84 protein-coding genes, 1 tRNA gene and 1 riboswitch are annotated in these 94260 nt (G+C 72.9%); of the genes, 36 read left to right on the plus strand and 49 right to left on the minus strand.

Translation table 11 applies throughout. The features are described from left to right. The 4 genes from IE172_RS02780 to IE172_RS02795 all read left to right on the plus strand — a co-directional run. The coding region (locus IE172_RS02780) for a nuclear transport factor 2 family protein (RefSeq protein WP_229885756.1) at positions 1-757 on the plus strand (757 nt) is incomplete at its 5' end. Positions 758-782: 25 nt separating this feature from the next. Continuing rightward, on the plus strand, positions 783-1331 hold the full coding sequence (locus IE172_RS02785; RefSeq protein ID WP_190095414.1) for an Rv1363c family protein: 549 nt from the start codon (positions 783-785) through the stop codon (positions 1329-1331). Between the two features lie 43 nt (positions 1332-1374). Further along, the gene (locus IE172_RS02790) at positions 1375-2145 is read left to right on the plus strand and encodes a hypothetical protein (protein ID WP_190095415.1); all 771 of its coding nucleotides are present in this window, start codon (positions 1375-1377) and stop codon (positions 2143-2145) included. Positions 2146-2234: 89 nt separating this feature from the next. Further along, entirely contained in the window at positions 2235-3512 is a 1278-nt protein-coding gene (locus IE172_RS02795) for a lytic transglycosylase domain-containing protein (protein WP_190095416.1), read from the plus strand. A gap of 113 nt (positions 3513-3625) precedes the next feature. Here IE172_RS02795 and IE172_RS02800 read toward each other — a convergent pair whose 3' ends face one another. The 8 genes from IE172_RS02800 to IE172_RS02835 form a co-directional block, all read right to left on the minus strand. Continuing rightward, the gene (locus tag IE172_RS02800; RefSeq protein WP_190095417.1) at positions 3626-5422 is read right to left on the minus strand and encodes a pyridoxal phosphate-dependent aminotransferase; all 1797 of its coding nucleotides are present in this window, start codon (positions 5420-5422) and stop codon (positions 3626-3628) included. Between the two features lie 157 nt (positions 5423-5579). Then, on the minus strand, positions 5580-6734 hold the full coding sequence (locus IE172_RS02805) for an aldose epimerase family protein (protein WP_190095418.1): 1155 nt from the start codon (positions 6732-6734) through the stop codon (positions 5580-5582). A 53-nt stretch (positions 6735-6787) separates the two neighbouring features. Continuing rightward, positions 6788-8026, minus strand: a complete 1239-nt coding sequence (gene mmsB, locus IE172_RS02810; RefSeq protein WP_190095419.1) for a multiple monosaccharide ABC transporter permease — start codon at positions 8024-8026, stop codon at positions 6788-6790. Further along, the gene (mmsA, locus tag IE172_RS02815; RefSeq protein WP_190095420.1) at positions 8023-9573 is read right to left on the minus strand and encodes a multiple monosaccharide ABC transporter ATP-binding protein; all 1551 of its coding nucleotides are present in this window, start codon (positions 9571-9573) and stop codon (positions 8023-8025) included. Before mmsA ends, mmsB begins: the two co-directional genes overlap by 4 nt. A gap of 31 nt (positions 9574-9604) precedes the next feature. Beyond that, positions 9605-10717 (minus strand): multiple monosaccharide ABC transporter substrate-binding protein, encoded by a 1113-nt coding sequence (chvE, locus tag IE172_RS02820; protein ID WP_190095421.1) that lies wholly within the window; start codon positions 10715-10717, stop codon positions 9605-9607. 140 nt (positions 10718-10857) lie between these two features. Beyond that, positions 10858-11826, minus strand: a complete 969-nt coding sequence (locus IE172_RS02825; protein WP_190095422.1) for a hypothetical protein — start codon at positions 11824-11826, stop codon at positions 10858-10860. 151 nt (positions 11827-11977) lie between these two features. Continuing rightward, the gene (locus tag IE172_RS02830; protein WP_190095423.1) at positions 11978-12982 is read right to left on the minus strand and encodes a zinc-dependent alcohol dehydrogenase; all 1005 of its coding nucleotides are present in this window, start codon (positions 12980-12982) and stop codon (positions 11978-11980) included. Beyond that, positions 12979-14142, minus strand: a complete 1164-nt coding sequence (locus tag IE172_RS02835; RefSeq protein ID WP_190095992.1) for a mandelate racemase/muconate lactonizing enzyme family protein — start codon at positions 14140-14142, stop codon at positions 12979-12981. Before IE172_RS02835 ends, IE172_RS02830 begins: the two co-directional genes overlap by 4 nt. A gap of 242 nt (positions 14143-14384) precedes the next feature. Here IE172_RS02835 and IE172_RS02840 point away from each other — a divergent pair, with 242 nt between their 5' ends. Beyond that, a complete protein-coding gene (locus tag IE172_RS02840) occupies positions 14385-15197 on the plus strand; it encodes an SCO2400 family protein (protein ID WP_190095424.1) in 813 nt (270 codons plus the stop codon). A 101-nt stretch (positions 15198-15298) separates the two neighbouring features. On the opposite strand, the gene IE172_RS02845 is transcribed toward IE172_RS02840, so the two are convergent. Then, entirely contained in the window at positions 15299-15742 is a 444-nt protein-coding gene (locus IE172_RS02845; RefSeq protein ID WP_190095425.1) for a MarR family winged helix-turn-helix transcriptional regulator, read from the minus strand. Between the two features lie 92 nt (positions 15743-15834). Here IE172_RS02845 and IE172_RS02850 point away from each other — a divergent pair, with 92 nt between their 5' ends. From IE172_RS02850 to IE172_RS02860, 3 genes are read left to right on the plus strand one after another with little or no spacing between them, the layout of a single operon-like run. Further along, complete coding sequence (locus IE172_RS02850) at positions 15835-16857, plus strand: NADP-dependent oxidoreductase (protein WP_190095426.1); 1023 nt, start codon at positions 15835-15837, stop codon at positions 16855-16857. A 48-nt stretch (positions 16858-16905) separates the two neighbouring features. Then, the gene (locus IE172_RS02855; RefSeq protein ID WP_190095427.1) at positions 16906-17703 is read left to right on the plus strand and encodes an EI24 domain-containing protein; all 798 of its coding nucleotides are present in this window, start codon (positions 16906-16908) and stop codon (positions 17701-17703) included. Next, complete coding sequence (locus IE172_RS02860) at positions 17700-18314, plus strand: LysE family transporter (RefSeq protein WP_190095428.1); 615 nt, start codon at positions 17700-17702, stop codon at positions 18312-18314. The genes IE172_RS02855 and IE172_RS02860 overlap by 4 nt, the downstream gene beginning before the upstream one ends. Here the strand turns inward: IE172_RS02860 and IE172_RS02865 are convergent. The 3 genes from IE172_RS02865 to IE172_RS02875 form a co-directional block, all read right to left on the minus strand. Beyond that, positions 18286-19536 (minus strand): pyroglutamyl-peptidase I, encoded by a 1251-nt coding sequence (locus IE172_RS02865; protein WP_190095429.1) that lies wholly within the window; start codon positions 19534-19536, stop codon positions 18286-18288. The two genes, IE172_RS02860 and IE172_RS02865, sit on opposite strands and share 29 nt — an antisense overlap. A gap of 332 nt (positions 19537-19868) precedes the next feature. Further along, positions 19869-20840, minus strand: a complete 972-nt coding sequence (locus tag IE172_RS02870; protein ID WP_190095430.1) for an aldose epimerase family protein — start codon at positions 20838-20840, stop codon at positions 19869-19871. Between the two features lie 15 nt (positions 20841-20855). Further along, complete coding sequence (locus IE172_RS02875; protein ID WP_190095431.1) at positions 20856-21764, minus strand: SGNH/GDSL hydrolase family protein; 909 nt, start codon at positions 21762-21764, stop codon at positions 20856-20858. Between the two features lie 271 nt (positions 21765-22035). On the opposite strand from IE172_RS02875, the gene IE172_RS02880 reads away from it, so the two are divergent. Further along, positions 22036-22530, plus strand: a complete 495-nt coding sequence (locus tag IE172_RS02880; RefSeq protein WP_190095432.1) for a DUF3145 domain-containing protein — start codon at positions 22036-22038, stop codon at positions 22528-22530. A 284-nt stretch (positions 22531-22814) separates the two neighbouring features. Here IE172_RS02880 and fabF read toward each other — a convergent pair whose 3' ends face one another. The 5 genes from fabF to fasR all read right to left on the minus strand — a co-directional run bounded on the left by fabF (position 22815) and on the right by fasR (position 27791). Beyond that, positions 22815-24086 carry a beta-ketoacyl-ACP synthase II gene (gene fabF / locus IE172_RS02885; RefSeq protein WP_190095433.1) on the minus strand — a complete coding sequence of 424 codons (1272 nt, stop codon included), beginning with the start codon at positions 24084-24086 and terminating at the stop codon, positions 22815-22817. 113 nt (positions 24087-24199) lie between these two features. Beyond that, positions 24200-24448 carry an acyl carrier protein gene (locus IE172_RS02890; RefSeq protein ID WP_004931691.1) on the minus strand — a complete coding sequence of 83 codons (249 nt, stop codon included), beginning with the start codon at positions 24446-24448 and terminating at the stop codon, positions 24200-24202. 79 nt (positions 24449-24527) lie between these two features. Continuing rightward, positions 24528-25559 (minus strand): ketoacyl-ACP synthase III, encoded by a 1032-nt coding sequence (locus IE172_RS02895; protein WP_190095434.1) that lies wholly within the window; start codon positions 25557-25559, stop codon positions 24528-24530. 22 nt (positions 25560-25581) lie between these two features. Then, positions 25582-26496, minus strand: coding sequence for an ACP S-malonyltransferase (locus tag IE172_RS02900; RefSeq protein WP_190095435.1), 915 nt, complete (start codon positions 26494-26496; stop codon positions 25582-25584). 89 nt (positions 26497-26585) lie between these two features. Further along, positions 26586-27791, minus strand: coding sequence for a fatty acid biosynthesis transcriptional regulator FasR (gene fasR / locus IE172_RS02905; protein ID WP_189555621.1), 1206 nt, complete (start codon positions 27789-27791; stop codon positions 26586-26588). A 59-nt stretch (positions 27792-27850) separates the two neighbouring features. Here fasR and IE172_RS02910 point away from each other — a divergent pair, with 59 nt between their 5' ends. Continuing rightward, positions 27851-28513, plus strand: coding sequence for a pirin family protein (locus tag IE172_RS02910; protein ID WP_229885757.1), 663 nt, complete (start codon positions 27851-27853; stop codon positions 28511-28513). A 218-nt stretch (positions 28514-28731) separates the two neighbouring features. Here IE172_RS02910 and IE172_RS02915 read toward each other — a convergent pair whose 3' ends face one another. The 5 genes from IE172_RS02915 to IE172_RS02935 all read right to left on the minus strand — a co-directional run bounded on the left by IE172_RS02915 (position 28732) and on the right by IE172_RS02935 (position 37525). Beyond that, the gene (locus tag IE172_RS02915) at positions 28732-30306 is read right to left on the minus strand and encodes a S8 family peptidase (RefSeq protein WP_190095436.1); all 1575 of its coding nucleotides are present in this window, start codon (positions 30304-30306) and stop codon (positions 28732-28734) included. 428 nt (positions 30307-30734) lie between these two features. Next, positions 30735-33710 (minus strand): hypothetical protein, encoded by a 2976-nt coding sequence (locus tag IE172_RS02920; protein WP_190095437.1) that lies wholly within the window; start codon positions 33708-33710, stop codon positions 30735-30737. Between the two features lie 2 nt (positions 33711-33712). Next, entirely contained in the window at positions 33713-35548 is a 1836-nt protein-coding gene (locus tag IE172_RS02925) for an HSP90 family protein (RefSeq protein ID WP_190095438.1), read from the minus strand. Positions 35549-35590: 42 nt separating this feature from the next. Next, positions 35591-36571: a hypothetical protein gene (locus tag IE172_RS02930; RefSeq protein WP_190095439.1), complete on the minus strand. Its 981-nt coding sequence runs from the start codon at positions 36569-36571 to the stop codon at positions 35591-35593. Positions 36572-36703: 132 nt separating this feature from the next. After that, positions 36704-37525 carry a serine hydrolase domain-containing protein gene (locus IE172_RS02935; RefSeq protein WP_190095440.1) on the minus strand — a complete coding sequence of 274 codons (822 nt, stop codon included), beginning with the start codon at positions 37523-37525 and terminating at the stop codon, positions 36704-36706. 192 nt (positions 37526-37717) lie between these two features. On the opposite strand from IE172_RS02935, the gene IE172_RS02940 reads away from it, so the two are divergent. Together IE172_RS02940 and IE172_RS02945 are read left to right on the plus strand one after the other, a co-directional pair. Then, positions 37718-38182 carry a MerR family transcriptional regulator gene (locus IE172_RS02940; RefSeq protein ID WP_431995667.1) on the plus strand — a complete coding sequence of 155 codons (465 nt, stop codon included), beginning with the start codon at positions 37718-37720 and terminating at the stop codon, positions 38180-38182. After that, entirely contained in the window at positions 38179-39195 is a 1017-nt protein-coding gene (locus IE172_RS02945; protein ID WP_190095442.1) for an aldo/keto reductase, read from the plus strand. The genes IE172_RS02940 and IE172_RS02945 overlap by 4 nt, the downstream gene beginning before the upstream one ends. Before the next feature lie 85 nt (positions 39196-39280). Here the strand turns inward: IE172_RS02945 and IE172_RS02950 are convergent, their stop codons facing one another. From IE172_RS02950 to IE172_RS02960, 3 genes are all read right to left on the minus strand, one after another. After that, on the minus strand, positions 39281-40132 hold the full coding sequence (locus tag IE172_RS02950; protein WP_190095443.1) for a DUF4429 domain-containing protein: 852 nt from the start codon (positions 40130-40132) through the stop codon (positions 39281-39283). Between the two features lie 66 nt (positions 40133-40198). Beyond that, complete coding sequence (locus IE172_RS02955) at positions 40199-41416, minus strand: alpha/beta hydrolase (RefSeq protein WP_190095444.1); 1218 nt, start codon at positions 41414-41416, stop codon at positions 40199-40201. Positions 41417-41470: 54 nt separating this feature from the next. Then, a complete protein-coding gene (locus IE172_RS02960; protein ID WP_190095445.1) occupies positions 41471-42160 on the minus strand; it encodes a TetR/AcrR family transcriptional regulator in 690 nt (229 codons plus the stop codon). A gap of 110 nt (positions 42161-42270) precedes the next feature. Here IE172_RS02960 and IE172_RS02965 point away from each other — a divergent pair, with 110 nt between their 5' ends. Together IE172_RS02965 and IE172_RS02970 are read left to right on the plus strand one after the other, a co-directional pair. Next, the gene (locus IE172_RS02965; RefSeq protein WP_190095446.1) at positions 42271-43890 is read left to right on the plus strand and encodes an MFS transporter; all 1620 of its coding nucleotides are present in this window, start codon (positions 42271-42273) and stop codon (positions 43888-43890) included. Positions 43891-44130: 240 nt separating this feature from the next. Further along, positions 44131-44439, plus strand: a complete 309-nt coding sequence (locus tag IE172_RS02970; RefSeq protein ID WP_190095447.1) for a small hydrophobic protein — start codon at positions 44131-44133, stop codon at positions 44437-44439. A gap of 151 nt (positions 44440-44590) precedes the next feature. Here IE172_RS02970 and aceE read toward each other — a convergent pair whose 3' ends face one another. Then, entirely contained in the window at positions 44591-47338 is a 2748-nt protein-coding gene (gene aceE / locus IE172_RS02975; RefSeq protein ID WP_190095448.1) for a pyruvate dehydrogenase (acetyl-transferring), homodimeric type, read from the minus strand. A 402-nt stretch (positions 47339-47740) separates the two neighbouring features. Between aceE and IE172_RS02980 the strand changes: the two genes are divergently transcribed. The 6 genes from IE172_RS02980 to IE172_RS03005 all read left to right on the plus strand — a co-directional run bounded on the left by IE172_RS02980 (position 47741) and on the right by IE172_RS03005 (position 52203). Next, positions 47741-48178 carry a DUF3052 domain-containing protein gene (locus IE172_RS02980; protein ID WP_167530103.1) on the plus strand — a complete coding sequence of 146 codons (438 nt, stop codon included), beginning with the start codon at positions 47741-47743 and terminating at the stop codon, positions 48176-48178. A 108-nt stretch (positions 48179-48286) separates the two neighbouring features. Then, positions 48287-48745 (plus strand): peroxiredoxin, encoded by a 459-nt coding sequence (locus IE172_RS02985; protein ID WP_190095449.1) that lies wholly within the window; start codon positions 48287-48289, stop codon positions 48743-48745. Between the two features lie 113 nt (positions 48746-48858). Beyond that, positions 48859-49434, plus strand: coding sequence for a TerD family protein (locus IE172_RS02990; protein WP_189555606.1), 576 nt, complete (start codon positions 48859-48861; stop codon positions 49432-49434). Positions 49435-49565: 131 nt separating this feature from the next. Beyond that, on the plus strand, positions 49566-50141 hold the full coding sequence (locus IE172_RS02995; protein WP_190095450.1) for a TerD family protein: 576 nt from the start codon (positions 49566-49568) through the stop codon (positions 50139-50141). A 48-nt stretch (positions 50142-50189) separates the two neighbouring features. Continuing rightward, complete coding sequence (locus IE172_RS03000; RefSeq protein WP_190095451.1) at positions 50190-51329, plus strand: DUF475 domain-containing protein; 1140 nt, start codon at positions 50190-50192, stop codon at positions 51327-51329. A 136-nt stretch (positions 51330-51465) separates the two neighbouring features. Next, positions 51466-52203 (plus strand): TerD family protein, encoded by a 738-nt coding sequence (locus IE172_RS03005; RefSeq protein WP_190095452.1) that lies wholly within the window; start codon positions 51466-51468, stop codon positions 52201-52203. A gap of 31 nt (positions 52204-52234) precedes the next feature. On the opposite strand, the gene IE172_RS03010 is transcribed toward IE172_RS03005, so the two are convergent. Continuing rightward, complete coding sequence (locus tag IE172_RS03010) at positions 52235-53170, minus strand: TerD family protein (RefSeq protein WP_190095994.1); 936 nt, start codon at positions 53168-53170, stop codon at positions 52235-52237. A gap of 174 nt (positions 53171-53344) precedes the next feature. Between IE172_RS03010 and IE172_RS03015 the strand changes: the two genes are divergently transcribed. The 3 genes from IE172_RS03015 to IE172_RS03025 are packed head-to-tail and all read left to right on the plus strand — an operon-like array spanning position 53345 to position 57829. Next, on the plus strand, positions 53345-54511 hold the full coding sequence (locus tag IE172_RS03015; protein ID WP_190095453.1) for an HpcH/HpaI aldolase/citrate lyase family protein: 1167 nt from the start codon (positions 53345-53347) through the stop codon (positions 54509-54511). A gap of 4 nt (positions 54512-54515) precedes the next feature. Beyond that, positions 54516-57017, plus strand: coding sequence for a phosphoribosyltransferase (locus tag IE172_RS03020; protein ID WP_190095454.1), 2502 nt, complete (start codon positions 54516-54518; stop codon positions 57015-57017). Beyond that, complete coding sequence (locus tag IE172_RS03025) at positions 57017-57829, plus strand: HAD family hydrolase (protein WP_190095455.1); 813 nt, start codon at positions 57017-57019, stop codon at positions 57827-57829. Before IE172_RS03020 ends, IE172_RS03025 begins: the two co-directional genes overlap by 1 nt. A gap of 86 nt (positions 57830-57915) precedes the next feature. Here the strand turns inward: IE172_RS03025 and IE172_RS03030 are convergent, their stop codons facing one another. From IE172_RS03030 to IE172_RS03045, 4 genes are all read right to left on the minus strand, one after another. Next, entirely contained in the window at positions 57916-58716 is an 801-nt protein-coding gene (locus tag IE172_RS03030; protein WP_190095456.1) for a DedA family protein, read from the minus strand. A gap of 150 nt (positions 58717-58866) precedes the next feature. After that, on the minus strand, positions 58867-59088 hold the full coding sequence (locus IE172_RS03035) for an FmdB family zinc ribbon protein (RefSeq protein ID WP_037937401.1): 222 nt from the start codon (positions 59086-59088) through the stop codon (positions 58867-58869). A 37-nt stretch (positions 59089-59125) separates the two neighbouring features. Then, positions 59126-60511 (minus strand): hypothetical protein, encoded by a 1386-nt coding sequence (locus IE172_RS03040; RefSeq protein ID WP_229885758.1) that lies wholly within the window; start codon positions 60509-60511, stop codon positions 59126-59128. 119 nt (positions 60512-60630) lie between these two features. After that, the gene (locus IE172_RS03045; protein ID WP_190095458.1) at positions 60631-61431 is read right to left on the minus strand and encodes a DUF4097 family beta strand repeat-containing protein; all 801 of its coding nucleotides are present in this window, start codon (positions 61429-61431) and stop codon (positions 60631-60633) included. A gap of 244 nt (positions 61432-61675) precedes the next feature. On the opposite strand from IE172_RS03045, the gene IE172_RS03050 reads away from it, so the two are divergent. Then, positions 61676-61747, plus strand: a tRNA-Val gene (locus IE172_RS03050). Between the two features lie 50 nt (positions 61748-61797). Here the strand turns inward: IE172_RS03050 and IE172_RS03055 are convergent. Continuing rightward, positions 61798-62163 (minus strand): DUF8825 domain-containing protein, encoded by a 366-nt coding sequence (locus IE172_RS03055; protein WP_190095459.1) that lies wholly within the window; start codon positions 62161-62163, stop codon positions 61798-61800. Between the two features lie 110 nt (positions 62164-62273). Here IE172_RS03055 and IE172_RS03060 point away from each other — a divergent pair, with 110 nt between their 5' ends. Next, positions 62274-62507, plus strand: a complete 234-nt coding sequence (locus IE172_RS03060; protein WP_190095460.1) for a DUF2277 domain-containing protein — start codon at positions 62274-62276, stop codon at positions 62505-62507. A 43-nt stretch (positions 62508-62550) separates the two neighbouring features. Here the strand turns inward: IE172_RS03060 and IE172_RS03065 are convergent, their stop codons facing one another. From IE172_RS03065 to IE172_RS03080, 4 genes are all read right to left on the minus strand, one after another. Then, a complete protein-coding gene (locus IE172_RS03065; RefSeq protein WP_190095461.1) occupies positions 62551-63159 on the minus strand; it encodes a DedA family protein in 609 nt (202 codons plus the stop codon). A 239-nt stretch (positions 63160-63398) separates the two neighbouring features. After that, positions 63399-63854: a DoxX family protein gene (locus tag IE172_RS03070; protein WP_190095462.1), complete on the minus strand. Its 456-nt coding sequence runs from the start codon at positions 63852-63854 to the stop codon at positions 63399-63401. Positions 63855-64105: 251 nt separating this feature from the next. Beyond that, positions 64106-65752 carry an alkaline phosphatase D family protein gene (locus tag IE172_RS03075; RefSeq protein ID WP_190095463.1) on the minus strand — a complete coding sequence of 549 codons (1647 nt, stop codon included), beginning with the start codon at positions 65750-65752 and terminating at the stop codon, positions 64106-64108. Between the two features lie 87 nt (positions 65753-65839). Continuing rightward, the gene (locus tag IE172_RS03080) at positions 65840-66484 is read right to left on the minus strand and encodes an HNH endonuclease family protein (protein ID WP_190095464.1); all 645 of its coding nucleotides are present in this window, start codon (positions 66482-66484) and stop codon (positions 65840-65842) included. A gap of 404 nt (positions 66485-66888) precedes the next feature. On the opposite strand from IE172_RS03080, the gene IE172_RS03085 reads away from it, so the two are divergent. Then, positions 66889-67470 carry a TMEM165/GDT1 family protein gene (locus tag IE172_RS03085; RefSeq protein ID WP_190095465.1) on the plus strand — a complete coding sequence of 194 codons (582 nt, stop codon included), beginning with the start codon at positions 66889-66891 and terminating at the stop codon, positions 67468-67470. A gap of 200 nt (positions 67471-67670) precedes the next feature. Beyond that, complete coding sequence (locus IE172_RS03090; RefSeq protein ID WP_190095466.1) at positions 67671-68333, plus strand: HAD-IA family hydrolase; 663 nt, start codon at positions 67671-67673, stop codon at positions 68331-68333. Between the two features lie 546 nt (positions 68334-68879). Here the strand turns inward: IE172_RS03090 and IE172_RS03095 are convergent. Continuing rightward, positions 68880-69986: a peptidoglycan-binding domain-containing protein gene (locus tag IE172_RS03095; RefSeq protein ID WP_190095467.1), complete on the minus strand. Its 1107-nt coding sequence runs from the start codon at positions 69984-69986 to the stop codon at positions 68880-68882. Between the two features lie 160 nt (positions 69987-70146). Between IE172_RS03095 and IE172_RS03100 the strand changes: the two genes are divergently transcribed. Next, on the plus strand, positions 70147-72231 hold the full coding sequence (locus IE172_RS03100; RefSeq protein WP_190095468.1) for an MDR family MFS transporter: 2085 nt from the start codon (positions 70147-70149) through the stop codon (positions 72229-72231). A gap of 66 nt (positions 72232-72297) precedes the next feature. Here IE172_RS03100 and IE172_RS03105 read toward each other — a convergent pair whose 3' ends face one another. Continuing rightward, positions 72298-72789, minus strand: coding sequence for a GNAT family N-acetyltransferase (locus IE172_RS03105; RefSeq protein WP_190095469.1), 492 nt, complete (start codon positions 72787-72789; stop codon positions 72298-72300). Positions 72790-72956: 167 nt separating this feature from the next. Here IE172_RS03105 and IE172_RS03110 point away from each other — a divergent pair, with 167 nt between their 5' ends. Together IE172_RS03110 and IE172_RS03115 are read left to right on the plus strand one after the other, a co-directional pair. Then, the gene (locus IE172_RS03110) at positions 72957-73637 is read left to right on the plus strand and encodes a hypothetical protein (RefSeq protein ID WP_190095470.1); all 681 of its coding nucleotides are present in this window, start codon (positions 72957-72959) and stop codon (positions 73635-73637) included. 5 nt (positions 73638-73642) lie between these two features. Further along, a complete protein-coding gene (locus IE172_RS03115) occupies positions 73643-74281 on the plus strand; it encodes a hypothetical protein (protein WP_190095471.1) in 639 nt (212 codons plus the stop codon). On the opposite strand, the gene IE172_RS03120 is transcribed toward IE172_RS03115, so the two are convergent. Beyond that, the gene (locus IE172_RS03120; protein ID WP_190095472.1) at positions 74270-74704 is read right to left on the minus strand and encodes a DnaJ family domain-containing protein; all 435 of its coding nucleotides are present in this window, start codon (positions 74702-74704) and stop codon (positions 74270-74272) included. The genes IE172_RS03115 and IE172_RS03120 overlap by 12 nt on opposite strands. A gap of 146 nt (positions 74705-74850) precedes the next feature. Between IE172_RS03120 and IE172_RS03125 the strand changes: the two genes are divergently transcribed. Continuing rightward, positions 74851-75246, plus strand: coding sequence for a hypothetical protein (locus tag IE172_RS03125; protein WP_190095473.1), 396 nt, complete (start codon positions 74851-74853; stop codon positions 75244-75246). A 6-nt stretch (positions 75247-75252) separates the two neighbouring features. Here the strand turns inward: IE172_RS03125 and IE172_RS03130 are convergent, their stop codons facing one another. Together IE172_RS03130 and proP are read right to left on the minus strand one after the other, a co-directional pair. Beyond that, entirely contained in the window at positions 75253-75930 is a 678-nt protein-coding gene (locus IE172_RS03130; protein WP_190095474.1) for an O-methyltransferase, read from the minus strand. Positions 75931-76007: 77 nt separating this feature from the next. Further along, the gene (gene proP, locus IE172_RS03135) at positions 76008-77426 is read right to left on the minus strand and encodes a glycine betaine/L-proline transporter ProP (protein WP_190095475.1); all 1419 of its coding nucleotides are present in this window, start codon (positions 77424-77426) and stop codon (positions 76008-76010) included. 393 nt (positions 77427-77819) lie between these two features. Here proP and IE172_RS03140 point away from each other — a divergent pair, with 393 nt between their 5' ends. Beyond that, entirely contained in the window at positions 77820-79874 is a 2055-nt protein-coding gene (locus IE172_RS03140) for a bifunctional glycosyltransferase 87/phosphatase PAP2 family protein (RefSeq protein WP_190095476.1), read from the plus strand. Between the two features lie 87 nt (positions 79875-79961). Next, positions 79962-81470 carry a DUF4246 domain-containing protein gene (locus tag IE172_RS03145; protein WP_190095477.1) on the plus strand — a complete coding sequence of 503 codons (1509 nt, stop codon included), beginning with the start codon at positions 79962-79964 and terminating at the stop codon, positions 81468-81470. Between the two features lie 98 nt (positions 81471-81568). Here IE172_RS03145 and IE172_RS03150 read toward each other — a convergent pair whose 3' ends face one another. From IE172_RS03150 to IE172_RS03185, 8 genes are all read right to left on the minus strand, one after another. Next, complete coding sequence (locus IE172_RS03150; RefSeq protein WP_190095478.1) at positions 81569-81985, minus strand: aggregation-promoting factor C-terminal-like domain-containing protein; 417 nt, start codon at positions 81983-81985, stop codon at positions 81569-81571. 303 nt (positions 81986-82288) lie between these two features. Beyond that, a complete protein-coding gene (locus IE172_RS03155) occupies positions 82289-83137 on the minus strand; it encodes an ECF transporter S component (protein ID WP_190095479.1) in 849 nt (282 codons plus the stop codon). Then, the gene (locus IE172_RS03160; RefSeq protein ID WP_190095480.1) at positions 83134-84792 is read right to left on the minus strand and encodes an ABC transporter ATP-binding protein; all 1659 of its coding nucleotides are present in this window, start codon (positions 84790-84792) and stop codon (positions 83134-83136) included. Before IE172_RS03160 ends, IE172_RS03155 begins: the two co-directional genes overlap by 4 nt. After that, a complete protein-coding gene (locus IE172_RS03165; protein ID WP_229885792.1) occupies positions 84789-85865 on the minus strand; it encodes a CbiQ family ECF transporter T component in 1077 nt (358 codons plus the stop codon). The genes IE172_RS03160 and IE172_RS03165 overlap by 4 nt, the downstream gene beginning before the upstream one ends. A 148-nt stretch (positions 85866-86013) precedes the next feature. Beyond that, positions 86014-86649 (minus strand): SCO2322 family protein, encoded by a 636-nt coding sequence (locus tag IE172_RS03170; RefSeq protein ID WP_190095482.1) that lies wholly within the window; start codon positions 86647-86649, stop codon positions 86014-86016. Next, positions 86646-87866, minus strand: a complete 1221-nt coding sequence (locus tag IE172_RS03175) for an SCO2321 family membrane protein (protein WP_190095483.1) — start codon at positions 87864-87866, stop codon at positions 86646-86648. The genes IE172_RS03170 and IE172_RS03175 overlap by 4 nt, the downstream gene beginning before the upstream one ends. A gap of 149 nt (positions 87867-88015) precedes the next feature. Continuing rightward, a riboswitch (cobalamin riboswitch) is annotated at positions 88016-88077 on the minus strand. Between the two features lie 196 nt (positions 88078-88273). Next, positions 88274-89680, minus strand: a complete 1407-nt coding sequence (locus IE172_RS03180) for a glycoside hydrolase family 10 protein (protein WP_190095484.1) — start codon at positions 89678-89680, stop codon at positions 88274-88276. A gap of 255 nt (positions 89681-89935) precedes the next feature. Next, on the minus strand, positions 89936-90655 hold the full coding sequence (locus IE172_RS03185) for a TetR family transcriptional regulator (RefSeq protein ID WP_190095485.1): 720 nt from the start codon (positions 90653-90655) through the stop codon (positions 89936-89938). Positions 90656-90860: 205 nt separating this feature from the next. Here IE172_RS03185 and IE172_RS03190 point away from each other — a divergent pair, with 205 nt between their 5' ends. Genes IE172_RS03190 through IE172_RS03200 form a run of 3 tightly spaced genes read left to right on the plus strand, consistent with a single transcriptional unit; the run spans position 90861 to position 94158 of the window. After that, a complete protein-coding gene (locus tag IE172_RS03190; protein WP_190095486.1) occupies positions 90861-92327 on the plus strand; it encodes a glycosyltransferase family 4 protein in 1467 nt (488 codons plus the stop codon). Beyond that, positions 92321-93067, plus strand: coding sequence for a class I SAM-dependent methyltransferase (locus tag IE172_RS03195; protein ID WP_190095487.1), 747 nt, complete (start codon positions 92321-92323; stop codon positions 93065-93067). Before IE172_RS03190 ends, IE172_RS03195 begins: the two co-directional genes overlap by 7 nt. Next, a complete protein-coding gene (locus IE172_RS03200; RefSeq protein ID WP_190095488.1) occupies positions 93064-94158 on the plus strand; it encodes a prenyltransferase/squalene oxidase repeat-containing protein in 1095 nt (364 codons plus the stop codon). Before IE172_RS03195 ends, IE172_RS03200 begins: the two co-directional genes overlap by 4 nt. The last annotated feature ends 102 nt before the right edge of the window (positions 94159-94260 follow it).

Consider the following 94260-nt stretch of genomic DNA (forward strand, 5'->3'; position numbering starts at 1 on the left):
CTCGGGTGGGAACGCCACCCCGGGTGGGAACGCCACCCCGGGCGGGGACGCCACCCCGGGCGGGGACGCCACCCCGGGCGGGGACGCCACCCCGGGCGGGGACGCCACCCCGGGTGGGGACGCCACCCCGGGTGGGGACGCCGCGCGGGCCGGGGGTGCGGAGTCCGGCGACGGCCCGTGCGTGGCCGGGGTGTCCGCCGGGGACCCGGCCGGTACGGAGCCTCCCGGTGACGGCCGGCCGGGCGGGAAGCGTCCGGCGGGCCGGGCGCGGCGGGTGGTCCTCGGCGGGCTCGCCGCCCTGCTCGTCCTCGGCGGCTGCGGCTTCCTCCACGGCGCCCACCGGCTCGAGTCGGCCGAGTCCGCCCGCAACCGCGCGCTCACCGACGCCGCGGCCACCGACCGTGTCGCGGGTGAGGTCGGCAACGCGCTCGCGCGAGTCTTCTCGTACACGCCGGACGGCACCGCGGCCGCCGAGCGCTCCGCGCGCGACGTGCTCGGCGGCCGCGCCGCCCGCCAGTACCAGGACCTCTTCGCCCAGGTACGGGGCGACCTGGCCGAGCAGCGCGTCACCCTGAGCACCCGCGCCGTCCGGACCGGAGTGATCGAACTCGACGGCGACCGGGCACGCCTGCTGGTCTTCCTCGACCAGACCTCCCACCGCGGCGACGGCGAGGCCACCACCGCGGCCGCCCAGCTCACCGTCACCGCCCGGCTGGAAGACGACCGCTGGCGGATCGTCCACCTCGAGGCCCGCTGACACCGTGCGGGAGACTGGAGCACCCATGAAACGCGCGGTCCGCGCCCTCACCGCCCACCGCCCCCGCGCGCTGTCCTCGCTGCTCGTCGCCCTCGGCCTCGCCGCGGGCGGCTTCGCGGCCTGGGCGGGCCAGGACTGGTACGCCGCGGCCCATGACGGCACCGCCGCCTACGCCGAGCAGCGGGACAGGGCGCTGGCCGCCGGGGAGCAGGCCGTACTGAACCTCAACACGCTCGACCACCGGGACGTCGACCAGGGCCTCGACCTGTGGGAGTCGTCGACCACCGGCGAGCTGCACGAGCAACTGTCCACAGGGCGGGACGAGTTCGCCGAACAGGTGCGGGAGGCGAAGACGGTCACCACGGCACGGGTGCTGTCGGGCGCCGTCACCGAGCTCGACGACCGCGCGGGCCGCGCCCGGGTCCTGGTCGCCCTGCGCGTCACGGTCAGGGCGTCCGACGGCGCCAGGACGGACAAGGACAGCCGCATGCTCGGCGAACTCACCCGCACCGGGGGCCGCTGGAAGCTCAGCGCCCTGGGACAGGCCCCCGTGGGCGGCGCACCGACCGGCTGATCCGGTCCCGTACGCCGAGCCGCCGCACCGAGAGGACAGCACGATGTCGACGACCCGCCACCACATCAACCGCCAGCGGCGCCGCCGGGCCCGTGACACGCGGCCCGCCGCCGTGAGCCCGGAGAGCACCGGCCGGCGGACCCGCGCGGGCGATGACGCCGTCCGGTCTCCGTCGGGTTCACCGGACGGAGACCGGACGGCGGACCGGAAGCCGGCCGTCCCCCGCACCTCCCGCGAGCCGGCCGGCGCACCCGGTGCCCGGCCCCGCCGGCGCCGGCCGGTGGTCCTCCTGGTGCTCTGCGCACTGACCGTTCTCCTCGGCGGGTTCGCCGGCTGGGCGCACGCGAAGGCCGAAGCGCTCCGCGACGAACCCGCGCGGCGCAACACCGCGCTGACCGACCTCGCCCGCACCAGCGAGATCAAGGGACGGACGGCCGAAGCCGTCGACCGGCTCTTCTCCTACGACCACACCGACCCCGGCGCCCTCGACAAGGCGGCGCGGGACCTCCTGACGGGCAAGGCCGTGGACCAGCACCGCGCCCTGCTCGCGGACGTGCGCGAGCGGGCCGACGCGCAGAAGGCGGTGATCACCACGGTGGTCACCGAGAGCGCCGTCGAGCGGATCGACGGGGCGCGCGCCCGCGTCCTCGTCTACGCCGACCAGAGCAGCGTCGCCACCGCCGGGGGCGAGGCGGCCGGCGGCAAGGCCGCCGAGCAGGACACGGGTGTGTACGCGGGTGCCCTGCTCGCCGTCGACGTGGTGCACCGCGAAGGACGGTGGCTCGTCTCCGGCATCGACACCTTCGGCCGCTGAGGCCCCACGTCGCCGACCACCCCGCCCGGGCCCCCGGCGGACACGGACCGTCCGGGGCGCACCCCCCGCAACCGACAGGAGTGACAGCCATGCCCGTACGCCGCCGCGCACGAGGTCCGCGCACCGGCCGGTCCGGCCGGACCCGCCGAGGACTGAGGACGACCGCCGTCACCGTGGCGGCCATGGCGGCCCTCACCGCCTCCCAGGCGCCCGGCTTCCTCGGAGGGCCGGGGGACGCTCCGGCCGTCCCTCCCGCCGACGATGCCCGCGGGACGGCGGCGAGCGGCCCGTACTCCGAACCCGCCCCGCCGGGCGACGACTCCTACCACGTCGAACTGCCGCCCCTGGACTCCGCGGACAGCGCGTCGGCCGCCCCGCCGGTCATCCGGGACCTGCGCGCCCGGTCCGGCATTCCGGCCACGGTGCTGCGCGCCTACCGCGCGGCCGAGACCTCGGTGGCCCGGACGGACCCCGGCTGCCGACTGCCCTGGCAACTGCTCGCGGCGATCGGCAAGGTGGAGTCCGGCCAGGCGCGCGGCGGCGCGGTCGACCGCGCCGGCACGACGCTGGGCCGCATCACCGGACCACCGCTCGACGGCCGCGGGTTCGCCCTGATCAGGGACACCGACCGGGGCGTTCACGACGGCGACACGGTCTACGACCGCGCGGTGGGACCCATGCAGTTCCTGCCGTCCACCTGGGCCCGCTGGGGAGCGGACGGCAACGGCGACGGCCGCGCGGATCCGAACAACATCTTCGACGCGGCCCTGGCGGCCGGACACTACCTGTGTGCGGGCGACCGGAACCTGGCCCGTGCCGCGGACCTGGACCGGGCGGTCCTCAGCTACAACCGCTCACGGTCCTACCTGCGGCTGGTCAGGCAGTGGCTGGACTTCTACCTGCGCGGGGTCCACGCCGTCGCGGACGGCGAGGGCGTCATCCCCAGGAGCCCCGGCGCGGGCGGCGACACCCCGGCGACCGGGCCCGTCGACTCCGGCGGGAGCGGCGGCAGGGGAGGCGGGGGCGGCATCGTCATCGGTCCGGAGCCGAGCGCCTCCCATACCCCCGGCACCCCCGGCCCGTCTCCGAAGCCCTCTCCGTCCGCCACGGAACCCGGTCCCTCCTCCTCACCCGGCCCCAGCGTCCCCCCGGCCCCGACCCCCACCCCGACCGGCCAGGAGCCCTCGGAGTCCCCCAGCGGGACGCCGTCGCCCTCACCCGACCCGACCGGTCCGAGCCCCTCGCCCACCTCCCCGGACGACTGCCCCACCGAGTCCGCTCCACCGACGTCCGCTCCCACCGCCTCCCCGGCCGCGTCACCCTGCCCGGACCCGGACCCGGACCCCTCGGGCTCGCCCTCCGGCTGAGCGAGCGCCACGGTGCGGCCGGCCGCCGGCGTACGCCGGTGGACCGGCTGAACAACGGCTGCCGGCAGTGGAGGCTCAGCCCGGCGCAGCCCGAGCCGCTTCCCGGGTGGGGCTCAGAGTGCCTGGCCCATCCCCGCGGCGTTGGGCCAGGCGGCCTGGGGGCCCGGCCAGCCCGTCGCCGGGGCCATGGAGAGGCCGTCGGTGCCCCTGACCTGGGCGGCCGTCAGGCCGCCGCGGGCGGGGACACCGGGCGGGGTCGGGCCGGTGGGCGGCGGCGCCTGAGGGGCCGGTGCCGGGTGGGCCGCAGCGGGCACCGGTGCCTGGGCGGCCGGGGCGAGCGGCTGTGCGGCCGGGGCGAGCGGCTGGGCCGGCATCGGCACGGGCTGCGGAACCGGCTCCGGGAACTGCTGGGGCGCGGGCTGCGGCACCGCCTGAGGTACCGGCTGCGGCGCGGGCTGCGGGACCGCCTGCGGTACCGGCCGGTCGACGGGCTGGTCGACGGGCCGGCCGACGGGCTGGGGCGCCGGCTGCGGAAGCCCCGGCGCCCCAGCCCCCGCCGACGCCGCGGCCGGCACCGGCATCCCGCCGGCCGGGTCCGCCCTCACGGTGGACGCGGCGGCGGGGAGCGGCATGCCGGTGCCGGTGGCGGGAGCGGCGGCGAGCCCCGGAGCGGCGGCCTGAGCGGCGAGCCCCCGCATGCCCGCCCCGTTGGTCTCGCTCACCAGGCGGTCCACTGCCGCCGTGCCCGAGCTGTAGCCGGTCCCGGTGGCCTGCTCGGGTACGGCGGCTCCCCTCCTGGACGTCCCGTAGAGCACCTGTTCCAGGCCGGACACCAGGCGGCGCACGTCCACCTGGGGGCGCACCACGAGACGCAGGAAGCGGCTGGACGAGCCGATCTTGTTGCCGCACTCGCGGACCAGGATCCGGTGCTCGGTGAGCATCCGGTCCCGGACCACGGTTCCCTCGGCGCCCACGGGCAGGCGCACGAAGAGGAAGTTCCCCTGGGAGGGGTAGACCGTCAGCCCGGGCAGCGAGGAGAGCTGGCCGGACATGTCCATCCGGTCGCGCCGCACCTGGTGCAGGCTCTGGGCGTACTCGGCGCCGTGCTCCTTCAGCATGAACACCACGTGCTCGGCGAAGGAGTTGAGGTTCCACTTGGGGAGCATGGAGCGGACCTTGCCCGCCAGCGCCGGGTTGGCGACCAGGTAGCCGAAGCGGATGCCGTGCAGGCCGAAGTTCTTGCCCAGGCTGCGCAGCACGATGACGTTGGGCCGCAGCATCGCCTCCTGCACCACCGACGGTTCCACCTCGGCGTCGGCGAACTCCAGGAACGACTCGTCGATCACCACCAGGTCCAGGTCGGCCATCGCGTCCATGAACTGCACGACCGCGTGCTTGTGGAGGAAGCCGCCGTCGGGGTTGTTCGGGTTGCAGATCACCGCCACCCGGGTGCCCCGGGCCCGGATGAACTCCGCGTACTGCGCCAGGTCGAGGGCGAAGCCGCCGGACTCCTGGAGGGGGAACATGTCGACCCGCTTGCCGGTCTCCATGGGCTGGTCGGTCCAGCGGCCGAAGGTGGGGACGGGGACGGCGAGGGACTCCCGGACCAGGAGGTGGTCGATCCAGGTGATCAGCTCCGTCGATCCGTTGCCCATCGCCACGCACTGCGGCGGGAGTCGCAGCAGGCTGCACAGCTCGGCCGTGATGGTGTCGGCGCCGCTCGGGTAGTAGGTGATGATGTCGCGCAGCCGCGCCGCCATGTCCTCGAACATGGCGGGGGTGGGAAAGTACGGATTGCAGGGGATGCAGAAGTCCACCGGGCCGGCCCCGTCGCTCTCCCGCGCCAGCGCCGCCATCGACGGACTGTGGGCCGCGGTGCTGCGGAACAACGAGGTGACGTTGTCGGCCATGGAACCTCCGTGTACGGCGGGCCCGCCGGGGACGTGACGGGCCCGTCATGCGTGGGTGGCCCGCGCGGGGGAGCGCGGGCCACCCAGGAGTACGGAGCGCGGCGCGCCGCCGTTCAGCTCATGTGAGGAAGATGTGACGGCGGCGCGTGACGGTGACTCACGCCCCGAACGAGTGGACCGTCGTCGTCCGGTAGGTCTCTCCCGGCCGCAGCACGGTCGACGGGAACGACGGCTGGTTCGGCGAGTCGGGGAAGTGCTGCGTCTCCAGGCACAGGCCGTCGCCCTGCCGGTAGACCCGGCCGCCGCTGCCGACGAGGGTGCCGTCGAGGAAGTTGCCGGAGTAGAACTGGAGCCCCGGCTCGTTGGTGGCGATGCGCAGGGTGCGGCCGGAGGACGGGTCGCGCAGGGTGGCGGCGTGCTCGGGACGGGCGGTGATGCCCTTGTCCAGCGCCCAGTTGTGGTCGAAGCCCTGCCCGTACAGCACCTGCTGGTGCGCGGTGCGGATGTCCCGGCCGACCGGTTTGGCGCGCCGGAAGTCGAAGGGGGTGCCGGCGACCGCCGCCCGTTCGCCGGTGGGGATCAGCCCGGAGTCGACCGGTGTGTAGCGGGAGGCGGCGATCGACAGCTCGTGGTCCTCGACCGAGCCGCTGCCCTCACCGGCGAGGTTCCAGTAGACGTGGCTGGTGAGGTTGACGACGGTGGGCCGGTCGGTGGTCGCCTCGTAGTCGACGCGCCAGTCGCCGCCGCGGGTGAGGGTGTAGGTGACCTTCGTGCGCAGGGTGCCCGGATAGCCCATCTCGCCGTCGACGGCGGTGTAGTACAGGTGGAGGCCGACGTCCGAGCCGCGGGTGAAGGGCTCGACGTCCCAGACCCGCTTGTCGAAGCCCTGGGCGCCGCCGTGCAGGCTGTTCTCGCCGTCGTTGACGGAGAGCTGGTACTCCCTGCCGTCGAGGGTGAAGCGGCCCCGGCCGACGCGGTTGCCGTAGCGGCCGATCAGGGCGCCGAAGTACGGGCTGGAGGCGACGTAGTCCTCGAGGGCGGAGAAGCCCAGGGAGACGTTGGCGTGCCGGCCGCGGCGGTCGGGGATCTCCAGCGACTGGACGATGCCGCCGTAGGAGAGGACCCTCATGCGGGTCCCGCCGTTCTCCAGTGCCCAGCTGTGGACCTTGGTGCCGTCGGCGAGCCGGCCGAAGAGGCTCCGCGCCGGCTTCCCCCGGCCCGGTGCCGCGTGGGCCGTCCCGCCGAAGGCGGAGCCGGCGGCCACGGCCGCCGCTCCGGCGCCCGCGATGACCGTGCGTCTGTTCAGTTCCATGTGCAACTCCCGGAAGGGAAGGGGCCCCGCCGTCCGGCGGGGCCCGAGCTGACCTACGAACCGACCTTGCGCTTGTTCCACACGTCGAAGCCGACCGCCGCCAGCAGTACCAGGCCCTTGATGACCTGCTGCCAGTCGCTGCCGATGCCGACGAGGTTCATACCGTTGTTCAGCACGCCCAGGACCAGACCGCCGATGATGGCGCCGAGGACCGTGCCGACACCGCCGCTCATCGAGGCCCCGCCGATGAACGCGGCGGCGATGGCCTCCAGCTCGAAGTTGAGGCCGGCCTTGGGGGAGGCCACGTCGAGGCGGGCGGCGAACACCAGACCCGCGAGCGCCGCGAGCATGCCCATGTTCAGGAAGACGAGGAAGGTGACCTTCTTGTCCCGCACACCCGACAGCTTCGCCGCGGGGAGGTTGCCGCCGATGGCGTAGATGTGGCGGCCGATGACGGCGTTGCGCATCACGTAGCCGAAGCCGACGAGCAGCGCGCCGAGGATCAGCAGCACGATCGGGGCGCCCTTGTAACTGGCGAGCAGCATCGTCACCACGAGGACGGCGGAGGCGAGCGCGACCAGCTTCAGCACGAACAGCCTGGCGGGCAGGACGTCGAGGGCGAACTCCCGCTGGCGCCGGCGGTCGCGGACCTCCTGGAGCACGACGAGCGCGATCAGGGCGAGGCCGAGCAGCAGGGTGAGGTTGTGGTAGTTGGTCTCCGGGCCGGCCTCGGGCAGGAACCCGTTGGTGACCTTCTGCAGGCCGTCGGGGAACGGGCCGAGGGTCTGGCCCTCCAGGAAGATCTCGGTGAGGCCCCGGAAGGTCAGCATGCCCGAGAGGGTCACGATGAACGACGGTATGCCGCCGTAGGCGATGAACCACCCCTGGATCGCCCCCGCGAGGGCGCCCACGGCCAGACACAGCGCCACCGCGAGCGGCCAGGGCATGTCGTTCTTGACCATGAACACCGCGGCCATGGCCCCGACGAACGCCGTCAGCGAGCCGACCGAGAGGTCGATGTGGCCGGCGATGATGACCAGCATCATGCCGATCGCGAGGATCAGGATGTAGCTGTTCTGCACCACCAGGTTGGACACGTTGCGAGGCAGCAGCAGGTCGCCGTCGGTCCAGACCGCGAACAGCGCCACGATCAGGCCGAGCGCGAACAGCATGCCGTACTGCCGCATGTTGCGGCGCATGCCGTCCAGCACCAGCCGGAGCAGGCCGCCGTCACCCGGTCCGTTCCTGCCCGGTGGCGCGGCGGCCGGGGTCTTGTCGGTGACTGTGCTCATCGGGATACCTCTTTGTCCTTCGTCATCTGACGCATCAGCGATTCCTGGGAGGCCTCGGCCCGCGAGAACTCACCGGTCAGCCGTCCCGCGGCCATCGTGTAGATGCGGTCGCACATGCCGAGCAGCTCGGGCAGCTCGGAGGAGATGAAGACGACCGCCTTGCCCTCGGCGGCCAGCTGGTCGATGACCGTGTAGATCTCGTACTTGGCGCCGACGTCGATGCCGCGCGTCGGCTCGTCGAGGATCAGCACGTCGGGACCCGCGAAGATCCACTTGCTGAGCACGACCTTCTGCTGGTTGCCGCCGGAGAGCTTGCCCACCGGCTCGAAGACGGTCGGCGTCTTGATGTTCATGGACGTGCGGAAGCCCTCGGCGACCTTGCGTTCCTCGTGCTCGTCCACCACACCGCGCCGGGCGACCTTGCCGAGGGCGCTGAGCGAGATGTTGCGGTTGACGGTGTCGATGAGGTTGAGGCCGAAGTGCTTGCGGTCCTCGGTGACGTACGCGATGCCGTGCCCGACCGCCTCGGGGACGGACCTGGTGCGGATCTCCTTGCCGTCCTTGAGGACCGTGCCGCCCGCGTGCCGGCCGTAGGTGCGGCCGAAGATGCTCATCGCGAGCTCGGTGCGCCCGGCGCCCATCAGCCCGGCGATGCCGACGATCTCGCCGCGCCGTACCGTCAGCGACACGTCGTCGACGACCTTGCGCTGCTGGTCGATGGGGTGGTGCACGGTCCAGTTGCGGACCTCCAGGGCCGGGGCGGTGCCCTCCTCGGGGTGGTGCGGGGTCCGCTCCGGGAAGCGGTGCTCCAGGTCCCGGCCGACCATGCCGCTGATGATCCGGTCCTCGCTGGTGCCGGGGGCCTTCACGTCGAGCGTCTCGATGGTCCGCCCGTCGCGCAGGATCGTCACCGAGTCGGCGACGCGGCGGATCTCGTTCAGCTTGTGGGAGATGATGATGGAGGTGATGCCCTCGTCCTTCAACTGCAGGATCAGGTCGAGGAGTTTGCCGCTGTCCTCGTCGTTGAGCGCCGCGGTCGGCTCGTCGAGGATGAGCAGCTTCACCTTCTTCGACAGCGCCTTGGCGATCTCCACCAGCTGCTGCTTGCCCACACCGATGTCGGCGACGCGGGTCTCGGGGTGCTCGTCGAGCCCCACCCGGCGCAGCAGTTCGGCGGCGTGCCTGAGGGTCTCGTTCCAGTTGATGAACCCGCGGGTGGCGTGTTCGTTGCCGAGGAAGATGTTCTCGGCGATCGACAGATAGGGCACCAGGGCCAGCTCCTGGTGGATGATCACGACGCCGTGCTGTTCGCTGGCCCGGATGTCCTTGAACCGGCAGACCTCCTCCTCGAAGAGGATCTCCCCCTCGTAGGTGCCGTGCGGGTGGACGCCGGAGAGGACCTTCATCAGGGTCGACTTGCCGGCGCCGTTCTCGCCGCAGATGGCGTGGACCTCGCCCCGCCGGACGGTCAGGGTGACGTCCGACAGCGCCTTGACGCCGGGAAAGGTCTTGACGATCGAGCGCATTTCCAGGACGGGTCCCGCCATGGTGTGCCTTCCGGTCAGTGGTGTACGGCGGTCAGTCGAGGTCGCTCTGCTTGATGTAGCCGGAGTCGACGACGACCTTCTGGTAGTTCTCCTTGTCCACCGCGACCGGCTCCAGCAGGAAGGCCGGGACGACCTTGGCGCCGTTGTCGTAGGTCTTGGTGTCGTTGGTCTCGGGCTTCTTGTCGTTGAGCAGCGCGTCGACCATGTTGGAGGCGACCTTGGCGAGTTCGCGGGTGTCCTTGTAGACGGTCATCGACTGCTCGGCGGCGATGATCGACTTCACCGAGGCGACCTCGGCGTCCTGGCCGGTGACGACCGGCAGCGGCTTGCTCGCCGAGCCGTAGCCGTCCGACTTCAGGGAGGACAGGATGCCGATGGAGATGCCGTCGTACGGGGAGAGGACCGCGTCCACCCGGTCGCTGCGGTAGGCCGAGGTCAGGATGTCCTCCATGCGCTTCTGGGCGGTACCGCCGTCCCAGCGCAGGGTGGTGACCTGGTTGAGCTCGGTCTGCTTGGACTTGACGACGAGCTGCTTCTTGTCGATGTAGGGCTGCAGGACGTTCATGGCGCCCTGGAAGAAGTAGCGGGTGTTGTTGTCGTCGTTGGAGCCGGCGAACAGCTCGATGTTGAAGGGGCCCTTCTTGCTGCCGTCCTTCAGGCCGAGCTTCTCGACGATGTAGGTGCCCTGGAGTTCGCCGACCTTCTCGTTGTCGAAGGAGGCGTAGTAGCCGACGTTCTCCGTGCCGAGGATGAGCCGGTCGTAGGAGATGACCGGGATGTCGGCGTCCTTGGCCTGCTGCAGGACGTTGTTCATCGACTTGTTGTCGATCGCGGCGACGATCAGCGCGTCCACGCCCTGGGTGATCAGGTTCTCGATCTGCGAGACCTGCTGGTCGGGGTCGTCCTCGCCGTAGACCAGCTTGGTCTTGTAGCCCTTGGACTTGAGGTCGGTGACGACGTTGTTGCCGTCGGCGATCCAGCGCTCGGAGGACTTGGTCGGCATGGAGATGCCGATGGTGGCTCCCTCGGAGCCCTTCTTGTCCTCTTCGCCGCCGCCCTCGCTGTTCTGTCCGCAGGCGGTCAGGGTGAGGGCGAGGGAGGCGGCCGTGGCCACCGCGGCGAGTGCGGCTCTGCGATTACGCATGGTCATCATCCTTGATGTCGGTGGGCGGGGTCGGTCGGTACGGCGAGCGTCTGCGGGGGAGCCGGGTCAGGGGCGCGAGCACAGGTGTGTGGGATTGTGCGCGGCTGTGTCTGCTTCTGTGAAGTCGCTTTTCCGGAACGTTATGACGGAGTTTCGAACCGGTGCAGATCACCGGGGAGCCGGGAGCCGAGCGGCGCCATGTCGCCGTCCGCGCCGTGGCGGGCGAGCAGGTCCAGGGCGAGCCGGCCGCGCCGCACGCGCTCCTTGGCGGTCGCCAGGGTGAGCTCCCGCATCTGGTGCCCGTACGGGTAGATCCCGGGCGCCTTCGCCAGGCCGAACTTCAGGTACAGCGGGGCGCCGCGCCGGATCAGCTCGGCGACCTCGTACATCCGCACATAACCGCCCAGGTCGTCCGGGGCCTCGATGTACATGTCCATCGGGGCGGCCGACACCCGCCGTATCTCGGTGAGATGGGCGAGCGTCAGATCGCTGGGCACGTTGACGGAGTCCGCGCCGAGCCGCTCGTAGACCGCGTACGAGGCCGGGTTGACCGGCCCGACGAGCGCCGAGACCTTCAGCGTGGTGTCGGCGGGCAGCAGCCCGGCCGCCCGGGCCCGGTGCAGCGTCCACAGCACGCCCTCGTCCGCGACCAGCAGGCACTTCACGCCCAACTCGGTGGCCCGCAGCGCGTCCTCGACGCAGCCGGCGACGGCATCGTGGCCCCGGGCGCGCAGTCCCGCGCCGCCCGAGTCGGTCCGCGTGGAGCCGCCGATGTCCCAGGTGCCGCGCGGGCCGGTGAACAGGCAGAGCTCGATGTCCCGCTCCGCCGTTGCCTCCACCATCTCGGTGATCTCGGCGTCGGTCAGCATCCAGACGCCGCTGCCCTGGCTGACGCGGTGGATCGGCACGTCGAGGCGCGAGGCCTCCTTCAGCGCCACCGCCAGCGCCTCGGGCCCCTCGCACGAGGGAATCTCGGTGCGCCAGCGGCCGCCGCCGGGGAAGGTGTGCGGCGAGGCGTCGGCGGCGTCGAGGGCGGGTGCACTCAGGCCGAGCGCGGCGAGCGCCGGCTCGCCGGGCCGGCGGGGCGCCTTGGCGGAAGCGTCGGTCACAGGGTGTCCTTCGTGTTCGATATGTCGGACGAGGTTCGTGGCGCGCGGCGCGAGCCGGGCGGGGCCGGGGCGCGGAGAGACGGCGGGGGAGGGCGGGAGGGGGAGTACGCCGGTACGGGGGCCGTCGGGTCGCCCCCGTACCGGCGTACGGTCAGGGGCGCAGCAGGACCTTGCCGACCGCGGGATCGCCCGACCCCACCAGCTCGATGGCCTCGGGGAACGCGGCGAGCGGCAGCTCGTGGGTCACCAGCGGCAGCGGATCGAGCAGCCCCGCGGCGAACACCCGCACGGTGTGCGCCCAGGCGTCCGGCGCCGCGCCGAAGACGGTGTGCACCTCCAGCTGCCGTACGACCAGGTCGGTCGGGTCGAGCCCGGCGGCGCCCGGTGCCGGGATGCCGGTCAGCACCAGCCGCCCGCCGCGCCGCAGCAGCGAGGCGGCCGTGCGGGCCGCGTCCGCGGACCCGGCGGTCTCGATCACCACGTCGAAGCCGCCCGGCAGGGGCCCGTCCTTCGTGCGGAAGCCGGTCGCCCCGAACCGCCGTGACAGCGCCTCCCGGTCGCCCCGGGTGCCGACCACCAGCAGTTCGGCGGGGGAGGCCGCCCGGAGGAACTGCACCGCGAACATGCCCAGGGTGCCCGTGCCGACCACCGCCACCCGCTCACCGGGCACGGCGTTCGCCTTCAGCGCGGCCGCCGCGATGCAGGCGGCCGGTTCCAGCAGCGCCGCGGCGCTCAGGTCGGCGTCGTCCGGCAGGACGTGCAGCAGCCGGGCCGGCAGGGTCAGCGTGGGGGCCATGGCGCCCGGCCGGGTGAACCCGGTCTCCTCGTAGCCGGCCGAGCACAGTGTCGTCTCACCGGCGTGGCAGCGGTCGCAGACCTGGCAGTTGCGGAACCCCTCACCGACGACCTTGCGGCCGGTGAGCGACTCCGGCACCCCCGCGCCCACCCGCTCGACGGTGCCGGACCACTCGTGCCCCGGCGTCAGCGGGTAACGCACGTACCCCTCGGGCCGGTTGCCCTGGTAGACCTCGCGGTCACTGCCGCAGATGCCGGCCGCGTGCACCCGGACCAGCGCCTCGCCGGGTGCGGGGTCGCGCGGCTCGTGCGGGACCAGGCGGTGCTCGCCGGGCGCCTCGACGACGACGGCGGTGCTCATCGCGCGCCCTTCGGCTTGCGCTGCTCCCAGCCCTCGGCCCACAGGTCGAACCGGGCCTGCTGCTGCGGGAACTCGGCCGCCGCGTCGACGTCCAGCTCGACGCCGAGACCGGGGGCGTCGGAGAGGTGGAAGCAGCCGTCCTCCGGGTCCACCTGGGGTGCGCCCTTGACGACCTTCTTGATGTCGGCGTCCGCGAAGTCGTTGAAGTGCTCCAGGATCTTGAAGTTCGGGGAGGTGAAGCCGACCTGGAGGGAGGCGGCGGTGAGCACCGGGCCGCCGACGTTGTGCGGGGCGACCAGCATGTAGTGGGTCTCGGCGGTCGCCGCGAGCTTGCGGGTCTCCCAGATGCCGCCGATGTGGCCGACGTCCGGCTGGAGGATGTCGACCGCCTGGCTCTCGAACAGCTCGCGGAACTCGATGCGGTCGTGGATGCGTTCGCCGGTGGCGAGGGGCATGTCGACCTTGGCGGCCACCTTCTCCAGCGCCTTGAGGTTCTCCGGCGGCACCGGCTCCTCAAGCCAGGCCGGCTTGAACGGCGCCAGCTCGTGCGCGAGGCGGACGGCGGTGGCGGGGGAGAAGCGGCCGTGCATCTCCAGCATCAGCTCGGCGTCCGGGCCGATGGCGTCACGGACCGCCTCGATCAGCGAGACCGCGTACAGGCTCTGCCGGTGGTCGAGTTCGAAGTGGCCGGTGCCGAACGGGTCGATCTTCAGCGCCCGGTAGCCGCGCTCCATCACCGCCCGCGCCGCCTTGTGGTACGCCTCCGGGGTGCGCTCGGTGGTGTACCAGCCGTTGGCGTACGCCTTGACCTTGTCGGTGACCTTGCCGCCGAGCAACTGCCAGACGGGGACGCCGAGGGCCTTGCCCTTGATGTCCCAGCAGGCCATCTCGACCACGGCGATACCGGACATCACGATCTCGCCCGCGCGGCCGTAGTCGCCGTACTTCATCCGGCGGACCAGGTCCTCGACAGCGAACGGATCCGAGCCGAGAATGTGGTTGACCTCGGCTTCCTTCAGGTAACCCAGGAGGGCGTCGGTGTGGCCCAGCATCCTGGTCTCGCCGACTCCGGTGATCCCCTCGTCGGTGTGCACCTGGACGTACGTCAGGTTGCGCCACGGCGTCCCGACCACGTGTGTGCTGATTCCGGTGATGCGCACGGCAGTTCGCCCCTCGCTGTGGTGGTGGACCCTGTCCTCGACGGTCTGCGGTTCGACGTGTTCGATATTTCGGCACACGTTCGAAATGCTGGCGTGACAGTAAAGATGCCGCGGCGGGGGTGTCAATGGGTCGCGCGCACAACGGTTTCGACAGTTTCGAAACCTATGGGCATTGGTCCGCACCAAACCTTCACAGCAAAGCCTAGGAAGCGGACCGGAACGGAACCTAACCTTCCCGCGACATGGACTTCTGCCACCCGTGCCGACGGCACCTCAACGGCGCCCTGGCCTGCCCCGGTTGCGGCACGCCCGTCGACACCCTCCGCGCCCGGCAGCGCCAGGAACCCGCCGTGCCCCCGGGGTACGAGGGCGACGGCGCGGAGACTGCCGGGGACGCCGGAGCGGCGCGGGCCGAGGAGACCGTGGAGGAACCCGCCGCGAGTTCGGCGGGGGAGTACGGCGACGAGGCGCCACCGGGGCGGCGGGCGGCCCGGCGCCAGGGGCGTGGACGGGTACGCGAGCCCGAGGAGAGCCCCTCGGCGGGCCAGAGCCGCCGGGACCGCAAGGCCGCCGCGCACCGCCGCAGGCGCAACCGCACGCTGCTGATCGTGGCGGGCTTCGTACTGGCGGCCGGTGCGCTGAGCCTCGCGGAACTCGGCCTGGAGATACCCGGATCGAAGCCCGGCCCGGCGGTCGCCGGGGAGGAGTCGCCCGACGGGGGCTCGGCCGAGGTGGAGCCGAAGGAGTCGGCGAGCGGGGCCGGGGACGCGCCGGTGCGGGAGGGAGCGCCGAGCCCCTCCGCGTCCGGTTCCCCGTCGGCCTCCGCGTCCCCGGAGGACGAGGAGTCCTCGGAGGCGGAGGAGGAGCCCGAGGCGGAGGAGGGTGCCTCGTCGGCGCCCGCCGCCGACCCGCCGCCGGCCGACCCGACGGCGGCCCCGCCGGCGGATCCGCCGTCCGCACCGGAGACGCCGGATCCGGCCCCGACCACCGAGGAGCCCGAACCGGAGCCCGAGCCGTCGGAGACGTGCAACCGCTTCCTGTGGTGGTGCACGTGAGCCGTCCCGCCCCGATGAGGTGCCCCGCACCCGTGTGAGCCGGGAGGACGGGTCCGCGTGCCCGCGCGGCGCGTCGCGGTCGGATGCGGGTCGGCGGGGGGTCAGCGCGGGGTCAGCATCCGGCGCAGGGCGTCCCGCAGGGCCACCCGCTCCGGCTCCGACAGTCCCGCGAGCGGCTCGCGGGCGAACCGCAGCGACTCCTGGAGGCCGCGCGCCACCCGCCGCCCCTCGGCCGTCGCCGCCGCCAGCTTCACCCGCCGGTCCGCCGGGTCCGGACGGCGCTCCGCGAGGCCCCGTGCCTCCAGGCGGTCGACGATGCCCGTGACGTTCGACGGCTCGCACTTCAGCCGCTGCGCCAGCTTGCGCATGGGCAGCGGCTCCAGGGACAGCAGGCTCAGCAGCCGCGCCTGCGCGCCGGTCAGCGCGTGCCCGGCGGCGGCCTCCTCGTACTCCTCGTGGTAACGGGCCACCACCGCGCCGATGAGTTCGACGACCTCCAGGGTGAGGGCGTCGGGGCGGCTGGGCGTGTCGCGGGGTGTGGCCATGCTCTCCAGGGTACCCACTTGCTTGACATCCTGAAATATTCAGTCGCATGGTTGTTTCAGGTAATGAAGCATTTCCAGGAAGGTGCCCGCTCATGTCCGACGCCCCCACACCCCCCGCCACCGGCCGCGAGTGGCACCTGCTGAGCCGGCCCGTCGGCTGGCCCGAGCCCGAGGACTTCGCCCTCGTCGAGGCCGAGGTGCCCGCCCCGGGCGAGGGGCAGGTGCTGGTACGGAACGAGTACCTCTCCGTCGACCCGTACATGCGCGGCCGGATGAGTGCCGCCAAGTCCTACGTCGCCCCGTACGAACTCGGCAAGGCCATGCAGGGCGGTGCCGTCGGCGAGGTCGTCGCCTCCGACGCCGAGGGGATCGCCGTCGGCGACCACGTCCTGCACTTCTTCGGCTGGCGCGAGTACGCCGTCGTGGACGCGAAGAACGCCGTCAAGGTCGACCCGGAGGCCGCACCGCTCTCCACGTACCTGGGCGTGCTGGGCATGACCGGGCTCACCGCCTACGCCGGTCTGCTGCGCACCGCCGCCTTCAAGGAGGGCGACTCCGTCTTCGTCTCCGGTGCCGCGGGCGCCGTCGGCAGCCAGGTCGGGCAGATCGCGAAGCTCAAGGGCGCCTCGCGGGTCATCGGCTCCGCCGGCTCCGACGAGAAGGTCAGGCTGCTCGTCGAGGAGTACGGCTTCGACGCCGCGTTCAACTACAAGAACGGCCCCGTGAGCGAGCAGCTGCGCGCCGCCGCCCCGGACGGTGTCGACGTGTACTTCGACAACGTGGGCGGCGACCACCTGGAGGCGGCCATCGGCTCCCTCAACCGGGACGGCCGCATCGCCGTCTGCGGCGCCATCTCCGTCTACAACAACACCGAGCCGGCGCCCGGCCCGAAGAACCTCGCCCGGCTGATCCAGACCCGGGGCCGCATCGAGGGCTTCCTGGTCGGCGACCACTACGACCTCCAGGGGCAGTTCGTCCAGGAGGTCGGGCCGTGGGTCCGCTCGGGCGAGCTGAAGTACCGCGAGACCGTCGTCGAGGGCATCGAGAACAACCTGGAGGCCTTCCTCGGGGTCCTGCGCGGCGACAACACCGGAAAGATGATCGTCAAGCTCTGACCGGCGGCTGCGCGAACCACCCCGCCCACCCCTCGATACAGTGCTCCCATGCGCGATCTAGGGGTGGGTTTCCGGTACTTGCTGAAGGGCCAGAAGTGGGTGGCCCGGCACGGCAAACAGTTCGGCTTCGGCCTGCTCCCGGGCCTGATCACCCTGGTCCTCTACGCGGCCGCGCTGATCGCCCTCGCCCTGTGGGGCGCGGACTTCGTCACCTGGGCCACCCCCTTCGCCGACGACTGGTCCAGCCCCTGGGGCGGCCTGTTCCGCGGTTTCCTCACCGTCGTGCTCTTCGCCCTCGGCCTCCTGCTGTCGGTGATCACCTTCACGGCGGTGACCCTGCTCATCGGCCAGCCGTTCTACGAGAGCCTCTCGGAGAAGGTCGACCGGGACGTCTCGCCCGACGGCACCGCCCCGGAGTCGGACCTGCCCCTGATGCGCGAGCTGTGGATCTCGGGCCGGGACAGCCTGCGCATCGTCGCCCGCGCCCTCGTGTGGGCCGTGCTGCTGTTCGCCCTCGGTTTCGTCCCGGTGGCCGGCCAGACCGTCGTACCGGTGATCGGCTTCTTCGTCACCGGGTTCTTCCTCACCGAGGAACTCACCGCCGTCGCGCTCCAGCGCCGCGGGATCGAACTGCGTGAGCGGCTCGGGCTGCTGCGCTCCCGCAAGACCCTCGTCTGGGGCTTCGGCACGCCCCTGGCCGTGGCGTTCGTCGTGCCCTTCGTCGCCGTGTTCCTGATGCCGGGCGCGGTCGCCGGAGCCACCCTCATGGCGCGCGACCTGCTCGGTGAGGAGACGGCCGGCTCCCCGGCGCCGGACGAGTCCCAGGAGCAGGGCGCCACCCCGTGACCGAGGTGCTCGCCGTCGCCGTCATCACCGTCCTGGCCGTGATCGCGCCGGGAGCGGACTTCGCCATGGTGGTGCGGGGCAGCTACCTCCACGGCCGCCGCACCGGACTCCTCGCCGCCCTCGGCGTCGCCGCCGGCGTCCTGGTGCACGTCACCTACACCATGCTCGGCGTGGGACTGCTGATCGCCTCGTCCGCCTTCCTGTTCACCGTCATCAAACTCGCCGGCGCCGCCTACCTCGTGTACGTCGGTGTCCGCACCTTCCGCACGCGCGCCGAGGTCACCGTCGACCTGGAGGGCGGGACCGGACTGACCCCGTTCGCCGCCCTGCGCACCGGCTTCCTGACCAACGTCCTCAACCCGAAGACGACCCTCTTTGTCGTCTCGACGTTCGCCCAGGTCGTCAGCCCCGGCACACCCGTCCTCCAGCAGGTGGGCTACGGCCTGTTCATGTCGCTGGCCCACCTGGTGTGGTTCGGCGTCGTCGCGGTGTTCTTCTCCCACGACCGGATGCGCACCCTGATGCTGCGCGGCCAGAAGGTCCTCAACAAGGTGATCGGGACCGCCCTGGCCGGCCTCGGCGTCAGCCTCGCGTTCGCTCCGTCGCACTGACCGCCACCGTCACGATCGACCGCACCTGGCCGATGATGTCCAGCCGGTCGCGTACGAACTCGGGATCGGTGACCTCGGTGGTGTTCCCGGCCCCGAACCGCAGGACGGGCGTGTGCACGTGCCCGCCCGGCAGTTCCTCGCGCAGACCGAGCCGGTCGCGGAGCAGCGTCGCCCGGTAGGCGATCTCGTTGGACAGGTAGTCCCCGCCGCCCCCGGCGCGTGCGGTCGAACCGGGCGTCGGCCCCTCGGGCCGGACGACCTGCTCGGTGCCCCCGGCCGGGATCTCCGTCACGCTCGTGTTGTCGTACACGGGGAACCGCCCGGTCTGCGCGGCGACGATCTCCGCGTACGGCAGCGTGGTCGACGTCCACTGCGGCTGCGAGGCCGGGTCGGGCACCGGCACCGTCTCGGGGCGGCCGGTGTTCTCGTTGTCCCCGAAGCCGCCCCGCCAGGCCCCGTTGGTGCGCTCGATGTCGAACCGGCCCACCCGGCCCTGGCTCACCGTCGCGAACAGGTCGACCCGCGGCAGACGGTGCCGCAGCGCCCGCTCCACGGTCCCCGCGGTGAAGTCCCGCCAGCGCACCGGGAACACGGCCGTCTCGATCCGCGCCGGACCGTCCGCGGTCTCGATCACCGTGCCGTCCAGGGCGAGGGCGGCGGCGCCCGACGGGTTGGAGATCCGGATGTCCCGGTCCAGGGTGAACGGATCGAAGCCGGTCACCAGCACCCGCTTCGTCCCCCTTCCGCGCGGGAACCCGATGTCGTCCTGCCCGCGCGAGCCGCGCTCCAGCTCGTCCAGCAGCCGTGCCCGCCGCTCCTCACCCAGCCGGAACCCCGGCTCCCAGGCCCGCAGGGCCCGCGTCATGCCGAGCCGCGCCCAGTACAGCGGCCGGTCGTCGTCCCGGCTCAGGTCACCCGCCGCCGGACCCCGCCCCTGCGCCCGGTCCACGGCCCGGCGCCAGAGCTCCGTCCCCTCGCGCACGACCGCACGCCGGGCCGCGTCGTAGGAGCGCGCGCGGTCGAGGGCCCGGGCGAAGTCCGTCGCCACGGTGTCGAAGCCGGAGCGGCGGAGGATCTCCTGCGGCACGGCCCCGTCCAGCCGGCGCTCCTCGACGGTGGGGCCCGACGGGGTGTCGGCGGCGGTCGCGGTGGTCGGGGGAGCGGCGAGACCCGTCAGCAGGGCCAGTCCGATCACACCTGTGCGCACACGTAGGGAAGTCAAGGGAGTGGGGGCCTTCCGTCGTCGTGGGGTACGGGTGGGTGCCGGAGGCCGCAGTATCGCCCGCCCGGAGTGGATCACGCCATGGGGCGTGCGCGGGCGGGAGGGCGCCCGTCGCGGCCCGCATCCGGGCCCGGACGGAGGTCGTGGCCGGGTGGGGGCGCAGCGGAAAAAGATGTGAAAGGTTCGTACGGGATTGAAGCGGGCAGTCTCTTCCCGGGCCACCGGACCCCGGCAGGGATTACCGTCGGAACCGGGAAGTGCCCGCATGAGCAGCCCCGGCCCGGGACCCTGACCCCGGACCGGGGCTCATGCGCGTCAGGGGCATCCGCCCGCTAGCGCACCGCGAAGCCGTACACCGTCTCCGAGCGGAACACCTCGCCCGGCCGCAGGACCGTGCCGGGGAACTCGGGGCGGTTCGGCGAGTCGGGGAAGTGCTGGGTCTCCAGCGCGATGCCCTGCCCGGGCAGGAAGGGATCCCCGATGTGGTCCCCGGTGTAGAGCTGCATCCCCGGCTCGGTGGTCGCCACCGTCAGCACCCGGCCCGACGCCGGGTCGTACAGCTCGGCCACCTCCACCGGCGTCCGGGTGACCCCCTTGTCGAGCACGAAGTTGTCGTCGTAGCCCGTCCCGGTCCTGCGGGCCTCGCGGAAGTCGTAGCGGGTGCCGGAGACGTCGGCGAGCTCACCGGTCGGGATCAGGTCCGCGTCGGACGGCGTGTAGCGGGACGCCGCCAGCCGCAGCTCGTGCCCGGCCGCGCTGCCGGAGCCGGACAGGTTCCAGTACGAGTGGTTCGTCAGGTTCACGTGCGTCGGCGCGTCCGTCACCGCCTCGTACGCGATCCGCAGCGCCCCCCGCTCGTCCAGCGTGTAGGTCACCGACACCTCCAGACGGCCCGGGAAGCCCTCCTCGCCGTGCCCGGCGACCAGGGAGAGGCGCAGACCGTGCTCGACCGGCACGGCGTCCCACACGCGCTTGTCGAAGCCCCGCGCGCCGCCGTGCAGCGAGTTCGGCCCGTCGTTCGGTTCCAGGGCGTAGGTGAACCCGTCCAGGGCGAAGCGCGCGCCCGCGATCCGGTTGGCGTACCGGCCGATCAGGGCGCCCAGGAAGGGTTCCGGATGCCGGAGGTAGCCGTCCAGGCCGGAGAACCCCAGCACCACGTTCCCGGTCCGCCCGTCCCGGTCCGGCACCTCGACGTCCTGCACGATCCCGCCGTACGACAGGATCCGTACCCGCACGCCCGCCCGCCGCAGCGTCCAGCGGTGCACCGGCGTGCCGTCGGAAAGTGTGCCGATGAGTTCGTTCATGTGCGAAACAATAGGTCACGGCTTCGTCGCCGTGACCGTCCGGTACGCGATGGCGGCCAGCTCGGACTGGCCGTCGATGCTGGGATGGAACCAGTCCCAACGGCTCAACTGCGCGGTGCCGAAGCGGTAGTCGTGCACCGCGCCGCCGTCGAAGCGGCAGCGCCGGTCCTCGGCGCAGACCTCCTCCAGCACCTCGTTGTAGTCCCGCACCCGTTGGTGCACCGTCTCGCGCCGCAGCGTCGCCTCCGCGTCCATCGCGTCCGCGTCGGCCAGCATCGACGGGCAGATGCCCAGCTTCCACACCTGCTTGCCCAGCGCGCTGGTCCGCCCCTCGGACCACAGCCGCTTCAGGTCCGGCACACTCGCCACGTACACCTGCGTCCTCGGCAGCGTCTCGCGCAGCGTGCGCATCGCCTCCCGGAAGTCGGCACGGAAGTCCGCCACCGGTGTCATCGCCGCGGTGGTCTCCCGGCAGGCGTCGTTCGCCCCCGCCATCACCGCCACCAGTTCCGGGGAGCGCTGCGCCGCCCGCGCCATCTGCGCCGGCAGATCCGCCATCCGGGCCCCGGTCACCGCGTAGTTCCAGCTCCGCGCGGCCGCCTCCGTCCGTCCCAGCAGCCGTACGGCGAGACTGTCGACCTGCTCGCTGCCGCCCGTCGCCCACGACACCTCAGGACAGTCCGTCAACACCGCGCAGGCGTCGAAACCCGTGGTGATCGAGTCGCCCACGGCGGCGACCGAGTCCGGTGAGGTATCCCACACGGGCGTGGGGCTCGGTGACGGCCGCCCTTCCTCCGCCGCCGTGCCGGACGGGGCGGGGGAGGCACCACCGACCGCGTCACAGCCCGCCACGCCGAGCGCGGCGACCGCCAGCACGGCGGCCACGGCCCGCGCACGGGCCCCCCTCCGCGTCGCCCGACCCATCCGTCGCCTCCCCGCGCCGTGCCCGATGTCCGTCCCCCAACCCTTAACAACGCACGGGAGTTCCCGCCCGTCCGCGTCACCCTCACCGAAGCAACGCCACCCACCCGTACAGGCGTCCTGCCGGGTGAATGGCGAGCGTTTCCCGGCACCAGGACGGACGGTACGTCACACTCCTTGCCTCGTCGCACGGTAGCCTCGCCATCAACGCGGCCCGCCCGGACCGCGGCCGTTCCGCCCGATCCAAGACGACCCGCTCAGCCCGGAGGTTCCGGTGACGACTCGTGGAGTTCTGTACGTGCACTCCGCGCCCCGCGCGCTGTGCCCGCACGTCGAGTGGGCCGTCGCCGGGGTGCTCGGCACGCGCGTCAGCCTGGACTGGATCCGCCAGCCCGCGTCCCCCGGCACCTGGCGCTCGGAGTTCTCCTGGCAGGGCCAGCCCGCCATCGCCTCCAAACTCGCCTCCGCGCTGCGCGGCTGGCAGATGCTGCGCTTCGAGGTCACCGCCGAGCCCTTCGCCACCACCGAGGGCGAGCGCTACAGCTGCACCCCCGACCTCGGCATCTTCCACGCCGTCACCGGCGTCCACGGCGACATCCTCGTCCCCGAGGACCGTCTGCGCGCCGCCCTGGTCCGTTCCCGGGCCGAGGAGACCGACCTGGAGGCGGAGATCGCCAAGCTCCTCGGCAAGCCCTGGGACGACGAACTGGAACCCTTCCGCCACGCAGGCGAAGGCGCCCCGGTCCGCTGGCTCCACCAGGTCGTCTGACAGCGCCCCGAAGGAGGGCGGGGAACTGCGCCCCCAAGGGGCGCGGGGAACTGCGCGAGCAACCACGACCCACCCGCACCCGACCGACCCCCATCCCCCCCCAGGCGGGGGTCTCAGGGGCGCAGCCCCTGAGGACGGGACGGGAAGGGGCGGCGGGGGCGACACCCTCCCACAGCCCGCCCCACCGAGCCCCCCGGCAGCGCAGCGCCTCGCAGCCACTCCCGCACGGCAAAAAGCCCTCACCCCCGAAGAGGTGAAGGCCCTTCACACAGCCGACGCGCGGGTCACACGGACCGGAACGCCAGCACCACGTTGTGCCCACCGAACCCGAACGAGTCGTTCAGCGCGGCGATCCTGCCCTCCACGGGCAGCTTCCTCGCCTCACCCCGCACCACGTCCGCGTTCGCCTCGGCCTCGGGGTCCAGGTTCTCGACGTTGATCGTCGGCGGAGCCACCCGGTGGTACAGCGCCAGCACGGTGGCCACCGACTCCACTCCGCCCGCCCCGCCGAGCAGGTGCCCCGTCATCGACTTGGTCGCGGACACCGCCATGTGGTCCGCGTCGTCCCCGAACACCTTCCGCAGCGCCTTCAGCTCGGCGATGTCCCCCGCCGGCGTCGACGTCGCGTGCGCGTTGACGTGCACGATCTCCGCCGGATCCAGGTCCGTGCGGTCCAGCAGGTTCTGCAGGGCGTGCGAGATGCCCCGCCCCTCCGGCTCCGGCTGCACGATGTCGTGCGCGTCGGCCGAAATGCCCTGACCGACCGCCTCCGCGTACACGCGGGCACCGCGCGCGGCGGCGTGCTCGGCGGACTCCAGCACGACGACTCCCGCGCCCTCGCCCATGACGAAGCCGTCACGGCCGGTGTCGTAGGGGCGCGACGCGCCCTCGGGGTCGTCGTTGTTCTTCGACATCGCCATCATGTTGCCGAACGCGGCGATCGGCAGCGGGTGGATCGCCGCCTCCGTCCCGCCCGCGACGACCACGTCGGCGCGCCCGGTGCGGATCATCTCGATGGCGTAGCCGATGGCCTCGGCACCCGACGCGCACGCGGAGACCGGGGTGTGCACGCCCGCGCGGGCGCCCACCGCGAGACCCACGTTCGCGGACGGGCCGTTCGGCATCAGCATGGGGACGGTGTGCGGGGAGACCCGGCGTACGCCCTTCTCCCTCAGCACGTCGTACTGGTCCAGCAGCGTCGTCACACCGCCGATGCCGGAGGCGATGACCGCGCCGAGACGGTCCGGGTCGACGCTCGGGTCCTCGCCGGCCTTCGCCTCGAAACCGGCGTCGGCCCAGGCCTCCTTGGCCGCGATCAGCGCGAACTGCGCCGAGCGGTCCAGGCGGCGGGCCTGCGGCCGGGGGATGACCTCGGTCGGTTCCACGGCCACCGGGGCCGCGATGCGGACCGCCTGGTCGGCGGCCCACTCCTGCTCCAGGTGCTTGACGCCGGAACGTCCGGCGATCAGGCCCTCCCAGGTAGAGGCCGCGTCGCCACCCAGCGGTGTGGTTGCGCCGATACCGGTGACGACCACGGTGCGATTGGTCGGGCTCATCGGAATTCTCTCTCCAACGGATCTACGAGGATTCGTACGGCGCCACCGCCGGGTGGCGGGGCCGGGGCACCCGGCCCCCGGGCCTCCCGTACGGACGGAAGGCCCGGCAGGGCTCAGGCCTGGTGCTTGAGGATGTAGTCGGTCGCGTCGCCGACCGTCTTGAGGTTCTTGACGTCGTCGTCCGGGATCTTGACGTCGAAGCGCTCTTCGGCGGCGACGACGACCTCGACCATGGACAGCGAGTCGACGTCCAGGTCGTCGGTGAAGGACTTGTCCAGCTGGACGTCCTCAACCGGGATGCCGGCGATCTCGTTCACGATCTCCGCGAGACCGGCGACGATCTCTTCCTGAGTGGCGGCCATGATGGCGCTCCTTCGTTGTGATTCCAGGGATGTGACGGTGGTGCCTCGCGTACCGGACCGATGATCCGGCACGGAGTGCCTAGGGGAGGGTAACGACCGTAGCGGCGTAGACGAGACCCGCCCCGAAGCCGATGACGAGCGCGGTGTCGCCGCTCTTCGCCTCGCCGGTCGCCAGGAGCCGCTCCATCGCGAGCGGGATCGAGGCGGCCGAGGTGTTGCCGGTGGTGCGGATGTCACGGGCGACCATGACGTGCTCCGGCAGTTTCAGCGTCTTCACCATCGAGTCGATGATCCGCACGTTGGCCTGGTGCGGGATGAAGACGTCCAGGTCGTCCGGGCTGATCCCGGCCGCGTCCAGCGCCTGCTGGGCGACCTTCGCCATCTCGAACACGGCCCAGCGGAACACCGCTTGGCCCTCCTGCGTGATCGCGGGGAACTTGACCTCGCCCTTGCTGTCGCGGGGCAGCTCGGAGAGGTCGCCGCCGCGGAAACGGTCCCAGGGGACCGTCTGCTTGATCGTCTCGGACTTGTCGCCCTCGGAGCCCCACACGGTCGGGCCGATCGCCGGCTCCTCGGACGGGCCGACCACGACCGCGCCCGCGCCGTCGCCGAAGAGGAAGGCCGTCGCCCGGTCCTCCAGGTCGGTCAGGTCGGAGAGCCGCTCCACACCGATGACGAGGACGTACTCCGCGGACCCTTCCACGACCATGCCCTTGGCCAGCGTCAGCCCGTAGCCGAAGCCCGCGCAGCCGGCCGAGATGTCGAAGGCGGCGGCCTTGTCCGTGCCGAGCTTGTCGGCGATCTCGGTGGCGACGGCCGGGGTCTGGCTGAAGTGCGACACGGTCGACACGACGACGGCGCCGATCTGCGAGGCGTCGATCCCGGCGTCCGCGATCGCCTTGCCGGAGGCCTCGACGGACATCGCGGCGACGGTCTCCTCGGGGGAGGCCCAGTGCCGGGTCTCGATCCCGGAGCGGGAACGGATCCACTCGTCGGACGAGTCGATCGTCTCCAGGATCACCTCGTTCGGCACGACCCTGGTGGGACGGTAACCGCCCACGCCGAGGATGCGCGCGTACGGGGCGCCCTTGCTGGGCTTGATCTTCGCCATGCGGGTCGGCTCCTTAGGGCGGTCAGGCGGTGTGCTCGGCGACGAGCTCGCGGGCCGCGTCGAGGTCGGCGGGGGTCTTCAGGGCCAGCGTCCTCACCCCGGGCAGGGCGCGCTTGGCGAGGCCGGTCAGGGTGCCGCCGGGGCAGACCTCCAGCAGGGCGGTGACGCCGAGCTCCTTGAAGGTCTCCATGCACAGGTCCCAGCGGACCGGGTTGGCGACCTGGCCGACCAGACGCTCCAGCACCTCGGCACCGGAGGCGACCGTCCCGCCGTCCCTGTTCGACACGTAGGTGAGCTTCGGGGCGCCGGGCGTCAGGGCCTCGGCCGCCTTCGCCAGGGTGTCCACCGCGGGGCCCATGTGGTGGGTGTGGAACGCGCCGGCGACCTGGAGCATGACGACCCGGCGCACGCCCTCGGGCTTGTCGGCCTCCAGCGCGGCGAGCTGCTCCTTGGTGCCGGCCGCGACGATCTGGCCAGCGCCGTTGATGTTCGCCGGGGTCAGGCCCAGCTTCTCCAGGTGCGCGACGGTCACCTCGGGGTCGCCGCCGAGCAGCGCGGCCATGCCCGTCTCGGTGATCGCGGCGGCGTCGGCCATGGCCAGACCCCGCTTGCGCACCAGGGAGAGCGCGGCCCCTTCGTCGAGCACGCCCGCGAGGGCCGCGGCCGTGATCTCGCCGACGCTGTGGCCGGCGACGGCACCGGGTGTCACGTTCCCGAGCGCGGAGGCGGACAGCAGCCCGGCCGCGACCAGCAGCGGCTGGGCGACGGCCGTGTCACGGATCTCGTCCGCGTCCGCCTTGGTGCCGTAGTGGACGAGGTCGAGTCCGATGGCGTCCGACCACGCGGAGACGCGGTCGGCGGCACCGGGGAGTTCGAGCCATTCAGTCAGGAAGCCGGGCGTCTGGGCGCCCTGGCCGGGAGCGACGAGTACGAGCACTCTCACACTCTCTCTTGGGGACGGCCACGGCCGCCCGTGAGGACAAGGACGAAGAACAGCAGGGGGTTTTGTGGAGCCCCCACAAAAGGCTAGGGCTGAAGATCGCCATCGACCAGGCGCCCCAGGATGAGCGCGATCCGCAGCGTGAACGCAGAGCGTACATCGGAGGGTGACCATCCGGTGACGTCTGTCACACGTCGGAGCCGGTAACGCACGGTGTTGGGGTGCACGAACAGCATGCGCGCCGCGCCCTCCAGGCTGCTGGCCTGTTCGAGATACACGCTGAGCGTCTCCAGCAGCGCGGCCCCGGCCTCCTCCAGCGGTCTGTAGATCTCCTCCACCAACTGCTCGCGTGCGGAGGGGTCTCCGGCGATCGCCCGCTCCGGAAGCAGGTCGTCCGCCAGCACCGGGCGCGGGGCGTCCTGCCAGGCGGAACAGGCCTTGAGGCCCGCCGCCGCGGCCTGCGCGGACCGGGTCGCGGCCAGCAGGTCCGGCACCACGGGGCCCGCGACCACGGGGCCGGCCGCGTACGGTCCGATCAGCGACTTCGCGACGGCCAGCGGGTTGTCGCTGCCGCCGGCGATCACCACGAGCCGGTCCCCGAGCACCCCGGTCAGCACCTGCAGCTTGGCGTGCCGGGCGGCCCGCCGGATGGCCTCCACGGTCAGTTCGGAGTCCCCGTCGGGCGCGGTCCCGAGCAGCACGCACACGTGGTCGGGCGAGTTCCACCCCAGTGCGGCGGCCCGCGACACGGCCCCCTCGTCGGCCTCGCCGCTGAGCACCGCGTTCACCACCAGCGACTCCAGGCGCGCGTCCCAGGCACCCCGTGCCTCGGCGGCCTGCGCGTACACCTGGGCGGTGGCGAAGGCGATCTCCCGCGCGTACACCAGGAGCGCCTCGCGCAGCACGTTCTCGTCGCCGGGCGCCGCCACCTCGTCGATGGCGGACTCCATGACCTCGATGGTGGTGCGCACCATCTCCACGGTCTGGCGCAGCGTGATCGCCCGGGTCAGCTCACGCGGCGCGGTGCCGAACACGTCGGTGGAGATGGCCTGGGGGGCGTCGGGGCGCCGGAACCACTCGGTGAACGCGGCGATGCCCGCCTGCGCGACCAGACCGATCCAGGAACGGTTCTCCGGGGGCATGGCCCGGTACCAGGACAGCGTCTCGTCCATCCGCGCGATCGCCTGCGCGGCGAGACTCCCGGACGACTTCTCCAGCCGCTTCAGCGTCGCGGCATGCGGGTGGGCGGGGCGTGCGGCGGGCCGGTGGGTACTGGTTTCGGGTTCGGGCACGGGGACAAGACTGCCTTATCGGGACGGCCGCGCGTGTCGCAGGGCCTACGGTGGACTCCGTGATGGACGTACGGCGCTCCGGCGAGCGCTATCAGGGCGGCGATCCGGCGGCCGGGATCGAGACCCGCCACGCCTTCTCCTTCGGGTCGCACTACGACCCGGACAACCTCCGCTTCGGCGCGGTGATCGCCTGCAACGAGGAGCGTCTCGGCCCCGGCGCCGGTTTCGACGAGCACCCGCACAGCCACACCGAGATCGTGACGTGGGTGGTGGAGGGCGAGCTGACCCACCGCGACTCCACCGGCCGCCGCACGGTGGTCCGCCCCGGCGACGTCCAGCGCCTGAGCGCCGCGTCCGGCGTCCGCCACGTGGAGCGCAACGACGGCTCGGCCCCCCTGACCTTCCTGCAGATGTGGCTGGCCCCCCTCGAACCGGGCGGCGAGCCGTCCTACGAGGTCGTCCGGGGCATCGCCGACTCCACCCCCTACGCCCTCCCGGAGGCGGGCGCCATGCTCCACGTGCGCCGCCTGGCGGCCGGGGAGCGGACGGCCGTACCGGACGCGCCGTACGTGTACGTCCACGTGGTGCGCGGCGAGGTGACGCTGGGCGGCGAGGAACTGGAGCCGGGCGACGCGGCCCGCCTTACGGACACCGTGGGCGCCGAGGCGGTCGCCGCGGACGCTCCGGCGGAACTGCTGCTGTGGGAGATGCGGGGAGCGTGACCCGCGGGACCATGGTGCCCGCGCCGACCGTCGGCGGGGGCTCGGCGGGAGCGGGCGAGGGCCGGTGAGCGTGGACGCGGTCACCGGGACACCCTCACGCGCTCTCGACCTCCGGAGTGGATCAACCGTCGTCCCACGCTGACGGACCTCACGCGCTGAGCGCTCCGCCCCGGCACGGTCTCCTCGTGCCGGGGCGGAGCGCGACGTGGGCCGGGGGATCAGAAGGTCAGGCCCCAGCTGTTGATGTAGCCGGTGTCGCCGGCGTAGCCGTCGGTGACGCGGAGCTTCCAGGTGCCGTTGGCCACCTCCGAGGAGGCGTTCACGGTGTAGGTGGTGTTGATGTTGTCCGTGGAGCCGCCGGTGCCGGACGCCTTGAGGGTGTAGAGCGAGCCGTCGGGGGCGACCAGCTGGACCGTCAGGTCACCTATGTAGGTGTGGACGATGTTCACCGGGACCTGGAGGGCCGAGGGGGCGTTGCCGGAGACGCCGGTGACGGTGATCGGGGACTCGACGGTCGAGCGGTCGCTGATCGTGTAGTCCGAGGAGTTGGTGAAGGTCTTGCCGGGCGGCGGGGTGGTGCCGCCGTTGCCGCCCGTGTAGAGCAGGCGGTTGGGGGAGCCGGTGCCGGGGCTGGTGACGGCGCCGGAGACGGAGCTGCTGACCAGCGCGGAGGCGACCTGGGCGGGGGTGGCCGACCGGTTGTCCGCGAGGTACAGCGCGGCGGCGCCCGCGACGTGCGGGGTGGCCATCGAGGTGCCGGAGATGGTGTTGGTGGCGCTGTCGCCGGTGTGCCAGGCGGAGGTGATGGAGGAGCCCGGCGCGAAGATGTCCAGGTTCGAGCCGTAGTTCGAGTAGCTGGCGCGGGCGTCGGTGCTGGTGGTGGCGCCGACGGTGATCGCCTCGGACACGCGGGCCGGGGAGCCGGTCGCGGTGGTGGACTCGTTGCCCGCGGCGACGGCGAAGGTGACGCCGGCGGCGATGGCGCCCCGCACCGCGTTGTCCAGCGTGGTGCTGGCCCCGCCGCCGAGCGACATGTTGGCGACGGCCGGGAGGACCGCGTTGTCGGCGACCCAGTCGACGCCCGCGATGACGCCGGCGGTGGTGCCGGAGCCGTTGTTGTCGAGGACGCGGACGCCGACGATGGAGGCCTTCTTGGCGACGCCGTAGGCGCCGCCCGCCACCGTGCCGGCGACGTGCGTGCCGTGGCCGTTGCCGTCCTGGGCGACGTTGTCGCCGTCGACGGCGTCGTAGCCGTTGCGGGCGCGGCCGCCGAAGTCGCTGTGGGAGATGCGCACACCGGTGTCGATGATGTACGCGGTGACGCCCTGGCCGGCCGTGTCGTCGTACGTGTACGAGCCGCTCAGCGGCAGCGCGGTCTGGTCGATGCGGTCCAGGCCCCAGGACGGCGGGTTGGTCTGTGTCGCCTGGATGGTGAAGGTGCGGTTCTGCTCGACCAGCGCCACCGACGGGTCCGCGGCCAGCCGGGCGGCCTCGGCCTCGCTGGCCTCGACGGTGTAGCCGTTGAGGGCCTCGCGGAAGGTGTGCGAGACCTCGGCGCCGTGCTTCCTGGCGACACCCTTGCCCTTGGTGGAGGCGGCCTCGGTGCCCGGCTTCAGGGTGACGATGTAGCTGTCCTGGACCGCGTTCGGCGCGTCCGCGTAGGCGATCGCGCCGACCGCGGGCTCGGCGGCGTGCGCGGGCAGGGCGGTGAGAAGACCGCCGGTGAGAGCGGCCGCGGCGACGGAGCCGACACCGACGATCGATCTGCGCTTGGCGTTTCGCTTCACTGCCATCTGAGGGTTCCTCCTCGACAGGTGGGGAGTGTGGGGGATGTGCGCCCGCAGGAGGCGCACGCGGCGAACGCCCGAACCGGGTCACCGGCACCGACATAGTCAGGTACATGCCAAACACGGACGCTGTGGCCGTGATCGCTTTTCCCTGCCGCCAGCCGAAAGATTGAATGGTCTACGCGGATTGCACAAGAGGTCCGGGCGGGCCTTAACGTCCGCGCCACACAGGGGAAATGACACAAGGTCATCAACCGGTACACAAACGCTGGGTAAACGAGATCACTGTCACAGTCATCTCGTGGAACCGCGTCGGCGCACGTCACGTCCGCTTCGCGCCGGTCCGTCACCCGTGGCCCCATGTGTGGAACCGCGCTCACCCCGTCACGGGGAGTGTCCGGTGCCGGGGCCCCCGCCCCGGCACCGGACACCGGTCACTCCTCGTCGCGGAGCCTCGCCGCGAGGCCGGTCAGCGACTCGGTCTCCTCGGTGTGGCCGAGCGCGGTCAGACGGGTCACCGCCGCGTCGAGGCGGGTGAGCGCGGCGGCGGGGCGTTCCAGGTAGATGCCCTCCACCACACCCGCGAGGCGTACCGACTCCGCCCACTCCCCGGCCAGAGCGGGGTTCGCGTCCGGGGCCCCGAGGAGTCCGAGGGACTTCTCCAGCGCGGCCAGGGCCTCCTCGTACGCGCCGCCGTACGCGTTGACCCTGCCGTGCTCGTAGGCCAGGGCGGCGTCCAGCGGGCGGCCGTGCGCCTCGTACCCGGCGGCGCGGGCCTCGTCGGCGATCCGGCCGGCGTCGTCGAGGAAGGCGCGGGCGGCGGACAGGCCGTCGGGTCCCTGCTGATGGGCCTGCAGGCGGCCGAGCTCGCGCAGCGCGTTGCTCAGGTGCTCGTAGCGCGGATCACGGGCGTGGGCGGTGAGCGCCTGGTCCACGGCCGCGCGGGCCCGGTCGAACTCACCGGACTCGCCGAGGAGCACGGCCGTCTCGGCGGCGATCATCGCGTGGCTGCCCGGGTCGTCGTCCCAGCCCGCCGACTCGGCGGCCAGGGCGACGAGTTCCGTCGTGGCGGCCTTGACGTCCTCCCCGGCGCGCAGCGCGCGGGCGCGGGTCAGGCGGAGCTGGGCGACGAGCCGGTCGTCCACCTCCCCGGCGGTGATGTCCGGTTCCGCGAGCAGGGAGTCCAGCAGGGCGATGCAGTCCTCGACGCGGCCCAGGTCGAGGCTGAGCCGGGCGGCGTTGTCGTAGGTGCAGTACGCGTCGATCCGGTCGCCGTCGCGCAGTTGCGCCTCAGCCGCCCGCGTCAGGTGCCGCAGCGCCTCGTCGGGGCGGCCCAGGTGCAGGCACACCTCCGCCAGATCGGAGTGCAGGCGGTCCACGTCGAAGGGGTCGGCGGGCCACTCGGCGGCCACCCGCAGACCCTCGCTCAGATCCGCGTACGCCGCCTGGGCGTCCCCGAGGCCGAGCTGGAGCCGGCCGCGCAGGGCGAGGGTGCGGGGCAGGTGCCAGGCCGGGCCGTCCGCCCTCAGCCGGTCCAGCAGTTCACCGGTCCCGGCGAGCGCGGCGGGCAGGTCGCCGGCCAGGGCGTGGGTGGTGGCCCGCAGCAGCCGGGCCCCGGCCGCCTGCCCGGCGATGCCGTGCCGGCCGGCGAAGTCCTCCAGCAGGTCCACCTCGGCGAGGACGGCGGCGACGTGCTCCTCGCGGCGCGACGCCTGCAGGCGCAGCCCGAGCGCGGTCGCCCGCGCCCGCAGCAGGCGTGCCTCCTGGTACGGGGCGAGCCCGGACGTCTCCTCGTGCAACCGGACCAGCGCGGCGTGGGCGGCGGTCAGCGCGCCCACCCCGGCGTCGTCCTCCCGGGGCCCGGGGCCGCCCTCGGCCTGGGGCCCGGGGCCGGCCCCGGCCGCCTCCGCGGGCAGCTCGGCGGCGGCCAGCAGGGCGCCGGCGCGGGCGACGGCCGCGTGGCCCGGGAGGCCGGCGTCGTCGTACAGGCCGGCCGCCTCCTCGTACAGGGAGACGGCGTCGGCGTACTCGTCCTTCTCGCCCGCCCGGCCCGCCTCCTCGGCCAGCAGGTCGGCGTGCAGCCGTACGGCCGGGCCCACGGCCGGGTCGTCGGGGTGGACGTAGCCGCGGGCGGCCACGAGGGTGCGCAGCCGGGCCCAGCAGGCCGTCGCGTCCGGGTGGCCCTGCTCGTCCAGCGCGCGGGCGCGCAGGACGAGCTCGGGCAGCGACTCGGGCAGGGCGGCCGCCGCCGGCGCGGGCGCGGCGGCCGGCGCGGGCGGGGCCACGTCGTCCAGGGCGCGGGCGCGCAGGGTCAGCTCCAGGGCGTCCAGCAGCGGCGCGCGGTCGAGGCGGGCCCGGCGGCGGTCGGCGTGCGCGGTGGTCCCGTTGCGGGCGTCGAAGCGGGCGGCGAGGCCGTCGGCACGCTCCCGCACCTCGGCGCGCAGCGCGGCCACCGTCCAGGCGCGGCCCGTGAAGCCGGCGGCGGGCAGCTCACCGTGGCCGAGCCCGTCCACCCGCTGGAGCAGGACCTCCGTACCGGTGAGGAAGTCGAGCAGGTCGCGCGGTGACTCCACCTCGTCGAACAGGGTCCGGTTCTCGGCGAGCAGTTCCAGGCCGCGCGCCTCGTTGCCGGTGAGCGCGCAGAACTCCAGGTGCCGGCCGACCTCCCCGGCCATCGAGGCGTTGCGGCGGCACGCGCGGTATCCGGCGAGGTGCAGCGCCCGCGCCTCGTCGGTCCGCCCCGCCCGCAGCACCGGCAGCAGCGCGTACGAGATCGAGCGGGCCGGCTCCTCCTGGCAGGACTCCTTCCCGGCGAGCACCGGCTCCCAGGCGCGCAGCGCGCGCTCGTCGTCGCCCGCCGCCAGGTGGTACAGGGCGCGCTCGCAGATCTCGCAGGCCTCGCAGTCGCTGAGCCGGGTGCGCGTGCGTCCCGCCCACAACTCGTAGGCCAGGGCGGTGTCCTCGCCCACGTGGGCGGCGAGCTGGTAGGCCTGCCCGTAGTAGGGCTGGAGCTCCAGGCCGGCCTTCTCGTAGCGGTCGCGCATCTCCGTCAGCCACTGCCGCAGGGCGGCCAACGGTATCTCGGGCAGCGCGCGCAGGGCGTTCGCGACCCACTTGAACCGCCAGAACAGCATGTGCCGCAGCCGCGGGTCGAACGCGTCGGGCTGCTCGTCGAACAGGGTGAGCAGCCGGGCGAAGACGACCGGCGACTTCCGCGGCTCGGAGCCGTAGGTGTAGGCCTCCTGGAGTTCGAGGAGGGCGTGGATGAGCGGCACCGGCTCACCGAACTGCTCGGCCGCCTCGACGAGTTCCTCGGCGGTGACGGTGCGGGTGCGGCCGTAGGGGCGCTCGTCGTTCGCCCGGAGCGCCTGGAACAGCTCGTCGGTGGTCTGGGGTGCGGTCGTCGGCATCGTCAGCTGTCCTTGCGGAGGGCGTGGGCGAGAAGGTCGAGGAAGGAACGGTTGATGAGGCTCGACTCGGCGGGCCGCAGCGGACGCCGGGACAGCAGCGCGGCCTGTCCGTAGAGCGCCTCGGCGCTGGTGCGGGCCAGCTCGGGCTCGTCGATGGCGACGGCGGTGCGCACCAGCGGGTTGAGCTGGTTGAGGATCAGCTGGGCGCGCGGTGCCTCCTGGCGCAGCGCGCCGAGGATGTCGCCCCAGACGCCGCCCTCCTGCTCACGGGCGAGCTGTGAGCGGGTGCGCTCGTGCCGGGCCTCACGGCTGTCGACCAGGAGGGCGGGCGCGGAGGCGGGCTGGAAGGCGCGCAGCGCGACATCGCAGTCGAACACGGCGAGGGCGTCACGGGCCTGCGCGAGGTAGGCCGCGGCGGCCAGTTCCGTGTCCCGGTCGACGGGGTCGAGGTGGGCGGTGAGGGTCGCCGGATCGAGGTCGGCGACGGCCACCTCGGGCCTGATCTCCGGCAGGCGGTGGACCAGTTGGCGGTCGTAGGTGTAGCCGCCGTTGACGACGCCGAGCCCGGCGGCCGAGGCGATCGCCGCGACCTGCCGGAACTCCTCCACGCTCGCGGTGACCAGCACGGTGCGGTGGGTGCGGGAGAACTCGTCGAGGGTGCAGTGCCCGTCGGTGGTCTCGAACGGCAGCCACGGCAGCAGCATCCGCAGGATCTCGTCGTCGTGCACCGCGAGTGACTTCACGGCCAGGTGGTGGACCTGGAGGAAGCGGCCGAGCAGCTCCGGGTCGCTGGCGGCGGCCCGGGCGATCCACGCGCGCAGCCGCTCGGCGAGCGCGTCCCGGACGGCGGCGAGGGTGTCGTCCTCGTAGAGCGACTCGCGGGACGCCGTGGGACGCAGGCTCTCCGCGTCGACCACGCAGCGCACGAAGAACGCCCACTCGGGCAGGATCTCCCCGGCCTGTTCGGACAGCAGCATGCCCTTGACGTGCACGCGGTGGCCGTGGCGCCGTCCGGCGGGCACCGCCTCGGGCAGCACGCACGCGATGCCCCTCAGGCCGACGGCCGGCAGGTCCAGCTCGATGGTGTCCAGCGGCGCGAAGCCGAAGACCTCCTCGCCGTACGCGGCCAGTGCGCGCGAGCGGGCGCCGGGGGTGGGGTACGTCCGCTCCCAGGGCGCCGCCTCCGGGTTGACCGGGGCGCCCGCCCCGCCGCCCGTGGTGTCGGAGAAGGTCACCGGGTGACGCAGCAGCGAGCCGAAGTGCCGTGCGAGGGCGTGCACCTGCGCGGGACGGGTCCACTCGCCCGCGTCGGCGCGCGGGGTGAGCGTCACGGTGGTGCCGGGCCGGGGGCGGGCGGAGGCGGGCAGGCTGCGGACGGTGTAGCTGCCGTCGCCGCGGCCCCGCCACTCCACGGCGGGCGCGTCGGGCGTACGGGCGGAGCGGCTGAGCACGTGGATCTCGTCGGCGACGAGGAAGCAGGACAGCAGGCCGATGCCGAACTGGCCGATGAAGTCGCCGCGCTGCTCGGCGATCTTCTCCGCGCGCTTGCTGCTGCGGCCGATCGTGGCGAGGAAGGTGTGCACATCGGCCTCGGTGAGACCGACGCCGTCGTCCTCGACACGCACCAGGGTGCCGTCGGCGTACAGACGGATGCCGAACGACCCGGCGGGGGCGCCGGGTTCGAGGGTGTGCCGGGCGGTCAGCGCGTCCACCGCGTTCTGCAGGAGTTCACGCAGGTAGACGCGGGGGCTGGAGTAGAGGTGGTGGGAGAGGAGGTCGACGAGGCCGCGCAGATCCACCTGGAAGGTGCGGTCGGCGCCGGTGCCGGGAAGAGTCATCGGGCAGTCCGGGGTGAGAGGTTCGGCGGGGAGAGGGCGGGCTCAGGCGCGGCGCTGATGGCGGGCGAACTGCTTCTCGCCGTTCCCGAAGTACGTCCAGGGCCACTCGGTGTAGGCGCCGTCCAGCTCGTGGAAGACGTGCCGGCGGGCGGTGTCCTCGGAGGCGAGCGAGAGGGCCATGGCGAACATGTTGAAGTCGTGCTGCCAGCCCGGGCGCCGCTCGTAGGCGGGGTGCAGGACGCTGCGCCGGGCGGCCTCCGCCAACTCCGCCCGGACCGCCGGGGTGTCCAGGCAGTCGGAGTCGTCCGACTCCACCCAGTCCTCGATGTGGGCCATGGCCACCGCACAGCCCAGCGGATGGCCGTCGGGCGCGCCGGCGAACGCCTCACGGGCGAACGCCAGGGCCTGCCCCTGCTCACCGCCCCAGCGCGGCTGCAACTGCGACACCCACTCCAGGTGGCTCGACAGATCCAGCGGGTCACGGCGCAGCGCCGCGTCGAGCCGGGTCTCGTTGACGGCACGGCCCAGCGACATGCCCCGCCCGGAGGTGAGGAGATGGCGCCACGGGGTGAGCCACTCCGGCCGCAGCTCGGCGGCCTCGAACAGGTGCTCCTCGGCGATGCGCAGACGCTCGTGGAACACCCGCCACTGGTCCTGCGTGACGTGCACGGCCCGGGCGGCGGTGCGGGCCTCCCAGCCCCAGCGGACGTGACGCGCCCCGGAGATCAGCAGGGCCGTCGCCCGGTGCTCCTTGTCCTCCTCGACGGCGCGGACGATCCACCCCTCCACCCCGTCCAGCCCGGCCAGTTCACCGAGGACGTGGTGGTCACGGCCGAGGTCGAAGGGGGCCAGCGCCTCCTTGACCGCCTCCCACTCACCCGCGTCGGCCGCCTCCACCAGCGCGAGCACACGGGAGTCGCCGAGCGCGCGCAGCGTGTACATCCCGTTCTTCCTGCGCGGGACCGGAAGGGCGTACGGGCCCGCCGGTCTCTCCTCGCCCCTGCCGAACAGCCTGCCGAACATGCGCGCCCTCCCTGGAACCCCCGCGTGATGATCCGGAGCAGCATAAGGCGACCCCCCGACATCGCATCCACAGGGCTTTCACGAGGACTTCACGGCGGGCCGGGGGTGTGGCCCGGGTGGCCGCGCGCGGGGTCAGCCGCGCAGCTCCGCCAGCACCGCGTCCGTGAACGGCGGCCACGCCTCGGAGGCCCACGGCCCGAAGGCACGGTCGGCGAGCGCCACGCACGCCGCGCCCGCGTCCGGGTCGATCCACAGGAACGTGCCCGACTGGCCGAAGTGCCCGAAGGTGCGCGGCGACGACGAGGCGCCCGTCCAGTGCGGCGACTTGGCGTCACGGATCTCGAAGCCGAGCCCCCAGTCGTTGGGGTTCTGGTGGCCGTAGCCCGGCAGGACGCCCTTGGTCCCCGGGTACTGCACGGTCATCGCCGCCGCGACCGTGCGCGGGTCCAGCAGGCGCGGTGCCTGCACCTCGGCGGCGAACCGCAGCAGGTCGTCGACCGTGGAGACGCCGTCCTTCGCCGGGGACCCCTCCAGCGAGGTCGCCGTCATCCCCAGCGGCTCCAGCACCGCCTGCCGCAGGTACTCGCCGAACGGGATGTCCGTCGCCTTCGCGACATGCTCCCCCAGCTGCTCGAACCCGGCGTTGGAGTACAGCCGCCGCTCACCGGGCGCCGAGGTCACCCGGTGCTCGTCGAAGGCCAGCCCCGAGGTGTGCGCGAGCAGGTGCCGCACCGTCGAGCCGTCCGGGCCGGCCGCCTCGTCCAGCTCGACCGCCCCCTCCTCGTACGCCACCAGCACCGCGTACGCCGCGAGCGGCTTGGTGACCGAGGCCAGCGGGAAGCGGTGACCGGCCGGCCCGTGGGTGCCCAGGACGGTGCCGTCCGCCCGCACGACACCCGCCGCGACGGTGGGAACCGGCCAGTTCTCGATCAGCGTGAGGCTCTTCAGCGACATGCCGTCGAGCCTAAGCGCTCGGAGCCCGGGCTCCGGCAACGGGTCGGGCCGGGGTCCGGGGCCCGGGTGTCGCACGGCGTACGAAGGTGATGCCCGCACGGTAACGAGCCACCTGCCGCCGCGTCCGCCCGTTTCCCGCCCGCGTCGCTTGCCTGGAGTGCACTCCAGCGTTCTAGCGTGGGGGACATGACGGTGACGGAGACGGAGACGACAGGGGCGAGCGCCGACAGCTGCGCCGGACCGCCGCAGGGGGACCGCCGGCCGGACGGCGAGGACAGGTACACGATCAGCGAGGTCGTCGCCCTCACCGGGCTGACCGCGCACACCCTGCGCTGGTACGAGCGCATCGGACTGATGCCGCACATCGACCGTTCGCACACCGGTCAGCGGCGCTACAGCAACCGCGACCTCGACTGGCTCGCCCTCGTCGGCAAGCTCCGCCTGACCGGGATGCCGGTCGCGGACATGGTGCGGTACGCGGAACTGGTCCGCTCGGGCGACCACACCTACACCGAGCGTTTCGACCTGCTCCAGCGGACCCGCGAGGACGTGCTGTCCCGGATCGCCGAGCTCCAGGGCACGCTCGCCGTGCTCGACCGGAAGATCAGTTTCTACGCGGACGCCGGGCGGGCCCTGGCGTCGGAGAGGACACGATGACGGGCGGCGGGATCACGACGGCGGCACTGGGCGCGGGCGGCCCCGACGTGGGGGTGCAGGGCCTCGGTTGCATGGGCATGAGCTTCGCCTACGGTCCCGCGGACGCGGACGCCTCCCGGGCGACGCTGGAGCGGGCCCTGGAGCTCGGCGTCACCCTGTACGACACGGCCGACGCCTACGGCGACGGCGACAACGAGCGCTTCCTCGCCCCGTTCCTCGCGGCGCACCGGGACGAGGTGGTCATCGCCACCAAGTTCGCCCTGGCGATCCCGCCGGACGAGCCGGACCGGCGGATCATCCGCAACGACGCGCCCTACATCCGCCGGGCCGTCGAGGCGAGCCTGACGCGCCTGGACGCCGACGTGATCGACCTCTACTACATGCACCGGCGCGACGTGGACGTGCCGATCGAGGAGACCGTCGGCGTGATGGCCGACCTGGTGCGCGAGGGCAAGGTCAAGCAGCTCGGTCTGAGCGAGGTCACCGCGGACGAACTGCGCGCCGCGCACACCGTGCACCCGATCGCTGCCGTGCAGTCGGAGTGGTCGCTGTTCAGCCGGGACATCGAGGCGAAGGTGGTGCCCGCCGCGCGCGAGCTGGGCGTGACCCTCGTCCCTTACTCGCCGCTCGGCCGGGGCTTCCTGACCGGCTCCTTCGCCGACGCCGACCAGGACCTCACCGCGGACGACTTCCGCCGCCGGATGCCCCGCTTCACGGGCGCCAACGCGGCGGCCAACGCGGCCCTGCTGGAACCGGTCCGCGCGGTCGCCGGGGCCCACGGCGCCACCCCCGGCCAGATCGCCCTGGCCTGGGTGCACCAGCAGGCCGCCGTCCACGGACTCCCGGTCGTGCCGATCCCGGGCACCCGGAGGCCGGCCCGCGTGGAGGAGAACACGGCGGCGACCCGCATCACCCTGACCGGGGAGGAACTGGCTCTCCTGGACCCGATCGCCGCGCGGGTGGCCGGCACCCGCTACGCCGACATGACGTTCACCTCCGCCGGACGGGAGTGAGCTAGGGGCGCGGGGCCGTGATTCCGTGCGGCTCCGCCCGCGCGACCGGGCACCGAAGGGACGCCAGGGCTCCGACAGCGGGACGCTAGAGCTCCGACAGCAGCTCCGCCTTCTTGGCGGAGAACTCCTCGTCGGTCACCAGACCGGCCTGGTGCAGTTCCCCCAGGTGCCGGATCCGCTCGGCGATGTCCGCCGGGTCACGCCGAGCGGGCGCGACGGACACCGCCGGCACCGGCGCGCAGTTGCGCACCGCCGCCAGCACCGCCCCCGCGAACGGCAGCGACTCGTGCACCGGCCCGTACCCCAGCCCGAACACCACCGCCGCCGGGTCCTGATCGGCCTGCCCCGCCGTCCCGTCCGCCGCGTCCCGCCGCAGCAACCGCAGGTGCCCCTCGAAGACCTCGGGCGAGCGCCACTCCACCCCGCTCAGTTCACCGATCGGGAACCGCTGGTCCCCGGCCTTCCACTTGGCCGACGACGCGCCCGTCCAGAACCACCGGAAGGACACCGCCGTACCGTCGAACGTCGCCTTCCCGTCGTACGCCTTGAACTGCAGCGGCACCTCGGGCGCGGCCACCAGGTGGCGTTCGGCGGGCCCCGACTCGGTCAGCCGCGCGCGCAGTTCGTCGGCGTAGTACTCGGCGAGCGTCTCCCGCTCGGCGGGCAGCACCAGCCGGTAGGGGTCGCTGCTCTCCTTCAACTGCCCGGCGGCCGCCTCCAGGAGGGGATCCGCTCCCGGCCGCAGCTCGGCCCGGAGCACGACGGTGCCGCGCCTGCCGGGCGTGAGGGTCACCCCCTCGATCGCCTCCAGCGGCACCCGCCGCTCCCCGAGTGCCTGGAACAGCTTGGGTGTTCGAATCCCCCGCTCGTAACGGATGAGCACGGAGTCGGACTCGAACTCCCAGGCGGCATGAAATCCAGCCAGTACGTCACCCATGCGGCTCATCGTATGCGGCACGAGCTTCTCCGTCCCCTCCCCACGCATACCGCAGTATCTCCGCTTCTACGCGCGTCCGATAGGTGTCGTACCGGACAAACCCGCTCGGCAGGTGTCGTCCCCGTGCGCACAGGACACCGCGCGGTATGCGCCAACACCGATCTCGGCGAAGTTCCGCACACTGTCCGTCCCCGGGACGAAGTACCCGCCGTGGCCCTTCGCCTCCCGCGCCGACAGCACCCGCGCGCCGAACCCGGCGGCGACCGGATCGGCCCCGTGCCCCAGGCCGCCGAGCTCCAGGTACGGCACGTCCTGGATCCAGTCGTCGGCGTCCCGCATCGCCCACACCCGGGCGGTGGTGTCCAGTTCGGCGGCCTTCTCCACCCGCATGCCGGGGCTGCCCGCCACCGCGATGTCCGCCACCCGCTCCGGCAGGGAGTCCGCGGCGATCCCGCACACCACGGAGCCGTAGCTGTGGCAGAACAGCGAGACCGGCGCCTTCCCGGGCAGTCCGCGCAGCATCGCGTCCAGCCGCCGGGCGCCGTCCTCGGCGCGCATCGCCATGGCGGCGTCCATGCCGAGCCCGCTGGGGGTGGTGTAGTCGGCCCAGGCGATCACGGCGGTGCGGGCCGTGGGGTCGGCCTCGCGCTCCGCCGCGTACAGGGACTTCGCCATGCCGGCGGGAGCCGAGTAGCGGCGGTCGGTGCGCTGGAAGGTGAGCAGGTCGGTGTCGGCGCCCGGCACGACGACCGAGACCCGCTCGGCCCGGGGCAGGTCGCCGATGACCTCGGCGACCCGGCCGGAGCCCGACGGGTCGAAGGCGAGGATGTGCCGGCCGGGGTGCATCAGCGCCTCGAAGCGGTCCAGCCTGCGGGCGGCGTGCCGCTGTCCGGACGCGGTGAGACGGCTGTCGTGCACACGGTCGAGTTCGACGTCCCGGGCCTCCCCGAGCGCGATCCGGTTGGCGCGGTAGCGCAGCTCGACCGGCGCGCCGTTCATGTTGCCGACCGCCAGGGGATAGCGGTGGGCGAGGTACGCCCGCTGCCCGTCGGTGAGGGAGGCGAAGAACCGGGTCAGCCGCGCGGGTCCCGCGTCCGGGTCGGGCAGCCGGTGACCGGCTATCCGTCCCTTCTCCCACGCGACGAGCGACGCCTGGAGCGGGGCCGGGTGGCGCTGGTGGCGCAGCGCCGTCCAGCCGGTGGTCGCCAGCATCACGAAGACGACGGCGAGCGCGAGCAGCGCGCGCAGGACGTTCGATTGCGGGGAGGTGTCGAAGGAAGTCACTGAAAGGACACACTAGGAGAACGGGAGTGTCTCGCGTGAATCAAGTGACCGGTATCACGTTTCGGTGCCCCGGTTCGGGGATGGTCCCGTACGCCAGTTGCCCGCGAGCGCCGGACCCACCTGGTCGAGGCAGGCCGTCATCACCGCCCGCATGGCCTCGGGACTGCAGTCGTCCCCGGCGGACCAGCGCCGCTCCGCCACCCGGACCACCCCGCCGAACGCGGCCACCAGGATCCGCGGCCGGGGGTCGGCGTCCACGTCGAGCCCCTCGCGGTCGGCGATGACGCGCGCCAGCTCCTCCTCCAGCTCCGTCGCACGGCGCAGATGGGCGGCGAGCAGGGCGGGCGTCGACTCGATCACCCGGTAGACGCGCATGTGCAGGTCCAGCGGGACCAGCTGCTCCACGGCCTCGGTGATGCCGTCCCAGCTGTCCAGCACGGCCCGGCGCAGCACCTCCAGCGGTGCCTCGTGCGGAGGGCGTGCGCGTACGGCGTCGAGGACGCGTGACTCCGCGAGCCGTGCCACGAAGAACGCCACCTCCTCCTTGCCGGCGAAGTAGCGGAAGAACGTGCGCTGCGAGACGTCGACGGCCGCGACGATGTCGTCGACGGTCGTCCCCTCGTACCCGCGCGTGGCGATCAGCTCCAGTGCGGCCCGGACCAGCGCGTCCCTGGTGCGCTGCTTCTTGCGCTCCCGCAGACCCGGCCGCGGCGGCGCGCCCACGGCGCTCTCGGCCGTCCCCATGGCGCCTCCTCGAACGGTTCCCGCTGCTCAGGCTATGAGCACGTTTCGTGTCAGTGACCGTCTGATGAATTGGTTTGTCAGCTGTCAGTCGCTGACATTAGCTTGCACATATGACTAGTCAGACCACCATCGACAAGGCGGGGCCGGGGGACGGGCCTCCGTCCGCCCCGTCGGGCACGACTCCGGGCAAGGGGCTGCGGGGGCACCCCTGGTTCACCCTCGTGACCGTCGCCGTGGGGGTCATGATGGTGGCCCTGGACGGCACCATCGTGGCCATCGCGAACCCGGCCATCGCCGCGGACCTCGGAGCCACCTGGTCCGATCTCCAGTGGATCACCAACGCCTACTTCCTCGCCCTCGCGGTCTCCCTGATCACCGCGGGCAAGCTCGGTGACCGGTTCGGTCACCGGCAGACCTTCCTCATCGGTGTGGCCGGCTTCGCCGCGTCCTCGGCCGCCATCGGGCTGTCCGAGGGCATCACGATGGTCATCGTCTTCCGTGTCTTCCAGGGCCTGTTCGGCGCGCTGCTGATGCCGGCCGCGCTCGGCCTGCTGCGGGCCACCTTCCCGGCCGAGAAGCTCAACATGGCGATCGGCATCTGGGGCATGGTCATCGGTGCCTCCACCGCCGGCGGCCCGATCCTCGGCGGCGTCCTCGTCGAGCACGTCAACTGGGAGTCGGTCTTCTTCATCAACGTGCCGGTCGGCGTCCTCGCCGTCGCGCTCGGCGCGTGGATCCTGCTCGACCACCGTGCCGAGAACGCCCCGCGGTCCTTCGACGTCCTCGGCATCGTCCTGCTGTCCGGTGCGATGTTCTGCCTCGTCTGGGCGCTGATCAAGGCACCCGAGTGGGGCTGGGGCGGCCTGTGGACGTGGACGTTCATCTCCGTCGCGGTCGGCCTCTTCGGGGGGTTCGCGGCGTGGCAGTCGCAGGTGCGGGAGCCGCTGATCCCGCTGGCGCTGTTCCGGTCCGTCCCGCTGTCCGCGGGCGTGGTGCTGATGGTGCTGATGGCCATCGCCTTCATGGGCGGCCTGTTCTTCGTCACCTTCTACCTGCAGAACGTGCACGGCATGAGCCCCGTCGACGCCGGTCTGCACCTGCTGCCGCTCACCGGCTCGATGATCGTCGGCTCGCCGCTCGCCGGCGTGATGATCACCAAGGTCGGTCCGCGCATCCCGCTGGCCGGCGGCATGACCCTCACCGCGCTGTCCATGTACGGCATGTCGACGCTGGAGACGGACACCGGCAGCGGCGTGATGTCGCTCTGGTTCGCCCTGCTCGGCCTGGGCCTCGCCCCCGTCATGGTCGGTGCCACCGAGGTCATCGTGGGCAACGCCCCGCTGGAGCTGTCCGGTGTCGCGGGCGGTCTCCAGCAGGCGGCCATGCAGATCGGCGGCAGCCTCGGCACGGCCGTGCTCGGAGCGGTGATGGCCTCCAAGGTCGACAGCGACCTCCCCGGCAACTGGAAGGAGGCCGGTCTTCCGCCGCTCAGCGGGGACCAGGCCGACGCGACCGCCGAAGCCGTCCAGTTCGGTATCGCGCCGGTGTCCCCGGACATGCCGCCGGAGGTCGTCCAGAAGATCACCGACGTCTCCCACGACACCTTCATGTCCGGCATGAGCCTGGCGTCCCTCACCGCCGCCGGTGTCGCCGTGGTGGCGATCTTCGTCGCGTTCCTCACCAAGCGCGGTGAGAACGCGGAGGCCGGTGCGGGAGTCGGACACATCTGACGGACCGTTCCGTGACCCGGTTCGCTCATCAGGGTGAACCGGCGCGGTGATCCCTCCCCGTGGGGAGGGATCGCAGGTCACAGTGGGTCAAGTCCTGCGCAGGGCACGGGGGGAGCACTGCCGCTGCGCGCTGCCGGAGGGGGGCGGCGCGCGGACGGCGGCCCACCTGCCGCGCGAACGGGGTGAATCCACCGCGGAAGCGGGGGTACCCGCCATGTCAACGAACCCCTAAGGGAGTTGATGATGGCGAGCTTCGGACACGGTACGCGCAGGCACCCCCGCACACGTGGCCGGACGGGGTCACGGTCCGGGCCGGATCGCGCGACACTCGGAATCATCGGAGTCATCTGCGCGGTCGCCGGTTTCTTCACGCTGGGGATCATCCTCGGCCCGGCGGCGATCGTCTGCGGCTGGCTCGCCATGGGCCGCAGCTGGACGGGCACCCGCTCGCTGCCGGCCCTGGTCGCCGTGGTCCTGGGCGCCATCGACACGCTTCTGGCCATCATCTTCCTGGCCGGAGCGGCAGGTTCGGGTTACGGCATGTTCTGACCCGGGCGTGGGACAGGGGTGAGCCCCCGGCTTCGTGCCGGGGGCTCACCCCTGTCCCGCTCGCGTTGCCGGAACCGAACGGGCGGAGGGCCCCCGGCGTGTCGCCGGGGGCCCTCCGCCCTGTGCGCTCCCCGCACGCCCGCCGCGGGCGCTACGCGTCGCCGCCCGCCACCCCCGGGTCGGCCGCGGCCACGTCCAGCAGCCGGTACCGGTCGATCGCCTGCTTGAGCACCGACCGGTCGAGATGGCCCTCGCGGGCCAGCTCCGTCAGCACCGCCACCACGATCGACTGCGCGTCGATGTGGAAGAACCGCCGGGCCGCCCCGCGCGTGTCCGCGAAGCCGAAACCGTCCGCGCCCAGCGACTGGTACGTCCCCGGCACCCAGCGCGCGATCTGGTCCGGCACCGACCGCATCCAGTCGGACACCGCCACCACCGGCCCCGCCGCCGACGCCAGCTTGCGCGTCACGTACGGGGTCCGCTGCTCCTCCTCCGGGTGGAGCAGGTTGTGCCGCTCGCAGTCCACCGCCTCGCGCCGCAGCTCGTTCCAGGAGGTCGCCGACCAGACGTCCGCCTTGACGTTCCACTCCTCGGCGAGGATCTTCTGCGCCTCGACCGCCCACGGCACCGCCACCCCGGACGCCAGGATCTGCGCCGGGAGGGAGCCCGCCGTGCCCTCGCTGAAGCGGTACAGGCCCTTGACGATGCCCTCGGCGTCCACGTTCTCCGGCTCGGCCGGGTGCTGGATCGGCTCGTTGTAGACGGTCAGGTAGTAGAAGACGTCCTCGCCGTGGGGGTGCCGCTCGTCGGAGCCGTACATCCGGCGCAGCCCGTCCTGCACGATGTGCGCGATCTCGTAGCCGAACGCCGGGTCGTACGCGACACACGCCGGGTTGGTGGACGCCAGCAGATGCGAGTGGCCGTCCGCGTGCTGGAGACCCTCACCCGTCAGCGTCGTGCGCCCCGCGGTCGCGCCCAGGACGAAACCGCGCGCCAGCTGGTCGGCCATCTGCCAGAACTGGTCGCCGGTGCGCTGGAAGCCGAACATCGAGTAGAAGACGTACACCGGGATGAGCGGCTCGCCGTGCGTGGCGTACGCCGAACCAGCGGCGATCAGCGAGGCCGTGCAGCCCGCCTCGGAGATGCCGTCGTGCAGCATCTGCCCGTTCGGCGCCTCCTTGTAGGCGAGCAGCAGCTCCCGGTCCACGGACTCGTACTGCTGCCCCAGCGGGTTGTAGATCTTCGCACTCGGGAAGAAGGAGTCCATGCCGAACGTGCGGTACTCGTCCGGCGCGATCAGCACGAAGCGCCTGCCGATCTCCTTGTCCCGCATGAGGTCCTTCAGGAGCCGGACGAAGGCCATGGTCGTCGCGATGGACTGCTGGCCGGAGCCCTTCTTCACGGTCGCGTACGTCGTGTCCCCGGGCAGCGACAGCGGCTTCGACCGCACCACGCGCGTCGGCACGTAACCGCCGAGCGACTTGCGGCGGTCGTGCATGTACTGCATCTCCTCGGTGTCCGGCCCGGGGTGGTAGTAGGGCGGCAGACCGGACTCGAGGTCCTTGTCGGCGATCGGCAGGTGCAGCCGGTCCCGGAAGTGCTTGAGGTCGTCGACCGTCAGCTTCTTCATCTGGTGGGTGGCGTTGCGGCCCTCGAAGTTCGGGCCCAGGGTCCAGCCCTTGACCGTCTTCGCGAGGATCACCGTCGGCTGGCCCTTGTGCTCCTGGGCCGCCTTGTACGCGGCGTAGATCTTGCGGTGGTCGTGACCGCCGCGGCCCAGGTGCAGGATCTGGTCGTCGGTCATGTGCTCGACCATCGCGCGGAGCCGGTGGTCGTCACCGAAGAAGTGGTCACGGATGTACGCGCCCGACTCGGTGGCGTACGTCTGGTACTGGCCGTCCGGCGTGGTGTTCATCCGGTTGACCAGCACACCGTCGCGGTCCTGGGCGAGCAGCGGGTCCCAGGTGCGGTCCCAGACCAGCTTGATCACGTTCCAGCCGGCGCCCCGGAAGACCGATTCCAGCTCCTGGATGATCTTGCCGTTGCCGCGCACCGGTCCGTCGAGCCGCTGGAGGTTGCAGTTGACGACGAAGGTGAGGTTGTCCAGACCCTCGCGCGCGGCGATGGTCAGCTGGCCCAGCGACTCCGGCTCGTCCATCTCGCCGTCGCCGAGGAACGCCCACACGTGCGACTTCGACGTGTCCGCGATGCCGCGCGCCTGCATGTAGCGGTTCATCCGCGCCTGGTAGATCGCGCCGATCGGGCCGAGACCCATCGACACGGTCGGGAACTCCCAGAAGTCCGGCATCAGCCGCGGGTGCGGGTACGACGACAGCGCGTACGGGGCCCGCGACTTCTCCTGCCGGAAGCCGTCGAGGTGCCGCTCGCTCAGCCGGTCCAGCAGGTAGGCGCGGGCGTAGATGCCGGGGGAGGCGTGGCCCTGGAAGAAGACCTGGTCGCCGCCGTCCCCCTCGTCCTTGCCGCGGAAGAAGTGGTTGAACCCCACGTCGTACAGCGACGCGGAGGACGCGAACGTGGCGATGTGGCCGCCGACCCCGATGCCGGGCCGCTGCGCGCGGGAGACCATCACGGCGGCGTTCCAGCGCGTCGCGTTGAGGATCTTGCGTTCGATCTCCTCGTTGCCCGGGAAGAACGGCTCGGCCCGGGTCGGGATCGTGTTGACGTAGTCCGTACTGCGCATCTCGGGGACGGCCACGCGCTTGGCGCGGGCGCGCTCGATCAGCCGCAGCATCAGGTAGCGGGCCCGCTCCCGGCCGCGCTCGTCGACCGCGGCGTCGAGGGAGTCGAGCCACTCCTGCGTTTCCTCGGGATCGAAGTCAGGAACCTGACTCGGAAGGCCGCCAATGATGATCGGGTTGCGATCGGATGCGGAAGCCACGCTGTTCCTTACCTGTCGGAGGGCCGTGAAGGGACCGCCGTCTCGCTGCTGCGGCCCGGTGTGCGCCGCTCCCCATGGTCCACCTCGTGGCCGCCGGCGTCATCTCTACCGGGAGGTAATCCGCGGTCGCGGCCAGTACGGTGTGCAGGGGGCTCGTCCAATCGAGTCTTCGCACATAGAGACGGTTCCCAAAGGGCCAAACGGGGCACATGGGTGTGGTGCGCGTCACAGCGGGCCAGGTCGGTGTGCCTGTGGTTGCGGTGACCCGCCAGGATCGTCACCGTTTCGGCGGTCTGTACGGCCGGGTACTTGCGCGATCCGTCCCGCCCGTGTGGACTACGGCCAATGCTTCGCGCACGCGCGTGGCTGAGATATTCCCAAGACATGATCAGGAGGCAACCCGTGAGCGCGACCGCGGACCACGCGGAGGAGCGGACGAACCCTGCCGCCAGGCTGGGGTTCCAGCCCGGGCAGGTGGTCCAGGAGATCGGCTACGACGACGACGTCGACCAGGAGCTCCGCGAGGCCATCGAGGGCGTCATCGAGAGCGACCTTGTCGATGAGGACTACGACGACGTGGCCGACGCCGTTGTGTTGTGGTTCCGCGACGACGACGGCGACCTGACGGATGCGCTGGTGGATGCCACCACGTACATCGAAGAGGGCGGCGCGATCCTGCTCCTCACGCCGAAGACCGGCCGTTCGGGCTACGTCGAGCCGAGCGACATCTCGGAGGCCGCCACCACGGCGGGCCTGACGGCGTCCAAGAGCGTCAGCGTCGGAAAGGACTGGAGCGGCAGCCGGCTGGCGACGCCGAAGGCCGCCAAGTCGAAGCGGTGAATCATCGGCGGACGGGCGGCCGCGTGACGCGGTGGCCCGTCCGCCGGCCTGTCGTACTTCCTGCGTAGGGTGGACGGAGCGAACCACCCCGAAGGGATGATCACGACAATGGCGATCCAGGTCGGCGACAAGGCCCCCGAGTTCGAACTCAAGGACAACCACGGTGCCACCGTGCGGCTGTCCGACTTCCGGGGGCACCAGAACGTGGTGGTGCTCTTCTACCCGTTCGCCTTCACCGGCGTGTGCACCGGCGAGCTGTGCGAGATCCGGGACAACCTGCCGCGGTTCTCCGACCGCGACACCCAGGTGCTCGCCGTCTCCAACGACTCCATCCACACCCTGCGCGTCTTCGGCGAGCAGGAGGGCCTGGGGTACCCGCTGCTCAGCGACTTCTGGCCGCACGGCGAGGTCTCGCGGGCCTACGGCGTCTTCGACGAGGACAAGGGCTGCGCGGTGCGCGGGACCTTCGTCATCGACAAGGAGGGCGTCGTGCGCTGGAGCGTGGTCAACGCCCTGCCGGACGCCCGTGACCTGAACGAGTACGTGAAAGCCCTCGACACCCTGTGATCGTTCGTTTCCTGGGCCTGCGGGCCCCGGGAACCCCTCACTAGGATCGACTCGTTGATCCGACATCCGACGCACGACGGGGCACCCCGCCCCTGGACACCAAGGGAGGACTCGTGGGAGTCAGCCTCAGCAAGGGCGGCAACGTATCGCTGAGCAAGGAGGCGCCGGGCCTGACCGCGGTCATCATCGGACTGGGGTGGGACGTCCGTACGACGACCGGCACCGACTTCGACCTGGACGCCAGCGCCCTGCTGCTGAACAACTCGGGCAAGGTCGGCAGCGACGCCAACTTCGTCTTCTTCAACAACCTCAAGAGCCCGGACGGCTCCGTCGAGCACACCGGTGACAACCTCACCGGTGAGGGCGAGGGCGACGACGAGCAGATCAAGGTCAACCTGGCCGGCGTCCCGGCGGAGATCGAGAAGATCGTCTTCCCGGTCTCCATCTACGACGCCGAGAACCGCCAGCAGTCCTTCGGCCAGGTGCGCAACGCCTTCATCCGCGTCGTCAACCAGGCCGGCGGCGCCGAGATCGCCCGCTACGACCTCTCGGAGGACGCCTCCACCGAGACCGCCATGGTCTTCGGGGAGCTGTACCGGCACGGCGCGGAGTGGAAGTTCCGCGCCATCGGACAGGGCTACGCCTCGGGCCTGCGCGGCATCGCGCAGGACTTCGGCGTGAACGTCTGACACCTCTGCGGGCGGCGACGCCCGAGCACGGCCGCCTTCGCGGCCACACCGCCCGGCGCCGCACGGTTTACGTGCGGCGCCGGACGCGCAGGACCACCGTGAGAAACACCAACCGGAGGGGGACCAGCATCATGGGCGTCACGCTTGCCAAGGGGGGGAACGTCTCCCTGTCCAAGGCCGCTCCGAACCTCACCCAGGTGATGATCGGACTGGGCTGGGACGCGCGTTCCACCACGGGAGCCGACTTCGACCTCGACGCCAGCGCGCTGATCTGCAGCGACGGCCGGGTCATGGGGGACGAGTGGTTCATCTTCTACAACCAGCTCAAGAGCCCGGACGGCTCGGTGGAGCACACCGGTGACAACCTCACCGGTGAGGGCGAGGGCGACGACGAGTCGCTGCTGGTCGACCTCTCCAAGGTGCCGGTCCGCTGCGACAAGATCGTCTTCCCGGTCTCCATCCACATGGCCGACGAGCGCGGCCAGACGTTCGGCCAGGTCAGCAACGCCTTCATCCGCGTGGTGAACCAGGCCGACGGACAGGAACTGGCCCGCTACGACCTGAGCGAGGACGCCTCCACCGAAACCGCGATGATCTTCGGTGAGCTGTACCGCTATCAGGGCGAGTGGAAGTTCCGTGCAGTGGGGCAGGGGTACGCGTCGGGGCTGCGCGGCATCGCTCTAGACTTCGGAGTCAACGTTTCGTAAAGCCGATTACGGCAGCGGGGGGACCCGTACACACACCTGGGGTAGCCAGTGGTTCTGAAAACCTTCGGCTGGTCGTTCGCGGTCACCGCGCTCGGTCTGGTCGCAGCGTTCCTCTTCGGGGGGTGGACCGCCTTCGGCATCGTGGCGATCCTCTCGATCCTCGAGATTTCGCTGTCCTTCGACAACGCGGTGGTCAACGCCGGAATCCTGAAGAAGATGAATGCCTTCTGGCAGAAGATCTTCCTCACCATCGGCATCCTGATCGCCGTCTTCGGTATGCGACTGGTCTTCCCCGTCGTCATCGTCGCCGTCAGCGCGCAGCTCGGTCCGATCGAGGCCGTCGACCTCGCGCTCAGCGACAAGGACCGCTACCAGGAACTCGTCACGGACGCCCACCCGGCGATCGCCGCGTTCGGTGGCATGTTCCTGCTCATGATCTTCCTGGACTTCATCTTCGAGGACCGGGACATCAAGTGGCTCGGCTGGCTGGAGCGCCCGCTGGCCAAGCTCGGCAAGGTCGACATGCTGTCGGTCTGCATCGCGCTGATCATCCTGCTGATCTCCGCCGTGACCTTCGCGACCCAGGCCCACCAGCACGGCGGTGCCCACGTCGACAAGGCCAGCACGGTCCTGCTCTCCGGTATCGCCGGTCTGATCACCTACATGATCGTGGGCGGTCTCTCCGGCTTCTTCGAGGACAAGCTCGAGGAAGAGGAGGAACGCGAGCACGAGGAGGAGGAGAAGGCCGCCCGGGAGGGCAAGCCCCGCTCCGCCGTCGCCCTGGCCGGCAAGGCGGCGTTCTTCATGTTCCTCTACCTCGAGGTGCTGGACGCGTCCTTCTCCTTCGACGGCGTGATCGGCGCCTTCGCCATCACCAACGACATCGTCCTGATGGCGCTCGGCCTGGGCATCGGCGCCATGTACGTCCGTTCGCTCACGGTCTACCTGGTCCGCCAGGGCACCCTGGACGACTACGTCTACCTGGAGCACGGCGCGCACTACGCGATCGGCGCCCTGGCGATGATCCTCCTCGTCACCATCCGGTTCGAGATCAACGAGATCATCACCGGCCTGGTCGGTGTCGTCCTGATCGGTGCCTCCTTCTGGTCGTCGGTGCGCCGCAACAAGCGGATCGCGGCGACCGAGGGAAAGGACGCCGTGAAGACTGAGATCTCCTCCGGGGTGTGACAGCCCTCCGGGTGAGGAACGCTCTCGACGGGGCGGCCACCGAGGACCGGTCCTCGGGGCCGCCCCGTCGGCCGTCGGCACACGGGCGTGCCCGGCGGCCACCGGCGGGGGTCGGACAAGCGGATATGGGGCGGGAATGGGTTTCCTGGACGGACTGCGGCGCGGACGCGAGAGCGCCTTCGACTCGGGCAACGCGGCCACCAACGCCATCGAGCTGACCAAACGGCACGGCCAGGTGTCGCTGACCAAGCAGGGCGCGGCCACCGGGCACCTGCGGATCAATCTGAGCTGGCGGATGCGCACCTCCGACTTCGGCGGCCCCCAGCGGGAGAGCCTGCTGCGCCACCCCTTCAAGGCGCTCAAGCCGCCCGAGGTCGTCGGCCACAGCCAGTCCATGGTCAACGTCGACCTGGACCTGGGCTGTCTCTACGAGCTCCAGGACGGCACCAAGGGCGTCGTGCAGCCCCTCGGCGGCCTCCTCGGGGACGTCAACGCGCCGCCGTACGTCAAGCTCAGCGGCGACGACCGGTTCGGTTCCGCCTCCGGCGAGACGATCTACGTCAACCTGGACCAGCGGGAGAACATCAAACGCCTGCTGGTCTTCGCCTACATCTACGACCAGACGCCCGCCTTCGACCGCACGCAAGCCGTCGTCACGCTCTACCCGAGCAACGGCCCGCGGATCGAGATCAACCTCGACGAACGCCATCCCCAGGCCCGGTCCTGCGCCGTGGTGATGATCGAGAACGTCAAGAACGAGATGATCGTCCGCCGCGAGGTGAAGTTCGTCTACGGCTTCCAGGCCGAACTGGACCGGCTCTACGGCTGGGGACTGCAGTGGGGCCGGGGCTTCAAGACGAAGGTCGAGCGGTGACCCGGCCTTCCCTCCGGGTGCGTACCGGCCGCTAGCGCCCGATGAACTGCGGGCCCTGCGGGGGCAGCCGGAAGTCCGGGTCGGGGGACGCGGGGGCCGGCGGCGGGAAGCCGTACCCGGCCTGCCCGCCGCCGGCCGCGGTGGCGGGCGCGGGCGGGTAGCCGTAGGCGGGCGGGCTGGCCGGCTGGGGGTAGCCGTAGGCGGGCCGGCCGGCGGCGGGCTGCTGCGGCGGATAGCCGTAGGCCGGCTGCGCGGGCACGCCCGCCGGCTGCTCGGGCGGCAGCGGCCGGGACACCTCGGGAGCCGGCGGCACGAGAGGGGCCTGCGGCTGGGTCAGCGCCTCGGAGGAGGGCCGCTCCGGCATCTGCGTGGTGGGGGGCGGCTGCTGGGCGGCGCCGTCCGCGTCGGACTCGTCGGCGGGGCCCGGCTCCTCCACCGAGATGCCGAAGTCGGTCGCCAGTCCCTCCAGGCCGTTGGAGTAGCCCTCGCCGAGCGCCCGGAACTTCCAGCCGTCCCCGCGCCGGTACAGCTCACCGCAGATCAGCGCGGTCTCCTGGCCGGTCTCCGGCTTGATGTCGAAGTACGCCAGCGCGTCCCCGTCGGCCGCCTGGGCGTCGTACAGCAGGATGCGCAGCGCCTGTACGCGGTCGAAGGTGACGCCGTCCGCCGACGCGACGAGGAGAATCCGGCCGACACCGGACTCGACACCGGCGAGGTCTGTCTGGATCGTGTCGGTCAGGCCCTCGGCGCCGCGTTTCTTGCCGAGCCGCCAGACCTTCCCGGAAGGGTGCCGGGGCTGGTTGTAGAACACGAAGTCCTCGTCGGAGCGCACACGGTCGTCGAGGCCGAGGAGCAGCGCGGAGGCGTCGACGTCCGGCACCCCCTGCCCGGGCGACCAGCGCAGCACGGCGCGTACGGTGGTGGCCTCGAGAGGGACGTTCGACCCCTTCAGCATCGCGTGCGTCATGTGGGTCATCCTGCCCTCTCCGTCCTGGTCACGACAACGTGGGGGGTTGGGCTCGACACGGTCGGGTTACCTGAAGTTCATGCCCGGCGGGAACCGTCGACATCGAGATCTACGTACTATTACCGGCCACCTTCCGACATTCCACTGATTCCACGGACACCACGGGGGAGTTAAATGCGTCATTTCGGGCACATCGCCCCTGCGGTGCGGAAACGTCTCTTCTACCAGGAGCCCGGTGAGTTCACCCCGGCCTCCCCGGCCCGGCTCCTCTCCGCCGCCCTCGGGGCCACGCTCTACAGCCCGGCGACCAGGCCCCGCCTCGCCGACGACGTCCTCAAGCAGGGCGCCCAGGGCGTGGTCTCCATGGTGCTGTGCCTGGAGGACTCCATCAGCGACGCCGACGTGATCGCCGGTGAGGAGAACCTCGTACGCCAGTTCGCCGACCTGGCCGGACGGCCCGGGGCGGAACGGCCGCTGCTGTTCATCCGCGTCCGCACCCCCGAGCAGATCCCCGACCTCACCCGGCGCCTCGGCCCCACCGTGTCGCTGCTGTCCGGATTCGTGCTGCCGAAGTTCACCGCCGAACGCGGCCTGCCCTTCCTGGAGGCGCTGACGCTCGCCGAGGCCGAGAGCGGCCACCGGCTGTTCGCCATGCCGGTCCTGGAGTCCCCCGAACTGCTCTACCGCGAGTCCCGCGTGGAGACCCTGGAGGGCATCTTCCGGGCCGTCGACAAGTACCGCGACCGCGTCCTCGCCCTGCGTCTCGGCGTCACCGACTTCTGCTCCTCCTACGGGCTGCGCCGCGGCCCCGACATGACGGCGTACGACATCCAGGTCGTCGCCTCCGTCATCTCCGACGTGGTGAACATGCTGGGCCGCGCCGACGGCACCGGGTTCACCGTGACCGGGCCCGTCTGGGAGTACTTCCGCGTCCAGGAGCGCATGTTCAAGCCCCTGCTGCGGCAGAGCCCCTTCCACGAGGTCCAGGCCGTCGCCCTGCGCCAGAAGCTCATCGAGCACGCCATGGACGGCCTGCTGCGCGAGATCTCCCTCGACCGCGCGAACGGACTGCTGGGCAAGACCTGCATCCACCCCTCCCACGTCCTGCCCGTCCACGCGCTGTCCGTCGTGAGCCACGAGGAGTACAGCGACGCCCAGGACATCCTGCGGCCGGAACGCGGCGGCGGGGGTGTACTCAGGTCGGCCTACACCAACAAGATGAACGAAGTGAAGCCGCACCGCGCCTGGGCCGAACGGACCCTGCTGCGCGCGGAGGCCTTCGGCGTGGCGAACGAGGACATCGGCTTCGTCGAACTGCTCGCGGCGGGCCTGGCGGACTGAGGGGATGGAGAAGGCTGTGAACGAGGGGACGCACCACCCGGTGCGAGACGGCGCCCCGGCCGGTGAGGACATATGGTCCGGCAGCTGGGTCGCGCGGCGGCTCGGCGTCGAGCTGGCCGGCGACGACGCGCTGCCCGGCCTGCTGGGGCTGGCCCTGCGCCGCAACCCCAAGCGGGCCCACCTGCTCGTGTCCCACGTCCTCGGCAAGCACGTCCCCCAGTCCCCGGCCGTCGTGCGCGGCCACGGGGTCGAGCTCGGCCGCAGGGTGCGGGAGCTGCTGGGGGAGTCGGCGCAGCGGGCGGTGGTGCTCGGCTACGCGGAGACCGCCACGGGTCTCGGCCACTGTGTCGCCGACGGTCTGGGCGTCGCCCCCTACCTGCACTCCACGCGCCGTCCGGTCGAGGGGACGGCCACGGCGGGCGGCTTCGAGGAGTCCCACTCGCACGCCACGTCCCACCTGCTGCTCCCGGAGGACCCCCGGCTGCTCGCCGGCGAGGGCCCGCTGGTGCTGGTCGACGACGAGTTCTCCACGGGCAACACGGTGCTGAACACCGTCCGTGATCTGCACGCGCGGTATCCGCGGACGCGGTACGTCGTGGTCGCCCTCGTCGACATGAGGTCGCCCGCGGACGCCGGACGGCTGGAGGAGTTCGGCCGCGGGATCGGGGCGCGGATCGACCTGGTGACGGTCGCCTCGGGCACGGTGCGGTTGCCCGACGGCGTCCTGGAGAAGGGGCAGGAACTGGTGGCCCGCCACGAGGCCGCCACCGACGGTGCGCGGTCGGGTGCGGGTGCGTCGGGGCCGGTCGCGCGGGTGGACCTGGGCTGGCCCGACGGGCTTCCCGACGGGGGCCGGCACGGCTTCACCCCCGCACACCGCGCCCGCCTCGAATCCGCCCTCCCCGGTATGGCCGCCCGCCTCGCCGAGGCCCTCCCCGCCCACGCGCGCCGCGTCCTCGTCCTCGGCTTCGAGGAGCTGATGTACGCCCCGCTGCGCCTCGCCGGCGAGCTGGAGCGGACCACCCGCGCCGAGGTGCGCTTCTCCACCACCACCCGCTCACCCGTCCTCGCCGTCGACGACCCCGGCTACGCCATACGCACCCGCCTGGTCTTCCCCGCCCACGACGACCCCGCCGACGGCCCGGGCGACCGCTACGCCTACAACGTCGCCGGCGCCGGCTTCGACGCCGTCGTCGCCGTGGTCGACTCGGCCGCCGACACCCCCGCACTGCACGCCCCCGGCGGACTGCTCGCCCGGCTCGCCGCGCACACCCCGCACGTCCTCCTCGCGGTCGTACCGTCGTACGTGCCCGCCGCCTCCCAGGACGCCCCCGAAAGGCCCGCCACCATGCTGCCCGACCCCCTCAGAGGTCCCGCCTTCTCCTCGTACGCGCCCGAGGAGGTCGGCTGGCTGCTCCAGGACCTCTCGGACGTGACGCTGGAGGCGCCGACCGAGGAGCGCGAGGAGGCCATCCAGAGCGGCGGCGCCCACTACGCCGAGTCGCTGCCCGTGGAGTACCAGCCCAGCGAGCAGTACCAGCAGCTGTTCCACGCGGCCCTCGACGAGTCGGCGGCCCGCCTCGCGCACGCCGTGGGCGTCGTCACCGAGACCGTCCTCGCCGAGCGGTCCCCCCGCCCGGTGCTGGTCTCCCTGGCCCGCGCCGGCACCCCCGTCGGCATCCTGATGCGCCGCTGGGCCCGGCACCGCCACCAGCTCGACCTGCCGCACTACGCCGTCTCCATCGTGCGCGGCCGCGGCATCGACGCCAACGCGCTGCGCTGGCTGGCCGCCCACCACGACCCCCGGGACGTCGTCTTCGTCGACGGCTGGACCGGCAAGGGCGCCATCACCCGCGAACTCGCCCAGGCCGTGGAGGAGTTCGAGAAGACCGAAGGGGTCACCGGCTTCGACCCGGAGATCGCCGTCCTCGCCGACCCCGGCTCCTGCGTCCGCACATACGGCACCCGCGAGGACTACCTGATCCCCTCCGCCTGCCTCAACTCGACCGTCTCCGGCCTGATCTCCCGCACCGTGCTGCGCGCCGACCTGGTCGGCCCGCACGATTTCCACGGCGCCAAGTTCTACCGGGAACTCGCCGGCTCCGACCTGTCGGTGGCCTTCCTGGACGCCGTCTCCGCACGCTTCCCGGAGGTCACGGACGCGGCCTGCGCCCAGGCCAAGGAACTGCTCTCCACCGACCGCACCCCCACCTGGGAGGGCTGGGCCGCGGTCGAGCGGATCAGCGAGGAGTACGGCATCCACGACGTGAACCTCGTCAAGCCCGGCGTCGGCGAGACCACCCGGGTGCTGCTGCGCCGGGTGCCCTGGAAGGTGCTGGCCCGTGCGGGAGCGGGCAGCGACCTCGACCACGTCCGCCTGCTCGCCGGGCAGCGGGGCGTGCCGGTCGAGGAGGTCGATCAACTCCCCTACACCTGCGTGGGGTTGATCCACCCCCGCTACACCCGGGGCGCGACCGGCGCCGACGGCAGGACGGTGACCCGCTGATGTCCGTCGTCGTCGCCAGCGATCTCGACCGCACCCTCATCTACTCCGCCGCCGCCCTCGCCCTCACCATGCCCGACGCGCGGGCCCCGAGGCTGCTGTGCGTGGAGGTCCACGAGAGCAGGCCGCTGTCCTTCATGACGGAGACGGCGGCCCGGCTGCTCACCGAACTCGGTGACGAGGCCCTCTTCGTCCCCACGACGACCCGCACCCGCAAGCAGTACCAGCGCATCAACCTGCCCGGCCCCCGGCCCACGTACGCGATCTGCACCAACGGCGGCCACATCCTGGTCGACGGTGAACCGGACCGGGACTGGCACGCCCGGGTGCTCGCCCGGCTGGCCGACGAGTGCGCCCCGCTGTCCGAGGTCCGGGAGCACCTGCTGCGGACCGCCGACCCGGTGTGGGTGCGCAAGCACCGCGTCGCCGAGGACCTCTTCGCCTACCTGGTCGTGGAGCGCGAACTGCTGCGCGAGGAGTGGGTGAAGGAACTCGCGGTGTGGGCGGAGAACCGCGGCTGGACGGTGTCCCTCCAGGGCCGCAAGATCTACGCCGTGCCGAAGCCGCTCACCAAGAGCGCCGCCCTGCGCGAGGTCGCCCGCCGCTCCGGCGCGGACCTCACCCTCGCCGCCGGTGACTCCCTCCTCGACGCCGACCTGCTCCTCGCCGCCGACCGGGGCTGGCGTCCCGGCCACGGAGAGCTCGCCGACGCCGACTGGACGGCGCCCGCGGTCAGGGCCCTGCCCGAGCGGGGCGTCCTCGCCGGGGAGCGCATCCTGCGCGAGCTCCTGCGGACGGTCCGCTCGCCGCGCTGACCCCGCACGACCTCGGAGGACGGCGGCGCGCGTCACCCCGCCCGTGCGGTGGGGTGACGCGCGCCGGCCGGCCCGCGACTCCGCGCTCAGCGCTCCCGTCCGCGGCCGGTGGGCTCGTAGGCGCCGGTGACGCGCAGCTGCCGGGTGGGGTGGTCCTCCTCGCCGGCCTCCGACGCGGCTGTCTCCCCGGGCGTGTCCCGGCCGTCACGCCGCCGGCGTCCGGCCCCGGGCCGCCGCAGCCGCAGCACCACGAAGACCAGCACCGCCAGCGCAGCCGCTCCGAGGGCCACCTTCGAGTACGCCGAGGCGAACGACGTGACCTGTTCCCAGTTGTCGCCCAGCAGATAGCCCGCGAGCACGAACGCGGTGTTCCAGATCGCGCTGCCCAGCGTGGTCAGACCGAGGAACACCGGGAGCCGCATGCGCTCCACACCGGCCGGGACGGAGATGAGACTGCGGAAGATCGGGATCATCCGGCCGAAGAACACGGCCTTGGTCCCGTGCCGCAGGAACCACGCCTCCGTCTTCTCGATGTCGGAGACCTTCACCAGCGGCAGCCGCCCCGCGAGGGCGACGGTGCGGTCCCGGCCCAGCAGCGCGCCGACCCCGTAGAGGGCGAGCGCGCCGATCACCGAGCCCGCGGTGGTCCACAGCAGCACGGCGAGCAGCCCCATCCGGCCGGTACTCGCGGTGAAGCCGGCCATCGGCAGGATCACCTCGCTGGGCAGCGGCGGGAAGAGGTTCTCCAGCGCGATGGCGAGTCCGGCGCCGGGGGCACCCATCGTGTCCATGAGGTCATGGACCCACTGCGGCCCGGGGCCGCCTTGGGCCGCGACCGTCACCAGGGCCGCGTCCGGTGCCGTCAACTGCGCTGTGAGTGCCGTCATGCCGTCCAGGCTAGGAATCCGTAGCTGAAGGGAGGCTGAGGAGGACCGCGCACCCTGTCACGGGTACGGGCCACCACAGCCGTCGCTCACGGGTTTCCACGCCGGGCGTGCTCACACACGCCGATTCGGGCGGGCCGGGCCGGCAGCGCGTCAGCCGCAGCAGCCGCCCCCGCAGCAGCCGCCACCGCCGCCGCCCGCGGGGGGCGCGGGGGCCGCGGCCGACGCGGTGCCGCCCACCGCGACCGTGGAGAGGAGCTTCACCGTGTCGTCGTGGCCGGCGGGGCAGGCCGCGGGGGCGGAGGACTCCGCCATGGGACGGCTCAGTTCGAAGGTGTCGCCGCAGGTCCGGCAGCGGTACTCGTAGCGAGGCATGGGCACAGGTTAGCCGGGCCGGCCGCCGGCGTGTGCGTCAGTGAGCGCCGCCGCCCCGCTCCTCGCGAATGCGGGCCACCACGTCGCTCACCGCCGCCCGTACCGTCTCCGTCTCCGTCAGGAAGTGCCAGTAGTCGGGGTGGCGGCCCTCCAGACCGGCGACGGCCCGCTCCAGCCGGGCGACGGCGTCGTCCAGCGGGCGGGCGTCACGCGGATCGGGAGTGTTGCGGCCGGCCATCGCCAGCCGCTGCGCGTCCCGGATGGCGAAGCGGGTGCGTTCGATCTCCTGCTCGGGGTCCTTCTGCACGGCGTTCAGCCGCCGCAGCCGGTCACCGGCGGCCGAGACCGCCTCGTCGGTCGTGTTCAGCAGGGCCCGCGCGGTCGACAGCAGCGCGGTCGCGTCCGCCCAGCGCTGCTGCTCACGGGCGGTCCTGGCCTCGGCGAGCCTGCTCTCGGCCCGCGCCACGTTCTCCGCGGCGACCTCGGGCACGTTCTGCAGGTCCTCCCAGCAGGCGACGGTGAAACGGCGGCGCAGCTCGCTCAGTATCGGTTCGACCTGCGCGGAGCGGGTGGTGAGGGCCTGGGCGCGGGTGCGCAGGGAGACCAGCCGGCGGTCGATCTCGGCGGCCCGCTCCGGCAGCCGCTCGGCCTCGACGCGCACGGCCTCGGCCTCGCGCGTGACGCGTTCGGCCCGCTCCAGGGTCGCGGGCACGCCGTGCTGCCCGGCCCCCTGGTTCAGCTTGGTCAGCTCCGGCGAGAGCGTCGCGAGCCGGGCGGCGAGGTCGTCGGCCGCGAGCCCGGAGCCGCGTGCGGTGTCGAGGGCCTCGGACGCGGCCAGCAGCGCCTGCCGGGCCCGTTCCACGGAGGGCGCGAGCCGGGCGAGCTGGGTCTCGGCCTTGCCCAGGAGCGGGCCGAGCCCGTCGGCGAACCGGTCCAGCTCCTGCTTGACCCGCCCCAGTTCCTCCTGGGCGGCGGTCAGCTGGGCGCGGGCCTGGGACGCCGCCGACGCCTCCAGGTCGTCCCGGTCCAGGTCGTGGGAGTCGACGGCGTCGATGTACCGGTGGCTGGCCTCGTCGATGCGCCGGCCGAGCGCCTCGAAGTCGGAGACGACGCGGCGGGCGGCGGGCGAGGAGTCGACGGCGGTGATCGTCTCGATGGAGATCCGCAGATCGCGCTGTGCGGTGTCGAGTTCGTAGAACGCGGCCGCCGCCGCGTCCTTCGCGGCCTGCGCCTCCGCACGCTGGTTCTCGGCCCGCCCGCCGAACCAGCGCCGGGTCCCGCCGCCGGCGAACGCGGCGGGCAGCAGCAGCGCCGCGACCAGCGGCAGCCCCGCGAGGGCGAACGCCTCCCGCAGCGGGCCGGGGGCCCGGCGGGCGCGCGGCCCCGGCGGCCGGAGCGACGGGGCGCGGCGGGTGCGGGGCACACGCGGTCCCGACGGCGAGTACGGCCGCGCTGGTATCGCCGTCACATCCCTCTCCCGTACTGTCGTCCGCCCTGCCCGGTGTCATTGTCCCACCGGTGGAGGACGAACACACGGGCCCGTCAGTTCGCCGTACGGACCGTGAGATTCCCGTCGCCGGTGCGGGCGGTCACCCGGTGGGGGCTGGAGGAGTCGCGGGTCACGGACACGTCCTCGCCGCCGTCACCCGTCCGCGTGTCCACCCGGTAGCCGGCCGGGGGCAGTTCGATGGTCGTCGAGCCGTCGCCGCTGCGGGACTCCACCAGGTCGGGCACGGCGCCGAGTTCGAGGTGGACCGAGCCGTCGCCGCTGTGGACGCGCACCGTGCGGGAGGAGACCCGGGCGCGCACGGATCCGTCGCCGGTGCGCAGCTCCAGGGGGCCGGTGGTGTCGGTGACGTGGACCGAGCCGTCCGTCGTCCGGATGCTCAGCGCGTCGCGGAAGCCCTCGGCGCGCACGCTGCCGTCCTTGTCCTCGACCTCGACGGTGACGCCCCTGGGCACCTCGATGCGGTGCCGGGCGTCGCAGTCGACGACGAGGCCCGAGCACTTCTGGCGCAGCACCAGCCGGTCGCCGTCCATGGACCAGGTGCTCTCCGCGTCGGAGCCCACGACGACCCTGCCCCGGAACCAGCGGGTGACCTCGATCCGGCCCGCGGGGTGGTCGTCGGCCGCGACGATCTCCAGGGCGGAGTCGTCGGAGTCGATGGTCAGCGTGCGGCCCGGCAGGCCGAAGGACCGGCGGTCGGGATCGTCGTCCCCGGCGGCCGACGTCCCGCAGGCGCCGAGTCCCGCGACGAGCACCGCGACGGCCCCGGTGAGGGCGAGCGGCCGCGTCCACGCGGTACGGGTGGTGCGGGTCGCGGTGCGGGACGTGCGGGTCATGGTGGTCTCCCCCTGGGCCGGACGGTGGCGCGCCCGACAGCCGTGTTCGAGCACTCTTCGACCGTACGGACGCACGGCCCGGCGGGGGATCCGGGCCGCTCCCGGATCAGGGGTGGGGATATCCCCAGGAAAACCCCGGGAGAGTGCCGCGCGGCCCCCGCGGGACCTCGGGATACGGGTGTGCCGGACCGCGCCCCGGGCCATGTAGGCTGTCGACTCGACCTGGGCACGCGGCCCGGGCCCCGGGTGCGTAGCTCAGGGGTAGAGCGCCTGCCTTACAAGCAGGATGTCGGCGGTTCGAAACCGTCCGCGCCCACCGTGACCGACGGCCTCCGGAGACTCTGTCCGGAGGCCGTCGTCGTGCGCTCACGACGAGCCCCGCGCGCCCCCTCCCGTGCCCTCGGCCGTGTCCTCGTGGACGTGCTTGAGCCGGCTGCGGGCGTGGACCCGGTCGGAGCCGCCGACCGCGGCCCAGTAGCGGTGGCCGCTGACGAAGACCGCGAGCTCGTGCTCCCGCCGTCTGAGCTTCTCCACCTCGGCCTGTTCGTCCTCGGTCCAGCCCGGCGAGGCGGGGCGCTCGACCTTCCGCCAGCCGTTGTCGTCACTGAACCCGTCGAGGGGTTCCACCGACCAGGGGAGCCGCTTCAGCAGGGCCGACAACTCGGCCCTGACCTGGTGCAGTTCCTCCTGACCGGCGAGGAGGTCACTCGGAAAGTCATAGGTCGCAGCCACAGCGCAATAATACGCCTGTTCGATTTTGGGTGGCGAGTTGCCGGAGGGTCTTCCCCCGCGCATTCGTTCGTTCGTGGCCGTACGCGGGCACCGCGCGTCAGACTGGGGGCATGTGCCGGAGTATCAAGACCCTGCGTCCGCCCGTGCTGCCCGAGGAGGCGACGGAGGAGGAGATCAGGGCCGCGGCCCTGCAGTACGTGAGGAAGGTGTCCGGCTTCCGCGCGCCGGCGGCGCACAACCGCGAGGTGTTCGAGCGGGCGGTGGAAGCGATCACCGAGGCGACCGCGGAGCTGCTGGACGGCCTGGAGGTCCGCGGGGCCGCCGCGCGGCAGGCGGCCGGTTAGTCCGCGGCGCCGGCCCTCCGGGGGACGGGGCCCGGTCCGGGGCCTACGAAGCCTCCGAGGGCCGGGGGTGCGGCCTGCGGCGCATCAGGAAGCCCGCTCCCGCGCCCGCCGCGAACAGCGCGCCGACCGACACCGCCGTCGCCAGCCACGTCGCGCCCAGCCAGTGGGCGCCGAAGTAGCCCAGGGCCACGCTGTAGCCCGCCCAGGACACTCCCGCCAGCGCGGACCAGGGCAGGAAGTCGCGGGCACGGTGCCGTGCGGCGCCGGCGCCGAGGGAGACCACCGAGCGGCCGGCCGGGGCGAACCGGGCGAGGACGACCAGCGCGCCGCCCCCTCGCGCCAGCGCCGCGCCGAGACGGTCCTGCGCCCCGCTCAGCCGCCGGGAGCGGGCGATGGCCCGGTCCAGGCGGGCGCCGCCGCGCCAGGCGAGGCGGTAGGCGACCAGGTCGCCGAGGACGGACGCGGTGGCCGCGCAGAGCGTCAGCGCCAGGATGTCCGGCACGTCGGTCGCCGTACCGGCCGCGGCCGCCGTGGCCGCCGTGATCACCAGGACCCCGCTGGGCAGGACCGGGAGGAAAACGTCGAGCAGGACCGACAGGGCCACCACCGCATAGATCCACGGGCTGCCGACCAGCGACCCCAGACTCTCCACCCGAACTCCCCGTAGCGCCCCCGTGGGCCAGATCCGGCCGTGCTGACGCGGGGGCGGCAGGAGTGGCAGAAGTGTGGCCGATGACAGCCATACAGCGTACGCCCGGTAAGTGACAGAAAGGTCACGGGGGGTTCGCGCGCCCGCTGTCCGCCGTTCGCCTTCCGGCCGGTGGGTCCCCGGAGGGCCGGGCGTGCGGGACGCCCTCCCCGAGGTGCCGGGGGAGGGCGCCGCGCGGTCGGTCAGGCGGTCACCGGGGTCCGCTCCGTCGTCCGCCGGCCGTCCGGGGAGGAGGAGCGCCGGGCGAACAGGCGGTCCAGGCCGAAGGCGCCGGAGCCGGTGAACACCAGCAGGAACATGGCCCAGCAGTACAGGGCCGCGCCCTCGCCGTGGTTCTGGATGGGCCACAGGGCGTCGGGCTGGTGGACCGTGAAGTACGCGTACGCCATGGCGCCGGACGAGAGGAACGCCGCCGCCCGGGTGGCGAGGCCGAGCAGGACCAGGCAGCCGCCGACGAGTTCGATCAGGGCCGCGTACCAGCGCGGCCAGGCGCCCGCCTCGACGGCGCCGCCGGCGCCGTCCACGCCGCCGAGCAGGCCCAGCAGGGCCACGGCGCCGTGGCAGGCGAAGAGCAGCCCGACGACTATGCGGAACAGGCCCAGCGCGTACGGCTGGGCACTGTTGAGCCTTTCACTCATGGGGGGTCTCCTTCGGTCAGGCCGGCCCCCGCGGACGGGGCCGGTCCGGGGGCGGAACCGAGTCGGATTCCCACGCTAGAAACGCGCGACGCTTACTTGCAAGTTCAACATTCGGCCAGGAATCGCGCCCCTTCCGGGCGCCCCGGGGACCCGCCGTCGCACGTCAGTACGGTCCTCGGTCCACTCCCTCGCCCACGGGCGTGACCGGATCCACCTCCCGCCGCACAGGCGCCTCACAGGCGCCGTCGGACTCAACGGCTCAGCCGGGTCTCCGACACCGTCCTGAGGCGCACACCGGCGGCCCCCCGCCGCGCGTGCTCCAGCCGCAGCACCGCCGAGCGCCCGTGGGCGGTCAGCGTCATGAGCTGGTTGCCGAACCAGGGCCCGCCCGTCTTGCGCCAGCTCACCGCGGGCCGGTCCAGACCGCCGTGCCACGCGAAGACCCGTCCGAGCCCCCGGGCGAGGGAGCTCCACCCGAAACGGAAGCCGAGCCGTATCGACGCCGGGATCGAGTTGTGCACCGGGGAGCAGGTCAGCTGCACCACCCGGGCGTCCGGCGCCCCGCCCCCCGGCCAGCGCGGCTCCGCGACATAGGCGTGGTGGACGTCCCCGGAGAGCACGCACACCGTCGCCGGCGCCTCCGCCCCGGTACCGGCCTCGGCGATCAGCCCCGCCAGCCCGTCGAACGACTCGGGGAAGGCCGACCAGTGCTCCAGGTCCGCCGCGCGCCGCAGCTTCTCCCCGAAGCGCGCCCAGCGCGGGCCCTTGTCGCCCCGGCACAGGGCCGAGCACCAGGCCTCGGCGTCGTGCACCAGATGGGGCAGCAGCCAGGGCAGGGACGTACCGATCAGCAGGTGGTCGTACCCGTCGCGCCCGTCGAGGACCTGTGCGCGCAGCCAGGCGGCCTCGTCGTCGTCGAGCATGGAGCGCCGGCCCTCCTCCAGCACGCGGGCCGCGCGGCTGTCCACCATCACCATGCGCACCCGGCCGAAGTCGCGCCGGTAGCTCCAGCGCACGGCGGTCGCGTCCGCCTCGGCCTCGGAGGCGAAGGCGCGCAGCGCGCCGGTGCCGTCGGATCGCTCGCGCACGGCGGCGTAGAGCGGGTCGCTCTCCAGGTCGGCGGGGGAGAGGTTGCCCAGGTGCTGGTACACCCAGTACGACATCAGGCCGCTGAGCACCCGCTCGTGCCACCACGACGTGGCGCGCATGTCCTCGACCCAGGAGGCGGAGGTGTTCCAGTCGTCGATGACGTCGTGGTCGTCGAAGATCATGCAGGTGGGCACGGTGGACAGCAGCCAGCGCACCTGGGGGTCGAGCCAGGACTCGTAGTAGAGGTGGGTGTACTCCTCGTAGTCCGCCACCTGGATGCCGGGCGGCTCCTTCAGGTCGCGGCGGCCGGCCAGCCACTTCTGCGTGGCGTCGGAGGTCTCGTCCGCGTACACCTGGTCGCCGAGCAGCAGCAGGACGTCGGGCCGCTCGCCGGCCGGGTCCGCGGCGATGCGCTTGGCCAGGGCGTCGAGCGCGTCCGGGCCGACCGGGTCGGGCTCACCGGTGGGCGGGGAGGCCCACCGGCAGGAGCCGAAGGCGACGCGCGTCCGGTCGTCCGGGCCCGGGGTGGCGATCACGGAGGGCGGGAGCGAGGGGAAGGGGTCCTGCGGCAGCGGCCACACCCGGGTGCCGTCGAGGAAGACCTCGTACGGGGTGGCCGTCCCCGGCGCGAGTCCGGTGACCTGGACGAGCGCGTAGTCGTGTCCGGCGACGCGGAAGGTGCCGGCCTCCCCGCCGGGCCCTTCCGGGCAGCGCACCTCGACGGTGCCCGGCCCGTCGGTCTCGACCCACAGGGTCGCGGACGAGCCGTCGACGTACCTCAGCAGTGGTCCGAGCCGCAGTCCGGCCATGGTGACCCCTTCCTCCGTCGCCCCGTACGGTACGCAGCGACGGAGGCCGCCGGGGAGATCCGCGCGCCCGGCGGTTCGCGGGGCGCCTCAGCAGGTGGCCAGGTACCCCTGCAGGGCGGACTTCTCCGCCGAGTCGACCGACAGGTCGTAGTGGTACTTCACCTGCACCCAGGCGCGGACGTAGGTGCAGCGGTAGGCCGAGCGCGACGGCATCCAGGTGGCGGGGTCCTGGTCGCCCTTGGACTGGTTGACGTTGTCGGTGACGGCGAGGAGCTGCGGGCGGGTGCGGTCGTTGGCGAAGGCCTGGCGCTGCGCCGTGGTCCAGGAGCCGGCGCCGGAGTCCCAGGCCTCGGCGAGCGGCACCAGGTGGTCGATGTCGACGTCGGAGGCGGCGGACCAGGTGGCGCCGTCGTACGGGGAGTACCAGCTGCCGCTGGTGGAGGCGCAGGAGGAGTCGGTGACGACGTTGGTGCCGTCGCGCTTGAGGATCGTCTCGCGGGTGTTGCAGGTGCCGCTGACGGTGATCCAGTGCGGGAACAGGTCGCGGTTGTAGCCGGTGCGGTTCTCGGTGCGCACGTCCAGGGAGGAGAGGTAGCCCCGTGCGGTGGCGGCGCTGACCGGGGTGGGCAGGGCGGCGGAGGCGGACGGGGCGTGGAACAGGCCGACGGAGGCGATGACTCCGGTGAGCGCCGCGGCTATGCTGAGCCGTCGACGCGCGTAGAGCTTCGACATGCGAACTCCCTTGTGAGGTGGGGCGGTCGGCGTGCGGGCAGGGGAATGCTCGCGGCGCCGTGTTGCCGGGAGGGGTGGATCCGGTAAGAAGCTAATGACGCGTGCATGACACGTCTATGGGCCGGGTGTGAAGTTTCCGCGCACGGGGGCCGGGGCGGGCGTCGCGTACGATGGACGGCGCAGAAGGGGAGTAGCTCTTCGCCGGACCGTCGACATACTGCTCAGCCCGCCTGAGCCGGCGCCCGGAGGCGGACCCGCGGTGCGGGCCCCGCCAGCGAGACCTTCGGCAAGCAGTGCACGCCCGTGCCCCCTCGGCACGGGTGCCGTGTGCGCTGCCGTGCCGAGGTGTCCCGTGGAATCGCGCAGCACTCTCGGTGGGGCAGCCCCGACCGATTGAGGAACCGTTGATCAGCCTGACCGTGACGGCCGTCGTCTTCGGCGTCGTCTTCCTCGCCGAACTGCCGGACAAGACCGCCCTCGCCGGCCTCGTCCTCGGCACCCGCTACCGCGCCTCGTACGTCTTCGCCGGTGTCGCCGCCGCCTTCGCCGTGCACGTCGCGCTCGCCGTGGCGGCCGGCAGTGTCCTCACCCTGCTGCCGCAGCAGATCGTGCACGCCGTCACGGGTGCGCTGTTCCTGGGCGGCGCGGCGGTGCTGCTGCTCAAGAAGGACGACGGCGAGGAGGAGATCCGCAAGCCGGAGGACCAGAGCTTCTGGAAGGTCTCCGGGGCCGGATTCATGCTGATCCTCGTCGCCGAGTTCGGTGACCTGACGCAGATCATGACGGCCAACCTCGCCGCCCGCTACGACGACCCGCTCTCCGTCGGCCTGGGCGCGGTGCTCGCGCTGTGGGCGGTGGCAGGGCTCGGCATCGTCGGCGGAAAGGCGCTGATGAAGCGGGTGCCGCTGAAGCTGATCACGCGGATCGCGGCGCTGCTGATGCTGGGCCTCGGCGTGTGGAGCCTGTGGGAGGCGGTCACCGCCTGACGCCCGCCGGCGCCCGCCACGGGCGCCCAGCGGGGCGACGGCGGGCCGAAGTGTCGGTGAACGCTCGGTGAACCCGGTGGCGGGATGCCGGGTCGATTTTGTACCGTGGATGAACAAAGTGGCTCCCGCCCGTTTTCCCTGACCGGCGGGCGGGGCCGCCTTGTCCCCCCGAACGGACCCTCCGCGCTTTGGAGCCGCCGATGACGGCCACCGCCGTACTCACCGCCCGTGCCCTCCTGCTGGACATGGACGGCACCCTCGTCAACTCCGACGCCTCCGTCGAGCGCGTCTGGCGGCGCTGGGCCGACCGCAACGGGCTCGACGGCGACGAGGTCATGAAGGTCGTGCACGGACGTCAGGGCTACGCCTCGATGGCCCTGCTGCTGCCCGGGCGCCCCATGGAGCAGAACCACGCCGACAACGCCCGCATGCTCGCCGAGGAGACCGCCGACACCGAGGGCGTCGTCCAGGTACCGGGTGCCCACGACTTCCTCACCTCCCTCAAGGGCCTGCCGCACGCCCTCGTGACCTCCGCCGACATCGCCCTGTCGACGGCGCGGATGGCCGCCGCCGGGCTGGAGCAGCCGGACGTCCGGGTGACCGCGGAGTCCGTCGACGCCAGCAAGCCCGACCCCGAGGGCTTCCTCAAGGGCGCGGCCGAACTGGGCGTCGCCCCGGCCGACTGCGTGGTCTTCGAGGACTCCGGCGCCGGCATCGCGGCGGGCCGCGCGGCCGGCATGCGCGTCGTGGGCATCGGCCCCCGCGCCGCCTTCCACGCCCCGGACGTGGTCGTCCGCGACCTGACCCGGGTCCGGGTCGACCCGGACCCGGACGGCACGATCCGCCTGCACATCACGCCGTAGCGGCGGCTCCCGGCGCACCGGACCCACGGCTGCGTGACTCCGCTCCACCGGGCCCGCGCCGTGCGGGCCCGGATCCGTCCGGCCGGTGCACCTCCGCCCCGTGTACGTCACGGGTCCCGGTTCCCGGGCGGCTGCCCGTGCCCGATCCGCTCCTGAGCGGGAGGACCCTCCGGCCGCGCGCACGGCTCGCCCCGGGCCGCCTGACGGGGACGCCCACTCTCGGAGCGGGAACCGGCCGGTCACGGTCCCGGGTTCCGTCCTGGACGGTGGCGTGCCGGGGCGAGCACCCGGCGTTCCGCCCGGCCGGGCGGAACGCCGCGGTGGCGGCACGCCCCTCCGGCAGCCGGCCGCGCCCGCGGTCCACGTCTCGGCACGTCGGCCGAGCCCTCCGGCCGGAGGCCGCCGCATCCGCCGTCAGCGGCCTTTGCGGTCGCCGGGGCCCTCCGCCAGGAGGGAGCCGCGTTCACGGTCCTCAGCGGTCGCCGCGCCCCCGGCGGGAGGCGACGCGTCCACGGTTTGGGCCTCGGCGGGTGCCGGGTCCGCCGTTCACGGCTCGCGGGTCTCCGTTTCCAGGCGGGACCGGGTCTGGGGGCCGTAGACGCCCAGGTCCTCGCGGATTCCCCGGGACCACTGGTAGTTGCGCAGGGCGTCTTCGACGCGGCGGTTGAACTGGCCGTTGATGTCGTCGTTGTACAGGTACAACTGGTCCAGGCGCTGCTGGAGTTCGGTGACCTCCGGGCCGCGGTCGCCGCGGCGCAGCACCGGGGCGGAGCCGGCGGGGTCGTCCTCGCCGGACTCCTGAGGGGCTCCCGCGGAGGGGGAGGCGCTCGTCGGGGTCGCGGACGGTTCGGCCGGTGCCGTCGGGGTCGGCGAGGTGCTGGACGCCGACGGTGACGGCGAGGCCGAGGAGCTCGCGCTCGCGGACGGGGAGGCCGACGGGGAGGCGGACGACGTCGGCGAAGCGGTGGAGGCGCCGGCCGTCGGCTCCTCGGACGGCTCCTCGGGCGACGCGTCCGGGACGCTCGCCCGCACCTCCCGCGGTGCCGCACCGTCGCGGGACGGCGTCTCGTACGAGAACATCCCGCTCGCCCACCCCGCGGCCCCCACGACGAGGACGACGGCCCCGCCGACCGCGAACAGCGCTCCACGGCGACGCCGGCGCGGCGGCGCCCCGCCGCCGTCGTGCGGGGCGTGGGCGTCCGGGGCGTGTCCGTCCGGCACGCGCGCGATCGGCTGCGTGCCGTCGAACAGGTTGAGGTCCGTGGCGCTCGGCCGCGTCGTCGCCGGACCGAGGGGCGTCGGCAGCGCGGACGCCGCGTCCGTCCCGCCCGGCACCGCCGCCTCCGGCGGGACGGCACGCAACGGCATCGTCTCGTCGGGCGCGCCCGGGGCCGGCCCGCTGCCCGGGGCCGCGGCACCGGCCGCTTCCGGCCGCTCCTGCGCCCCGTCCGGCGTACTCCGCCCGCTCCCGCCGTCCAGCTCGACGTACGGCCGGATGCGCAGCGGATCGAAGTCCTCCGCCGCCGCGGCCTCCGCCGTACGCGCGTCGCGGAGGGCGTCGGACGCACGCCGTGTGCAGGCACAGGACGGCGTGTTGTCCCTGTTCCTGGGCGCACCGCACTCCGGGCACGGGTTTCCGTTCGGCTGTTCCACGTGTGGTCCCTCCCCTCGCGAACTCCAGAGATTATGCAGATCTTCTTCACAGCCCGGCCCGCGCGCCCCCGGAATGCGGGCTTCCGGCAGGACTCAACAGGCCATAACGGGTCACACCGATCACGATGGGTGGGGAGAACGAGAACCCGTGGAGGTCCGCATGGCCGGCGACGAGCACGGTACGGCGCCGCAGACGAGTGACGCGCAGCCCGCACACCGCTCCGGACCGCCGCCCGCCGGCGACCGGGAACAGGTGTCGGGCAACGTCCTGTTCTCGATCGGCGCCCTGCTGCTCGGCCTGTTGCTCGCCGCGCTCGACCAGACCATCGTCTCCACCGCCCTGCCCACCATCGTCAGCGATCTGGGCGGCCTGGAGCACCTCTCCTGGGTGGTCACCGCCTACCTGCTGGCCTCCACCGCCGCGACCCCCCTGTGGGGCAAACTCGGCGACCAGTACGGACGCAAACGCCTCTTCCAGCTCGCCATCGTGATCTTCCTGGTGGGCTCCGCGCTGTGCGGCGCCGCCCAGGACATGCCGCAGCTGATCGGGTTCCGTGCGCTCCAGGGGCTGGGCGGGGGCGGGCTGATCGTGCTGTCGATGGCGATCGTCGGCGACCTCGTGCCGCCCCGCGAACGGGGCCGCTACCAGGGTCTGTTCGGGGCGGTGTTCGGCGCGACGAGCGTGCTCGGGCCGCTGCTCGGCGGACTGTTCACCGAGCACCTGAGCTGGCGCTGGGTGTTCTACGTCAACCTGCCCGTCGGTGTCGTCGCGCTCGCCGTGATCGCGGCGGTGCTGCACATCCCGCGCAAGTCGACCAAGCACGTCATCGACTACCTCGGCACCTTCCTCATCGCCTCCGTCGCCACCTGCCTGGTGCTGGTCGCCTCCCTCGGCGGCACCACCTGGGCCTGGGCGTCGCCGCAGATCATCGGGCTCGCGGTGCTCGGCGCCGTCCTCGTCGTCGCCTTCGTGGCCGTCGAGCGCCGGGCCGCCGAACCCGTACTGCCGCTGAAGCTGTTCGGCGTGCGCACCTTCACGCTGTCCGCCGTGATCAGCTTCATCGTCGGCTTCGCCATGTTCGGCGCGCTGACGTATCTGCCGACCTTCCTCCAGGTGGTCCACGGCATCAGCCCCACCCTGTCCGGCGTGCACATGCTGCCGATGGTGGCGGGCATGCTGCTGTCCTCCACCGGGTCCGGGCAGATCGTCAGCCGCACCGGCCGCTGGAAGGTGTTCCCCATCGCGGGCACCGGCGTCACCGCCGTCGGACTGCTGCTGCTGCACCAGCTCGACGCGCACAGCTCCACCGCGCTGATGAGCGTCTACTTCTTCGTGTTCGGCGCCGGACTGGGCCTGGTGATGCAGGTCCTGGTGCTGATCGTGCAGAACGCCGTCTCCTACGAGGACCTCGGCGTCGCCACCGCCGGCGCCACGTTCTTCCGCTCCATCGGCGCCTCGTTCGGCGTCGCCGTCTTCGGCGCGATCTTCGCGGGCCGCCTCGGGGACGAGCTCACGGCCGCCTTCCGTGACGCGCCGCTCCCGCCCGGCGTCTCCCCCGGCACGCTGGAGGCCGACCCGCGCGGCATCGCCGCCCTGCCGCCGTCCCTGCGGCCGCCGGCGCTCGACGCCTACTCCAACGCCATCACCGCCGTCTTCCTGTACGCCGTGCCCGTGGCCCTCCTCGGCTTCGTGCTGGCCTGGTTCCTCAAGGAGGACCGCCTGCGGGCCTCCGTCACCGCGCCCGACGTGAGCGAGACCTTCGCCAGCAACCCCGTGGAGCGGTCCTCCTACGACGAGGTGTGCCGTGCGCTGTCGGTGCTGGGCACGCGCGAGGGACGGCGCGAGATCTACCGGAGGATCACCGACCGCGCGGGCTACGACCTGCTGCCCGCGGCGAGCTGGCTGCTGCTGCGGATGCGCCGGCACGGCTCGGTGGAACCGGCCCGGCTCGCCGAACGCAACCCGGTCCCGCTGGACGTCGTCCTGGAGGCCACCCGGCAGGTCGAGATCCGGCGCCTCGCCGTGCGCCGGGGCATCGACATGGTGCTGACCGACGAGGGCCGCGAGGTGAGCGAACGCCTGGCGCGGGCGCGTGAGGAGTCCCTGGCCGAGCTGCTGGGCGACTGGTGGGGGCCGGACCGGCCGACCGATCTGGTGCAGCTGGTGCACGAGCTGAACGACGAACTGTGCGGCTCACGCGGCGAACGCCCGCACGACGCGCGCGCGACGACCCCGACGGGCTGAGCCGGTCACGGTCCGGTCGCTCCCCTTCCCCCTGCGCGGGAGCGACCCGTCCGGCCGGCCGGCCCGTCAGCGGAGCGGCTTGGCGAACCAGTGGTCGGCGTACGGATCCGCGTTGTGCGGCGCGGTCTCGGTGTACCCCAGCCGGGCGTACAGGGCCCGCGCCTCCACGAGGTCCGTGCGCGTGTCGAGGACCATCCGCGTCGCCCCCGCCGCCCGTGCCGCGTCCTCGGCCGCCCGCACCAGCCGGCCCGCGCCGCCCCTGCCGCGCATCCCCTCGCGGAGGAACACCCGGGTCAGCTCGGCCGTCGCGCCGTCCAGCAGCCGGAACCCCGCACTCCCGGCCGCCTCACCCGCGTACCGCGCGACCAGCAGTCCCCCGCGGGGCGGCACCAGGCCGCCCTCCGCTCCGGCCGCGATCTCGCGCTCCAGCTCCGCCGGATCGGTCCGGCGTCCCTCGTGCAGCAGGTACCAGCGGTCGCTGACCTCCGTGTAGTACGCCCGCCACAGCGCGGCGGCGACGGGGGAGTCGTACGGTTCCGGGGCAACTGTCCACACCATGCGGGGCATTGTCGGCGGTCCGGGTGGCGGTCGCGCAAGCGGATATGCCGGCCGCGCGGAACGCGGTGTCTGTGTCGCGCAGTTTGTGCGGGGAGCATCGGGCAACACGGAAGGAACGAACCGGCTCGCGAGGAGTGCCGGTTGGGCCGAGAACCCGGAAGGCATCCATGTCCACTGGCCTGATCATTGCGTTGATCGTGATTGTCGCGGTCGTTGTCGCCGTCGCGGCCGTGCTGACCCTGCGTAACCGTGGCTCGCGGCACGGTACGAGCCTGAAGCGGCGCTTCGGGCCCGAGTACGACCGTGCCGTCGCCCGGCACGACGGGGACACCAAGGCCGCCGAGCGGGAACTCGCCGAGCGCGTGGAGCGCCACGGCGACCTGCGTGTACGGCCGTTGGAGTCCGCCGAGCGCGAGCGTTTCGAGGCGCGCTGGACGGCCGCGCAGGAGCGGTTCGTCGAGTCCCCGCGCGACGCCGTCGCCGAGGCCGACCACCTGATCGCCGAACTCGCGGGCGTCCGCGGCTTCCCCGCCGACGGGCACTACGAGGACCAGCTGTCCGCGCTGTCCGTGCATCACGCCCACCACGTCGAGGGCTACCGGCGCGTGCACCGCGTGGCCCAGGCGCGCGCCAACGGCGCGCAGGACGGCGGCGCGGGCACCGAGGAGATGCGCGAGGCGATGGTCGAGGCCCGCGCCCTCTTCGACGAACTGGTGCGCCCGTCCCGGCACGAGGACGGCCGTCACCGCGGCGGGCGCGCCGGCGAGGCCGAGCACGCCGCCCCGGCCGCCCGGCGCGGCCACCACACACCGTCCCTGCTCCACCGGCGCCAGGCGAAGGAGAGCTGAACAAGATGACCGACGTGACCCGACGCCCCGGAGGCACCCCCCTCGACGAGGGCACCCCGCTCAACGACGGCACCCCGCTCGACCGGGGCACCCCGCGCACCGCTCCCGACACCGACCGGGGCACCCCGCGCACCGCTCCCGGCACCGGCCGGGACACCGCCCGCGGCGCCGGCACCCCGGCCGCCCCGCACCACCGGTCCGGTGACACCGAGCCGGCCGGCCTCGGCCGGGACGGGACGCACGCGACGGGCGCCGGGACGCCCGCGGCCCCGGCGGCCACCGGCGCCCCCGCCCACGCACCCGCCCACGCCCGCCACGGCGGCGAGGACGGCTCCGGCTCCCACCACCGGCTCCTCGCGCACGACGACACCGACCAGCTCGCCGCGCAGTTGCAGCAGGCCGTGGCCGGGTTCGTCGACGCGCCCCGGGAGGCCGTGCGGGAGGCCGACGACGTACTGCGGGAGCTGGCCGAGCGCTTCACGGACGCGGTGACCGAGCGGCGCCGCACCCTGCGCCGGTCCTGGGAGACCGCGGGCACGGCGGGGCCCGGTGACGGGCAGGCCGCCGCGGCGACCGACACCGAGCAACTGCGCCTGGCCCTGCGGGACTACCGCGAGCTGGCGGACCGCCTGCTACACGTCTGAACCGGGGTCCGACCCGCCCGCCGCCGCCCGGCGCTCCCGCCACTGCCGTACGACGTCCTCGACGTCGTACGGCTTCTTTCCCAGCGGGGGGCCGGGCGGCGGCTTGAACATCATCTCGCTGATCCTGGCGTTGATCTCCGTGAGGATCTTCCGGACGATCCGCTCCGAGGGAGCCGCGTAAGCCGCCTCCAGCGCGTCCTCGGCCTCCTTGCGCAGGGCCAGTGTCGGCGGCAGCACCGAGAAGCCCTCACGGGCCATCTTCCGCTTCACCCACCACAGTTCGTCGTAGGTGCTCTCGACCTCGCGGGGGAGCGGCTTGCCCGCGCCCGCCAGCTGCTCGAACTCCCCGCGCGCGTCGGCGTCGCGGATCTGCTTGTCGACCCAGCTCTCGAAGTCGACGCCGGGTGGCTTTCGCTCGGTCATGAGTCCATTGTGCCGGACGCAACCCTGCCGGGCGTTTTATCATTCGGCGGCGACGGGCCGACCCGGACCCGCCGCGCACGGCACGCCCCGGCCGCCGCCGGACCCGGGGCCTCCCCGGCCCGCGGGACGTCTCAGGAGGAGCACAGGTGCTCGAACTCACCATGGCCGCGGTGTCCGCGGCGGAAGCGGGTGCCACGGCCGGCATGCTCATGGCCGACGCGCCCAGCGAGCCGGGCGCCCTGCTGCGGGTGGGCCGGGACAGGTCGCTGTGCCGGCTCTCGACGCCGGACGACTGGCTGTTCGTCTCGCGCGTCCACCTGGAGTTCTCCTGCGCGCAGGACGGCACCTGGCAGCTCACCTGGCTGCGCGGCTCGCTGCCGGAGCCGTCCAGCGAGGTCCGGCTGACCCTCGGGGAGTACGCCCACCCGGTCGCCTACGGCGGTACGGTCGCGCTGCCCCGGGGCGGCAGCGGCGAGGTCGTCATCCAGGACCGCACCGCCCCGCGCAGCGTCAACGTGGGCTTCTACCACGAGGTCCGGTAGCGGGGCTCACGCCAGTACGCGGGCCAGGGCGAAACCGTCGTAGCCCTTGGCGCCGACCGTCTGGATCGCCGTACCCGTCAGCCGGGGGTGGCTGCCGATCAGGTCGAGGGCGGCGCGGGTGCCCACCACGTCCGGGTCGGTGTTGTCCGGATCGGCCACCCGTCCGCCCCGTGCCACGTTGTCCAGCACGATGAGGCCGCCCGCGCCGGTCAGCCTGAGCGCCCACTCCACGTAGTGCGGGTTGTTCACCTTGTCGGCGTCGATGAAGACCAGGTCGAACGGGGGCGGGTTCTCGTCGGCCAGCGCGGGCAGGGAGTCCAGCGCCGCGCCCACCCGTACCTCCACCTGCCGGTCGAGTCCCGCGCGGGCGATGTTGCGCACGGCGACCTCGGCGTGCCGGGGGTCGTACTCCAGGGAGATCAGCCGCCCGTCGGGCGGGAGGGCGCGGCCCAGCCAGATGGTGCTGTAACCGCCGAGCGTGCCGATCTCCAGGATGTGGCGGGCCCCCCGCACCTGGGCGAGGAGCTGGAGCAGCTTGCCCGCCACGGGGGACACGGCGATCGGCGGGAGGCCGGCGGCGTCGCTGTCGCGCAGCGCGGCCGTCAGCGCCTCGTCGGGGGCGTCGGTCAGGAGGCGGTCGGCGAAGTAGCCGTCCACCGTGCGCCAGAGCTGCGACTCGCTCATCCACCTGTGCCTTCCGTGCGGCTGCTTAGTCTCTCTAACTAAGTTCGCTCCGAAGATACGTCGCCGCACCGCCCGCGTCAGGCCTTTCCCCTGCGTGTCCCGGGTTCCAGCGACGGCGGCGACCCCGGCAGCGGACGTCCCGCCGACTCGGTCATCCGCCACACCGCGAACCCGCCGATCACGGCCGCCGCCATCATGTAGTAGGCGGGCATCATCACGTCACCGGTCGCGCCGATCAGGGCCGTGACCACCAGCGGGGTCGTGCCGCCGAAGAGGGACACCGAGACGTTGAAGCCGATCGACAGCGAGCCGTAGCGCACCCGGGTGGGGAACAGCGCGGGCAGCGCGGACGGCATGGCCGCGGTGAAGCAGACCAGGAGCAGCCCGAGCGCGCCGAGGCCGGCGGCGACCGCGAGCAGCGAGCCGTCGCGGATCAGCAGCAGCGCCGGCACGGACAGCAGCAGGAACCCCGCGCAGCCGGCCGCGATCACCGGACGCCGGCCGACCCGGTCGGTCAGCAGGCCCGCGAACGGCTGGACGATCATCATCAGCACCATCACGCCCAGCACGACGACCAGGCCGTGTGCCGCGTCGTAGCCCAGCTCACCGGTGAGGTAGCTCGGCATGTACGACAGCAGCATGTAGTCGGTGACGTTGAAGACGAGCACCAGGCCCACGCAGAGCAGCAGCGCCCGCCACTGGCCGGAGACCATCTCCCGCAGCGGCACCTTCGGGCGCGCGTGCTCGGACTTGGCGACCTCGGCCGCGAACGCCGGGGTCTCCTCCAGGCGCATCCGCAGATAGAGGCCGACGACGCCCATCGGGCCGGCGATCAGGAACGGGAGGCGCCAGCCCCACGACAGCAGGTCCTCCGGCGACAGCAGCGCGGTCATCAGCGTGACCAGGCCCGCGCCGGCGACGTAACCGGCGAGCGTGCCGAACTCCAGCCAGCTGCCGAGGAAGCCGCGCCGCCGGTCGGGCGCGTACTCGGCGATGAACGTGGAGGCGCCGGCGTACTCGCCGCCGGTGGAGAAGCCCTGCACCAGGCGGGCCGCCAGCAGCAGGATCGGGGCGCCCACGCCGATCGCCGCGTAGGAGGGGATCAGGCCGATGGCGAAGGTGCCCGCCGCCATCATGATCATGGTGAGGGCGAGGACCTTCTGCCGCCCCACCCGGTCGCCGAGCGGGCCGAACACCAGACCGCCGAGCGGGCGGACCAGGAAGGCCGCGGCGAAGGCGCCGAACGCGGACAGCAACTGGGCGGTGGGATCGCCCGACGGGAAGAACACCTTGCCGAGCGTGACGGCGAGGTAGCTGTAGACACCGAAGTCGAACCATTCCATCGCGTTGCCCAGGGCGGCCGCCTTCACGGCACGCCGGACCAGCGCGGGGTCGGTGACGGTGGGTGCCTGCGCGGAACCGGCCCGCTCCGGCGACGGAGAACCGGCGGGACCGGGGGCGACGGGGTGATGAGTGGCGACCGGGACAGTCGACAAGACTTCGCTCGCCTGCCTTTCGACGGGGACGGGGACGAGGTCCGCGCGGCGGCACTGTCGGGCGGGCCGAAGCCAGCGACGATAGGCGCCGTTCGCCCCCTTACGGGCGGTACGCGACTAGATGCATAGTGCATGTAAATGCCGTGTGTACAGGGACGCGGCACCGTCACCGGACGCCCCGGGCGCCCACCCGTTGTGATGCTTCTCGCGTCAACCGCGGGCACCGCGACCCGGCGCGGACTATCGTCATCCGGACAAAAGTGAGCGGGCCGTCAGGTGAAGCCTCGGTTTCCTGCGTCCTGTCCAGGGAGTGCCGCGGGCCGCACGGGGCGCGCGGGACGCACCCCACGCACGGGACGCACGGAGCGAAACGGGGCGGGAGGCCGACGAGGCGTGGCGAACGCGGAGCGCGGTGGACGACCGACGGAGTCACTCGGGGCGACGGCCGCCGACGGCACCCGGGCACGGCTGCGCGTGGCGCGCCTGGGACTGTGGCTGCTCGCCGCCCTCCTCGCCGTACGCCAGGTCGCCGCCGTCCTCACCACGCCCAGCGGGGAGCGCCTGACGGCCCTGGAGACCTGGGTGGGCCCCGACGGCGTCCTGCACACCGGCGGCTCCCTCTACGACTCGACCCGGTTCACCGGCACCCCCCTGGCCGGGCTCGTCCTCAAACCCCTCACCCGCACCGCGGAACAGGCCCTCGGCTGGGGCTGGACCTTCGGCACCCTGCTGCTGGTCGTCGCCCTCGGCCTGACCGCCGCCCGCGCACTGCCCCAGCCGGCCGGCCGGCGCACCGCGATCCTCGCCGCGCCCGTCGCCGTCACCCTGCTCATGCTGTCCCTGCCGGTGCGCAACACCCTCTGGCTCGGCCAGACCAGCATCATCCCGGTCCTGCTCGTCCTGCTGGGCTGCTTCGCCGTCCGCGGCCGGCACGCCGGCGGCGTCCTCATCGGCGTCGCGGCGGCCCTCCAGCCGACCCTGCTCCTCTTCGCCCCGCTGCTGTGGTGCACCGGCCGCCGCCGGGTCGCGGCCGCCACCGGCGTCACCTTCACCGCCCTCACCGCGCTCGCCTGGGCCGCGATGCCGCACGACTCCTCCACCTACTGGGTGCGCCACCTGGCGGGCGCCGGCCTCGGCGGCCCCGCCGACGCCCTCGCCAACCAGTCCCTGCACGGCGCCCTGCTCCGCCTCGGCCTCGAAGGGCCCCTGGAGATCGCCGTCCTCCTGCTGCTCGGCGCCGCCGTCGTGGTCCTCGCCCTGCGCCGCGCCGTCCACTACGCCCACGACGGCCAGTTACTCCTCGCGGTCGCCGTCACCGGCTGCGCCGCCATCGTGATCGCCCCGACCGCGTGGCAGCACCAGCTGCTGTGGGTGCTGCTCACCGCCGTCGGCCGGGTCGGCGGACGCGCCCGCGACCGGATGGTGTGGCCCCTCGCCGTCGTCCTCGTCATGACGCTGCCGGCGAAGATGATGCTGCCGAACATGGCGTTCCTGTACCCGGTGCGGGACAACGTCGTCCTCCTCGCCGCCCTGGCCGCCGCCACCGCCGTCCCCTTCCTCTCCCGCGCCTCCCGCCACTTCCGCACCCCCGCCCCCACCCCGTACGCCCCGCCCGTCCCGGCACGCTTCGCGTTCGTCCCCCTGCTGCCGTTCCTGCGCCGGGTGCTCATCCGCCCGAACCTCCTGCTCGAACTCCTCCTGATCCGCGTCACCTACGCCGCGTACGCCCAGGTCCGGCTCGCCGCGACCGGCGGCAGCAACTCGGCGGGCCGGGCCCGCGCCGAGGAACACGGACAGCAGATCCTCGACCTCGAGCGGCTGCTCCGCATGGACATCGAACACGCCGTCAACCACGCCGTGGTGAGGATCGGCTGGCTGCGGGACTTCTTCGACCTCTACTACACGTCGTTCCACTTCGTCGTCCCGCTGACCGTGCTGGGCCTGCTGTACTGGCGCCGCCCCGTCGACTACCGCTGGGCCCGTTCGGCCCTCGGCTTCACCACCCTGCTCGCCCTCGTCGGCTTCTGGCTCTACCCGCTCGCCCCGCCCCGCCTCATGCCGGACCTCGGCATCATCGACACGGTGCACGGCGTCCAGGACTTCGCCCAGCCCGACTACGGCACCCTCACCCACCTCACCAACCAGTACGCGGCGATGCCGTCGCTGCACTTCGGCTGGTCCCTGTGGTGCGGGCTGGTCATCGCGATCATCGCGCCGAGGCCCTGGATGAAGGTCCTCGGCCTCCTCCATCCCCTCTTCACGGCCGCCGCCATCGTCGCCACCGGCAACCACTGGATCCTGGACGCGGCCGGCGGCGCGCTCGTCGTCGGCGGCGGCTTCGGCCTGACGTACCTCCTCCAGGGCCCCCGCGCCGCCACGGCGGTGGTGGCCGCCACCGGGTCCGGCGGCGAGCGGCCGGTGCCGGCGAAGGACCGTACGCCGAGCTGACCCGGTGTCCTCGCCGGCCCAGGAGCGGTGTCAGTGTGCTGACGTAGTCTTCCGGCCACCGCACACCGACCGTGAGGACCAAAGGAATTGACCGGCCTGTTTGCTTTCCCCCTGCCCTTCCGCGCCGCCACTTTCATGGGGTCCGCGACACCCCGGACGCTGCGGGAACTCGACATGATGCGGTGCAGCGCCCACATACGGGCCAAGCCCGGGTGGTTCGACAAGATGAACGACGCGGACGTCGTCGCCCGGTGGACGCGGGAAGCGGCCGACCAGGGCCTCACCGAAGCGCAGGTCCGCTACGTGCTCGCCGAACTCCGGCACTACGCCGCGCTGCGGGACCCGCGGACCGGCGTCGAGGTGTCCGCCGTCGACGGGGTGTGGCAGTCGGACACCCTGATCGACGACGGGCTCGCGACCCGGCTGCGCGAGGCGGTCCGGGTCCTGGAGGAGGTCCCCGAAGCGGAGAAGGACTGGCATCCCGGATCCGACGGCCAGGTACTGGACCTGGTGCATCCCTCGCTCTTCTGCCTGGTGCGAGAGGTGAGCGGGGCACCCGGGCGGGCTTGGCACAACCCGACCGGCCCGTACGCCAGATACGAGTTCTCGGAGCGGTTCCAGTGGCTGCCCACGGACGTCGACGTGAGTGACGGCGGCGATGTCGCCTTCCGCTCGTACGTCAACAACGTCCACCCCGAGGAGCATCGCGAACTGGCCGCGGTCCTGCCGGACCTGTTCGCGCGTTTCCGCCCGCTCTTCGAGAACGTGCTCACGGATCTGCGCCATCCGAGACCCCTGCGCATCGACGCCGACTCCTACGGGTGGTACGACTCGGAACCGGAGTACCCGCACAGGTCCTCGTACCCGGACGACGAGGCCTACGAGAAGGCCCGGAGCGCCTGGCGGGAGGCCTGCGACGCCTGGTACGCCAACCGCCGCCCGGTCGTCCCGGACGCCCCGGTCTTCACCCCGCCCGAGGTGCCCGGCGACTCCGACCGGATCGACCTGCGGGGCCGCCGTCTCCAGGTCGTCGTCAAGCTCGCCACCATCTGTCTCACCCCGGACAAGCCCGAGTACGCGGGCGGTTCCTGGCACGTCGAGGGAATGCTGAACGAGCGGATCGTCTCGACCGGCATCTACTACTGGGACAGCGAGAACATCACCGAGAGCCGGCTGGGTTTCCGGACGGCACTCGACGAACCGGAGTACGAACAGAACGACGACGACGGCGTGCGTGAGGTGTACGGCCTGGAGAACGAGGGCGCGCTGAACCAGCTGCTGGGATCGGCGTCGACCCCGGCGGGCCGCTGTCTGGCGTTCCCGAACGTGCTGCAGCACCGGGTCGGCTCGTTCCGCCTCGAGGACCCCACCCGCCCGGGGCACCGCAAGATCCTCGCGTTCTTCCTGGTCGACCCGTCGGAGACGCTCGTCTCGACCTCCGACGTGCCTCCGCAGCAACCATGGTCCGACACCTCGACCATGACGCTCGACGAGGCGAAGGAGTACCGCGAACAGCTCATGCGGGAACGCAAGTTCTTCGTCGACGAGCACAACGAGCAGATCTACGAACGCCAGTTCTCCCTCTGCGAGCACTGAGAGAGCCGCCCGCCCCGGACGGTGGCGGGACGACGAAGGCGGCGGCCCCGGGGATCATGGGGCCGCCGCCTTCGGTACGGGGGTGCGTCCGGAGTGGATCAGTACCAGTTGTTGGACTGCCAGAAGGACCAGGCGTCACAGGCGCTGCCGTAGCGGTCCTTCATGTAGTCCAGGCCCCACTTGATCTGGGTGGCGGGGTTGGTCTTCCAGTCGGAGCCGGCCGAGGCCATCTTGGAGGCCGGCAGCGCCTGGACCAGGCCGTAGGCGCCGCTGGAGGCGTTGGTGGCGGTGTGGTTCCAGCCGCTCTCGTGCTGGACGATCTTCGAGAAGCACTGGAACTCGGCCGAGTTGCCGATCATCTTCTGCGCCGTCGCCTGCGCCGAGGACGCGCTCGTGCTCGCGGCCTGGGCGGGCGCTGCGGCGATCAGGGTGCCGCAGGTGGCGGCGACCAGGGCGGCACCGGCGAGGGTCTTCTTCGGGGTGGCGACGGTGCGGAGGAAGGAAGCGGCGGACACAGGCGGCCTTTCGGTCGGAAGCAGGGGAGTCGCGCTACGCCGTGCCGGATGCCGCGGTGTGCGGCGGGGGCATACGTCGGCGCCGCGACCCCGTGGAGGGCGTCGGCGCCTGGCGACTGCTCCACAGAAACAAATCCGGGCATTGCCCGCAAAGACCCCTTTTACTACCCGGGGTCGGGGAACGGCCGACTCGGCGGGTCGCGTGCCCCGGGACGACCGGGGAGCCGCTACGGTGCCGGGTCGTAGGTGACGCGGGTCATGTGGGGTGGTTCACCCTCTCGCGCACACCGTGCGTCCGGCGCGTCACTCAGGGGTGCCCCCGAATGTGACCGGGGCCTCGAAGGCGGCCCTGCGGGTGGCCCGGCGCAGCGCCTTGAGGAGGGCGGTGCCCACGGTGAGGGTCAGGACGACCGTGACCAGGGCGCGGCCCAGGTCCCAGCCGAGGGACGTCGCCAGGCAGTAGGTCACGAAACGGGCCAGGTTGGCGGGGAGCGAGGCGTCCGGGTCGAAGGAGATGTTCGAGGCCAGCGCGGACATGAAGGGCCAGCCCGCCATGTTCATCACGGTGCCGTAGGCGAAGGCCGCCAGGAAGCCGTACCCGGCGAGCATCCACAGCTCCGCCCGGCCGCGCAGCCGGTCGGGGCCCGGCAGGAAGCCCGCGCCCATCGTGAACCAGCCCATCGCCAGCATCTGGAACGGCAGCCAGGGGCCCACACCGCCGGTGAGCAGCGCGGACGCGAACATCGTCACCGAGCCGAGCACGAAGCCGAAGCCGGGACCGAGGACCCGGCCGCTGAGGACCATGAGGAAGAACATGGGTTCCAGACCGGCCGTGCCCGCGCCGATGGGACGCAGGGCGGCGCCCGTCGCGGCGAGGACGCCGAGCATCGCCACCGCCTTCGGGCCCAGGCCCGACTCCGAGATCGTCGCCGCCACGACCGCGACCAGGAGGACCAGCAGGCCCGCGAAGAGCCACGGCGCGTCCTGGGCGTGGGCGTTCACGGCGGAGGCGGGCGGGGCGAGGAAGGGCCAGCCGAAGCCGGCCACGCCCACCGCGCTGACCAGGGCGAGGGACAGCCAGGAGCGTGGACCCAGGCGGATGGCGCGGGCCTGGCGGTCCGGCCGGCGTCCCGTGGTGCTGGGCGGCGTCATCGGCTCAGCGCCTCACGGACCTGGGAGACGGTGAGCCAGGCCTGCGGGGCCAGGATCTTCGCCACCTGCGGGGCGAAGGACGGGGACGCCACGACCACCTCGGCCGACGGCCCGTCCGCGATCACCTCGCCCTCGGCGAGCAGGACGACCCGGTGGGCGAGCTCCGCCGCCAGTTCCACGTCGTGCGTGGCCAGCACGATGGCGTGGCCCTCGGCGGCCAGTTCGCGCAGGAGTGTGACCAGGCGGGCCTTCGCCGCGTAGTCCAGGCCCCGGGTCGGTTCGTCGAGCAGCAGGAGGGGCGGGCGGGCGGTGAGGACGACGGCGAGGGCGAGGGTCAGGCGCTGGCCCTCGGAGAGGTCGCGGGGGTGGACGTCGTCGGCCACGGCGGGGAGGAGCCGCGTGAGCAGGGCGCGGCAGGTGCCGGGGGCCGCCTCCGCGTCCCGGTCGGCGGCCGCGCACTCCGCCGCGACCGTGTCCGCGTAGAGCAGGTCGCGGGGTTCCTGGGGGACCAGGCCGACCCGGCGGACCAGGTCGCGGGGGCGGGTGCGGTGGGGGACGGCGTCTCCGGCGCGGACCGAGCCCGAGGAGGGGGCGACCAGGCCCACCAGCGCGCCGAGCAGCGTCGACTTTCCGGCGCCGTTGCGGCCCATCAGGGCGATCGTCTCGCCGCGGGTGACCGTCAGGTCGACCTCGCGCAGCGCCTGGACGCGGTCGCGGCGCACCGAGAGGGAGCGGACCTCGGCCACCGGAGCGGTGGTGCCGCTCGCCCTCGCGCGCGGGAAGAGGCGCCGGGCGGGCGCGGGGGGCGTGGGCGCGGGGCCTGTCCGGTGCGGTTCGTGGCCGGCCAGGCGCTCGCGCAGCGCACCCGCCTCGCGGCGGGCGTCGCGGACCGTCAGGGGGAGGGGCGACCAGTCGGCGAGGCGGCCCAGGGCGACCACCGGGGGGTGGACGGGGGAGACCGCCATCACCTCCGCCGGGGTGCCCAGCCACGGGCGCTCACCGGGGCCCGGCAGCAGGGCGACCTGGTCGGCGTACTGGACGACGCGTTCCAGCCGGTGCTCGGCCATGAGGACGGTGGTGCCCAGGTCGTGGACCAGGCGCTGGAGGACGGCCAGGACCTCCTCGGCCGCCGCCGGGTCCAGGGCGGACGTCGGCTCGTCCAGGACCAGGACCCGGGGGTGGGGGGTGAGGACCGAGCCGATGGCGACGCGCTGCCGCTGACCGCCGGAGAGGGTGGCGATGGGACGGTCGCGCAGGTCGGCCAGGCCCAGGAGGTCAAGCGTCTCCTCGACCCTGCGGCGCATCACGTCCGGGGGGAGTCCCAGCGACTCCATGCCGTAGGCGAGTTCGTCCTCCACCGTGTCCGTCACGAAGTGGGAGAGCGGGTCCTGACCCACCGTGCCCACCACGTCGGCCAGTTCGCGCGGCTTGTGGGTGCGGGTGTCGCGGCCGGCGACCGTGACCCGGCCGTGCAGGGTGCCGCCGGTGAAGTGCGGCACCAGTCCGCTCACCGCACCCAGCACGGTCGACTTGCCGACGCCGGACGGGCCGACGAGGAGCACCAGTTCGCCCTCGGGCACCTCGAAGTCGACGCCCTGGACGGCGGGTCCGGGTGATCCGTCGTAGGTCACCGACACGTTCTCGAAGCGGATCACGTCGTCGGCTCCTTGCGGGGGTGCGGCGCCTCGGGGGCGGGGGTGATGAGGGCGGGGAGCAGGCCGATCAGGACGGCCGCCGCCGGCCACAGCGGGAGGGTGGGCGCGACGAGCGGCACCACGCCGGGGTTCAGGGCCGCCGGGTCGCGTGAGGCGGCGACGGTGAGGAGCGCGGCCACGGCGACCCCGGACGCGGTGACCAGCCAGGCCCGGGCGTCCCAGGCGTCCGGGCGGTACCGGGTGCGCAGGGTGCGGCGGCCGCCGAGCCAGAGGCCCGCGAGGGCGGCGGCGAGACCGGCGAGGAGGACGGGGACGCCGTAACTGCCGCCCTCGGCGGTGAGGAGTCCGTACGTTCCCGCGCAGACGCCGAGCAGACCGCCGAGGGTGAGGGCGGCCGTCGTGCGGCGGACGGCGGGCGGGACGGCGGCGGTACGGCCGTAACCGCGCGCGTCCATCGCCGCGGCGAGGGCGACGGAGCGCTCCAACGCGCCCTCCAGGACCGGGAGTCCCACCTGGAGGAGGCCCCGTACGCCCCGGTCGGGACGGCCGCGCAGACGGCGCGCGGCGCGCAGGCGGCGGACGTCGGCGATGAGGTGGGGGGCGAAGGTCAGCGCCACGACGACCGCCACGCCCATCTCGTACAGGGCGCCCGGGAGGGACTTCAGGAGGCGGGAGGGGTTGGCGAGGGCGTTCGCGGCGCCCACGCAGATGAGGAGCGTGGCCAGGCGGAGGGCGTCGTACAGGGCGAAGGTGAGGGCCTCCGCGGTCACCCTGCCGCCGAGCCGGATGCCCTGGGCCCAGTCGGGCAGGGGCACTTCGGGGAGGGTGAACAGGGTGTGCGCGCCGGGGATGGGGGAGCCGAGGACCACCGCGAAGACGAGGCGGATCAGGATGACCGCGACGGCGAGCTTGACGAAGGCGCCGTAGGAGCGGGACCAGGGCGTGTGGGGGCGGCGGGTCGCCACGACGTAGGCGGAGGTGGCGATGAGCAGGGTGAGGAGGAGGGGGTTGGTGGTGCGGGTCGCGGCGGTGCCGAGGGCCAGCGCCCACAGCCACCAGGCACCGGGGTGCAGGGCCGGGGAGCGCCGGGGGCGGGCAGGGGCGGTCCGCCCGGCCGGTGTCTCCCGGGTCCCGTCCCCCCGCCCGGCCGCGCTCGGGCGGGGGGACCGCCACCGCCCACCCGTGCCGCTCGCGCGGGAGGGGTGGGCGGTGGGGTGCGCGTCACGCACGGCGGCGTACCTGCCAGACGGCCGCCGCTCCGAGCAGGGCCACCACGGCGATTCCCGCCACCAGGCCGACGCTGGGTCCGGAGTCCTCCGGCTCGGCCGGTTCCTTCGCGGGCGCGGCGGCCTTGCCGGCCGCGACCTGCTCTCCGCAGCCCTTCTGCGGGTAGCCCGATATCGCGCACAGCAGGGCGTTGGAGTCGTAGCGCAGCGGCTTGGCGACGGCGGCGAGGGCCTCCGCCGTGCTGGCGTCCTCGGCGATCTGCGCGCAGGCGGTGCGGCCGGCCGGCGGGGTCTCGCCGGACGGGGCGTCGGCGGGGGTGCCGAAGTCGATGACCAGCGCCACGCGCTTCGTGCCGTCCTTCGCCGGGGTGCCGGCGCAGATGGTGTCGAAGTCCGCGGTGCCCCGGGGCTTGGCCGCGTCGCCGGAGTCCTCGCTGACGGAGAAGCGGAAGCCGTGCACGTCGCCGTCGGCGGGGCGGACCAGGGACGGGCCCTGGGTGGCGTACGTCCACGCCGTGCCGTCCTGCTCCCAGAAGGACCAGTAGCGGTAGCCGGCGGCCTGGGCCTGGCCCGCGCCCGCCAGCAGGGGCAGCAGCGCGGCCAGGAACAGGAGGGTGACCCGGCGGATCACGGCTGCTGCTTCTTCGCGCGGCCGCTGAACAGGAAGCCGATGCCGATACCGGCGATCAGGCAGACGCCGACGAACCACCAGACACCGAAGCCGGAGTCGTCCTTCTTCTCGTCCTTGTCGCCCTTGTCGTCCGACGGCTGGGTGGCCTTCTCGGGGGCGGGTCCGGTCGCCGTCAGCCGCTCGACCAGGTCCGTGCCGCCGAAGGCGCGCGGGTCGGCGCCCGTCGCGTGCGCGGCGAAGATCAGCTGGGCGTAGGCGGCGGGACCGCTCTGCGCCGCCCAGCCGGCGGCGTTCTTCTCCAGCCAGTCGGCGGCGGCGCCGGCCTGCTCGGTGGAGCCCTGCGCGGCGAGCGCGACGACCGCGTCGGCCGTGTTGCCGTAGTCGGGCTGGTCCTCGGCGCCGGGGAGGGCGGAGACGAGGTGGCCGCTCCCGGCGAGGGCCTTGGTGAGGTACGCGGCGCCGTTGGCGGCGGCCTGCCCGGGGCTGTCCGCCGTCGCGCAGGCGGCGTCGGCCTGCCCGCCCTTGCCGGGCCCGGCGGCCAGGCCCGCGCCGGTCGAGCCGAGCACGCCCGCCGCCGTGGCGTCCGCGTTGGCGATCAGCGTGCCCTTCTTGTCCGGCTGGAAGGCGAAGGCGCCCGCGCCGTCGCCCTCGCAGGGCAGCGCGAGCCCGAGCAGGGCGTCGTAGGGGGACTTGCCGTCCTTCTTCACCTCGGCGGGCTTCTCACCGGCGGCCGCGAGGGCGCCGATGACGACCGAGGTGGAGTTGGTGTCGCTGGCGCCGCCCGCGATGTAGCCCCAGCCGCCGTCCGTGTTCTGTACGGACTTCAGCCAGCCGACCGCCTTGTCCGTCACGGCGTCGTGGCCGCCGAGCGCGGCGAGCGCCTGGACGGCGGCGGCGGTCTGGTTGGTGTCGACCGTCGTCCTGTCGTCGCACGCCTTCGCGGTGTCGGCGCGGTACGGGGCGAAGGAGCCGTCGGCGCACTGCTGCCCGGTCAGCCAGTCGACGGCGGCCTTCGGCGGCTCGACGTCGGCCGTGTGCTGCGCGAGCAGGGCGAGCGACTGGCGCCACACGCCGTCGTACTGGGGGTCGCTGTCGCCGTACAGGGCGGAGGGGAGCGCCGGCTTCGACGGTGACGGGGACGGGGCGGCGGCGGCCGGTGCGGCGGCGCCGATCACGGCGACGGCGGCCAGGACCGCTGCGCTGCGGCGGAGATTCATGATCGGCGGGTGCCTCTCCCTGAAGAGGGGCCGGGCAGCGCGGGACACCCCGGCGGCTCGGCTCCGTATACCTCGACGGTGCCCGTGCGCCGGCGGGACTGCCGGGCACGTGAGCCGGTCACGATCCGTGTGGGGCAGTCCGGCTCACCGTCCCGGCCTCGCGGCGGACGGCTCACGGTTGCGGGTCAGCGCCGGAATTGCACCGGCTTCCCCCCGTACGGGTGTGATGACGACGCCGCCACTCTACCCGCCCGTAGGAAGGGGGTCGGGGGTGGTCGTGGGAGGGGTGGACGGAGTGAGGCCGTGAGGTGACGGAGGTCACGGGGGCGACGAGAGGTGGCCCGCACCCGCGCGCCCCGGGGAGGGGGTCGCGGGTGCGGGCCGGTGCGCGGCGGGTGCCGGCCGGGTCAGGACGCCGTGCAGGCGCTGACCTGTGGCAATGGCGTGTTGCCGCCGTTCACGGTGAAGCCGAAGCTGGTGGACGCCCCGGCCGCGAGGGAGCCGTTCCAGCTGGAGCGGACGGTCATGACGGTGCCGCCGCCGTCCCAGGTGGGTGAGCCGTTCCACACGGTGAGGACCTTCTGCGGGGGCGTCATGGTGACGTTGACGCTCCAGGCGCGGATCGGGGCGTTGCCGGCTGTGATCGTCACCTTGCCGTTGTAGCCGCCGCTCCACTGCTCCGCCGTGGTGTAGGTGGCGGTGCAGGCCGCGTCCGGGTCACCGGGGTTGCCGGGGTCGCCGCCGCCCGGGGTGCCGCCGAGGGCGCTCAGCACGGCGTCGTACGCGGGCTTCTTGTTGTAGTTGTCGTCGAACAGCAGGGGGGTGCCGCTCGACCGCCACGAGTACTTGTCCGGGATGCCCCACACCGTGATGCCGGTGCAGCGGGTGACCGCGAGGCAGGCCCGTACGACGTTGCCGTAGTTGGTGGCCTGGGCCTGGCCCGAGCCCTCGATGTCCAGCTCGGTGATCTGCACGTCGACGCCGAGGTCGGCGAAGCGCTGGAGGTTGGCCCGGTAGTCGGAGGGGACGGGGGAGTTGGGGTTGAAGTGGGACTGGAAGCCGACGCAGTCGATCGGCACGCCACGGGACTTGAAGTCCCGGACCATGTTGTAGACGGCGTTGCTCTTCGCGTTGACGCCGTCGGTGTTGTAGTCGTTGTAGCAGAGCTTGGCGGCCGGGTCGGCCGCGCGGGCCGTGCGGAAGGCCTCCTCGATGAAGCCGTCGCCGAGCCGGTCCTGGAAGGGCGAGCTGCGCCGGGCGCCGCTGCCGCCGTCCTGGAACGCCTCGTTGACCACGTCCCAGGAGTGGATCTGGCCCTTGTAGTGGGTCATGACCTGGGTGATGTGGTGGTTCATGGCGGAGCGCAGGTCGTTCGCGCCGAGGCCGGAGACCCAGCCCGGCAGTTGGGAGTGCCAGACCAGGGTGTGGCCGCGGACGTCCATGCCCCGGCTGCGGGCGTGGTCGAAGATCTGGTCGGCGCGGCTGAAGGTGAAGGAGCCGCGGTTCGGTTCGAGGGCGTCCCACTTCATCTCGTTCTCGGCCGTCACCGAGGTGAACTCGCGGTTGAGGGTGGCCGCGTACTGCGCCTCGCCGAGGTGGTTCGCGGCGACGGCGGCACCGAAGTAGCGGCCCGTCCCGGCCGCCGCGGCGCCCAGGGTGTCGGCGGCGTGGGCGGTGCTCTGGGGGAGTGCCGCGAGGGTGGTGGCGGTGAGCAGTGCGGTGGTGGCGGTGGCCAGGGCGGCGCGCAGCCGGCCCCGGCCGCGGGGGGCGGTGTCTCCGGCTCTCGTCCTGGTTCGCCTTCGCTTTCCGATCATGCGCATGTCATCCCTTCGGTGGGGGTCCCGTGATGCCGAACGGCGGGAATGTCGTGCTGTGCGGTCGAACGAAAGTTTCGGACTCGGCTCCGAATGGCTGCGGTGACGATACGGACGGTGGGAGGACGGGTCAACCGTTCGCGCAGGGAGAGCGAGGAGTGGGCCGGAGGGGCGTGGCCGGGGAGAGGTGTCCCCCCTCGCGACCGAAACGTGTCGAAAGTTTCGACGGCGTGGGGTGCGGAGGGGTGCGGTGTCTCAGGAGGCGTCGGAGGACCGCGGGGCCGCCAGGTCCACCAGGCGGCACGCCGTCTCGATGTCGGCCCCGACCTGGGCGGTCGAGGCGCGGCCCGAGAGCCAGGTGATGAGGGCCGAGTGCCAGGTGTGCTCGATGACGCGGACCGCCGAGAGCTGGTCCGGCGTCGGCTCGGTGAGCCCCATGGCGTCCAGGATGATCACCGTGGTCCGCCGGGAGACCTGGTCGACCTCCGCGCTCACGCTGCGGTCCGCGAAGGTCAGGGCGCGCACCATCGCCTCGGCCAGCTGCGGTTCGCGCTGGAGTGCCCGGAAGGCCCGCGTCAGGGTCTCCGCGACCCGCTCGGCGGCGGTGTCACCGGCCGGGGGATTCCTGCGCAGCGTCGCGTGCAGGTGCTCCAGCTGGTCCTGCATCGTGGCGACCAGCAGATGGACCTTGGACGGGAAGTAGCGGTACAGCGTCCCCAGCGCGACCTGGGAGGACTCGGCGACCTCGCGCATCTGCACCGCGTCGAAGCCGCCCCGGCCGGCCAGTTGGGCGCACGCCCGGAGGATGCGGAGCCGGCGCGCCTCCTGCCGCTCGGTGAGCGGGGAGGCCGGGTCGGTGCGCGGGGCGGTGGAGGGCGTGCGCGGGGGAGCGGGGTCGGTGCGCGTCGTGCCGGCCTCCGGTCGCGCCGGCCTGCCGGCCCCGGCCGCCTCGGTGCTGTGGGCTTCCGCGGGCATGGGTCCCGTCCGTGACAGTCGGTGAGGGTCGATGATCGGACAGCATGGCACGCCGTCCGTCGTGGCGTGAATCACCTGATCCACTGCTCACAGCATCCCTACCTGCCGGTAGATTCGGATCCTCCAGACGATCAACTCTGAAACTTGTTCTAGATCGGCGTCCCGGCGTACTGTCGCGGGACAGTGCAGGAGAAGGGGGCCCAGAGTGACCGCTGAGGCCAGTCAGGCCGGGCCCTCGGCGGGCTCCGCATCCGACGGCTTGCGACCGCTCCGGATCGCACTCCTCACCTACAAGGGAAACCCGTTCTGCGGCGGCCAGGGCGTCTACGTGCGCCACCTCTCCCGCGAACTCGCCCGCCTGGGGCACCGCGTCGAGGTGATCGGCGCCCAGCCCTACGCCGTGCTCGACGAGGGCTACGACGGGCTGAGCCTCACCGAGCTGCCCAGCCTCGACCTCTACCGCCAGCCGGACCCCTTCCGCACCCCGAAGCGCGGTGAGTACCGCGACTGGATCGACGCGCTCGAGGTCGGCACCATGTGGACCGGGGGCTTCCCCGAGCCGCTGACGTTCTCCCTGCGCGCCCGCCGCCATCTGCGCGCCCGGCGCGGCGACTTCGACGTCGTCCACGACAACCAGACACTCGGCTACGGCCTGCTCGGCGACGTCGGCGCACCCCTGGTGACGACCATCCACCACCCCATCACCGTCGACCGGCGGCTCGAACTGGACGCCGCCGGGAACTGGCAGCGGCGCCTCTCGGTGCGCCGCTGGTACGCGTTCACGCGCATGCAGAAGCGGGTGGCGCGCCGCCTGCCGTCCGTGCTGACCGTCTCCGGCACCTCGCGCCAGGAGATCATCGAGGACCTCGGCGTGCGGCAGGACCGCATCCACGTCGTCCACATCGGCGCCGACACCGACCTGTTCTCCCCCGACCCGTCGGTGGCGGTCGTCCCCGGCCGGATCGTGACCACCTCCAGCGCCGACGTGCCGCTGAAGGGCCTGGTGTTCCTCGTCGAGGCATTGGCGAAGGTGCGGGCCGAGCAGCCCGACGCCCACCTCGTCGTGGTCGGCAAGCGGCCCACGGAGGGGCCCGTCGCCCAGGCCGTGGAGGCGTACGGCCTCGAGGGCGCCGTCGAGTTCGTCAAGGGCATCTCCGACGCCGAACTGGTCGACCTGGTGCGGTCGGCGCAGGTCGCCTGCGTGCCGTCGCTCTACGAGGGCTTCTCCCTGCCCGCCGCCGAGGCCATGGCCACCGGCACCCCGCTGGTCGCCACGACCGGCGGCGCGATCCCCGAGGTCGCCGGACGTGACGGGGAGACCTGCCTGGCCGTCCCGCCCGGTGACGCGGGGGCGCTGGCCGCCGCGCTGACCCGGCTGCTGGGCGACCCCGGGCTGCGGGCCCGCTTGGGCGCGGCCGGACGCGAGCGGGTGCTGCGGCAGTTCACCTGGGCACGCGCGGCCGAGGGCACGGTGGCCCGCTACCGCGAGGCGATGGCGACCGCGGCGGCCGGCGCGGGCCGTGACACCGGCACCGCCCCCGCGGCGGAGCCCGCCGCGCGCCGCCCGGTCCCGGCCGGCCCGGACGTCCTCCCCGACACCCTCGCGGACACGGGCGCCGTCACCGTGACCGCGGCCGACACCTCCGATCGTGAAAGCAGGGCCACGTGCTGACCGTCGACTTCTCCCGGTTCCCGCTCGCCCCGGGCGACCGTGTCCTGGACCTCGGATGCGGAGCCGGCCGGCACGCCTTCGAGTGCTACCGGCGCGGTGCGCGGGTCGTGGCGCTGGACCAGAACGGCGAGGAGATCCGCGAGGTCGCCAAGTGGTTCGCGGCGATGAAGGAGGCCGGCGAGGCGCCCGCCGGGGCCACCGCCACCGCCATGGAGGGCGACGCCCTCGCCCTGCCCTTCCCGGACGAGTCCTTCGACGTCGTCATCATCTCCGAGGTGATGGAGCACATCCCCGACGACAAGGGCGTGCTCGCCGAGATGGTGCGGGTGCTCAAGCCGGGCGGACGCATCGCGATCACCGTGCCGCGCTACGGCCCGGAGAAGGTCTGCTGGACCCTCTCCGACGCCTACCACGAGGTCGAGGGCGGCCACATCCGCATCTACCGGGCGGACGAACTGCTGGCGAAGATCCGCGAGGCGGGACTGCGTCCGTACGGCACCCACCACGCGCACGCCCTGCACTCGCCGTACTGGTGGCTGAAGTGCGCGTTCGGCGTGGACAACGACAAGGCGCTGCCGGTACGGGCGTACCACAAGCTGCTGGTCTGGGACATCATGAAGAAGCCGCTGGCCACCAGAGTCGCCGAGCGGGCGCTGAACCCGGTGATCGGCAAGAGCTTCGTCGCGTACGCGACCAAGCCGCACCTGCCGCGTGCCGCGGTCGAGGCGGACGCCACGTGACGACCTCCAGGACTCCCCGGACTCCTCGGACCGAACACCTCGTCCTCACCGGTGTGCTGACGGCCGACCAGGCCGCCGAGACCGTCGCCGGAATCCTCGCCGTGCAGCGGGAGGACGGTGCGATCCCGTGGTTCCGTGGACACCACCTCGACCCGTGGGACCACGTCGAGGCCGCGATGGCCCTGGACACCGCCGGTGCGTACGAGGCCGCCGAGCGGGCCTACCTCTGGCTCGCCCGGCACCAGCTGGAGGACGGTTCCTGGTACGCGGCGTACGCCGACGGCGACCCGCTCGACATCACCGACCGGGGCCGGGAGACCAACTTCGTCGCCTACATCGCGGTCGGGGTGTGGCACCACTACCTCTCCACCGGGGACGACATCTTCCTGGACCGCATGTGGCCCACCGTGTGCGCGGCGGTGGAGTTCGTGCTGCGGCTCCAGCAGCCCGGCGGGCAGATCGGCTGGCGGCGCGACGACGACGGAACGCCCACGGCGGACGCGCTGCTCACCGGTTCCTCCTCCGTCCACCACGCGCTGCGCTGCGCGCTGGCCATCGCCGAGCAGCGCGAGGAGCCGCAGCCCGACTGGGAGCTGGCGGTCGGCGCGCTGCGCCACGCGATCCGGCACCACCCGGAGCGGTTCCTGGACAAGGACCGCTACTCGATGGACTGGTACTACCCGGTCCTCGGCGGCGCGCTCACCGGCCCGGAGGCCAAGGCCCGCATCCAGGAGGGCTGGGAGCGCTTCGTCGTGCCCGGCCTGGGGGTGCGCTGCGTGGTGCCCAACCCGTGGGTGACCGGCGGCGAGTCGGCCGAACTCGCCCTGGCCCTGTGGGCGATGGGCGAGTCCGACCGTGCGCTGGAGGTGCTCCAGTCCATCGGGCACCTGCGCGACGCGGAGAGCGGCCTGTACTGGACGGGGTACGTCTTCGACGACGACGCCATATGGCCGCGCGAGCTGACCACGTGGACGGCCGGCTCACTCCTGCTGGCGGTCGCCGCCCTCGGCGGCCACGAGCCCACCTGCGCGGTCTTCGGCGGCGAACACCTGCCCAGGGGCCTGGACCCGGACTGCTGCGCCCTCACCTGAACCCCGGACCGCCCCTGGCGGGCGGCCCGGTTCAGTGGCGGCGCATGCGGCCGGCGATGGCGTGGCCGATGAACAGGTGGACGACGGCGGCGAGTCCGTAGC

Origin of the sequence: Streptomyces griseoflavus, from assembly GCF_014649995.1 — a bacterium.
Classification (GTDB): domain Bacteria; phylum Actinomycetota; class Actinomycetes; order Streptomycetales; family Streptomycetaceae; genus Streptomyces; species Streptomyces griseoflavus.

What these genes read in the sequence shown, in the direction of transcription:
- IE172_RS02920 (WP_190095437.1), bottom strand. Translation starts at nt 33,710, where the DNA reads ATGCCGACGACCGCACCCCAGACCACCGACGAGCTGTTCCAGGCGCTC.
- IE172_RS02790 (WP_190095415.1), top strand. Translation starts at nt 1,375, where the DNA reads ATGTCGACGACCCGCCACCACATCAACCGCCAGCGGCGCCGCCGGGCC.
- IE172_RS03015 (WP_190095453.1), top strand. Translation starts at nt 53,345, where the DNA reads ATGCGTCATTTCGGGCACATCGCCCCTGCGGTGCGGAAACGTCTCTTC.
- IE172_RS02960 (WP_190095445.1), bottom strand. Translation starts at nt 42,160, where the DNA reads ATGGGGACGGCCGAGAGCGCCGTGGGCGCGCCGCCGCGGCCGGGTCTG.
- IE172_RS03090 (WP_190095466.1), top strand. Translation starts at nt 67,671, where the DNA reads ATGACGGCCACCGCCGTACTCACCGCCCGTGCCCTCCTGCTGGACATG.
- IE172_RS02995 (WP_190095450.1), top strand. Translation starts at nt 49,566, where the DNA reads ATGGGCGTCACGCTTGCCAAGGGGGGGAACGTCTCCCTGTCCAAGGCC.
- IE172_RS03155 (WP_190095479.1), bottom strand. Translation starts at nt 83,137, where the DNA reads ATGACGCCGCCCAGCACCACGGGACGCCGGCCGGACCGCCAGGCCCGC.
- IE172_RS02925 (WP_190095438.1), bottom strand. Translation starts at nt 35,548, where the DNA reads ATGACTCTTCCCGGCACCGGCGCCGACCGCACCTTCCAGGTGGATCTG.
- IE172_RS03035 (WP_037937401.1), bottom strand. Translation starts at nt 59,088, where the DNA reads ATGCCTCGCTACGAGTACCGCTGCCGGACCTGCGGCGACACCTTCGAA.
- IE172_RS03070 (WP_190095462.1), bottom strand. Translation starts at nt 63,854, where the DNA reads ATGAGTGAAAGGCTCAACAGTGCCCAGCCGTACGCGCTGGGCCTGTTC.
- IE172_RS02935 (WP_190095440.1), bottom strand. Translation starts at nt 37,525, where the DNA reads ATGTCGCTGAAGAGCCTCACGCTGATCGAGAACTGGCCGGTTCCCACC.
- IE172_RS02840 (WP_190095424.1), top strand. Translation starts at nt 14,385, where the DNA reads ATGGACTTCTGCCACCCGTGCCGACGGCACCTCAACGGCGCCCTGGCC.
- IE172_RS03130 (WP_190095474.1), bottom strand. Translation starts at nt 75,930, where the DNA reads ATGAGCGAGTCGCAGCTCTGGCGCACGGTGGACGGCTACTTCGCCGAC.
- IE172_RS03005 (WP_190095452.1), top strand. Translation starts at nt 51,466, where the DNA reads ATGGGTTTCCTGGACGGACTGCGGCGCGGACGCGAGAGCGCCTTCGAC.
- IE172_RS03185 (WP_190095485.1), bottom strand. Translation starts at nt 90,655, where the DNA reads ATGCCCGCGGAAGCCCACAGCACCGAGGCGGCCGGGGCCGGCAGGCCG.
- IE172_RS03175 (WP_190095483.1), bottom strand. Translation starts at nt 87,866, where the DNA reads ATGAATCTCCGCCGCAGCGCAGCGGTCCTGGCCGCCGTCGCCGTGATC.
- IE172_RS03075 (WP_190095463.1), bottom strand. Translation starts at nt 65,752, where the DNA reads ATGGCCGGACTGCGGCTCGGACCACTGCTGAGGTACGTCGACGGCTCG.
- IE172_RS03120 (WP_190095472.1), bottom strand. Translation starts at nt 74,704, where the DNA reads ATGACCGAGCGAAAGCCACCCGGCGTCGACTTCGAGAGCTGGGTCGAC.
- IE172_RS03100 (WP_190095468.1), top strand. Translation starts at nt 70,147, where the DNA reads ATGGCCGGCGACGAGCACGGTACGGCGCCGCAGACGAGTGACGCGCAG.
- IE172_RS02945 (WP_190095442.1), top strand. Translation starts at nt 38,179, where the DNA reads ATGACGGGCGGCGGGATCACGACGGCGGCACTGGGCGCGGGCGGCCCC.
- IE172_RS02915 (WP_190095436.1), bottom strand. Translation starts at nt 30,306, where the DNA reads ATGGCAGTGAAGCGAAACGCCAAGCGCAGATCGATCGTCGGTGTCGGC.
- IE172_RS03020 (WP_190095454.1), top strand. Translation starts at nt 54,516, where the DNA reads ATGGAGAAGGCTGTGAACGAGGGGACGCACCACCCGGTGCGAGACGGC.
- IE172_RS02930 (WP_190095439.1), bottom strand. Translation starts at nt 36,571, where the DNA reads ATGTTCGGCAGGCTGTTCGGCAGGGGCGAGGAGAGACCGGCGGGCCCG.
- IE172_RS02875 (WP_190095431.1), bottom strand. Translation starts at nt 21,764, where the DNA reads ATGGGTCGGGCGACGCGGAGGGGGGCCCGTGCGCGGGCCGTGGCCGCC.
- mmsB (WP_190095419.1), bottom strand. Translation starts at nt 8,026, where the DNA reads ATGAGCACAGTCACCGACAAGACCCCGGCCGCCGCGCCACCGGGCAGG.
- IE172_RS02805 (WP_190095418.1), bottom strand. Translation starts at nt 6,734, where the DNA reads ATGGAACTGAACAGACGCACGGTCATCGCGGGCGCCGGAGCGGCGGCC.
- IE172_RS03030 (WP_190095456.1), bottom strand. Translation starts at nt 58,716, where the DNA reads ATGACGGCACTCACAGCGCAGTTGACGGCACCGGACGCGGCCCTGGTG.
- IE172_RS02830 (WP_190095423.1), bottom strand. Translation starts at nt 12,982, where the DNA reads ATGAGCACCGCCGTCGTCGTCGAGGCGCCCGGCGAGCACCGCCTGGTC.
- IE172_RS02795 (WP_190095416.1), top strand. Translation starts at nt 2,235, where the DNA reads ATGCCCGTACGCCGCCGCGCACGAGGTCCGCGCACCGGCCGGTCCGGC.
- IE172_RS03105 (WP_190095469.1), bottom strand. Translation starts at nt 72,789, where the DNA reads ATGGTGTGGACAGTTGCCCCGGAACCGTACGACTCCCCCGTCGCCGCC.
- IE172_RS03010 (WP_190095994.1), bottom strand. Translation starts at nt 53,170, where the DNA reads ATGACGCACGCGATGCTGAAGGGGTCGAACGTCCCTCTCGAGGCCACC.
- IE172_RS02855 (WP_190095427.1), top strand. Translation starts at nt 16,906, where the DNA reads ATGCGCGATCTAGGGGTGGGTTTCCGGTACTTGCTGAAGGGCCAGAAG.
- fabF (WP_190095433.1), bottom strand. Translation starts at nt 24,086, where the DNA reads ATGAGCCCGACCAATCGCACCGTGGTCGTCACCGGTATCGGCGCAACC.
- IE172_RS02950 (WP_190095443.1), bottom strand. Translation starts at nt 40,132, where the DNA reads ATGGGTGACGTACTGGCTGGATTTCATGCCGCCTGGGAGTTCGAGTCC.
- IE172_RS02890 (WP_004931691.1), bottom strand. Translation starts at nt 24,448, where the DNA reads ATGGCCGCCACTCAGGAAGAGATCGTCGCCGGTCTCGCGGAGATCGTG.
- IE172_RS02785 (WP_190095414.1), top strand. Translation starts at nt 783, where the DNA reads ATGAAACGCGCGGTCCGCGCCCTCACCGCCCACCGCCCCCGCGCGCTG.
- IE172_RS03080 (WP_190095464.1), bottom strand. Translation starts at nt 66,484, where the DNA reads ATGTCGAAGCTCTACGCGCGTCGACGGCTCAGCATAGCCGCGGCGCTC.
- IE172_RS02985 (WP_190095449.1), top strand. Translation starts at nt 48,287, where the DNA reads ATGGCGATCCAGGTCGGCGACAAGGCCCCCGAGTTCGAACTCAAGGAC.
- IE172_RS02970 (WP_190095447.1), top strand. Translation starts at nt 44,131, where the DNA reads ATGATGGCGAGCTTCGGACACGGTACGCGCAGGCACCCCCGCACACGT.
- IE172_RS03115 (WP_190095471.1), top strand. Translation starts at nt 73,643, where the DNA reads ATGACCGACGTGACCCGACGCCCCGGAGGCACCCCCCTCGACGAGGGC.
- IE172_RS02850 (WP_190095426.1), top strand. Translation starts at nt 15,835, where the DNA reads ATGTCCGACGCCCCCACACCCCCCGCCACCGGCCGCGAGTGGCACCTG.
- mmsA (WP_190095420.1), bottom strand. Translation starts at nt 9,573, where the DNA reads ATGGCGGGACCCGTCCTGGAAATGCGCTCGATCGTCAAGACCTTTCCC.
- IE172_RS02965 (WP_190095446.1), top strand. Translation starts at nt 42,271, where the DNA reads ATGACTAGTCAGACCACCATCGACAAGGCGGGGCCGGGGGACGGGCCT.
- IE172_RS02870 (WP_190095430.1), bottom strand. Translation starts at nt 20,840, where the DNA reads ATGAACGAACTCATCGGCACACTTTCCGACGGCACGCCGGTGCACCGC.
- chvE (WP_190095421.1), bottom strand. Translation starts at nt 10,717, where the DNA reads ATGCGTAATCGCAGAGCCGCACTCGCCGCGGTGGCCACGGCCGCCTCC.
- IE172_RS03045 (WP_190095458.1), bottom strand. Translation starts at nt 61,431, where the DNA reads ATGACCCGCACGTCCCGCACCGCGACCCGCACCACCCGTACCGCGTGG.
- IE172_RS03180 (WP_190095484.1), bottom strand. Translation starts at nt 89,680, where the DNA reads ATGATCGGAAAGCGAAGGCGAACCAGGACGAGAGCCGGAGACACCGCC.
- IE172_RS03025 (WP_190095455.1), top strand. Translation starts at nt 57,017, where the DNA reads ATGTCCGTCGTCGTCGCCAGCGATCTCGACCGCACCCTCATCTACTCC.
- IE172_RS02800 (WP_190095417.1), bottom strand. Translation starts at nt 5,422, where the DNA reads ATGGCCGACAACGTCACCTCGTTGTTCCGCAGCACCGCGGCCCACAGT.
- IE172_RS02845 (WP_190095425.1), bottom strand. Translation starts at nt 15,742, where the DNA reads ATGGCCACACCCCGCGACACGCCCAGCCGCCCCGACGCCCTCACCCTG.
- IE172_RS03060 (WP_190095460.1), top strand. Translation starts at nt 62,274, where the DNA reads ATGTGCCGGAGTATCAAGACCCTGCGTCCGCCCGTGCTGCCCGAGGAG.
- IE172_RS03110 (WP_190095470.1), top strand. Translation starts at nt 72,957, where the DNA reads ATGTCCACTGGCCTGATCATTGCGTTGATCGTGATTGTCGCGGTCGTT.
- IE172_RS02895 (WP_190095434.1), bottom strand. Translation starts at nt 25,559, where the DNA reads ATGGCGAAGATCAAGCCCAGCAAGGGCGCCCCGTACGCGCGCATCCTC.